The organism is Streptomyces sp. NPDC058240 (assembly GCF_042882135.1).
In the GTDB taxonomy this organism is placed as follows: Bacteria; Actinomycetota; Actinomycetes; order Streptomycetales; family Streptomycetaceae; genus Streptomyces.
In genome coordinates this window covers 90,343-205,685 of record NZ_JBHVWT010000010.1, presented here as the reverse complement: position 1 = coordinate 205,685, position 115,343 = coordinate 90,343, and the positions used below count along the sequence as shown (strand labels likewise).

Annotated in this window: 91 protein-coding genes and 5 pseudogenes (1 of these 96 running past the window's edge); 32 read left to right on the top strand and 64 right to left on the bottom strand. The window is 71.1% G+C overall.

Annotated features, from left to right (window positions below; translation table 11 throughout):
* Together ACFVX4_RS19475 and ACFVX4_RS19470 are read right to left on the bottom strand one after the other, a co-directional pair.
* Positions 1-704: the 5' portion of an aspartate aminotransferase family protein gene (locus ACFVX4_RS19475; RefSeq protein WP_389978608.1), read on the bottom strand. 580 nt of this gene lie to the left of the window's left edge; the window shows 704 of its 1,284 coding nt (coding positions 1-704); it begins with the start codon at positions 702-704; its stop codon lies off the left edge, out of view.
* On the bottom strand, positions 701-1,543 hold the full coding sequence (locus ACFVX4_RS19470) for a nitrilase-related carbon-nitrogen hydrolase (protein WP_259930463.1): 843 nt from the start codon (positions 1,541-1,543) through the stop codon (positions 701-703). Before ACFVX4_RS19470 ends, ACFVX4_RS19475 begins: the two co-directional genes overlap by 4 nt.
* Positions 1,544-1,820: 277 nt before the next feature.
* On the opposite strand from ACFVX4_RS19470, the gene ACFVX4_RS19465 reads away from it, so the two are divergent.
* From ACFVX4_RS19465 to ACFVX4_RS19455, 3 genes are all read left to right on the top strand, one after another.
* Positions 1,821-3,089: an aminotransferase class I/II-fold pyridoxal phosphate-dependent enzyme gene (locus tag ACFVX4_RS19465; RefSeq protein WP_389978604.1), complete on the top strand. Its 1,269-nt coding sequence runs from the start codon at positions 1,821-1,823 to the stop codon at positions 3,087-3,089.
* 114 nt (positions 3,090-3,203) lie between these two features.
* Entirely contained in the window at positions 3,204-4,298 is a 1,095-nt protein-coding gene (locus ACFVX4_RS19460) for a Rieske 2Fe-2S domain-containing protein (RefSeq protein WP_389978601.1), read from the top strand.
* Positions 4,299-4,449: 151 nt separating this feature from the next.
* Positions 4,450-5,640, top strand: coding sequence for a serine/threonine-protein kinase (locus ACFVX4_RS19455; protein WP_389978598.1), 1,191 nt, complete (start codon positions 4,450-4,452; stop codon positions 5,638-5,640).
* Positions 5,641-5,683: 43 nt separating this feature from the next.
* Here ACFVX4_RS19455 and ACFVX4_RS19450 read toward each other — a convergent pair whose 3' ends face one another.
* The gene (locus tag ACFVX4_RS19450; RefSeq protein ID WP_389978595.1) at positions 5,684-7,048 is read right to left on the bottom strand and encodes a hypothetical protein; all 1,365 of its coding nucleotides are present in this window, start codon (positions 7,046-7,048) and stop codon (positions 5,684-5,686) included.
* Positions 7,049-7,189: 141 nt separating this feature from the next.
* Between ACFVX4_RS19450 and ACFVX4_RS19445 the strand changes: the two are divergent.
* Positions 7,190-7,426: pseudogene (locus tag ACFVX4_RS19445) on the top strand (M24 family metallopeptidase); the annotation flags it as partial.
* Between the two features lie 28 nt (positions 7,427-7,454).
* On the opposite strand, the gene ACFVX4_RS19440 reads toward ACFVX4_RS19445, so the two are convergent.
* Both ACFVX4_RS19440 and ggt read right to left on the bottom strand, forming a co-directional pair.
* The gene (locus tag ACFVX4_RS19440; protein ID WP_389978592.1) at positions 7,455-8,180 is read right to left on the bottom strand and encodes a glycoside hydrolase family 75 protein; all 726 of its coding nucleotides are present in this window, start codon (positions 8,178-8,180) and stop codon (positions 7,455-7,457) included.
* A gap of 178 nt (positions 8,181-8,358) precedes the next feature.
* Complete coding sequence (gene ggt, locus ACFVX4_RS19435; protein ID WP_389978589.1) at positions 8,359-10,167, bottom strand: gamma-glutamyltransferase; 1,809 nt, start codon at positions 10,165-10,167, stop codon at positions 8,359-8,361.
* A gap of 108 nt (positions 10,168-10,275) precedes the next feature.
* Here ggt and ACFVX4_RS19430 point away from each other — a divergent pair.
* Positions 10,276-10,479: pseudogene (locus tag ACFVX4_RS19430) on the top strand (hypothetical protein); the annotation flags it as partial.
* Between the two features lie 437 nt (positions 10,480-10,916).
* Here ACFVX4_RS19430 and ACFVX4_RS19425 read toward each other — a convergent pair.
* Complete coding sequence (locus tag ACFVX4_RS19425; protein WP_389978586.1) at positions 10,917-11,303, bottom strand: winged helix-turn-helix transcriptional regulator; 387 nt, start codon at positions 11,301-11,303, stop codon at positions 10,917-10,919.
* A gap of 103 nt (positions 11,304-11,406) precedes the next feature.
* On the opposite strand from ACFVX4_RS19425, the gene ACFVX4_RS19420 reads away from it, so the two are divergent.
* Entirely contained in the window at positions 11,407-12,030 is a 624-nt protein-coding gene (locus tag ACFVX4_RS19420) for an NAD(P)-dependent oxidoreductase (protein ID WP_389978583.1), read from the top strand.
* A 285-nt stretch (positions 12,031-12,315) separates the two neighbouring features.
* Here ACFVX4_RS19420 and ACFVX4_RS19415 read toward each other — a convergent pair whose 3' ends face one another.
* On the bottom strand, positions 12,316-13,104 hold the full coding sequence (locus ACFVX4_RS19415; RefSeq protein WP_389978580.1) for an SAM-dependent methyltransferase: 789 nt from the start codon (positions 13,102-13,104) through the stop codon (positions 12,316-12,318).
* Positions 13,105-13,664: 560 nt separating this feature from the next.
* Here ACFVX4_RS19415 and ACFVX4_RS19410 point away from each other — a divergent pair.
* On the top strand, positions 13,665-14,084 hold the full coding sequence (locus ACFVX4_RS19410) for an alpha/beta fold hydrolase (protein WP_389978577.1): 420 nt from the start codon (positions 13,665-13,667) through the stop codon (positions 14,082-14,084).
* A gap of 19 nt (positions 14,085-14,103) precedes the next feature.
* Here the strand turns inward: ACFVX4_RS19410 and ACFVX4_RS19405 are convergent, their stop codons facing one another.
* Complete coding sequence (locus ACFVX4_RS19405) at positions 14,104-15,276, bottom strand: cytochrome P450 (RefSeq protein WP_389978574.1); 1,173 nt, start codon at positions 15,274-15,276, stop codon at positions 14,104-14,106.
* A gap of 250 nt (positions 15,277-15,526) precedes the next feature.
* Here ACFVX4_RS19405 and ACFVX4_RS19400 point away from each other — a divergent pair, with 250 nt between their 5' ends.
* Positions 15,527-15,802, top strand: a complete 276-nt coding sequence (locus ACFVX4_RS19400) for a PQQ-binding-like beta-propeller repeat protein (RefSeq protein WP_389978571.1) — start codon at positions 15,527-15,529, stop codon at positions 15,800-15,802.
* A 584-nt stretch (positions 15,803-16,386) separates the two neighbouring features.
* On the opposite strand, the gene ACFVX4_RS19395 is transcribed toward ACFVX4_RS19400, so the two are convergent.
* The 5 genes from ACFVX4_RS19395 to ACFVX4_RS19375 form a co-directional block, all read right to left on the bottom strand.
* Positions 16,387-16,917 carry a hypothetical protein gene (locus tag ACFVX4_RS19395; protein WP_389978568.1) on the bottom strand — a complete coding sequence of 177 codons (531 nt, stop codon included), beginning with the start codon at positions 16,915-16,917 and terminating at the stop codon, positions 16,387-16,389.
* A complete protein-coding gene (locus ACFVX4_RS19390) occupies positions 16,914-18,350 on the bottom strand; it encodes a sensor histidine kinase (RefSeq protein WP_389978565.1) in 1,437 nt (478 codons plus the stop codon). The genes ACFVX4_RS19395 and ACFVX4_RS19390 overlap by 4 nt, the downstream gene beginning before the upstream one ends.
* The gene (locus ACFVX4_RS19385; RefSeq protein WP_389978562.1) at positions 18,347-19,030 is read right to left on the bottom strand and encodes a response regulator; all 684 of its coding nucleotides are present in this window, start codon (positions 19,028-19,030) and stop codon (positions 18,347-18,349) included. Before ACFVX4_RS19385 ends, ACFVX4_RS19390 begins: the two co-directional genes overlap by 4 nt.
* A gap of 67 nt (positions 19,031-19,097) precedes the next feature.
* Positions 19,098-20,762 carry a murein biosynthesis integral membrane protein MurJ gene (gene murJ, locus ACFVX4_RS19380; RefSeq protein WP_389978559.1) on the bottom strand — a complete coding sequence of 555 codons (1,665 nt, stop codon included), beginning with the start codon at positions 20,760-20,762 and terminating at the stop codon, positions 19,098-19,100.
* Positions 20,759-21,922, bottom strand: a complete 1,164-nt coding sequence (locus ACFVX4_RS19375) for a lipid II:glycine glycyltransferase FemX (protein ID WP_389978556.1) — start codon at positions 21,920-21,922, stop codon at positions 20,759-20,761. The genes murJ and ACFVX4_RS19375 overlap by 4 nt, the downstream gene beginning before the upstream one ends.
* 225 nt (positions 21,923-22,147) lie before the next feature.
* Between ACFVX4_RS19375 and ACFVX4_RS19370 the strand changes: the two genes are divergently transcribed.
* Positions 22,148-23,362, top strand: coding sequence for an Ig-like domain-containing protein (locus ACFVX4_RS19370; RefSeq protein ID WP_389978553.1), 1,215 nt, complete (start codon positions 22,148-22,150; stop codon positions 23,360-23,362).
* 139 nt (positions 23,363-23,501) lie between these two features.
* Positions 23,502-25,101 (top strand): annotated as a pseudogene (locus ACFVX4_RS19365) (CocE/NonD family hydrolase).
* 58 nt (positions 25,102-25,159) lie between these two features.
* Here the strand turns inward: ACFVX4_RS19365 and ACFVX4_RS19360 are convergent.
* The 6 genes from ACFVX4_RS19360 to ACFVX4_RS19335 form a co-directional block, all read right to left on the bottom strand.
* Positions 25,160-26,032 (bottom strand): amino acid ABC transporter permease, encoded by an 873-nt coding sequence (locus ACFVX4_RS19360; protein WP_389978550.1) that lies wholly within the window; start codon positions 26,030-26,032, stop codon positions 25,160-25,162.
* Positions 26,029-26,673, bottom strand: a complete 645-nt coding sequence (locus tag ACFVX4_RS19355; RefSeq protein WP_389978547.1) for an amino acid ABC transporter permease — start codon at positions 26,671-26,673, stop codon at positions 26,029-26,031. The genes ACFVX4_RS19360 and ACFVX4_RS19355 overlap by 4 nt, the downstream gene beginning before the upstream one ends.
* Positions 26,674-26,690: 17 nt before the next feature.
* Positions 26,691-27,602, bottom strand: coding sequence for a glutamate ABC transporter substrate-binding protein (locus ACFVX4_RS19350; protein ID WP_389978668.1), 912 nt, complete (start codon positions 27,600-27,602; stop codon positions 26,691-26,693).
* Between the two features lie 14 nt (positions 27,603-27,616).
* Positions 27,617-28,360, bottom strand: coding sequence for an amino acid ABC transporter ATP-binding protein (locus tag ACFVX4_RS19345; protein ID WP_389978544.1), 744 nt, complete (start codon positions 28,358-28,360; stop codon positions 27,617-27,619).
* 123 nt (positions 28,361-28,483) lie between these two features.
* Positions 28,484-28,924 carry a DUF6278 family protein gene (locus ACFVX4_RS19340; RefSeq protein WP_389978541.1) on the bottom strand — a complete coding sequence of 147 codons (441 nt, stop codon included), beginning with the start codon at positions 28,922-28,924 and terminating at the stop codon, positions 28,484-28,486.
* 134 nt (positions 28,925-29,058) lie between these two features.
* On the bottom strand, positions 29,059-29,691 hold the full coding sequence (locus tag ACFVX4_RS19335) for a TetR/AcrR family transcriptional regulator (RefSeq protein WP_389978539.1): 633 nt from the start codon (positions 29,689-29,691) through the stop codon (positions 29,059-29,061).
* A gap of 48 nt (positions 29,692-29,739) precedes the next feature.
* On the opposite strand from ACFVX4_RS19335, the pseudogene ACFVX4_RS19330 reads away from it, so the two are divergent.
* Together ACFVX4_RS19330 and ACFVX4_RS19325 are read left to right on the top strand one after the other, a co-directional pair.
* Positions 29,740-30,459: pseudogene (locus ACFVX4_RS19330) on the top strand (SDR family oxidoreductase).
* A gap of 532 nt (positions 30,460-30,991) precedes the next feature.
* Entirely contained in the window at positions 30,992-32,170 is a 1,179-nt protein-coding gene (locus tag ACFVX4_RS19325) for a Cmx/CmrA family chloramphenicol efflux MFS transporter (RefSeq protein WP_389978536.1), read from the top strand.
* 124 nt (positions 32,171-32,294) lie between these two features.
* Here ACFVX4_RS19325 and ACFVX4_RS19320 read toward each other — a convergent pair whose 3' ends face one another.
* The 3 genes from ACFVX4_RS19320 to pcaC are packed head-to-tail and all read right to left on the bottom strand — an operon-like array spanning position 32,295 to position 35,070.
* The gene (locus ACFVX4_RS19320) at positions 32,295-33,074 is read right to left on the bottom strand and encodes an exodeoxyribonuclease III (RefSeq protein ID WP_389978533.1); all 780 of its coding nucleotides are present in this window, start codon (positions 33,072-33,074) and stop codon (positions 32,295-32,297) included.
* Between the two features lie 48 nt (positions 33,075-33,122).
* On the bottom strand, positions 33,123-33,779 hold the full coding sequence (locus ACFVX4_RS19315) for an MBL fold metallo-hydrolase (protein ID WP_389978530.1): 657 nt from the start codon (positions 33,777-33,779) through the stop codon (positions 33,123-33,125).
* 13 nt (positions 33,780-33,792) lie between these two features.
* On the bottom strand, positions 33,793-35,070 hold the full coding sequence (gene pcaC, locus ACFVX4_RS19310) for a 4-carboxymuconolactone decarboxylase (RefSeq protein WP_389978527.1): 1,278 nt from the start codon (positions 35,068-35,070) through the stop codon (positions 33,793-33,795).
* An 842-nt stretch (positions 35,071-35,912) separates the two neighbouring features.
* Between pcaC and ACFVX4_RS19305 the strand changes: the two genes are divergently transcribed.
* Positions 35,913-38,513, top strand: coding sequence for an SdrD B-like domain-containing protein (locus ACFVX4_RS19305; protein WP_389978524.1), 2,601 nt, complete (start codon positions 35,913-35,915; stop codon positions 38,511-38,513).
* Between the two features lie 117 nt (positions 38,514-38,630).
* Positions 38,631-39,452 carry a hypothetical protein gene (locus ACFVX4_RS19300; RefSeq protein WP_389978521.1) on the top strand — a complete coding sequence of 274 codons (822 nt, stop codon included), beginning with the start codon at positions 38,631-38,633 and terminating at the stop codon, positions 39,450-39,452.
* Positions 39,453-39,560: 108 nt separating this feature from the next.
* Here ACFVX4_RS19300 and ACFVX4_RS19295 read toward each other — a convergent pair whose 3' ends face one another.
* On the bottom strand, positions 39,561-40,901 hold the full coding sequence (locus tag ACFVX4_RS19295) for a nitrous oxide reductase family maturation protein NosD (protein ID WP_389978518.1): 1,341 nt from the start codon (positions 40,899-40,901) through the stop codon (positions 39,561-39,563).
* Between the two features lie 57 nt (positions 40,902-40,958).
* On the opposite strand from ACFVX4_RS19295, the gene ACFVX4_RS19290 reads away from it, so the two are divergent.
* Positions 40,959-42,170, top strand: coding sequence for a Dyp-type peroxidase (locus tag ACFVX4_RS19290; protein WP_389978515.1), 1,212 nt, complete (start codon positions 40,959-40,961; stop codon positions 42,168-42,170).
* A gap of 246 nt (positions 42,171-42,416) precedes the next feature.
* Here the strand turns inward: ACFVX4_RS19290 and ACFVX4_RS19285 are convergent, their stop codons facing one another.
* Complete coding sequence (locus ACFVX4_RS19285) at positions 42,417-42,776, bottom strand: hypothetical protein (protein ID WP_389978512.1); 360 nt, start codon at positions 42,774-42,776, stop codon at positions 42,417-42,419.
* 49 nt (positions 42,777-42,825) lie between these two features.
* Positions 42,826-44,610 carry a cytochrome c oxidase subunit I gene (ctaD, locus tag ACFVX4_RS19280; RefSeq protein ID WP_389978665.1) on the bottom strand — a complete coding sequence of 595 codons (1,785 nt, stop codon included), beginning with the start codon at positions 44,608-44,610 and terminating at the stop codon, positions 42,826-42,828.
* 519 nt (positions 44,611-45,129) lie between these two features.
* Here ctaD and ACFVX4_RS19275 point away from each other — a divergent pair.
* Positions 45,130-46,824 carry a GAF domain-containing protein gene (locus ACFVX4_RS19275; RefSeq protein ID WP_389978662.1) on the top strand — a complete coding sequence of 565 codons (1,695 nt, stop codon included), beginning with the start codon at positions 45,130-45,132 and terminating at the stop codon, positions 46,822-46,824.
* A 14-nt stretch (positions 46,825-46,838) separates the two neighbouring features.
* Here ACFVX4_RS19275 and ACFVX4_RS19270 read toward each other — a convergent pair whose 3' ends face one another.
* On the bottom strand, positions 46,839-47,600 hold the full coding sequence (locus ACFVX4_RS19270; RefSeq protein ID WP_389978509.1) for a response regulator: 762 nt from the start codon (positions 47,598-47,600) through the stop codon (positions 46,839-46,841).
* A 242-nt stretch (positions 47,601-47,842) separates the two neighbouring features.
* On the opposite strand from ACFVX4_RS19270, the gene ACFVX4_RS19265 reads away from it, so the two are divergent.
* Positions 47,843-49,180, top strand: a complete 1,338-nt coding sequence (locus tag ACFVX4_RS19265; RefSeq protein ID WP_389978506.1) for a globin domain-containing protein — start codon at positions 47,843-47,845, stop codon at positions 49,178-49,180.
* Here the strand turns inward: ACFVX4_RS19265 and ACFVX4_RS19260 are convergent.
* Both ACFVX4_RS19260 and ACFVX4_RS19255 read right to left on the bottom strand, forming a co-directional pair.
* Positions 49,131-49,811 (bottom strand): vitamin K epoxide reductase family protein, encoded by a 681-nt coding sequence (locus ACFVX4_RS19260; RefSeq protein WP_389978503.1) that lies wholly within the window; start codon positions 49,809-49,811, stop codon positions 49,131-49,133. The two genes, ACFVX4_RS19265 and ACFVX4_RS19260, sit on opposite strands and share 50 nt — an antisense overlap.
* Positions 49,808-50,287, bottom strand: coding sequence for a hypothetical protein (locus ACFVX4_RS19255; protein WP_389978500.1), 480 nt, complete (start codon positions 50,285-50,287; stop codon positions 49,808-49,810). Before ACFVX4_RS19255 ends, ACFVX4_RS19260 begins: the two co-directional genes overlap by 4 nt.
* A 220-nt stretch (positions 50,288-50,507) precedes the next feature.
* Between ACFVX4_RS19255 and ACFVX4_RS19250 the strand changes: the two genes are divergently transcribed.
* Both ACFVX4_RS19250 and argB read left to right on the top strand, forming a co-directional pair.
* On the top strand, positions 50,508-50,966 hold the full coding sequence (locus ACFVX4_RS19250; protein WP_389978659.1) for a pyridoxamine 5'-phosphate oxidase family protein: 459 nt from the start codon (positions 50,508-50,510) through the stop codon (positions 50,964-50,966).
* A 201-nt stretch (positions 50,967-51,167) separates the two neighbouring features.
* Positions 51,168-52,016 carry an acetylglutamate kinase gene (gene argB, locus ACFVX4_RS19245; protein WP_389978498.1) on the top strand — a complete coding sequence of 283 codons (849 nt, stop codon included), beginning with the start codon at positions 51,168-51,170 and terminating at the stop codon, positions 52,014-52,016.
* A 79-nt stretch (positions 52,017-52,095) separates the two neighbouring features.
* Here argB and ACFVX4_RS19240 read toward each other — a convergent pair whose 3' ends face one another.
* Positions 52,096-52,617: a GNAT family N-acetyltransferase gene (locus tag ACFVX4_RS19240; protein ID WP_389978495.1), complete on the bottom strand. Its 522-nt coding sequence runs from the start codon at positions 52,615-52,617 to the stop codon at positions 52,096-52,098.
* A gap of 121 nt (positions 52,618-52,738) precedes the next feature.
* Positions 52,739-52,948 carry an MbtH family protein gene (locus ACFVX4_RS19235; RefSeq protein WP_389978492.1) on the bottom strand — a complete coding sequence of 70 codons (210 nt, stop codon included), beginning with the start codon at positions 52,946-52,948 and terminating at the stop codon, positions 52,739-52,741.
* A 268-nt stretch (positions 52,949-53,216) separates the two neighbouring features.
* Here ACFVX4_RS19235 and ACFVX4_RS19230 point away from each other — a divergent pair, with 268 nt between their 5' ends.
* Positions 53,217-54,329 (top strand): alpha/beta hydrolase-fold protein, encoded by a 1,113-nt coding sequence (locus tag ACFVX4_RS19230; RefSeq protein WP_389978489.1) that lies wholly within the window; start codon positions 53,217-53,219, stop codon positions 54,327-54,329.
* A gap of 48 nt (positions 54,330-54,377) precedes the next feature.
* Here ACFVX4_RS19230 and ACFVX4_RS19225 read toward each other — a convergent pair whose 3' ends face one another.
* From ACFVX4_RS19225 to ACFVX4_RS19190, 8 genes are all read right to left on the bottom strand, one after another.
* On the bottom strand, positions 54,378-56,078 hold the full coding sequence (locus ACFVX4_RS19225; protein ID WP_389978486.1) for an ABC transporter ATP-binding protein: 1,701 nt from the start codon (positions 56,076-56,078) through the stop codon (positions 54,378-54,380).
* Positions 56,065-66,948 carry an amino acid adenylation domain-containing protein gene (locus ACFVX4_RS19220; protein ID WP_389978483.1) on the bottom strand — a complete coding sequence of 3,628 codons (10,884 nt, stop codon included), beginning with the start codon at positions 66,946-66,948 and terminating at the stop codon, positions 56,065-56,067. Before ACFVX4_RS19220 ends, ACFVX4_RS19225 begins: the two co-directional genes overlap by 14 nt.
* Positions 66,949-67,005: 57 nt before the next feature.
* Complete coding sequence (locus ACFVX4_RS19215; RefSeq protein ID WP_389978480.1) at positions 67,006-68,793, bottom strand: ABC transporter ATP-binding protein; 1,788 nt, start codon at positions 68,791-68,793, stop codon at positions 67,006-67,008.
* A 46-nt stretch (positions 68,794-68,839) separates the two neighbouring features.
* On the bottom strand, positions 68,840-69,889 hold the full coding sequence (locus tag ACFVX4_RS19210) for an iron-siderophore ABC transporter substrate-binding protein (protein WP_389978477.1): 1,050 nt from the start codon (positions 69,887-69,889) through the stop codon (positions 68,840-68,842).
* Between the two features lie 154 nt (positions 69,890-70,043).
* Positions 70,044-70,898: an ABC transporter ATP-binding protein gene (locus tag ACFVX4_RS19205; RefSeq protein WP_389978475.1), complete on the bottom strand. Its 855-nt coding sequence runs from the start codon at positions 70,896-70,898 to the stop codon at positions 70,044-70,046.
* A gap of 38 nt (positions 70,899-70,936) precedes the next feature.
* Positions 70,937-71,998 carry a FecCD family ABC transporter permease gene (locus ACFVX4_RS19200; RefSeq protein WP_389978473.1) on the bottom strand — a complete coding sequence of 354 codons (1,062 nt, stop codon included), beginning with the start codon at positions 71,996-71,998 and terminating at the stop codon, positions 70,937-70,939.
* On the bottom strand, positions 71,995-73,053 hold the full coding sequence (locus ACFVX4_RS19195; protein WP_389978471.1) for a FecCD family ABC transporter permease: 1,059 nt from the start codon (positions 73,051-73,053) through the stop codon (positions 71,995-71,997). Before ACFVX4_RS19195 ends, ACFVX4_RS19200 begins: the two co-directional genes overlap by 4 nt.
* 11 nt (positions 73,054-73,064) lie before the next feature.
* On the bottom strand, positions 73,065-74,417 hold the full coding sequence (locus ACFVX4_RS19190) for a lysine N(6)-hydroxylase/L-ornithine N(5)-oxygenase family protein (protein WP_389978469.1): 1,353 nt from the start codon (positions 74,415-74,417) through the stop codon (positions 73,065-73,067).
* Positions 74,418-74,661: 244 nt separating this feature from the next.
* Here ACFVX4_RS19190 and ACFVX4_RS19185 point away from each other — a divergent pair, with 244 nt between their 5' ends.
* A complete protein-coding gene (locus ACFVX4_RS19185) occupies positions 74,662-75,609 on the top strand; it encodes a methionyl-tRNA formyltransferase (protein ID WP_389978467.1) in 948 nt (315 codons plus the stop codon).
* A 141-nt stretch (positions 75,610-75,750) separates the two neighbouring features.
* Here ACFVX4_RS19185 and ACFVX4_RS19180 read toward each other — a convergent pair whose 3' ends face one another.
* From ACFVX4_RS19180 to ACFVX4_RS19150, 7 genes are all read right to left on the bottom strand, one after another.
* Positions 75,751-76,341, bottom strand: a complete 591-nt coding sequence (locus tag ACFVX4_RS19180) for a hypothetical protein (protein ID WP_389978464.1) — start codon at positions 76,339-76,341, stop codon at positions 75,751-75,753.
* 14 nt (positions 76,342-76,355) lie between these two features.
* Positions 76,356-77,519 (bottom strand): ROK family glucokinase, encoded by a 1,164-nt coding sequence (locus ACFVX4_RS19175; RefSeq protein ID WP_266428855.1) that lies wholly within the window; start codon positions 77,517-77,519, stop codon positions 76,356-76,358.
* 133 nt (positions 77,520-77,652) lie between these two features.
* Entirely contained in the window at positions 77,653-78,513 is an 861-nt protein-coding gene (locus ACFVX4_RS19170) for an ATP-binding cassette domain-containing protein (RefSeq protein WP_389978459.1), read from the bottom strand.
* Positions 78,510-79,562, bottom strand: coding sequence for an ABC transporter permease (locus ACFVX4_RS19165; protein ID WP_266428849.1), 1,053 nt, complete (start codon positions 79,560-79,562; stop codon positions 78,510-78,512). The genes ACFVX4_RS19170 and ACFVX4_RS19165 overlap by 4 nt, the downstream gene beginning before the upstream one ends.
* Entirely contained in the window at positions 79,559-80,542 is a 984-nt protein-coding gene (locus ACFVX4_RS19160; protein ID WP_389978454.1) for a sugar ABC transporter substrate-binding protein, read from the bottom strand. The genes ACFVX4_RS19165 and ACFVX4_RS19160 overlap by 4 nt, the downstream gene beginning before the upstream one ends.
* A 194-nt stretch (positions 80,543-80,736) precedes the next feature.
* On the bottom strand, positions 80,737-81,741 hold the full coding sequence (locus ACFVX4_RS19155) for a sugar ABC transporter substrate-binding protein (protein WP_389978451.1): 1,005 nt from the start codon (positions 81,739-81,741) through the stop codon (positions 80,737-80,739).
* 93 nt (positions 81,742-81,834) lie between these two features.
* Complete coding sequence (locus ACFVX4_RS19150) at positions 81,835-82,593, bottom strand: GntR family transcriptional regulator (RefSeq protein WP_389978448.1); 759 nt, start codon at positions 82,591-82,593, stop codon at positions 81,835-81,837.
* Positions 82,594-82,731: 138 nt separating this feature from the next.
* Between ACFVX4_RS19150 and ACFVX4_RS19145 the strand changes: the two genes are divergently transcribed.
* Positions 82,732-83,751 (top strand): Gfo/Idh/MocA family oxidoreductase, encoded by a 1,020-nt coding sequence (locus ACFVX4_RS19145; protein WP_389978445.1) that lies wholly within the window; start codon positions 82,732-82,734, stop codon positions 83,749-83,751.
* Between the two features lie 54 nt (positions 83,752-83,805).
* On the opposite strand, the gene ACFVX4_RS19140 is transcribed toward ACFVX4_RS19145, so the two are convergent.
* From ACFVX4_RS19140 to ACFVX4_RS19120, 5 genes and pseudogenes are all read right to left on the bottom strand, one after another.
* Positions 83,806-84,231 (bottom strand): PaaI family thioesterase, encoded by a 426-nt coding sequence (locus ACFVX4_RS19140; RefSeq protein ID WP_389978442.1) that lies wholly within the window; start codon positions 84,229-84,231, stop codon positions 83,806-83,808.
* Between the two features lie 16 nt (positions 84,232-84,247).
* Positions 84,248-85,444 (bottom strand): cytochrome P450, encoded by a 1,197-nt coding sequence (locus ACFVX4_RS19135; protein ID WP_389978439.1) that lies wholly within the window; start codon positions 85,442-85,444, stop codon positions 84,248-84,250.
* A 63-nt stretch (positions 85,445-85,507) separates the two neighbouring features.
* Positions 85,508-86,233: a response regulator gene (locus ACFVX4_RS19130; protein WP_389978436.1), complete on the bottom strand. Its 726-nt coding sequence runs from the start codon at positions 86,231-86,233 to the stop codon at positions 85,508-85,510.
* A gap of 69 nt (positions 86,234-86,302) precedes the next feature.
* A complete protein-coding gene (locus ACFVX4_RS19125; RefSeq protein ID WP_389978433.1) occupies positions 86,303-87,520 on the bottom strand; it encodes a sensor histidine kinase in 1,218 nt (405 codons plus the stop codon).
* A 110-nt stretch (positions 87,521-87,630) separates the two neighbouring features.
* Positions 87,631-87,905 (bottom strand): annotated as a pseudogene (locus tag ACFVX4_RS19120) (EamA family transporter); the annotation flags it as partial.
* Between the two features lie 201 nt (positions 87,906-88,106).
* On the opposite strand from ACFVX4_RS19120, the gene ACFVX4_RS19115 reads away from it, so the two are divergent.
* Entirely contained in the window at positions 88,107-88,856 is a 750-nt protein-coding gene (locus ACFVX4_RS19115) for an SDR family NAD(P)-dependent oxidoreductase (protein WP_389978430.1), read from the top strand.
* 31 nt (positions 88,857-88,887) lie between these two features.
* Here the strand turns inward: ACFVX4_RS19115 and ACFVX4_RS19110 are convergent, their stop codons facing one another.
* From ACFVX4_RS19110 to allB, 3 genes are all read right to left on the bottom strand, one after another.
* The gene (locus ACFVX4_RS19110; protein ID WP_389978427.1) at positions 88,888-89,217 is read right to left on the bottom strand and encodes a putative quinol monooxygenase; all 330 of its coding nucleotides are present in this window, start codon (positions 89,215-89,217) and stop codon (positions 88,888-88,890) included.
* A 115-nt stretch (positions 89,218-89,332) separates the two neighbouring features.
* Complete coding sequence (gene alc, locus ACFVX4_RS19105) at positions 89,333-90,448, bottom strand: allantoicase (protein WP_389978424.1); 1,116 nt, start codon at positions 90,446-90,448, stop codon at positions 89,333-89,335.
* A gap of 2 nt (positions 90,449-90,450) precedes the next feature.
* Complete coding sequence (gene allB, locus ACFVX4_RS19100) at positions 90,451-91,794, bottom strand: allantoinase AllB (RefSeq protein ID WP_389978422.1); 1,344 nt, start codon at positions 91,792-91,794, stop codon at positions 90,451-90,453.
* Between the two features lie 362 nt (positions 91,795-92,156).
* Here allB and ACFVX4_RS19095 point away from each other — a divergent pair, with 362 nt between their 5' ends.
* Positions 92,157-92,957 (top strand): IclR family transcriptional regulator, encoded by an 801-nt coding sequence (locus ACFVX4_RS19095; RefSeq protein ID WP_389978419.1) that lies wholly within the window; start codon positions 92,157-92,159, stop codon positions 92,955-92,957.
* Between the two features lie 53 nt (positions 92,958-93,010).
* On the opposite strand, the gene ACFVX4_RS19090 is transcribed toward ACFVX4_RS19095, so the two are convergent.
* Positions 93,011-93,691: an ABC transporter ATP-binding protein gene (locus tag ACFVX4_RS19090; RefSeq protein WP_389978416.1), complete on the bottom strand. Its 681-nt coding sequence runs from the start codon at positions 93,689-93,691 to the stop codon at positions 93,011-93,013.
* Complete coding sequence (locus ACFVX4_RS19085) at positions 93,688-94,782, bottom strand: ABC transporter permease (protein WP_389978413.1); 1,095 nt, start codon at positions 94,780-94,782, stop codon at positions 93,688-93,690. The genes ACFVX4_RS19090 and ACFVX4_RS19085 overlap by 4 nt, the downstream gene beginning before the upstream one ends.
* 110 nt (positions 94,783-94,892) lie before the next feature.
* Between ACFVX4_RS19085 and ACFVX4_RS19080 the strand changes: the two genes are divergently transcribed.
* Together ACFVX4_RS19080 and ACFVX4_RS19075 are read left to right on the top strand one after the other, a co-directional pair.
* Entirely contained in the window at positions 94,893-96,104 is a 1,212-nt protein-coding gene (locus ACFVX4_RS19080) for a sensor histidine kinase (protein ID WP_389978410.1), read from the top strand.
* Positions 96,101-96,745 (top strand): response regulator, encoded by a 645-nt coding sequence (locus ACFVX4_RS19075; RefSeq protein ID WP_389978407.1) that lies wholly within the window; start codon positions 96,101-96,103, stop codon positions 96,743-96,745. The genes ACFVX4_RS19080 and ACFVX4_RS19075 overlap by 4 nt, the downstream gene beginning before the upstream one ends.
* 77 nt (positions 96,746-96,822) lie before the next feature.
* Here the strand turns inward: ACFVX4_RS19075 and ACFVX4_RS19070 are convergent, their stop codons facing one another.
* Entirely contained in the window at positions 96,823-97,125 is a 303-nt protein-coding gene (locus ACFVX4_RS19070; protein WP_389978403.1) for a DUF5955 family protein, read from the bottom strand.
* A 257-nt stretch (positions 97,126-97,382) separates the two neighbouring features.
* On the opposite strand from ACFVX4_RS19070, the gene ACFVX4_RS19065 reads away from it, so the two are divergent.
* Together ACFVX4_RS19065 and aceB are read left to right on the top strand one after the other, a co-directional pair.
* Positions 97,383-97,988, top strand: a complete 606-nt coding sequence (locus ACFVX4_RS19065) for an NTP transferase domain-containing protein (RefSeq protein ID WP_389978402.1) — start codon at positions 97,383-97,385, stop codon at positions 97,986-97,988.
* A 234-nt stretch (positions 97,989-98,222) separates the two neighbouring features.
* Positions 98,223-99,842, top strand: coding sequence for a malate synthase A (gene aceB, locus ACFVX4_RS19060; protein ID WP_389978399.1), 1,620 nt, complete (start codon positions 98,223-98,225; stop codon positions 99,840-99,842).
* Between the two features lie 86 nt (positions 99,843-99,928).
* Here aceB and ACFVX4_RS19055 read toward each other — a convergent pair whose 3' ends face one another.
* From ACFVX4_RS19055 to ACFVX4_RS19045, 3 genes are all read right to left on the bottom strand, one after another.
* Positions 99,929-100,171, bottom strand: coding sequence for a hypothetical protein (locus ACFVX4_RS19055; RefSeq protein ID WP_389978397.1), 243 nt, complete (start codon positions 100,169-100,171; stop codon positions 99,929-99,931).
* 282 nt (positions 100,172-100,453) lie between these two features.
* Entirely contained in the window at positions 100,454-102,742 is a 2,289-nt protein-coding gene (locus tag ACFVX4_RS19050; protein WP_389978394.1) for a glycosyl hydrolase family 18 protein, read from the bottom strand.
* Positions 102,743-102,937: 195 nt separating this feature from the next.
* On the bottom strand, positions 102,938-103,930 hold the full coding sequence (locus ACFVX4_RS19045) for a fibronectin type III domain-containing protein (RefSeq protein WP_389978391.1): 993 nt from the start codon (positions 103,928-103,930) through the stop codon (positions 102,938-102,940).
* A 170-nt stretch (positions 103,931-104,100) separates the two neighbouring features.
* Between ACFVX4_RS19045 and ACFVX4_RS19040 the strand changes: the two genes are divergently transcribed.
* Positions 104,101-105,162, top strand: coding sequence for an amidohydrolase family protein (locus ACFVX4_RS19040; RefSeq protein ID WP_389978387.1), 1,062 nt, complete (start codon positions 104,101-104,103; stop codon positions 105,160-105,162).
* A 52-nt stretch (positions 105,163-105,214) separates the two neighbouring features.
* Entirely contained in the window at positions 105,215-105,820 is a 606-nt protein-coding gene (locus ACFVX4_RS19035; protein WP_389978385.1) for a TIGR03086 family metal-binding protein, read from the top strand.
* A gap of 74 nt (positions 105,821-105,894) precedes the next feature.
* Here ACFVX4_RS19035 and ACFVX4_RS19030 read toward each other — a convergent pair whose 3' ends face one another.
* Both ACFVX4_RS19030 and ACFVX4_RS19025 read right to left on the bottom strand, forming a co-directional pair.
* The gene (locus tag ACFVX4_RS19030; protein WP_389978383.1) at positions 105,895-108,024 is read right to left on the bottom strand and encodes a hypothetical protein; all 2,130 of its coding nucleotides are present in this window, start codon (positions 108,022-108,024) and stop codon (positions 105,895-105,897) included.
* Positions 108,025-108,182: 158 nt separating this feature from the next.
* Entirely contained in the window at positions 108,183-108,866 is a 684-nt protein-coding gene (locus ACFVX4_RS19025; RefSeq protein ID WP_389978380.1) for an alpha/beta fold hydrolase, read from the bottom strand.
* 315 nt (positions 108,867-109,181) lie between these two features.
* Between ACFVX4_RS19025 and ACFVX4_RS19020 the strand changes: the two genes are divergently transcribed.
* Together ACFVX4_RS19020 and ACFVX4_RS19015 are read left to right on the top strand one after the other, a co-directional pair.
* Positions 109,182-109,490, top strand: coding sequence for an SH3 domain-containing protein (locus tag ACFVX4_RS19020; protein WP_389978377.1), 309 nt, complete (start codon positions 109,182-109,184; stop codon positions 109,488-109,490).
* Between the two features lie 174 nt (positions 109,491-109,664).
* Entirely contained in the window at positions 109,665-110,543 is an 879-nt protein-coding gene (locus ACFVX4_RS19015) for a chitosanase (RefSeq protein ID WP_389978375.1), read from the top strand.
* 97 nt (positions 110,544-110,640) lie between these two features.
* Here ACFVX4_RS19015 and ACFVX4_RS19010 read toward each other — a convergent pair whose 3' ends face one another.
* From ACFVX4_RS19010 to ACFVX4_RS19000, 3 genes are all read right to left on the bottom strand, one after another.
* Positions 110,641-112,113 carry a nucleobase:cation symporter-2 family protein gene (locus tag ACFVX4_RS19010; protein ID WP_389978372.1) on the bottom strand — a complete coding sequence of 491 codons (1,473 nt, stop codon included), beginning with the start codon at positions 112,111-112,113 and terminating at the stop codon, positions 110,641-110,643.
* A gap of 245 nt (positions 112,114-112,358) precedes the next feature.
* Positions 112,359-113,750, bottom strand: coding sequence for an 8-oxoguanine deaminase (locus tag ACFVX4_RS19005; protein ID WP_389978369.1), 1,392 nt, complete (start codon positions 113,748-113,750; stop codon positions 112,359-112,361).
* A 45-nt stretch (positions 113,751-113,795) separates the two neighbouring features.
* Entirely contained in the window at positions 113,796-115,193 is a 1,398-nt protein-coding gene (locus ACFVX4_RS19000) for a nucleobase:cation symporter-2 family protein (RefSeq protein WP_389978366.1), read from the bottom strand.
* Positions 115,194-115,343: the final 150 nt, after the last annotated feature.

The window sequence follows — 115,343 nt, the reverse complement described above, 5'->3', positions numbered from 1 at the left end:
AGGACGCCGTGCCGGTCCAGGACCCGGCGGAACGCAGCGTAGAGGCCGTCGGGCGGTGAGGTGAATCCGCCGACGCCCTGGATGGGTTCGGCGATCAGGGCGGCCGGTGCCCGGGTGTGCCCGAGCAGGTCCTCCAGATCGGCGACACATGCCTGGATGAACTCCGCGTCACCGAGGTGCGCGTACGGCCCCCGGGTACGGACGCCGCCGTGCACGTACAGCGTCTGCAACGGCGACAGGCTGGTCGGTGACCAGGCGTTGTTGCCGGTGATGGAGACCGCGGAGAACGATCTGCCGTGGTAGCTGTTGCGCATCGCGAGGATCTGGTTCGACCTGCGGTACGCGGTGGCGAGCAGCAGTGCCGTGTCGTTGGCCTCGGTACCGGAGGTGGTGAAGAAGACCCGGGCGTCCGGAATGCCGGAGAGCGTGGCGACGCGTTCGGCCAGCTCGATCATCGGCCGGTTGAGGTAGAGCGTGGAGGTGTGGATGATCCGGCCGGCCTGCTCGCCGACCGCCTTGGTCACCTCGGGCAGGGCGTGGGCGGTCATGGTGGTGAGGATGCCGCCGAAGAAGTCGAGATAACGCCTGCCGTCGGCGTCCCAGACGTGACGGCCCTCGCCGTGGGTGATCTCCAGTGGGCGCTTGTAGTAGAGCGCCAGCCAGTCTGGGCTGACGGCGAGATGGCGATCGTGCAGGCTGCTCACGGCTCCACCAGTCCTTCGTACGCGTCGGGGCGGCGGTCCCGGTAGAACGCCCACTGCTGCCTGACCTCGTCGATGAGGCCGAAGTCGAGGTCCCGGACGACGAGTTCCTCCTCCTTGTCGCTGGCAACCTCACCGACGAACTGGCCACGCGGGTCGACGAAGTAGCTGGTTCCGTAGAAGTCGTTGTCGCCGTACTCCTCCTGGCCGACGCGGTTGATCGCGGCGACGAAGTACTCGTTGGCGACGGCGGACGCGGGCTGTTCCAGCTGCCAGAGGTAGCTGGAGAGGCCGCGCGATGTGGCGGATGGGTTGTACACCAACTGGGCGCCGTTGAGTCCGAGTTGACGCCACCCCTCGGGGAAGTGCCGGTCGTAGCAGATATAAACGCCGACCTTGCCGACGGCGGTGTCGAAGACCGGCCAGCCGACGTTTCCGGGCTTGAAGTAGTACTTCTCCCAGAACCCCTTGACCTGCGGGATGTGGTGCTTGCGGTACTTGCCCAGATAGGAGCCGTCGGCGTCGATCACGGCGGCGGTGTTGTAGTAGAAGCCGGACTGCTCGACCTCGAAGACCGGCACGACGATCACCATGCCGGTCTCGCGGGCGAGTTCCTGCATCCTGCGGACGGTCGGCCCGTCCGGAACGGGCTCGGCCCAGCGGTAATGCTCGGGTTCCTGCACCTGGCAGAAGTAGGGGGCGTTGAACACCTCCTGGAAGCCGATGATCTTCGCGCCCTGACGGGCGGCCTCGCGCGCATGCTCCTCATGCTTGGCGATCATGGATTCGGTGTCGCCGGTCCAGGTCGCCTGGACGAGTGCGGCGCGAACGACTTGGGACATGAGCTGCTCCTTCGACGCGGCGTCAGAGAGCCTCAACGCGTTTCTACGCCCGTAGACACGTGCGTAGAGGAGAACGTAAGCCCCGTCACACAGCGGGGCAAGACCATCGCCGTGAACCGGCGGAGTCGATCATGTTTCGCACCCGTGCGGTCCACACGTCCATCGTCTCTCCACCCCGGAGAGGACGGCTCATGCCTCCCGGGCCATGGGCCCCGCGCGCCGGTTTGTATTCTCGGCAGGCGCCCCCGTCCGAGCGGCACCTGCGAGAGGAAACACCATGACCACCGAGCTGAGCCCCGACGCCCTGTCCGGGCTCCTCGACCGGGCCCGTCAGGACTACCAGGACCTGGCGGGACTCGGGCTCTCGCTCGACCTCACCCGGGGCAAGCCGGCCTCCGAGCAGCTCGACCTCTCCGAGGACCTGCTGAGCCTGCCGGGCGGACGGCACACCTCCGCCGACGGCACGGACGTACGCAACTACGGAGGGCTGCAGGGGCTGCCGGAGCTCCGGGAGATATTCGCCGGGGTGCTCCAGGTGCCGGCCGACCAGCTGCTCGCGGCCGGGAACTCCAGCCTTGAGCTGATGCACGACTGCCTGGTGCACGCCCTGCTGAGCGTGCTGCCGGGCGCCGAGTCGCGCTGGGTGGATCAGGAACGGCTCGCGTTCCTGTGTCCGGTACCCGGCTACGACCGGCACTTCGCGCTCTGCGAGCGCTTCGGGATCGACATGATCCCGGTGCCGATGACGGCCGAAGGCCCGGACATGGAGGTCGTGGAACGGCTCGTCGCCGAGGACCCGGCGATCAAGGGCATCTGGTGCGTGCCGAAGTACAGCAACCCGGACGGCGCCTGCTACAGCGACGCGACCGTGGCACGGCTCGCCTCGATGAGCACCGCCGCTCCCGACTTCCGGATCTTCTGGGACAACGCCTACGCCGCCCACCACCTCACCGACGAGCCCGTCGAGATCGCCGATCTGCTCGCCGCCTGCGCCGGGGCCGGCAACCCGGACCGGGCGTTCGTGTTCGGCTCCACCTCGAAGATCACCACGGCGGGCGCGGGCGTCGCGTTCTTCGGTTCGTCGCCCGCGAACCTCCAGTGGCTGCTCGGCAACAACGCCAATCGTTCGATCGGCCCGGACAAGGTGAACCAGCTGCGGCACGTCCTGTTCCTGCGCGACGCCGACGGGGTGCGGGGCCACATGGAGCGCCAGCGCGCCCTGCTCCAGCCCAAGTTCGAGGTGGTGGCCCGGATCCTGGACGCCGAGCTCGGCGGCACCGGGCTCGCGACCTGGACCTCGCCCAAGGGCGGGTACTTCGTCACCCTGGAGGTGCCGGACGGCTGCGCCGAGGAGGTCGTACGCCGTGCCGCCGAGGCGGGCATCGTGCTGACCCCGGCCGGTGCCACGCACCCGTACGGCGACGACCCGCGCGACGCGGTCATCCGGATCGCGCCCAGCTACCCGGGACTCGCGGAGCTGGAGCAGGCCATCGCGGGGCTCGCCGTCTGCGTCAGGCTGGTGGGGTACGAGCAGCAGGCACACTGACCACCCCGTCAACTCCCTCCCCACTTCTTCCCGTTCGAGTGATATGCGGCATTTCGGGAGGATCCCGGAACGGTCTGGGCAGTCTCCAGGCGATCGAATCCGGAAGGGGCAGTGGTGGGACAGTCACGCGAGTACGGGCGCGCCATCAGCGAGGGGCCGACACCGGCCGATGCTGCGGGCGCGCCCGCCCTTCCCTATCCGAGCGGCTGGTCCGCACTGGCGTTCTCCGAAGAGCTGCGGCCGGGCACCGTGCTCACCCGCCCGCTCGCGGGTCAGGACGTGGTGCTGTACCGGCTCGGCACGGGAGCGGTCCGCGCCATCCGTCCGTACTGCCCGCATCTGGGCGCCCATCTCGGTCTGGCGAAGGTCGACGGGGACGATCTCGTCTGCCCCTTCCACTTCTTCGCGTTCGGCCCGGACGGCACGTGTGTGCGTACGGGATATGACACGACGCCCCCGAGGTCGCCGTTGTCGCAGCTGCCGGTGCACGAGGTCAATGGCGCCGTGTTCGTCTGGCGGCACCACGACGGCCGGGCTCCGGACTGGTTCGTTCCCGACTGGCACGAGATCGGTCACCGGCCTGCGCGGTACGCGGCCTGGGAGTTGGCCGGCAATGTCCAGGAGGTCATCGAGAACTCGGTGGACCTCGGGCACTTCGCCACCCTGCACGGCTGGGACAGGGCCGAGATCGGCGGGCCCGTGGTCTATGACGACGCCGCGTTCCACGTGTCCATGCGGGCCCACGAGTCGGCGCCCCTCCTGGGCAGCTTCGTCGTCGACGTGGAGGTGGACGGCTATGGACTCGGCTGCCTGCACGCCGACGTGCACACGCCCCGGCTGGGGCTGCGGATGTGCACGATGGTGATGCCGACGGCCATCGCGCCCAACCGGATGCAGTTCCGGCAGCTCAACCGCATCGCCTTCGCCGAGCCGGCCCGGCTGCCGGCCCCGCTCGCCCATGCGGTGAGCCGGACCGCGGCCAGGCTGCTGGACCGCGCCGTCTTCCGGTCCAGTTGCGAGTTCACCGCCGCGGACTTCCCGATCTGGCATCACAAGCAGTATCAGCAGCCGCCCCGGCTCGCTCCCGGCGACGGCCCGATCGGCCCGTTCCGGCGCTGGGCCCGGCGGTTCTACCCCCCGCCGCCGGGAAAGGACCGGGTGACGCGGCCCGATCGCGTCGAGCAGGCCGACGGGGCCGAAGTGCCGTGAGAGCGGCCCCTGTCAAATACCCCGCCCGATCAAGTATTTGAGGCAATCCCGGACCGGATCGACGTACGCGGCCCGTCCTGGACCTGTGCCCGGCAGAGCGGTGTGCCTGAGTCATACTGGGCGCCGGAGCACAGGGGGAGGCATACAGCACATGAGGTACGGGGCAGACGGTGCCGGCCTGCCGGAGCGCATCGGCGGGTACGCCGTGGAGCGCGAGTTGGGGGCCGGCGGGATGGGCACCGTCTATCTGGCGCGTTCGCGCGGCGGGCGCGCGGTGGCCGTGAAGGTGGCGCGCTCGGAGCTCGCGTCCGACCCGCACTTCCGGGAGCGGTTCCGCGCCGAGGTCGCGGCCGCGCGCAGCGTGGGCGGCTTCCACACGGCCCCGGTGGTGGACGCGGACCCGGCCGCCGCGGCGCCCTGGCTGGCCACGGCGTATGTTCCTGGGCCCACGCTCGCCGCGTTGCTGGAAGCCGAGGGGCCGATGGACGAGGCGCGGCTGCGGCAGCTGGGCGCGGCGCTCGCCGAGGCACTGGCGGCGATCCACGGCTGCGGCCTGGTGCACCGTGACCTGAAGCCCGGGAACATCATCATGGCCTCGGACGGCCCGCGGGTGCTGGACTTCGGTATCGCGCGGGCGCTGGAGTCGACCCGTCTGACGGCCACCGGTATGGCCTTCGGGACGCCGGGGTTCCTGGCGCCCGAGCAGGCTCAGGGGCAGGAAGTCAGCGGCGCCGCGGACGTGTTCGCCCTGGGTGCCGTGCTCGTCGCGGCGGCGGGCGGCAGCGCGTTCGGGGCGGGTACGCCGATGGGCCTGATGTACCGGTCGGTGCACGAGCCGCCGGATCTGACCGCGGTGCCGGACGGCCTGCGGCCGGTCCTGGAGTCGTGCCTGGCCAAGGACCCGGACCAACGGCCCACGCCGGAGACCCTGTTGGACCTCTTCGTGCCGGACACCGTGACGTGCTCCCCCACGGTGGCGGTACCCCCGCCGCCCTTCTACGCACCGTCCGACGCCGTCCCGTGGCACCAGGCCCCGACCGAACACGCCCCCGTGGGCGACACGTCGGACGACAGCGACCTCGCCTTCGTGGCGGTGGCTCCGGAGAGTTCGCTCCTGATCGACGCCTCGGGCGTCGCGCTCCACTCGGCGGCCGGGGAGATGCAGTTCGCCTGGGCCGGGATCAGCGCCGTCGAGTACGCGGCCGAGGGCCCCAAGCACCTCCGGGTGACTGTCCGCCTCCACGACGGCACCACCCACCTGTGCCTGCTCGCCGCGCGCAGGCGGGCCCGTCTGCGGGAGTGGCTGGAGGACCTGCCGCTGATCCTGGAGTGCTTCACGTAGCCGACGCGAGTGGCGCAGTGCGGCCGGGGTCCTTCGTTCCGGATCAGGCCGGGTTCGCGATGCCCGCCACCCGCAGTGCGTGGACGACATCCCGCTCCCTGGCCGGCGACACCGCTCGGGCCGCAGTCAGCAGTCGCGGTACGAGACGGTGCGGATCACCCGCCGCGACCCGGGCCGCGTCCTGTGGAGTCCGTACCCGGATGAAGGCGCCCAGCAACGCCTGTGCCTGCGCCCCGTGTCCCGCCCTCTCCAGGGCCACCACCGCATCGGCGATCTCCCCGGCCGGCCTCGCCACACCCTGGCGCAGCAGCTGCGCGCAGTCGTCGGGGCGCCCCGCGGCACTCAACGCGGCGGCGGCCGCGGCCAGTTCGGCGGGCGGCAGCGAGGACACCTCCCACAGCAGGGTCGCCCAGTCGGCGTCGAGGCCCGCACGGTGCAGCTCGACGGCGAGTACCGGCAGCCGATCGGCGGGCCGGCCGGCCGCCTCGCACAGAACGACATGCGCCTCGCCGCTGCGGCCCCCGGCCCGCAGCCGGATCAGCCGCTCGACGACCGCCGCGGCGGCCCGGCGGGCCTCGGGGTCCGGGGCGGCGGCACGGGCGGGGGCCGCGGATGCGTCGTCGGCCGGGGCGGCGGCGAAGCGGGCTCCGCGTGGCACGGCGGCCGTGGCCGGCGGGACGGGCAGGACGGGAGCGGTCACGGCCGGGACGTCATCCGCGTCATCCGCATCGAGCCCCGCGAACCGGGCACCGCGTGGCTTCCCGCGCCTGGCTGCGGGTGGCCGGGGAGCCGGGAGCGTGACTTCCGCGCCGCGCTCGGGCGCGGCCGCCTCCGCCCGCGCCGCCCCCTCGACCTCGGACGGGTCCCCGTGCACCGGTTCGGCCTCCCCGGCCCGGTCCGGCTCCTCCGTACGGAACCAGCCCTTCGGCACCGATACCGCGGCCAGCCGCGCGCGCAGCTCCGAGCAGCGGGCCGTGGCGCGTTCGTGGTCGTCCCGGGCCCAGGCGACCGCCTCCATGTCCGGGGCCGTGCCGCCCGCAGCGGCGGCCCGGAGCCGCCGGACCGCGTGCGTCTGCTCCCGCAGCATCAGCTCCAGCCGCTCGACGAGCATCTGCCGCCCGCCCGCGCGCCGGTCGTGGGCGGCCACCGAGGCGGAGTACAGCTCGGCACCCCGTACCGACTCGTGCTGCGCGAACGCCGTGCCACGCATGGCCGCCAGGTCCTGGAGGAGCGACTCCATCACGTCCCAGGGCGGAATCTCGGTGCCGTCGAGACAGGCGCGCATCCCGGCAGGATCGCGCCGGCGGAAGATTCCGTACCAGCCGCTCCCGGGGTCCAGCAGCGCCACAACATCCCGCAGGTGTTGCGTGAACTCCCGTACTTCCCCAGTATATTGATGCTCTGTCATCATCGCCCTCGCCGACATCGGCCGGAGCCTTCCAGCCCGCAGGCATTCGACATCAGCCGTGTTACGGCGCGGCTACGCACGCTTTTCGGGCGCGATGCGGCCGAAGCCCGACCACCGCACCGCACCACCGCCCGAGCACCCCGCCCGGAGCACGAGGACCCGGCCGTCCCCAACGAGGGACGACCGGGTCGTGGCATGCGGCTGCGGCACGGAATGGTGCTGGCGATCGAGCCGATGCTGATCGGCAGCGGCAAGGACGTCTTCCATCCGGACCGGGACGGCTGGACACTGCGCACGTCCGACGGCAGCCGCGCCACACACGCCGAACACACGGTGGCGATCACCGACGACGGCCCGCGCATCCTGACCGCGCTGTGACACCCCGGGCCCTGGAGCCCGTCCGGCCCTAGTTGTTCTGGATGAACTGCTTGGCGAGGGCGTCACCGGCGGTGACGGCGGCGCCGTGGCTCTCGATCGGCGACACCTTGGAGTTCTTGAACAGGATGTAGGTGACGCCGGACTCCGCGCCACCAGTCTCCGGGTCCGGGTCGATACCGAGGGCCTTGGCGGTGGCGTACGAGGCCTCACCGATGATCTTGTTGGGACCGGTGTCACCGACGACCGCGTACTCGACCTGGTTGTTGTAGATGACGGCGACGACGCCACCGCCCTTGATGCCGGCATCGCCGTAGTTCCAGATGCTGCTGACACTCGGCACGACGACGTACGGCAGCTTCTCGGCGTTCAGCGGCTTTCCGGCGGAGGTGGGGAACGCCGTCCCGTTCTGGAACCACGGGTCGGTGTCCTTGTTGCAGGCGGTGGTGATCTCGCCGTCGCAGTCGATGTCCATGTCGGCCTTCCAGAACACGGCACCGTTCTTGCCACAGACCGGAATGGTCGCCGAAGTATCCTCGTCCGTACGGTACTTGCCGTTGGATATCTGCGAACACGAGGTGACCTTGGCCAGCAGATCGGCCGCGCTGACGGAACCCTCCTTGAGGTCTGCCCCGGACCGGCCCGCAGGGGGGTTCGCGCCCCGGGCCGGATCGGCGTGGGCCGCCGGGGTCAGAGTGACGGCCGCGAGCAGGGCGGCGCCGGAGGCGGCAGCGAGGGCGAGCGTTCGGGTACGCACAGTGGGGGTGCCCTTCCATTAGGAAGCTTTCCTTACCGACGCGCTCAACATGGCCCCGGGCGGATACCTCCGTCAAGACCACGGGGCTGGTTCCTCATGAATGAACACAAGGAACCAGCCCCGCACGGAATACTATTGACGCATCGTCACTTTCGGTTCAGCCAACGGCTGTCGGCCGTCACGGGCGTCCGCTCGGCTTCACGACCATCGCCGATCCCCCGCCCCGGCGCACCTTCTCCGCGGCGGCCAGCCACCGTCCGTCCGGCAGCCGCTGCACACCTGTCGCTGCCCCGATCTCGGGGTTGAGCTTGAAGACATGTCTCAGCGACTCCAGTTCCGCCCGGACCGGACTGTTCCACAGCTCCGGTTCGAGCTCCGTCGTCGCCGAGTTGCGCTGGCTGGCGCGCGGTGCCGCGATGGCGTCGACCAGCGGGAGCCCCCGGTCGACCGTGCCGATGAGCGACTGGAGGACGGTCGTGATGATCGTGGCACCACCGGGCGACCCCAATGCCAGGACCGGCTCGCCGTGCTTCAGCACGATCGTCGGCGAGATGGACGAACGCGGGCGCTTGCCCGGACCGGGCAGATTCGGGTCGTGGACCGCGGGGTCGGCGGGCGCGAACGAGAAGTCCGTCAGCTCGTTGTTGAGCAGGAAGCCCCGCCCCGGCACGGTGATGCCGCTGCCACCGGTCTGCTCGATCGTCAGGGTGTACGCGACGACGTTGCCCCACTTGTCGGCCGCGGTCAGATGGGTGGTGTTCTCCCCCTCGTACGTCGTCGGGGCGGCCTTTCCACCGGCCTTGCAGTCCGCCGGGTGCCTCGGATCGCCCGGTGCTAGCGGGCTGGTCAGCACGGCGTCGTCCTTGATCAGGCACTCCCGCGCATCGGCGAACCGCTGACTGAGCAGTTCCCGCGTCGGCACGTCCTCGAACGCAGGGTCGCCCACCCACCGCCCGCGGTCCGCGAACGCGATCCGGCTCGCCTCGATGTAGCGGTGCAGGTACCGCGCCTCGCTCGCCTGCGAAAGGTCCGTGGACTCAAGGATGTTGAGCGCCTCGCCGACGCTGGTGCCGCCGGACGAGGAGGGTGCCATGCCATACACGTCGAGGCCGCGGTAGCCGGTCTTCGTCGGGGCCTGCCGCAGCGCCCGGTAGGACCGCAGGTCCTTCGCGGTGAGATCGCCGGGCCGCACCACCCGGGTGGACTTCGGGTCGACGGGCGGGTTACGTACGGTCCGTACGACGTCGTCGGCCAGCTCGCCCCGGTACAGCTCGTCGATGCCCTTGCGGCCCACCTGTTCGTAGGTGCGCGCCAGGTCGGGATTCTTGAACACGGAGCCGGCCACCGGCAGTTGGCCCCCGGGCAGGAAGAGCTTCCTGGTCGCCGGGAAGTCGGCAAACCTGGCCTGGTTGCCCTCGGTCTGCGAGCGGAACGTGCTGTCGACGACGAAGCCGTCCCTGGCCAGCCGCTCGGCCGGTTTCAGCACCTGCCGCAGCGACTTGCTTCCCCAGGTGTCGAGCGCGGTGTCCCAGGTCGCCGGGGTACCCGGGGTGCCCACGGCGAGTCCGCTGGTCACGGCCGCGTCGAAGGCGAGCGGCTTGCCGTTCTCCAGGAACAGCGAGGAGTCCGCGCTGCGCGGCGCGGTCTCCCGGCCGTCGATCGTCTCCACGGTGTGCCTCTTGGCGTCGTAGTAGACGAAGTAGCCGCCTCCGCCGAGGCCTGCCGAGTAGGGCTCGGTCACACCGAGCGCCGCCGCGGTCGCCACCGCGGCGTCCACCGCGTTGCCGCCCTTGCGGAGCACCTCGATACCGGCGGCCGAGGCGTCCGCGTCGACACTGGCCACCGCCCCTCCGTAGCCCACCGCGACAGGTGACTTGGGCGGAGCCGCCGACGGTGGCGCGGGCGAGGACGGGGCGGCCGCCCCGATCGTGACGACAGCGGCGAGAACAGCCGACAACGACACATTCCGCGCAACGGAACGTCGCATGCGCACCTCCAGTGCAGGATCGTCCGCGCAGGGTAACGCCGTCCCGCCCACTCCGTCAGGACCGCCGTGATGCCGCGTCCGAATGCCCGCCAACATGGCTGCCCACGGCTGCCGGGCAATTCCGAGTGCCTCCTCGTCGTCAACCGCGACGCGGGTGGCGACGGCTCCGCCCACCGCCACGACGTCTTCGCCCTGCTGGAGCTCTCCACGCTCATCAAGGACTGCTCGGCACACGTGCAGATCCTGTCCCACGACATCGCGCAGCAGGGTTTCGGCGAGCGCACCGAGTTCTGTGCCGGCGGACCGGTCTCCAAAGCACCGAAATGCTCGTTTCGGAATGAGGTTCGGAGACGTAGCAAGCAGGTGATGCGGCTGAACCGTGCCGTCGGGTCGACAGAGTTCCCTCGTAGGTGCACAAAGGAAGAACCGGCAGACACCGCCCTTTATCGTGTTCCCCGGTCACGGGATGGGCGGCCCACCGGTTCACTGCCTCAAGTACCTCACAGGGAACCATCCCTGACGAGGCGTCAATCACAGTACTTGGATGGCAAAGCGCGCTACTGCGAGCGCCTGCTTACCACCGGCGTACGCTATCGACCTCCGTCTGGCACACAAAACAAGCCAGCCGACACCGCGCAAGCGGCACCGACTGGCGATCCAACCTCCCGGGGTGCCCATCACGATCCCGGCGGACCTGCGCCCTCCCCACGTGTGAAGGGCGACAACCCACCCCGGCACCGGCCGCCTCGTCATCCGGCGCGGTCGAGGCGGGTGGCGTTGTCGTACGACTCCCGGGCGTCAAGTAGTTCGTCCCAGTGTTTCTCCGTCCAGGCGCAAGCAACCGCCAGCGGTTGGAGCATGCTGCGGCCCAGCGGCGTCAGTTCGTACTCGACATGCGGGGTGGCCTCGGCGTAGACGGTGCGCTTGACCAGACCATCTCGTTCGAGAGACCGCAGCGACTGGGTCAGGACCTTGGGGGTGACGCGGCTCAGCGGCACGCGCAGCTCGGAGAACCGGCGCGGCCCGTGCTCAAGACAGCGGATGATGAACGCTGCCCACTTGTCGCCGAATCGGATCGGATTGAACGAGGACGGGCACAGTTCGTCGAACATGTCGGCGGGCAACGGTTCCCTCATGGCCTCACCCTAGCCGGTATCCCAGTGGTAACCGGGGCCCTCGATAGCCTCCGAGAACTGGCCGGGGCGCACGGGCTCCGGCCCTCGTGAGAGGCGGTTCGTCATGAACATCGTGGTCTTCGGCGCCGGCGGCCGGGCCGGGCGGCAGGCTGTCGCGGAGGCGCACCGACGCGGACACCAGGTCACCGCGGTGGTGCGCGACCCTGCGGGCCACAGCGATCTGACCGACGTGCGGGTGGTGGCGGGCGACGTCACGGACACGGCGAGCATCGAGCATGCGGCCGCCGCGCATGACGCCGCCATCAGTGCCGCCGCGGACCTGTCCGTGCCACCACACGAGTTCTTCACCGCGTCGTCCCGCGCCCTGACCACCGGCCTGGCCGAAGCGGGCGTGCACCGCCTCGTGGTGGTCGGGCTCTCATCGGTCATGCCCGGTGCGTCCGGCGCTCCCCTGATGGACGAGCCGGGCTACCCGGACGAGTACCGCTCCTTTTCCCTCGGCCACGCGGCGGGCCTCGACGAGCTGCGGAGGTGTGACCTGGACTGGGCGTACGTGGCCCCGGCGGGCGACTTCGACCACGAGGGCACGCGCACCGGCCGTTACCGGATCGCTGAGCATGGCGACTCGGCCAGCCGGATTACGTACGCGGACCTGGCGATCGCACTGATCGACGAGATCGAGGCGCCCCGCCATCACCGGGCCGCCGTCAGCGTGCGGGAGGCGTGACACCCGAGGTCCACGACAGCCAGGGGCGCCGGGTGCTGCTCCGGTGGAGCAGCACCCGAGCGCGCGGGCGGCGCTGACGGTCGACGGGGACCATGGTCGCGTACTCGATGGGACATCGAATACCCACCCAACGATGCGAGACGAGCCACTAGTTACGGACGCGGCAGAGGTCGTTGTACTGGCCGGAGACGCCGCATCCCCTCGCCGAACCGCGGAGGTCGGTTCGTCAGGCCACGGCCGGTCCGGGGCCTCGGTCGTGACCCGCGGGTGTGCAAGGGCCGCATATCACTTGCGGGCGACGAACCCCCACTGATCGACGGGCTCAGCACCATCTTCGCTCAAGCTCGCACGCCACAGGGAGATGGACCCGAATCCCGGTTCGACCAGTTCCATCCCGTCGGCACTCGCGAGGATCTCCTCGGGCCGGCGCACCAGGTAGGGCGGAGTGTCTCCGGCCGCATAGGCTTCCTGGGCTGCCAGTGTCTGGGGGGTGGCGACCGTGTCGCAGAGGACCAGGTAGCTGCCTGTCACCGTGCCGGCCATGTATCGGCGCATGAGGTCGATACCGGCCCGGGGTTCGACGTGTCCCAGCGTGGACAGCACCAGGACGGCCACGGGCTGTGTCATATCCAGGGTTCGGGATGCTTCCTGGAGTACTCGCTCGGCTTCCAGCATGTCCGCATGCACGTAGTCCGTCACCCCGTCCGACGCGCTTGTCAGCAGGGCGCGGGCGTGTGTCAGGACCAGTGGGTCGTTGTCGACGTAGACGATGCGTGCCTTCGGCTGGATGCTCTGGGCAACCTCGTGGGTGCTGTTCTGGACGGGGAGCCCGGTTCCGATGTCGAGAAACTGGGTGATTCCCGCTTCGTCGGCCAGGTACCGCACCGCACGCGCCTGGAAGGCCCGTGACGCACGGGCGAGGTCCCGGGTCTGGGGGTAGCTCGCGATGACCTGGTCTCCCAGTTCCTGGTCGACCGGGTAGTGGTCCTTGCCTCCGATCCAGTAGTTCCACACGCGGGCCGAGTGCGGTACGCCGCTGCGGATCCGGGCCTCGAGCTCTGTCTGCTCAGTCATTTCGGTTCTCGTCTCGTAGTGTCCGAAGGGCAGCCGTGGCGGCCGGCGCCCCGTGCTTGCCCCCCAGGGACGAGGTCTCGGAAGGCCCCGTCACATCTGCGGCCGACCAGGCCCCGCCGCCTTCCCGGGCCCGCTGCTGCTGAGCGAACGCCTCGGGCCGGCGCTCTACGAACAACAGCTGATCAAGCAGGATCCGAAGGGCCGTCTCGCCCCCGTACATCCCAGGTCGACGGAGCGCCGGGTTCAGCTGGTCGACAAGGTACCCGAACCGTTGCCTGCATGGTCAGGCACGCCCAGCTCCGGTTGTGGACGACCGAGTTGACCTCGCACGTGGCACCGGCAGCAGCGGCCGGGCCCTGTATGACCTTCAACTCGATCCAGGCCGGATCGGACTGAGCCGCCCCATACACGTACCGGCAACAGTCAGCGCCACGGCAGCAGTCACGGCCGTACGCATACGTCCGAACAACACGGTGCTTCCCCCCTCGCCGACGTACCGCAGACACCTTGTGCACCACGATGTCGCCGCGGCATCGGACCTGACCATGACGCAGGAATAGGTGCCCCACGCCGTCGACACGGTCGGCCTGCTCCGGCGGCACCGATCGGTGGACCCCGAGCGGGTCTTCGTCCTCGGCCACAGCATGGGCGGCAAGGTCGCCCTGGCCGTCGCCGCAGCACCCACGGTCGCTGGTCCGGTGATCACGACCGGTGCCGCGCAGCCGATGCACCAGGCCGCCGTCCGCGTCGTCAGCTACCTCGCCACCGTGGTTCCCGACCAGGTTCCGCCCGCGGCCATCGAGACCTTCCAGCGGCAGGCCACGCTTGGCGGCAGCGCGGAGACGATGCCGCGGCGGGGCGTCCTGCTCTTCCCCCGCGGCGAGTCGGACGCGGACGGGATCGTCCGGTGCTCCGGCGGTTCACCGGGCGGGGTTCCCGGTTGGTGTCGCCTGGTGGGGTCAGGTGTCGCAGGCGTCTGAGGTGTCGAGCAGCTGGGAGCTACCAGGTCGCGGGCAGGTGCCGGGGGCTTCGGGTGAGAGCACTCGTGTGCCACTCGACGGCGTCGACCGGCACGGTCAGGCGGAGGTTGGGGAGCCGGGTGGCCAGTCGGTGCAGGGCGAGGCGGAGTTCCGTGCGGGCCAGGGCGACACCCAGGCAGTAGTGCTGTCCTCCGCCGAAGGCGAGGGTGGGGTGTTCCAGTGGGGCGAACAGGTCGGCGAAGGGGTCGCCGGGGAAGGCCGCAGGATCGCGGTTGGCCGCGCCGCGGTCGAGGGTGACGAGGTCTCCGGCCCGGATGGCTGTCCCGCCGATCTCCAGGTCTTCGGTGGCGCGCAGCGGGTTGAATCGTTTCGCGGGGTCGTTGAGCGGGATCAGGTGTGTCAGGCGGTCGGCCAGTGCCCCGGCGGCTGCTTCGTCTTCGTCGGAGGCCAGGCGGGTCCAGTCCTGCGGGCGTTCGTCCAGGAGGTAGAGGAGGGCGTTGCCCAGCATGGTCACGGTGGTGTCGTAGCCGGCGACCGCGAGGGTGGTGACGAAGTTGACGAGTTGGGGTTCGGGGATGCCGCCTTCGCGGTCGGCGGTCTGTACGAGGGTGGTGATCAGGTCCGGGCCGGGGGTGCGTCGGCGTTCGGCCATGAGGCGGGTGGCGAATTCGGTGAACTCGCGTGCGGCCTCGGCGGTTTCGTCTTCGGGAACCGAGGGTTCGGGGAAGGCGAGTTCGGTCCAGCGCAGCAGCCGGGCGTCGTCCAGGTCGTGGATGCCCAGTAACTTGTTCATGACGGCGATGGGCAGGGGGCGGGTGTAGTGGTCGACGAGGTCCGTGGGTGGGCCGTGGTCGGCGAGGTCGGCGATGAACCGGTCGACCGTCTCGGCGACCATGGGCATCACGCGGCCGATCGCGCGAGGGGTGAAGGCGCCTTTGGCGGTGTGGCGCAGTCGCAGATGTCCGGTGCCGTCCTGCTTGGCCATGGCGTCGGGGGTGTCGGTGAGGGGCGAGGCGGCTTTCGTGGGCAGCAGGGCTCGGGTGAACCGGTCGTCGGCCAGGACCTGGCGGACGTCGTCGTAGCGGGTGAAGTGCCAGGCGGGGCTGCCGTCGGGCAGTGTTGTGTGCTGGGGCGGGCCGGGGGCGGCGAACGTCAGCCGGTGCAGGGGAAGAGTGTCCTCGTTGGCGGTCATGGTCCTCCTGCCGTGCGGCGGCCAGTGACACCGCGTCGGCGGTGTTGGGTTCCCGTCCGTGTCCGCCGGTCACGTGACGGTTTACACCGAGCGTGGGGTGGCGCCCATCGGCGGAGGAGCGGGCGGAGTGGTCCCCGTGGCTTCTCGCCTCTGCGTCTTCCGGCTACTGGCACCCCGGGGCTGTACGGCTTCGCACCGTCACCTGACGCAGCTTGAACACACAACGTAACACGCGACTACTTTCAGTGCTGTGCATGTCGTTGTCGCCGGCCGTCACGGCCGCGTCGCCCTCGCGGCATCCCGCCAGCTCACGGCCCGGGGTGGACAGGTCTCCGGGGTCAGCCTGAGCGCCGGCGCGGTCCTGTGGCGGCACGCACTCGATGGCCGCGGCACCGGCCCCGTCTACGCCGACGGGGTCGTCTACGTGGGCACGCACGCCGGTACCGTGCTCGCGGTGGACGCCGAGACCGGTCGCAAGCCTCCCCGGGCGCGGCGCAAGATGCGGATCCGAGAGGCTGTCGGGTGACCTCGGATCGGAAAAGCGGACGCGGTCCGGTGCGTGCGATTCCGAGGCGGAGGAGGGAGTCGACGCGGAGCGTCGTCGACCGACGACAACGCGGGAAGCGTGCGCACCAGGGCGTGGCCGCCCGGTCCGAGGTCACCCGACAGCCTCTGAGCCGCCACTCTCTTCGCACGCGCCGCTCGCCGCCTACGAGTGGCGAGACCCCGTCCACGACCGGCCACGAGATCGATGCCCTCCCCTGCGCTCCCTGTACGCAGTGTGAGCAAGTGACGACCGTACGAGAAGGGTGCGAGTCAGCCGTGGCCGGATCGAACTGTGGCCTTGTATGGCCGCGATGCTCCCCGTCATCCGGCGCCGGAGTCGGCATACCGCACGAGTGCGGATGAAACACGAGTACGGATGAAAGGCGTCACGGGGCCGCTCCCCCGGTTTCGGTCGAGAACCGGGGAGCGGCCGGTTCGAGGACCGCAACACACTCCACGTGAGGCGTCAGGTACACCATGGCGATCACCCGCCCCGCCCAAGTCGAGCAAGGCGGAGGCCAGGCTCCACCCGGGTCAGGCCAGGCACCCTTCGACAGGCTGGGATCACACGGCGCATCGGGCCGGCCCGATGACGCCGTCGGTGCCGACCACCTTCACCGCCTCGCCCCGGTCCGCGGTGCGGGCCTGCGCGGCGGTGCAGATCAGCTGCTGGCGGGCCACCTCGGAGAGTGTGGTGACGGCCGCGTTCAACCGGACCCGGACACCGTCCGGGCCCAGCTCGATGCTCAGATCGATGCGTGCGTAGGGAAGTTCGGTGCGCAGGCCGGTCGCGACCTCGCTCTTGTTCGGCCCTTCGAAGAGCAGGGCGACCGCCCGGTCGGCCCCTCGCCACGCCACTTGTGTATCGCCCGAGGAGGTGCCTTCCGCCGGTATCTCGATGGGCCGCACGACGGGCATCAGCCGGTTCGCGGAGGACGAGGACACGAAGTAGAGCAGTGTGCTCTGTTCGCGTCCCGGCGCCACGTCGACGATCGCCGGGTCGCCGACCTCGACGACGTCCGTGGCCCGTATCCCGCACCCGGTCGCCAGCAGGACGAGGGGCAGCAGTGCGCCGAGGGCGCATACGCCCCTCACGGCCCCTCCAGCGGCAGTTCCACGGTGAGGACCGCGCCGCCCCCGGGCCCGTCGGCGGCGCGCACGGTGCCGCCGTGCAGCCGTACGTTCTCCTGGGTGATCGCCAGTCCGAGTCCGCTGCCGGCCGACCGGGTGCGGGCCGCTTCGGCCTTGTAGAAGCGGTCGAAGATATGGGGCAGCACGGCGGGGTCGATGCCCGGACCGCTGTCCGCGACCTCGGCCACCAGCCGGTCCACCGCACCCTTCCGTTCGGTCCGCAGCCGTACCGTGACGGGCTCCGCACCGTGCCGCAGGGCGTTGCCGACGAGGTTGGCGACGATGACGTCGAAGCGGCGCGGATCGAGCATCGCCCGTATTCCGTCGGTGAGTTCGGTGCGGACCCGGTCTTCCCAGTGCCTGTTCTCCAGGGTCTTGCGGATCACTTCGGCGACATCGACCTCGTCGAGGTGGAGATCCGCGGCCCTCGCGTCGAAGCGGGAGATCTCCATCAGGTCCTCGACGAGGGTGGCGAGCTTGCCCGTCTCGGCACTGATCAGCCGGACGGCCGCCGCGGTGTCGGGGTTCAGCTGGGCCGCGTCCTCGTCGAGCACCTCGGTGACGGCGAGCATTCCGGCGAGCGGGGTGCGCAGCTCGTGCGAGACGTCGGAGGCGAAGCGCCGGGCCCGCGCCTCCGCCTGCCGGAGCTCCGCCACCGACTCCTGGAGCTTCGTCGACGAGTCGTTGAACGTCCGGGCGAGTCCGGCGAGTTCGTCGGAGCCCCGGACCTCGATCCGGGTGTCGAGTTCGCCCCGGCCGATGCCCGCGGCGGCCCGCCGCAGGTCGCGCACCGGGCGCAGCACGCTGCGGGCCGCGAGCAGTGCGGGCACCAGCGCGATCAGGAGCGCGGGCAGAGCGCCGTCGCGGGCTGCGGTCACCATGGCTTCGACATTGGCCTCCTCGGTGGAGAGCCGCATCACGGCGTAGAGGACGAGCCCGGTGGGCTGACCCCCGTCGCCGCGGTCGATGAGGGCGGGCATTCCGATGGTCAGCCAGGGCACGCCGTCCTTGACGACCCGTTGGAAGGAGCCGTGCGCGCTGCCTCGGGCGGCGGCCTGCAGTTCGGGTGTGATCACCCCGGAGGTGGGACTGTCCGAGGAGGAGACCCGGATCGTCCCGTACTCGGCGAAGACGACCCAGGGATGCGGCTTGCCTTCATTGGCGAGACTGCGGCAGGCCCGCCGCAGCTGTTCCTCGTCCACCGGCAGGGTCACGGCCTGTGCGCCGATCCGGTCGCGGAACTGGTCGACGGCCGTGTCCTGGGCCTGTTGCAGGATGGCTGAACGGGCCTCGCGGTAGGTGAGGGTGGCGGTGGTGGCGGCGCTGATCGCCGCGACCAGGAGGAAGGCTCCGACGAGACGGGTACGCAGTCCGAACCGTGCGGCGAAGAGTCTCATCCGAGCGGACCGAAGCGGTATCCGAAGCCGCGGACGGTCTGGATGTAGCGCGGGCTGCCCGTCACGTCCTCGACCTTCTGCCGCAGCCGCCGCACACACGCGTCGACCAGGCGCGCGTCCCCGTGGTAGCTGTGCTCCCAGACGTATTCGAGGAGCTGCTGTCTGCTGAAGACCTGCTCGGGCGAGGCCGACAGATGGAGCAGCAGTTTCAGTTCGGAGGGTGCGAGCAGGAGGCGCTGCCCGGCCTTGGCGACCGAGAGTCCGGCCCGGTCGACGGCCAGTTCGCCGTGGATCTCGGTGCCTCCGCGCCCGGCCGGTTCGACGAGCCTGCGCAGTACGGCACGGATCCTGGCCTCGATCACTTCGGTACGGGCCGGCTTGACGATGTAGTCGTCGGCGCCGGCCTCCAGCCCGACGACCACGTCGAAGTCGTCGCCCCGGGCCGTGAGCATGATGATCGGCAGCTGGCTGGTCTCGCGTATCCGGCGGCAGACCTGGACCCCGTTCATCGCGGGGAGCATCAGGTCGAGGAGCACCAGATCGGGTCGGAACTCCCCCAGGGCGGCCAGCCCCGCCTCGCCGCTCTCCACGGCGCGCAGTTCGTGGCCGCGCCGCCGCAGCCCCAGCTCGACCCCTTCGCGTACGGAGGGGTCGTCTTCGATCAGCAACACGCGAGGCATGGCAGCAGTATCCCAGCGATCAAGAAATGGATTCGAATGGGTGAGCGGGCAGGTCTGCCCGGCGGGGTCATGCCCGCCGCAGCCGTCCCCGGCCCGCCGCGATCACGGCGCTGACCTCCCGCAGCCGGAGCGGCCGGGCCAGCAGCGCCACCGTGAGCAGGAGCACGAAAGAGCCCGCGCCCACCGCCGCGAAGTCCCCGAACCCGGCGCAGCTCCGAGCCGCCAGGTACCCCAGCAGCCCGGCGGGCACGGACGCCACCACCAGCCGGAGCTGCGCCCACAGCGCGGGCGAACGTACCGGCGAGGTTCCGGCGGCGTCACCGCGGGCGAGCCTGCGGTGCAGCACGTACGCGGTGGCCGCGAAGCCCGCGAACAGCGCCACCGAGTAGGCGCCGGCCATTCCCGTCACGGCCCAGCGGACCGGCAGCAGCAGATACGCGGCGACCGAGAGCCCGGCGTTGAGCGCCGCGATCACCAGATTGAGGAGGAACGGCGTGCGGGTGTCGCTCATCGCGTAGAATGCCCGGGAGAGCACGTACTGCCCCGAGTAGGCGATGAGTCCGGGCGCGAACGCCATCGTCATGCCCGCCATCACGGCGATGTCCGCGTCGTCCGTGGCCCCGTACCCGTACACCGCTCCCATCACCCACGGTGCCAGTGCGAACAGCAGGGCCACCGCGGGCACCACGACCGCGGCCGAGGTGCGCAGGGCGTACGAGACGTCGCGCCGCAGGCCCGTCAGGTCGTTGTCGGCCGCCGACCGGCTCATCCGGGGCATCATTGCGGTGACGAGCGAGACGGTCACGATGCCGTGCGGCACCACCCACAACTGATAGGCGTAGCTGTACGCGGTGTAGCCGGCGCCTCCCGCCATTTCCATGTCATGGGCACGCTGGCCGATGGTGGTGGAGAGCCGGGTCACCACCCAGTAGGCGATCTGGTTGGTCAGCACGAGCGTGACCAGCCAGCCGGCCGCGCGCAGCGGTCGGGTGAGGCCGCTGCCCCGCCAGTCGAACCGGGGGCGCCAGCGGAATTTCGCGGCGCGCAGCGCGGGCACCAGGGCGAGCGTCTGGACGACGATCCCGGCCGTCGTGCCCCAGCCGAGCCACCGGGCCTGGGCTGGGGCGAGCGTGCCGTCGGAGCCCGCCGCGATGCCCAGATAGAGCCCGAACACGGCGATGATCACCACGTTGTTGAGGACCGGGGTCCACATCATCGCGCCGAACCGGCCCCGGGCATTCAGTACTTGCCCGAGGAGGGTGAACAGTCCGTAGAAGAGGATCTGCGGCAGGCAGTAGCGGGCCAGTGCGACGGTCACGTCCGCCTGTGCGCCGTGGTAGCCGGGGGCGTAGACCGCGACGATCCACGGGGCCGCGAAAACCGTGAGGCCGGTGAGGGCGAGGAGGCCGACGGTGCAGACGGTGAGCAGCCGGTCGGTGTACGCGGCACCGCCGTCGGCGTGGTTCTTCGCCGCCCGCACCAGCTCGGGGACGAAGACGGCGTTGAGCGCCCCGCCGATGAGCAGCGTGTAGAGGATGTTGGGCACGGTGTTGGCGACGTTGTACCCGTCGGCCCGGAGCCCGGTGCCGAGCGCGGCGACGACGACCGCCGAGCGTATGAAGCCGGTCGCCCGGGAGACGATGGAGCCGGCCGCCATGACGGCGCCGTTGCGCAGCACCGAACGGGGCTTGGGGTCCGCGACCGTCGTGCCGGTCGCTTCGGTGGCCGTCATCGGCGGGCCAGATACGCCTGGAACGCCCGGTACAGCGCGTTGTTCGTGGCTCCGCCCACCGATGTCTCCCACTCTCCGAGCGTCTCGACGACCTGACCGCCGGTGCCGAGCTTCCAGCGGAGCAGCCCGAAGGGGCGATCGTCGGGGTCAAGGGTGGAGGGTACCCCGCGCATGTCGTGCACATCGGCACCGAGCCCATGGGCATCGAGCATCATCCGCCACTGCAACGCGTTGCTGGGACGGACCTCGCGGCGGTGGTCGGCGGACGCTCCGGTCTGGTACCAGACCCGTCGGCCGGTGCTGACCATGGTGTGGGCGGCCAGGATCTCGCCCTGGTGGACGGCGAGGTAGAGCCTCATCCGGCCGGGCTGTTCGGCGTTGAGCACGGCGTACTGCCGCTGGAAATAGGCGAGGGAGCGGCCGAGCCGGAAGCCGTCGCGTTCCTCGGTGATCCGCAGCAGCCGGTGGAACTCCGGGAGTTCGGACTCTCCGCCGATGACGATCCGCACCCCGGCCTTCCGGGCCTTGCGCACGTTGCGGCGCCATTCCTGGTTGAGCCCGGTCCAGAGCTGGTCGGGGGTCCGTCCGGCGAGCGGCACGTGGAAGACATGGCGCGGCTGCGCGTCGGCGTCCTCGCCGTCGCCGCCGCAGCGGCGCCAGCCGCGGGCCCGGAGCCGATCGGCGACGGCCGCGCCGAGCGGGTCCACCTCGGTCGCCAGCACGTCGGAGACTTTCCGGCCGGGCCCGGTGGCCGCCTTGAGACGGCCGGTGTCCCAGCGGCGGTACGCCGGTGAGGGACCGATCCGTACGGCGAAGGCGCCGGCTCTGCGCAGATGTGCCATGAGCGGGCCGAGCCAGCCGTCGATGTCCGGGGCGGCCCAGTCGGCCACCGGACCTTCGGGCAGATAGGCGAAGTATTTGCGGGTTCCGGGGAATTGGCGGTAGAGCACCAGAGCGGCTCCCGTCAGTTCGCCGGAGTCGCCGTACCAGCCGACCATTTCCGAGGTCCAGCGGTCCTTCACCCCGGCCCAGGACGGGTATTGCAGAAAACTCGCCCCCGGGCGGGTGGACAGGAATGCCCGGTGCTCGGCGGCGGTCAGGCCGCGTATCCGCAGCTCCCGGTCATGGCCGCGGTCTCCGGTCGCGAGCAGCGCTGACATGTTCGTGGCCCTCCCTGGTCCGCCCCGCTGTCGGCTCTGCGGGGCCGCACAGGATGCTCACAGCGGTCCGTGACGGAGCCGAGCGGCATATGTGACCGGACGATGACCGTTGTGCTGCGGTACATGTCACACAGGGCATTTCCCGGTTTTTGGCCGATTTGCGGAACCTATCGTCGGACAAATACCTCTCCATCGACGAGAAGCAATGCCTTGGAGGTTTTTCCGTTGATCGCTGCACGCCGGCCCGTACGCCGTACCGCTCCGCTCGGCCGCCCGGTCCGGCTCACCCTGATCGCCGGTACCGCGGTGCTCGGTACCATGCTCACCGCCTGTTCCGGTGCCGCCGCGTCGGACTCGGAGTCGAACAAGGGCCACGCGGCCGCGTCGGCCTCCGACGCCAAGATCTCGGTGAACCTCCGGGGCGCCCAGGCAGCCCCGGGCACGCCGGTGAAGGTGACACTGGGCACCGGAAAGCTGAAGGCGGTCACCGTGAGCGCGGACGGCGGCGAGGAGCTCACCGGCCGGATATCCGCCGACGGCAGGACCTGGACGTCGGACCGGCCGGCCGCGCCCGGCACCACGTACGGCGTCGAGGCGAAGAACACCGAGGGCGGCAGCGCGAAGGCCGGCTTCACCACCGCCGCCGCCGACAAGGTCAACAAGCTGTCGCTGGCCCCCGGCAAGAACACCACGGTCGGCGTGGCACAGCCGCTCTCGGTCGTCTTCGACAACCCGGTCAAGGACAAGGCGGCGGTGGAGAAGGCCCTGAAGGTCTCCACCTCGAACAACACCGAGGGCTCCTGGGGCTGGCTGCAGGACTACTCGGGCAAGGACCGCGTCGACTGGCGGCCCAAGGAGTACTGGAAGTCCGGCACGAAGGTCACGCTCGACGCCGATCTCAACGGCATCGACTCGGGCCCGTCCGGCGGCTGGTTCGTCCGCGACTACCGGACCACCTTCACGATCGGCGCCGACCAGGTGGTCAAGGTCGATCTCGACCGTCACCGGCTGGCGCTGAAGCGGGACGGGAAGACCGTCATGGACGTGCCCATGTCGGCCGGCACCCCCGGCGGCGAGAAGGCGTCCTGGCGCGGCACCGCCGTACTGATGGCCAAGGAGGGCACGATCAACATGCGCTCCGAGACGGTCGGCCTCGGCGATGCCTACGACAAGATGGTCGACTCCTCGATGCGGCTGACCTGGTCGGGGATGTACGCCCACGCGGCGCCGTGGAACGCGGCCTACTTCGGGGTGGCCAACCACAGTTCGGGCTGTGTGGGGATGAGCGACGCCAACGCCGCCGCGCTGTACCAGCAGGTGCGGGTCGGTGACCCGTTCGAGATCACCGGCGCGGACGCCAAGGGCACGGTCGCGGAGGGCAACGGGTACGGCGCGTGGAACGTGTCGTGGTCCGACTGGCAGGCGAAGAGCGCGCTGTAGCGGGCCGAGGAGCCGCGCCGGGCCTCCGGCAGCAGGCCCGGCGATCGTTGCCCTCACGTAACTTACCGACGAGTTACCACGAGTAAGGGGCCAGGGTTACCGTCGGGTCACTTTGCCGTGCACGCGTGAGGCGTGACCCGTGGGACGTCCCTACCCGGCTCCGCGCATCACCGCTTCCATCGGAACAGCCGCCGTCCTGTTCGCCGGAGCCGCCCTCGCCGCGGCTCCGGCCGCCGCCGCCCTGCCTCCCGCCGCGGCGGTCGCGGCTTCCGCGCCGGGCCTGGAGTTCCACGACATCCCCGGCTCCGGCGGGATCACGCTCAAGGGCAATGTGTTCACGCCCGCCTGAGCGGAGCCGGGCGCGAAGCACCCGCTGATCGTGCTGCCCACCAGCTGGGGCATGCCGCAGGTCGAGTACTTCGCCCAGGCGCAGAAGCTCGCCGACTCCGGTTATGTGGTGGTCGGCTACACCTCACGGGGCTTCTGGCTCTCCGGCGGCAGGATCGAGGTCGCGGGCCCGCCGGACCTCGCGGACGTCTCCTCGGTCATCGACTGGGGCCCTCGCCAACACCCCTGCCGACCCGGACCGCATCGGCATGGGCGGAGTCTCCTACGGGGCGGACATCAGCCTCCTCGCGGCCGGGCACGACAGGCGGATCAAGGCCGTGGTCGCGCTCAGCGGCTGGGCCGATCTCATCGAGTCGATCTACAGCGGCCGCACCCAGCACCTCCAGGCCGCCGCCCTCCTCGGCGGCGCCGGTCTGCTCTCCGGCCGCCCGAGCGAGGAGCTGAACCGTACGCTCACCGAATTCCTCGGCTCCGACCTCGCCAGGGAACAGGACATGATCGAGTGGGGCAGGAAGCGCTCCCCCGCCACCTACCTCGACGAGATCAACGCCAACGGCGCGGCGGCCGTCATGATGGGCAACGCCTGGGGCGACACGATCTTTCCGCCGAACCAGAACGCCTCGTTCTACGAGAAGCTGAGCGGCCCCAAGCGCCTGGGGTTCCGCCCGGGAGACCACGCCACGGCGGAGGACACCGGACTGCTCGGCCTGCCCAACGACACCTGGACCGACGCCCACCGCTGGTTCGACCGCTACCTCAAGGGCGAGCGCAACGGCATCGACGAGGAGCCGCCGGTCCAGCTCAAGTCCCGTACGGACGGCGGCTACGAGGGCTACCCGGACTGGAAGTCGGTGGGCGCCGCCGAGGAACGGATCGCACTCGACGGCACGAAGAGGATCCACGCGAACATCGACTCGGGCGCCAACGGCGGCATCGTCATGCTGTCCAACGCCCCCGACCAGTTCGTGAAGCTCCCGCCGCTCGCCTCCGTCCCGCTGCTGCCCCGTACCTTCGCGGGCGTCTGGCAGTCCGGGAAGTACGCCGCACCGCAGCACATCCGGGGCACGGCGAAGCTCCACACCACGGTGACCGGAAACAAGGAGAGCGGCACCTTCGTCGCGTATCTCTACGACGAAGGGCCGCTCGGCCTGGGCAAGCTGATCAGCAACGCCCCCTATACCTTCCACGGGCGGACGCCGGGCCGGCCGTTCCCCGTAGACCTGGAGCTGTTCTCCACCGCCTACGACGTCCCGGCCGGTCACCGTCTCACCCTGGTGATCGACACCGTCGACCCGCTGTACATCGAGCACAACCCGACCGGATCACAGCTGACCTTCTCCTCGACCCCGGCGGACCCGTCGTACGTGTCCGTGCCGTTGCGCGAGAAGTGATCACCGGCTGCTGCCGGGCAGGCACCGCTCTGCCGGGACCGCCTCGCGGCGGACCCCGCTACTGCACTCCCGGCAGCAGCGTTCCTGGTTCGGCCGGTGCGATCTCCACGGCCTTCATCTTCGGATTACGCCGTTCCCGCTTGGCCACCCAGGTCGCGAACCAGGAGAGCAGCATGCACATCCCGATGTAGATCGGCGAGATCACCATCACCACGGGGATGAAGGGAAGATCGTAGTCGAGGTTGGACGCGATGAGCTTGCCCGCGTGGAGGAATTCCTCGTAGGTGATCAGATAGCCGAGCGAGGTGTCCTTCAGCGCCACGACCAGCTGGCTGATGATCGTGGGCAGCATGGCGCGTACCGCCTGCGGGGCCAGTACGAACGTGGTGACCTGCGTCTTGCGCATCCCCAGGGCGTACGCGGCCTCGGACTGGCCGCGCTCCACCGAGTTGATTCCGGTACGGAACACCTCGGCGAGCACCGAGCCGTTGTACAGGGTCAGACCGGTGACCAGGGCGGGCAGCGGCTGCACCTTCAGCGCCACGAAGATGAAGAAGATCATCACCAGGACGGGCATGGCCCGGAAGAACTCCACGAGCAGCGTCGCGATCCAGCGCACGGCGCGGTGGTCGGAGAGCCGGCCGACGGCGAGGACGGCGCCCAGCAGGAGGGAGAGCACCGCGGCGTACGCGAACGCCTTGAGGGTGTTGCCCAGTCCGCGCAGCAGCAGTTCCTGGATGCCCTTGTACTCGAAGGGTGTCCATTTGGCGCTGGTGAACTGTTCGGTGTCGAAGAGCAGATAGACGACCCAGCCGACCAGGGCGAGGATCAGGGCCGTCGAGACGATCCCGTACAGGCGGTGGCGTTTGCGGGTGACCGGGCCCGGGATGTCGTAGAGCGCGGTGGGGGACGGCGCGGTGCGGGTGGTCATCGGGCGACTCCCCAGCGCTTCTCCATCACGTTGAAGAGCGCACTGATGGACAGGGTGATGATCAGGTAGCCGACGGCGATCCAGACGAAGGTCCAGATGATGCTGTAGCCCAGCTCGTTGAGGGTCTTGTAGGTGCCGAGCAGTTCGGTGACGCTGAACGCCCCGGCGATCGCCGAGTTCTTGGCGAGGGCGATGAGGGTGGAGCCGATCGGCGGGATCACCGACCGGAACGCCTGCGGCAGCACCACGGTGTTCAGCGTCTGGCCGAACGTCATGCCGAGGCTGCGGGCCGCCTCGCCCTGTCCCGTCGGCACGGTGTTGATGCCGGAGCGCAGCACCTCGCAGATGAACGCGGAGGTGTAGCAGCCGAGCGCGAGGACCGCGAAGAGCTTGAAGGGAAGGACCAGGCCGAAGCGCGGCAGTCCGAGCAGGACGGCGAAGAAGAGCAGCGTCAGGGGGGTGTTGCGCAGCACCATCACCCAGACCGTGCCGAGCACCCGGAGCGAGCCGACGGGGGACACCCGGCAGGAGGCCATGAAGAAGCCGAGGAGCAGGGCCAGGATCGAGGAGTAGACGGTCAGTTCGACCGTGCCGAGGAAGCCCTTGCCGTAGAGCGAGAAATTCTGTGTGAGTACGTCCATGGTCGATGCCCGCCCTCTCAGGTAGCCGGGTAGCGGTCGATGGGCGGCGGCTTCGGCGCGGGCACTCCGGACAGGCCGAGTGTGGCCTCGAACGCCTTCTTCCAGTTGCCGTTCTTCTCGTTCGCCTCCAGGGCGTCGTTGAGGGCGAACCGCAGCGCGTTGTCGCTGCGCGGGACGCCGATGCCGTACGGCTCCTGGGAGAACGGTTTGCCCACGACCTTCAGCTCCTTGGGCGCCTTGGCGGCGAAGCCCAGCAGGATGGCGTCGTCGGTGGTGACGGCGTCGACCTGGTAGGTCAGCAGGTTGTCGACGCAGATCGAGTACGTGTCGTAGGCGACCAGGATCGCCTTCGGGTAGTCGGCGGCGATGCGCTGGTACGGGGTCGACCCCGCGGCCGAGCAGACCGTCTTGCCGGCCAGGTCCTGAGGGCCGTTGATGTCGTGTTCGTCGGTGCGGACGAGGAGGCTCTGCCCGGCCATGTAGTAGGGCCCGGCGAAGCCGACGAGCTTCTTGCGCATGGCGTTGATGGTGTAGGTGCCGACGTAGTAGTCGATCTGCCCGTTCTGCAGCGCCGTCTCGCGGTTGGCGGAGGCGATGGTCTTGAAACGGATCGTCTTCGGGTCGAAGCCGAGCGAGGCCGACATCATCTTGGCGATCTCGATGTCGAAGCCGGAGTAGACACCGGTGGCCGGGTCCTTCTCGCCCAGGTAGGGCTGGTCCTCCTTGGCCCCGACCCGGAGGTAGCCGCGCTTCTTCGCCTTCGTCCAGGTCGGCGAGGCGGGCAGCCGGAAGCCGGAGTCGACCTTGTACACGGGCAGTTGCCCGGGCTTCGGGCCCTTCACCGGCGGGCTGCCCTCCTTGCCGCACGCGGCGGCGAGCACGGCCAGCAGGAGACCGGCGCAAGCGGCCAGAACTCTTCTCGTACGCAACACGGAGCCCCCCGTCAGTGCTTGAGGATCTTGGACAGGAAGTCCTTGGCGCGGTCGCTCTCGGGAGCGGTGAAGAACGCCTCGGGAGTGCGGTCCTCGACGATGCGTCCGTCGGCCATGAAGACCACGCGGTTGGCGGCGGAGCGGGCGAAGCCCATCTCGTGCGTGACGACGACCATGGTCATGCCGTCCCGGGCGAGCTGCTGCATGACTTCCAGCACCTCGTTGATCATCTCCGGGTCGAGTGCCGAGGTGGGCTCGTCGAAGAGCAGCGCCTTGGGGTCCATGGCGAGGGCGCGGGCGATGGCCACGCGCTGCTGCTGACCGCCGGAGAGCTGGGCGGGGAACTTGTCGGCCTGCGAGGCCAGTCCGACCCGCTCCAGCAGCTCCCGGGAGCGCCGGTCCGCGTCGTCCTTCTTCCGCTTGCGGACCTTGAGCTGGGCGAGCGAGACGTTGGCCAGCACGGTCTTGTGCGCGAACAGGTTGAACGACTGGAAGACCATGCCCACTTCGGCCCGGAGCTGGGCGAGGCCCTTCCCTTCCTCCGGGAGGGGTCTGCCGTCGATCGCGATACGGCCGGACTCGATCGTCTCCAGCCGGTTGATGGTCCGGCAGAGCGTCGATTTGCCGGAGCCGGAGGGGCCGATGACCACCACCACCTCCCCGCGGCCGACGGTGAGATTGATGTCCCGCAGTACGTGCAACTGTCCGTAGTACTTGTTGACGTCCCGCAGCTCGATCAACGGATCGACGGCCATACGCTGCCCTACCCACTTTTCGCTGTGTCGAGGTCAGCGCAAACTATCCAGCCTGAAAAAGGACTTCGTCACCGACACGCACAAATGGGGCATAAGGCTTCTTATCCGGTTGTAGCGAAATCCCTACCCTTCGGCCGACTCCGAGTACACCTGCGAGAGTTCGGGACTGCCGGCCATCGCCCAGTCCAGCCCGGCCTCGACCACATCGATCTCCCGCCCGGAGGCGAGCCGTACCGCGGGCCGTCCACTGGGCCAGATGTTCCAGGCCGCGCCGGGGACGTTCCGCACCAGGACCGTCCCGAGGTACAACCCGGCGTCGTTGCCCAGCCAGGGCAGTTCCTCGGGGTCGTCGCGCCAGCGCGGCGGCAACTGGTCGAGAGCCGCCAACGAGGCCGGACTGTCGTCGAGTTCGAGCCCGCGCTGCCCCGCCCGGACACGCAGCAGCTCGCACTCGGCGAGGAGCTCGGCCACGCCATCGGGATCGGCGGCGACGGCGGCGGCGAGCCCCGCCCCCCGCGCACCGTCGTGACGCTTACGCCAGTTGTCCAAGAAAGGGATGTTCATACCACTCAGGGTCGCATCCCTCCCGTGTTGCGCACCACAGGGCGCGCGGCCTGTCGTTCGAGTGCTGAACCCGAAGCGAGCGCCCGCGCGCGCTGCGCGGTGTGCACCGTGCACGGCCCGCCCCGGGCGGACGGTCACTCCTTCCTCGCGCCGGAACCGACGGATTCCGGCGCGAGAAGGGCCAGCAGTTCGTCGACGAGGTCCTCGCCGAAGGGTTCACGGGTGGCCAGGACGCGGTACCAGAGCATGCCGAACACGAGGTCGAGCACCGTGGACGGCGCCGGGCGGGCCGGCAGGTCGCCGCGCCGTCCGGCCCGGTCGAGGATCTCCCGGAGCGCCTCGCGGCGCCCCTCCAGGAAGCCGGTACGGAACCGCTCGCCGAACCCTTCGTCGATCTGGGCCTCCGCCATCAGCGCGCACAGGATGCCGGTGACCTGCCTGTTTCCGGCGAGCCCATAGGTGTCGCCCAGGAAGGCCCGCAGGTCGTCGCGGTACGAACCCTGGTCGGCGGTGGTGACGTACAGCTCGCCCTTGACGGAGAGCACGTCGAGCAGGACGTCGGCCCTGGATCGCCACCACCGGTAGATCGTCTGCTTCCCGCAGCCGGCCCTGGCGGCGATGCCCTCGATGGTCAGGCCCGCGTATCCGACCTCACCCATCAGCTCGAACGCGGCGACCAGGATCGCCATCCGGCTCTCCTCGCTCCGCTTGCGGCCCGGACGGGGTGCGGTGGGGGGTGTGGTGGGGGGTGTGTTCTCCGTCGACATGGTGCTAGCTTAATACGAGACGCCACGGTTCGAATTAGGAGATGTCCTGTGTCCCATCGCACCGCACTCGTTGTCGGAGGAACCTCCGGCATCGGACTCGCCACGGCCCGGCTGCTGCACGAACGAGGTACGACGGTCCACATCGCCGGCCGCGGCAAGGGCCGCCTCGACGAGATCGCGACCACCGACCCCGGGTTGATCGGCCACCGGGCCGATGCCCGGAACGCCGACGAGATCGGCGCACTCGTCGAGTCCATCGGCACCATCGACTGGCTGGTCCTGACGCTCAGCGGCAGCGACGGCATCGGCCCGATCGCCGAGCTGGACCTGGAAGTGCTGCGCGGCGCCTTCGACGCCAAGTTCTGGGCGCACCTCACCACGGTCAAGGCCGCCCTGCCCCATCTCGCGAAGGACGGCTCGATCACGTTGCTCGGCGCGATCACCGCCCGCGCCGGTCTGCCCGGGACCTCGGGCGTCGCCGCGATCAACGGTGCGGTCTAGTCCCTGGTGAAACCGCTGGCCACCGAACTCGCCCCGATACGGGTGAACGCCGTCTCCCCCGGGTTCGTCGACACCCCCTGGTGGAACGGCATGCCCGAGGAGGCCAAGCGGGCCTACTTCGCACAGGTCTCGGCGGTCCTGCCGGCCCGGCGCGTCGCCACCGCCGAGGACATCGCGGAGGTCGTCGTCCTCGCCGCGACCAACGCCAACACCACGGGTGCGGTCATCGAGTCCGACGGCGGTGCGCGTCTGGTGTCGCTGGGCTGATCCGCACCACCGGAACTCCGCCGTCGGCCGGTCCGTCGGCGGAGTTCCGCGTATTCGGCAACAGACGTGCTCCGGGCCGTCGTTCCGGGGTTCCGGGGTTTCACGGTCTCGCGGTTCCGCGGTTCCGCGGTTCCGCGGTTCCGGCCGAAAAGGGGTGGAGGCGAGGCGATCCGGGCTGGTAGCTTCACGATCATGTCCAGCCCCGAGTCCGACAGAGGCTAGCCACCGGTCCGCCGGTGGCTGATCCGCCGTCGAATCGCTCCCGTCGCGCCGCGTACCGGCCCGGAGCCGATTCCCATCGGCTGCCGCCGCAGGACCACCGCTGTGTGGGCTGCGCTCTTCCCGTCCGCGCTCGTGAACCGCTCCCGATGCGACCGTGCGTGGACTCTCCGGCTCCGGCGCCTGCCGCGTTGCCGAGTCACGTCCATGAACTCCCCGGACGTTCTTCCGCGTTGCCGCCCGTCATGACGGGCGGGCGTGGGCCCACACCCCCCTGTCTGGTCCATCCTTCAGCCGTCCATGGGGTTCCTTCATGCCATTCACTGTCTACGCGCTCGGGCTCGCCGTCTTCGCCCAGGGCACTTCCGAATTCATGCTGTCCGGTCTGGTCTCGGACATCGCCGACGACCTGCATGTGTCCATCCCCGCCGCGGGGCTGCTGACCTCGGCCTTCGCGATCGGAATGATCGTCGGGGCGCCGTTGATGGCGCTCTTCAGCCGGAACTGGCCGCGCCGCCGCGCCCTTGTCTTCTTCCTCTGTGTCTTCAGCGCCGTCCATGTCATCGGCGCGCTCACCCCCGGCTACGGGCTGCTCCTCGCGACGCGGGTCGTCGGGGCCCTGGCCAATGCGGGCTTCTGGGCGGTGGCCCTGGTGACCGCGGTCTCCATGGTCGGGCCCGAAGCACGGGCACGCGCCACTTCGGTCGTGGTCGGGGGCGTCACCATCGCCTGTGTGGCCGGGGTGCCCGCCGGTGCGGCGCTGGGCGGGCACTGGGGGTGGAGGTCGGCCTTCTGGGCCGTGGCCCTGGTCTCCGTACCGGCCGTCGCCGTGATCGCCAGGACCGTTCCGGCGGGGCGGCCGGAGTCCACTCCCGCTCCCGCGAGCGTCGAACTGCGGACCCTGGCCGGCCCGCGGCTGCTGCTGACCCTGCTGACGAGCGCCCTCGTACAGGGGGCGACGTTCTGCGCGTTCTCCTATGTCGAACCGCTCGCCACCCATGTGACAGGGCTCGGCTCGGCCTGGGTCCCCGGTCTGCTGGCGCTGTTCGGACTGGGCTCGTTCATCGGTGTCACGGCCGCCGGCCGGCTCGTCGACACACGGCCGGTCACCTTCACCGCGGCCGGTCTGGTGGCTCTGGTGATCGGCTGGACCGGGTTCGCGCTGACCGCGGGCAGCCCGTTCGCGACCGTGGCGCTCGTCCTCGTCCAGGGGATGCTCGCGTTCGGCACCGGTACGGCGCTGATCTCCTGGGTGTTCCGGCTGGCGTCCGACGCACCGACCCTGTCCGGCTCGTTCGCCACGGCCGCGTTCAATGTGGGTGGCGCGCTCGGCCCCTGGCTGGGCGGCCTGGCGATCGGTGCGGGATTCGGCTTCCGGTCGCCGCTGTGGGTGAGCGCCCTGCTGATGGTCCTGGCGCTGGGCACCGCCGGGGCGGCACTGGGGATGCGGCGTGCCGCCGATCGCGGTCGGGACGGCGTCCCCGCGGTCTGACGGACAGCGGCGGATGGGGCCCCGCCCGGCGCTGAACGGGCGGGGCTGTCCTGGTCACAGCAAGCAGCCAGCAAGCGGGATAAGGACAGGAACCACGCTATCGGCCACCACTGACAACGGGTCCTCAGATGTCGAGGTCCACGACCACCGGGGCATGGTCGGACGCGCCCTTGCCCTTGCGCTCCTCCCGGTCCACATAGCTGTCCGCGACCGCCGCGACGAAGGGCGCGTTGCCGTAGACCAGGTCGATCCGCATGCCCTTGTTCTTCGGGAAGCGCAGCTCCCGGTAGTCCCAGAAGGTGTACGGGCGGTCGTACTTGAGCGGGCGCGGTATGACGTCCGACAGCCCCTCCTCGCGCAGTGCGGCGAGGGCGGCACGCTCGGCGGGGGTGACATGCGTGGCGCCCTCGAACAGCGCCGGGTCCCAGACGTCCTCGTCGGTCGGGGCCACGTTGAAGTCGCCCAGGACCGCGAACGGCTTCGAGCCGGCGGCGTCCGCGGCGACGGCCTTCTGCAGGGCCTCGAACCAGCGCAGCTTGTACGCGTAGTGCGCGTGCTCGACCTCGCGGCCGTTGGGCACGTAGACCGACCAGACCCGGACCGGGCCGCAGGTCGCGGAGATGGCCCGCGGCTCCTGCACCCCGTCGTAGTCCGGGCCGTCCGGCAGTCCCTCGACCACGTCGGACAGGCCGGCCCGGGAGACCAGCGCCACGCCGTTCCACCGGCCGGTGGCGTTGACCGCGGACTCGTAGCCGAGCTCGCGGAGCGCGTCCGCCGGGAACTGTTCGGCGGTGCACTTGGTCTCCTGGATGCACAGCACATCCGTGCCGGTGCTTTCCAGCCAGGCCAGCAGCCTCGGGAGCCGGGCGGTGATCGAATTGACGTTCCAGGTGGCGATGCGCATGTACGTAAACCTAGCGGCTGGCACTGACAGCCGCCGGACCGGCGCCGGTCACAGGCCGGTCGAGTCCCCCGGGGCCAGCCGGCCGTGGTCGGCGCCGCCGAGGCTGCCGATCTGGTTGTCGTAGATCGGGCGGGCGAGATCGGTGAGCAGCGCGTCGTGGATGTCGATGGCGCGGCGCGGCTTGACCTCGCGTACGTAGTCGATGACCTCGGAGATCTTGTTCCAGGGGGCCATCACCGGGAGCAGCAGGGTGTCGACGGGCCGGTCGGGGACGGTGAGCGCGTCGCCCGGGTGGAAGAGCGAGCCGTCCACCAGGAAGCCGATGTTGGTGATCCTCGGGATGTCCGGGTGGATCACCGCGTGCAGCTCGCCGTGCACCTGTACGTCGAAGCCCGCCGCGGTGAAGGTGTCGCCGTGGCCGACGGTGTGGACGCGGCCGGGAAAGGCCGCAGCGAGCCGGTCGGCGACGCTGCGCAGGGTCCAGATCTCGGCGGCCGGGTCGGCCTCCATGCCCGCCCGAAGCCGCCCCTCGTCGAAGTGGTCGGGGTGCTCGTGCGTCACCAGCATCACGTCGGCGCCGACGGCGGCGTCCTGCTCGGAGAAGCCGCCCGGGTCGATGACGAGCGTCCGCCCGTCCTTCTCCAGGCGGATGCAGGAGTGCGTCTTCTTGGTCAGTGTCAGGTGCACGGGGTTCACGGCGTCCATGGCTCCCATCCTGCTACGGGCGGGGCCTCGTTTCTTCCTGAATCACGCTCTGGGCGACGGAGAAGGCGGCACCGGCGGCGGGGACGCCGCAGTACACGGCGGTCTGCATCAGCACCTCCTTGATCTCGGCCGGGGTGAGGCCGTTACGCAGGGCGGCCCTGACATGTGCGGCCAGGCCCTCCAGATGGCCGGAGGCGACCAGCGCGGTGAGCGTGACACAGCTGCGGGTACGGCGGTCCAGGCCCTCCCGGGTCCATACCTCGCCCCATGCGTAGCGGGTGACCAGCTCCTGGAAATCCTCGGTGAAGTCGTCGGCGTCGGCCAGGGCCCGGTCCACATGGGCGTCGCCCAGCACCTCGCGGCGGATCTTCAGGCCGGGCTCGTACGGGTCGGGGCGTCCGGTGGTCCCGGTCGGGGGCTGCGGCGTGGCCGCGGTGATCTCCGCGACGGGCAGCACGGGCGCGGAGAGCTGCGGGGTGGACGGCGGGACGGGGATGGCGGCGAGGGTGTCCTGCCAGGCCGTGGAGAAGTGGGTGAGGAGCAGATCGGTGACGGCTACGGGCTGCTCGACCGGGGCGAGATGGGCGGCGCCGGGGACGAGCGCGAGCCGGGCGTCCGGTATGCCCGCGACCAGGGTGCGTGCGTCGCCCGGTCCGGTGACCCGGTCCTCGGCGCCGACCAGGACGAGGGTCGGGGCGGTGATGCGGCCGAGTTCACCGCGGACGTCGAAGGCGGCGAGGGCCTCGCAGGCGGCGATGTAGCAGCCGGGGTCGGTGGTGCGGACCATCTGGACGGCCCATTCGACGATGGCCGGCTGCGTGGCGGCGAACCCGGGGGTGAACCAGCGCTCGGGTGCGGTGCGAGCCATCGGCTCCAGTCCGTTGGTGCGCACCACCACCCCGCGCTGGCGGAATTCGTCGGCGCTGCCGAACCGGGGCGAGGCGGCGACCAGGGCCAGCGAGGCGACCCGGTGCGGGTGGCGCAGCGCGAGGTCGGCGCCGATCGCGCCGCCGATGGAGCAGCCCGCGTACCCGAAGCGCTGGACGCCGAGACCGTCGAGGGTGGCGAGCAGCCGGTCGGAGAGGTCGCCGATGGCGGTGGCGGGGTGGGCGGGGGCGCCGCCGTGACCGGGGAGGTCGTAGCGGAAGACTCTCCAGTGCTGGGTGAGCTCCGGTATCTGCCGGTCCCACATGTGCCATGAGGTGCCGAGGGAGGGGCCCAGGACCAGGATCGGTGCGTCTTCTGGCCCGTCAAAGCGGTATTGCAGGGTTTCAGTCGTCGTCTCACTCACCCGCTCACGCTCCCATAACGCACGAGATCCCACATCGCCGGGGGAACCCAGCGGTTTCTGTCCCTCTCTTGGCGACGGGCCCGGCACTGCCGGGACCCCGAGGGACCAGGTGGCTGCCCGGCGTGTACGCGTGACCCCGTCGACAGTGGGTCTTCCAGGCGCACGCCTGCTCCCAGTGCCTGCACCCCAGAGCCTCCATGGTCACAGCTGCCAGGTGACCCAGGGGGCAGCATCGCTTGTGGTGGCTTCCCCAAGGCTCAGCATGACCCGCCTGGAAGCTTTCCGAGATCTCGCTCATGAGCAGCTTGCGCACCGGGCGGTGGACCAGTTCCGTCTTTTCTCCCGTACGAGATCCGGCCGTAGCCGAACTGGCCCGCCCGATTACAGCTACCGGCCCATGTCGGCAGCCGGACCGTCCTGCTCGCACTTGGAGAGCGTCTGCGTCCGCAGCGACCGGTGCGACAGGCGTGCGAGCCTCGCTCGCCACCTCGCTGCCCGCCTGCGATGCGTTCGGAGGCCGTTGCGTGAAAGTTCGGTGGAGTACAAGTTCGCCATTCCGCCACGATCTTGCCCAAAGCCCTTCTAAGATCCCTGGCAAGGCGGTTCTCCGCATCTCTATGTACTCCCTCACGAGCAGGGCTTCAGGCCCTTCTGAACGCTGAGAGCAGGAGATGACATCTACGTATGAACAAGTGAAGGGAGCCGCGCCCGAGCCGCGTCGGCGACGGCCGGGCATGCCCGGTCGCCGCACCGTCGGCTGTCTGGCCGCGCTCGCCTTGGGAATCGGAAGTGGCTCGTTAGCCGTCGCGCCTGCGGCGCACTCGCAGACGGAGGAAGGATCGGTGACGGTCCGGGTGATCCGGGCCGTGGACAACACCGGAGTGTGGACACCCGCGCTGGAACCGGGCCTCGCGGGCGTCAAGGTGACCCTCACCGACGACGCCGGGACGGGCACCGAGGGGGTCACGGCGGCCGACGGCACCGTGACACTGACTCCGGCGGCAGGCAGCGCCACCAGCGGCAAGTACCGGGTGCAGGTGGTGAATCCGAGGCCGGGTGTGCTGTTCCCGGCCTTCGCCTCGCGCCAGGGACTGGACGGTGCGCCCAACCAGTTGAGCAGCAATGAGGAGTTCGTCGACCTCTCCGGCGAGAAGAACGTGGCGTACACCACCGGGCTGTGGAGTCCGGGTGACTACTGCCAGAAGAACGCACCGCTGGTGACGACCTGTCAGCCCACCACCCGCGAGGGCGGGACCCAGCGCACGCTGGTCTCCTTCCCGTACGACGCACGCGGCCAGGACGGCGTCGACGTCGATGTCACGAACATCGCCACCAACGCCGAGACCGGTACGCTTTTCGGCATCGCGTGGAACAAGGCCGACAAGCGGGTGTTCTCCTCTGCGCTGGCCAAGCGCACCACGGACTACGGTCCGGGCGGCGCCGGGGGGATCTATGTGACCGACCGCGCGCAGAAGAAGACCACCCTGTTCACCGTCGTCCCGGACGCGGGGACGACAGCGCACGGCCAGGGTACTGACGACGCCTTCCTCGCCGTGCCCGGCAGGGAGAGCCTGGGCGGCATCAAGATCACCGATGACGGCAAGGACCTGTTCATCGTCAACCTCAACAACCGCAAGCTCTACCGCTATGACGCCACGGTGGCGACCGCGGCGGCGCCCAAGGCCGTCACCACCATCCCGGACCCGGGCTGTCCGGCGGCGGTGGACTGGCGCCCGTTCGGCCTCGGTCTGCATGACGGCGTCGGCTACGTCGGCGGGGTGTGCTCCGGCGAGTCCACCGGGAAGGTGACGGACCTGCGCGCGGTGGTCATGCCCTTCGACCTCGACACCGGAGCGTTCCGGAAGCCGGTGCTGGACCAGCCGCTGGACTACCCGCGCCAGTCCACGGTCGGCGGGCCCCCGTGCGACGGCGCGGGCTGGTTCCCCTGGACCGACACCTTCCCGACCTCCCAGAACGGCCAGGCCTGTCAGAGCTATCTGGCCCAGCCCGAACCGGAGTTGGGCGAGATCGACTTCGAGGCCGACGGTTCCATGCTGCTGGCCTTCCGCGACCGCTTCGCCGACCGGGCCCCGGCCGCCCCCACGCCCACCTCGGCCGCCAGCGCCCTGTCGGGCGGCGACCTGAACAAGGCTTGCCTGGCAGGCGAGTTGTACGTGATGGACACCAACAACGGCTGCGGGCTCTCCCCCCGGGGCACCCGCTTCTTCGACACCAGCCGGATGGGTTCCCACCACAACGCGTCCTTCGCGGGCATGGCGCTCTCCAAGGTCGAGGACACCATCGCGACCGCCGGCTTCGACCCCAACAGCACCGCCTTCGGGTACGGCACCGCCTTCGTCAAGCGCGACGGCAAGCAGGACCCGAACTCCGGCCTGCGCCTCAACCCACCAGGAACCATCGCCCCGTTCGGCAAGGGCGCCTCGATGGGCGACCTGGAGGTGCTCTGCGACCAGGCCCCGCTCCAGATCGGCAACCGGGTCTGGTACGACCCCGAGCGCAAGGGCATCCAGAAACCGGGCCAGCGCCCGGTCGTGGGCGCGACCGTCAACCTGTACGACGAGTCGGGCAAGCTCGTGGGGACGGCCGAGACGACGGCGCGTGGCGAGTACTACTTCGACGACTCCAATGTCACCGGTGGCCTCCGGCCGAGGACCAAGTACACCATCCGCCTCGACAAACCGGCCGACTACGCCAAGGGGGGCCCGCTCCACCAGTGGGTGCCCACGGAAGCGGATGTCGGCGACAACCACTTCATCGACTCCAAGGGCATCGTCCCGCGCGACGCGCGCTTCCCGGAGCGGGCGTTGACCACCGGCGGGCCCGGAGAGAACGACCACACCTACGACTTCGGCTTCCGGCAACAGGAGGGCGTGCTGCGCCTGGTCAAGCACGACCAGGACGGCAGAGCGCTGGCGCGGGCGAAATTCCAGCTGTGGAAGGAGACGAACGGCTCCGACGAGCTGCAGACCACCGGGGCGGAGCCGGACACGAAGGTCGGCAAGCCCTGCATGACCGGGACCGACGGCATCTGCCGCGGCACCGGCGCACCGGGCACGTACTACTGGCAGGAGGTCAGCCCGCCCGCAGGTTACGCCGCACCGGACGTGACCGTGTTCGGGCCGCTGGTGCTGACCTCCGACAACCTCGACGACGGGGTCTCGGTGACAGCGGTCAACCGACGGCTTCCCACCACCGAGCCGACGCCGACACCGACGAAGCCGGTACCGGACACACCAGGCAAACCGGGTTCGCCGGGGGCTCCAGGCGCACCAGGTGCACCTGGCCACGTACCCAACTCGGGCCTGGCGTCCACCGGCATGAGCCAGGTGGTGTCGCTGGCCCTGGCCGGCTGCGCCGCGCTCACAGTTCTCGGTGCGGCACTGGTCGTACTGATGCGCAGGCGAAGGGCACAGCACCGCTAGCCCCGGAGCGGGGCGACCGGCACCGGTGACCGTCCGGGCCGGCTCAGGCGGGTTCGCGAACCAGCGGTTCGCGAACCCGCCCTCCTGTGTGACCGACCGATGAGAGAAGGCGACCGCATGGCTCGGAAGAGGAAGACCGACGGCCGTACGCCGCGCCGGGCCCTCTGGTTCAGGACACTGATCGCGGTCACGGCGTGCGGCGCCGCGGTGGGCGGCCTGGCCGCCTACCGGACCTTGTCGGACGACACCGCCACCGAGCGGCCGGTGACGATGGAGGAGGCCTCCAGGCTGGCGCTGTCGCGGCTGAATCTGTACCAGGCCAGTCCCGTGGCGATGACGCTCACTGCCACCGAGGGCGGCGGAGTGGTGGTGCGGGTCAAGGGGGTCGTGGACTACCGAACCCACCGGGCCGTGGGGAGCTATCAAGTCACCGGATCCTCCGGCACTTCCGGGCCCGCCACCGGGCAGCTCGACCACGGACTGATCGTCTGGGACACCGGCGGCCTCGGCCTGGCCCCCGTGCCCAAGGGCGACAACAGACCGGCCTGGCAGCAGGCCGAGCACATCCCGCGCTCGGGCTGGTCCGCGCGCTCCTACACGGCCGATCCCCTGGACGCCGGGCTCCAGTTGCTGATCGAGCTCGGCGCGGACCGCCCCGACAACCCGCTGTTGCTCGCACAGTCCGGGGCTCGCCGGCTGGAGCGTGATCGCATCGACGGCCGCAGCTACGACCGGTTCGCCGGGCCGCGCGCCCAGGGCGCCACGCCCGGTGCGGGTCCCGACGGCGGACGGTCGCCGCTGACGTACTGGGTCGACGGTGACGGCGGCCTGCGGCGGGTGACGATGCGGATGCCGGGCCTGGGGACTCCGACCACCGTGGAGTTCTCCGGGCGCGAGGGCCGCGCGAAGCTCCCCGAGGCGCCGTGGGGCACCGGCTGACATCTCGGTGCCGATGCGCCCCGGCTTCCGCGGTTGCCGACGGCCCTCCTCGACCCACCCTTCGGGGCGGCACGGTGAACGGGGGCCGAGTCCACCGCAGCGCCATGCTCAGCGTGAGTGCGGCGCGGCGTCCACGTCCTTCGGGAGCGGATACGCGGCCGCGTCGACGACCCCTGGCAGGCCGGTCGCCGGGCTGCCCGGGGCCGTCGGGTCCGGCATGGACGGCTGGGCGGGTGGGGCCGATACCTGGCTGAACGGAACGCCGGGCGGCGCCTGCACCGGCGCGGTCCGGCCGGTGGGCAGCGCGCCCCGGCCACGGGTGCCGCAGCCCGCACGACCCTCCAGGCCGTTCGGGCTCTGGGTGTCGGGCCGGTTGCCCGCGAAACAGTTGCCGGGGTCGGCCGAGGCCAGCACGAGGTCGATGCCGTTGCCGGTGGCGCGGTTGCCTTCGACGCGATTGCCGCTCGCCGGATGCCCCGGCGGGTCGGTGACGACCACTCCGGCCGCCCGGTTGCCCCGGACCAGGTTGCGCTGGACGCGGTTCGCGGTGCCGCCGCCGATGCCGATGCCGATGCCGAAGCCCCCGTCCGCCTGCTCGGGCGTGTCGGCGGCGTTGTTGTCGGCGACCACGTTGCCCGCGATCACCGCGCCGTGCTGCGGGGCGAGGGCCTCCAGGTCGTTGGAGTTGACTGTGACGCCGACCCGGTTGCGGGCGACGCGATTGCCCAGCACCGACAGGCTGTCCGAGGCATTGGTCAGCTCGATGCCGACCGCGTTGCGCTCCACGGTGTTGCCGCGGACGACGGTGCCGCAGGGCTTGCACTGGCCGACGTAGATGCCGGAGTCGGCGTGCCCGGAGGCATAGGAGTCCTCGATCACGCCGTCGCGCGCGTCAAAGGCGTAGATGCCGTACAGGCCGTTGTTGTATGCCGTGACCCGGGTCGCGCGGAAGCCCCGGACGGCAGGGAAGCGGGTGGTGTCCAGCGGGTCGTAGGCGGAGCCGCCGGCGCCGCGCTGCTGCAACCGCTCGTCGGTGACGCCGGTGAACAGCACACCGTTGGCGAGGTAGCCGTGCACGGTGAGGTTCTCGACCACCGAGCCGGCGCCGGTCACGGTGATGCCGTTGGCCAGACGCACACCGCCGTCGAAGACCACCTTGTTGCGGTCCGTTCCGCGCAGCACCAAGCGGGGCTTGGTGACGCGCACGCTCTCCCGGTACACACCCGGGCCGATCAGCACCGTCTCGCCCTCACGAGCGACGTCCACCGCCTGCTGCACCGAGGGGAAGTCCTGCGGGACGCGCAGCACGCTCCCCGCCGGATGCCGCGCATCGCCGGACGTCGACCCCGTACCGGAGCACCCGGTGGCCGCCAACGCGACCGAGACGACCAGCACCGACAGACGCAGCGCCGCCAGGGACACCGCCGCCGGGACTGCCGAACGGTTCAACAGGCGTTCTGCAGACAGGGTTTGCATGGCAGATGTTTTATCGTCTCCAATAGGCCTATGCCCACCGAACAGGGAAATGCGCAGGATCCACCCCGACCCGCGGCAACCGGTTTCGGGCGGCGTCGGGCACTGCTCGCAGCCGGAGCGGTGCTCGCAGCCGGGGCCGGCGCGGCAGCCGACGAACTGGCGAGAGGCGACCGGACAGCCGACCGTGCCACCTCCGGCGCCCCGCCGACCGAGGCCGCGATTCCCTTCCACGGCGCCCGACAGGCAGGTGTTACGGCGCCCCAGCAACCGGCGACGCACCTGCTCTCCTTCGACCTCCCCCGGACCTCGGCCGCCACCGACCGGAAGGCCCTTCGCAGCGTCCTCGGCGCGCTGACCAGCACGCTCGCCACCGCAGCCGCCGACGCCCCGCCGGACCCGAGGCTCCAAGGCGGCGGCGCCACCCGGCTCACCTCCCTGGTCGGCATCGGCCCCGCTCTCGCCGCTCGGCTCGACCTCAACGTCCCCGCCTCACTCGTGGAGTTGCCGCCGTTCCCCGGCGACCGCCTCGACCCGCGCCGCAGCGACGGCGATCTTCTGGTCCAACTGTGCGCAGCCGACCGCTGGACGCTCACCGTCGTTGCCGAACTCGTCGGCAGGGCCGCACACACCGCCGGCGCCGTGCCGCGCTGGACCCAGTCCGGCTTCCTGCCCCACACGACCCCGGGCACCACCCCGCGCAACTTGTTCGGCTCCAAGGACGGCACCGCCAACCCCGATCACGCGGCGGCCGAGCAGTGGGTCTGGGGCCCACCCGGAGCCCACGGGGACGGCACCGTTCTGGTCTACCGCAGGATCCGCATGGACGTCACCGGCTTCGCGGCCCTCTCCGAGGGCCGGCGCGACCGGGCGATCGGCCGCCGTGCCCGCGACGGCGTCGCCCTCAGTGGCACCGCCGAGCATGACGAGCCGGACATCTACGCCAAGAACCCCGACGGTTCCTACGTCATCCCCGCCACCGCCCACGTGCGTCTCGCCAGCCCCCGCTTCGACGGCGGTGCCCGTATGCTCCGCCGCAGCTACAGCTACGACGACGGCCCGACCGACCGCGGCCTTCTCTTCTGTGCCTTCATGCGCGACTCCGCCCAGTTCACCCGCGTCCAGAACCGCCTGGCCGCCCGCGACGCCCTCACCCCGTTCCTCCAACACCGGGCCTCGGCCGTGGCCTACGTCCTGCCCGGCGCCGCATCCGCCGGGACTCTCGGCGAACAGCTCTGGACATGAGGTCCGCCGCGCCATGCCGGTCGGCAACGGCGATCCCGAGCACGACCGAGCCCCGTTGAACATCGTGAGGCCGCGACGCGTCGTCTCACTCACCCGCCCGCGCTCCCATATCTCACACTTTCCGACGAGAGAGGGGGTCGGGGCACTCGCCGGACCTCCGCATGCGTGCACCGCCGGACAGAGATCCTCCACATCCGGCTTCGCATACCGGCGCTCCGTGGTCCTGATCCCTGGCCGAACTGTCTGCTACTCGTCCTCGGTGGTCCTGGCCGGGCCGCCGGTCCGTACCGGAAAGAGCTTGGACCAGCGTGCTTCCTCCTCGCGCTGCTCCTGGCCCCGTCGCAGCCGCGCCTGGACGGTCAGGGACACCACGGCGGTGGTGCCCGCGACCGCCGGCAGCGCGGCCACGACCGGAGCGACCGGTATGAGCAGCAGAAGCATCGTGAGGGCCGCCGATCCCCACGCGGTCAGCACGGCGGCCGCGGCCGGCCGCCGGGAGCGCGGCCGGTCCTGGCCCGCTCGCAGATCGACATAGGCAGGCAGGTACCAGACGTTGCCGGACGCGAGGAGCACGACGACGCCGACCGCCAGAACACCGTGGGACATCGGGCAGCACTCTCCTGAGGGCGGGGTTCGGGGAGGGGAGACGGAAGGGTCAGTGCGGTACAGCGGGTTCGAGTTCGAGTGCGGCGATCTCCGGATGGTGCAGATCGAGGGCCGGGGACTCGCTGCGGATGCGGGGCAGCGAACTGAAGTTGTGCCGGGGCGGAGGGCAGGACGTGGCCCATTCCAGGGAGCGGCCATAGCCCCAGGGGTCGTCGACGGTGACCTTCCGGCCGTACTGGCTGGTCTTCCAGACGTTGTAGAAGAAGGGCAGGAACGACAGTCCGAGGAGGAACGAGCCGATGGTGGAAAGGGTGTTGAGAGCGGTGAATCCGTCAGCGGCGAGATAGTCCGCGTACCGGCGCGGCATTCCCTCGGCTCCGAGCCAGTGCTGCACGAGGAACGTGAGGTGGAAGCCGACCGTCAGCACCCAGAACGTGATCTTGCCCAGGCGCTCGTCGAGCATCCTTCCGGTGAACTTCGGCCACCAGAAATGGAATCCGGCGAACATCGCGTACACGACCGTGCCGAAGAGCGTGTAGTGGAAGTGGGCGACGACGAAGTACGAGTCGGAGACGTGGAAGTCCAGTGGTGGTGAGGCCAGGATGACTCCGGTCAGTCCGCCGAAGACGAAGGTGATCAGAAATCCGGTGGTCCACAGCATCGGCGTCTCGAAGGACAGCGATCCCTTCCACATCGTGCCGATCCAGTTGAAGAACTTCACTCCGGTCGGTACGGCGATCAGGAAGGTCATGAAGGAGAAGAACGGCAGCAGTACGCCGCCGGTCACATACATGTGGTGGGCCCAGACGGTGACGGACAGTCCGGCGATGGCGATCGTCGCGGCGACGAGACCGATGTAGCCGAACATCGGCTTCCGGGAGAAGACCGGAATGATCTCGGAGACGATCCCGAAGAACGGCAGTGCCAGTACATAGACCTCGGGGTGGCCGAAGAACCAGAAGAGGTGCTGCCACAGAAGCGCGCCTCCGTTGGCGGGGTCGAAGATATGTGAGCCGAACTTCCGGTCCATCTCCAGCGCGAAGAGCGCCGCGGCCAGGACCGGGAAGACCAGGAGGATGAGTACGGCGGTCAGCAGTACGTTCCAGGTGAAGATCGACATCCGGAACATCGTCATTCCCGGGGCCCGCATGCAGATGATGGTGGTGATGAAGTTCACCGCTCCGAGAATGGAACCGAAGCCGGAAAGCGCCACGCCCATGATCCACATGTCGGCACCGATGCCCGGTGAATGCGTGGCGTCGGACAACGGGGCATAGGCGAACCATCCGAAGTCGGCAGCGCCCTGCGGAGTGAGGAATCCCGCGGCGGCGATCAGCGATCCGAAGAGGAACAACCAGTACGCCAGCATGTTCAGCCGCGGAAACGCCACATCGGGTGCGCCTATCTGAAGCGGCATGAGCCAATTGGCGAATCCCGTGAACAGCGGCATGGCGAACAGCAGCAGCATCACCGACCCGTGCATGGTGAATGCCTGATTGAACTGCTCGTTGGAAATGATCTGCGTCCCGGGGCGGGCGAGTTCGGCGCGCATCACGAGTGCCATCGCGCCGCCGATGAGGAAGAAGACGAACGCGGTGACGAGATAGAGCGTGCCGATCTGCTTGTGATCGGTCGTCGTGAGCCACGAGACGACGATCCGCCCGCGGGACGACCGGCCCGGCAGATCGGTGCCGGGGTGCGTCGCCGACTCGCTCGTGTCCGCCCGGGTGTCTCCGTGGCCGTTCCTGGCGGAGGGCGTGTCGGCGACTGCGGCTCCGGGGTCCGGGGGCACGGGCCCCTGTGCGGGGGCGGCTCGGTTGCCCTGCGATTCCATTGCGTCCACCGGACCGTGTCCTCCAGCTCTTGCGGCTCTTCGAGCGCTCCCCGCCGCACGGGCGGAGGGGAGCGGTCGGAAAGGCCCGGCGGATCACGAGGGGACGGACCGGACCTTCCCGGCCGCACCATGCTGGCCGTGCCCCTCGAAGCCCTCCAGGGACCGACGGGTACCGTCCGCGGGGCCGACCGGCCCTACTGCCGGTCCATCAGGCGGCCGACCGGCCTCACCCGGGCCGGTCCGGGAGGCGGCAGTGCACCGCCGGGCCCTCGGCCCCGCGGCTGTCGTAGGCTGACCGTCCGTGGACCGGTCCCAGCCCTGCGGTGATCCGGTGAGCGATTTCCCGGCATACGGCACACGGATCCTGAGAGCGGCGCCCCGATGACAGAGACAACACCTACCGCGCCCGGCTCCCCCTTCGGAGTCCCTTCTCCCGGCTCCGCCTCCCCCGCCCTCGACTCGCCCGGAGCCCGCTGCACCGGTCCGGCGGCCTGGCCCCAGCCCAGCCGGCCGGACAGGATGCGCAGTCTGCTGGATGCCGTGATGAGTCTGGGGCGGGGCCTGGAACTGCCCGAGGTGCTCCGCGGGATCGTGGAGGCCGCGGTGACCCTGACCGACGCGGAGTACGGAGCGCTCGGCATCGTCGGGGACGGACAGAAGCTGCTGGAGTTCCTGCCGGTCGGCATATCGGAGCAGCTCGCCGCCGTGATCGGCCAGACGCCGTGCGGGCGCGGAATCCTCGGTGAGCTGATCCATCACCCGGAGCCGCTGCGGCTCACCGATCTGAGCAGCCATCCCCGCAGCTTCGGTTTTCCGCCCCATCATCCCCCGATGCGCACCTTCCTCGGGGTGCCGGTGCGGGTTCGGGACGAGGTGTTCGGCAACCTCTACCTCACGGAGAAGCGGGGCGGGGTGAGCTTCGACGCCGACGACGAGGCGGTGCTGACCACCTTGTCGATCGCGGCCGGGGTCGCCATCGACAACGCCCGCATGTACGACGAGAGCCGTCGTCGGGAGCGGCGTCTGGAGGCACTGGGCGAGATCACCCGCACCCTGCTCTCGGGAACGGACGCCGACGAGGTGCTGCATCTGATCGCCGAGCGGGCGATGGAGGTGGCGGGCGCCGACCGGGCCGCGATTCTGCTGCCGACGCCCCCCGCGCCCCTCCCCGGGGCCTCGGAGACATCCGGGGCCGAGGCACGTCTGACCGTTGCCGTCGCCCATGGCAGGGACGCCGAGCGCGTGACGGGGCTGTCCGTACCCGCGCGGGGATCACTGGCCGGACTCGCCGCCCGTACGGGGACACCGGTGCACTGCGCCGATGTCCGTTCCGATCCCCGGGCCCACCCGTTCGGCGACGGTGCCGAGGACGGTCTGGGCCCGGTGGTGACGGTGCCTCTGCGGGTCGACACCGGGGCAAGGGGCGCACTGCGTCTGGGGCGGCCGGTGGACCGCCCGCCGTTCGACGACACCGAGGTCGCGCTCGTCTCGGGCTTCGCCGACCAGGCGGCCATCGCCCTGGAACTGGCCCGTAGGCGGGCCGAGTCCGAGGAACTCGCCGTCATGCACGACCGGGACCGGATCGCCCGCGATCTGCACGATCTGGCGATCCAGCGTCTCTTCGCGACCGGGATGACCCTCCAGAGCACCACGCGTGCCATCGCGGACCGGCCGGACGCGGCCGAGCGGGTCAGCCGCGCGGTGGATGATCTGGACACCACGATCCGGATCATCCGGTCCACCATCTTCGATCTGCGGACGGCGGACGGTTCGGGCCGCGGCGGGCTGCGGCACCGGATGGCGGAGACCGCCCGCACGGCGGCACACGCCCTTGGCTTCCGGCCCTCCGTGCGGATCGACGGGCCGGTGGACACCACGGTCCCGGACGAGCTGGCCGAACATGTGGTGGCGGTCGCCGCCGAGGCGGTGTCCAATGCCTCCCGCCATGCCCGTGCCACTCGTATCGGCATCGTGCTGTCGGCCGACGACGCGGTGACCCTGACCGTCACCGACAACGGCATCGGAATCCGGGACGGTGTCACGACCGCGTCCGGGACAGGAGCAGCGGTCGATGCCGGTGAACCGGCGGCCGAACGCCTCGGAGGGCTGGCCAATATGCGTACGCGGGCAGAGCTCTGCGGCGGCACACTGGCCATCGAACAGCCGGCGGACGGCGGCACCCGGATCATCTGGCGCGTGCCGCTCCACGACTGACGCCGGAGTGTCCGTCAGCCGCGTGGGGCCGGAGGCCACCCTTGGCGGTCCTTGATCCGGCCGACGAGCATCGCGGCCTGGATGCGGCGGCCCACGCCCAGTTTGGCGAGGATCGAGGAGATGCGGTTCTTGACGGTCTTCTCGGCCAGGAAGAGACGTTCCGCGATCTCACGGTTGGTGAGGCCCTCGCCGATGAGGTCCAGGATCTGCCGTTCCCTGGGCGTGAGTCCGTCCAGTTCCGATGCCTCCGACGCCTCGGCGGGGGGTCGCTCGGTGCCCCGCAGCCGTGCCATCACGCGGGCGGTCGTCCGCGGATCGAGCATCGAGGTGCCCGACGCGACCGTGCGTACGGCGGCGATCAGATCGGCTCCGTTGATCTGCTTGAGCACGTACCCCGCGGCGCCCGCCATGATGGCGTCGAACAGCGCCTCGTCGTCGTCGAACGACGTCAGCATCAGGCAGGCAAGTTCGGGCATCAGGGCGCGCAGTTCCCGGCACACCTCGATACCGGCGTGGTCCCCGCCCCGGTCGTCGCCGAGGCGTACGTCCAGCACGGCGACCTGCGGTCTGCAGGCCGGTACGCGGGCCAGCGCCTCCCGGGCGTCGGACGCCTCGCCGACGACCTCGATGTCGTCCTCGGCTTCCAGCAGATCGCGTACGCCGCGCCGTACGACCTCGTGGTCGTCGAGGATGAAGACGCGTACGGGGGCCGCGGACCGCGACGGGGGCGTACTCGACGGGGTCGTGCTCAGTGGGGAATTCGCGAACTCATTCACATCGTGCTCGATCGGTTCGGGGAGAGGGCCGGAAGACAGTATGTGCCCGCCCCAGGGCCCGTTCCCGCCGGGGTGCAACAGCATGGCGAACGGCGTCTGAACAGGGCCGAAAGGCCCTGTGGCCGGGGGCCGGTCAGCAGGCAGGACGCGGTGCCATACTGACGCCGCCAAGATCGTCCGGGCGCCACGGACATCTCCCTTCCCGGCCACCCCACTGCGCTGCACCGAGGAGTCACCGGCCCATGAACACCCCGAGCGAGGACTACCACGCACTGCTCGCACGGCATGACGCGATGCGGCTGCGACGACGCATCCTGGCCCCGTCCGGCAGCCGTGCCGAAGCGTGGAGCGCCGAGGCCCCGCAGGCGTACGACGGAACGGCCGACCAGTCGCTGATCGGCGACTCGCTCCCACTGGTGAACCCGCTGGAGGAGCTGATCGCCGAGCTGTACCGGATCCTGTTCGAGCGGCATCCGTATCTGCGGTCACTGTTCCCCGAGTCGATGGCGTTCCAACAGGCCCATCTCGCAGGGATCTTCCGCTATCTGATCGGCAATCTGCACCGTACGGACGAAATGATCGGCGTCTTCGGGCAGTTGGGGCGCGACCATCGCAAGCTCGGGGTGCGCCCCGCGCATTTCGAGGCCTTCGAGGCGGCGTTGATCGAGGCGCTGCGCGTGCGCGCGGGCGCCCGGTGGACCCGTGCGCTGGAGCACGCGTGGCTGCGGATGCTGCGGCTGGCCGTCTCGGCGATGGTCAGGGGCGCGGACGAGGCGATCGCCGAACCGCCCAGCTGGGAGGCGACGGTGACCTCGCACGAACTCCGCACGCCCGATCTCGCGGTGCTGCGGGTACGGCCCCATCAGCCCTACGCCTTCGAGGCCGGGAGTTACGCGTCCCTGGAGTCGCCGCTGCTGGAACAGGCCTGGCGTCCCTACTATCTGGCCCGCGCGCCGCATCCGGACGGTGAACTGGAGTTCCATGTACGGGCCCGGGGCTCCGACGGGGTGAGCGATGCGCTGGTGCACGGTACGCGGGAGGGCGGCGCCGTCCGTCTCAGCGCCCCGCGCGGCGCGCTGGCCCTGCCGGATCACCTTCCGTCCTCGGACATTCTGCTGATCGCCTCCGGTACGGGCTGGGCCCCGATGAAGGCGTTGCTCCAGCGGATCGACGCCGACCGGTCCCGTGCGCACCGGGTACGGCTGCTGCTGGTTCCCGCCGCGCCGGAGGAGAGGGCGGCGGCCGAGGAGATGCACGACGCGGCGTACCTGGAAGCGTTCCGGCGCGGACGCCCCTGGCTGACCGTCATCGCGGCCGATGCGGCGAGCACGCGCTTCGCGGGTGCCGGGCTGCGGGCCCTGAACGGAATACTGCCCCCTCATCCCGGGGCCGCCGCCCGGCAGCACGTCTTTCTGGCCCTGGCCCCCGAGGCCGCCACGACCGGTCCGGCGCAGGCCGTGGCCGCGCGGCTGGTCGCCGCCGGAGTACCGGCCGCGCAGATCCATCACGAGACCACCGGCATCGTCGCGGTCACAGAAATGTCTGCCAGTACGACCAGAACCGGACTGCTATCAGCATGACGATGGCCAGGCACCAGGTCACCGGCACCACGAGGGGGAACTCCAGCACCGCCGCGACCAGGGCGCGTGGGGCGGGCAGGACGCCATGGCGCAGGTTGTGCACCGTGGTGTGCCAGAACATGAGGATGGTGGCCACCCACACGAGCACGCACCACAGGCAGAGGGCGCCTATGTCGAACAGGGCCTGTGTCATCAGCCACATGCAGAAGCCGACTCCGAACAGCGTGCCGAGGTTCAGCCCCAACCAGTACCAGCGCCGATAGCGTGCGCCTGCGAGCAGGCCCGCGCCGGTCCCCATCACCGCTCCGAAGGCGACCAGCCCGATGAGCGGATTGGGAAAGCCGAACACCGATGCCTGCTCGCTGCGCATCACACTCGTGCAGGACACCACGGGGCTCAGCGAGCAGGCGGGCACGAAGCCGGGATCGGCGAGCAGTTCGAACTTGTCGATCGTGATGACGAACGAGCCGAGCAGCCCGAGCGCGGCCGTGATGATCAGCAGCCACCCGAACCCGCGCCTCGCCCCGGCGCACTCCCGGTCGTAGCCCGTCCCGGACGCGCCGGCGCGGACCCGCTCGTCGGCCTCGGGTCCTTCCGGCGCCCTCCCCGTCCCACGTTCCGGCAGTCTCATGTCCGCACCCGTACGGAACCGTCCGGCCAGACGACCTCCACCCGGATTCCTCGCGCACGCGCGAAGGCAACCAGATGGGCGGTGGCGTCCCGGCCGTCCGACGGCGATCCGTCCCACACGGCGAGCACGGTCCGACACGTCTCCACCAGTCGTTCATCGGCGCCGACACACGCGTCGCGGTCGGCTGGATCGAAGGCCAGCAGCCGTACGTGTTCGGCCAGGACCAGCAGTTCGCCCGCGGCCGACCGGTCCCGCTCGGGCAGCACGGCGGGAACCGCGCCCTGAACCGGCAGCAGTACTGTCAGCTTCCGCCCGGCCTCCCGGGCGGCCCGCCCGAACGCCAGCGGCAGCCCCGCGCCGACCCGCACCAGGGCGGCGGCACCTTCTGCCAATCGGTCCAGTCTCGCTCTCAGTTCGGCTTCCACCAGTTCCAGGGATCTGTTGCTGAGGTCTCTGTGCCCGACGACTGCGATCACCGTGTTTCCCTCCTGCGTGCACCCGCGGCGTGCGATGCACCGCAGTGAACCCATCGGAGGTCCGACGCCGCTAGGGCCGTTCGGCCCTGGGGCCGTTCGGCCCTGGCGTGGGGACGGCGCCACCCGATGTACTCGTGCCTCAGGTGAGCAGACCAGGAGACGAGGCAGCCCCGTGAACCACTCATGCCATCAGTCGCCCCAGCCGTCCGTGCGCACGGCCGTGACCGCGCCACCGGAGGCGGCACCGTTCTCGGGTGCGGCGGCCGCAGGTCCGCGCCGCACGGTCGAGTTGACCGGTACCCAGGCACTGAGCCTGCTCGGCGGGGCGTCGCTCGGACGGATCGTCTTCACCCAGCGCGCGCTGCCGGCCATCCGACCGGTGAACCATCTGCTGGACCACGGTCAGATCGTGATCCTGACCCATCAGGACTCGGATCTGTTTGCCCAGGCCCGCGACCATGGCGACCGGGGGGTCGTGGTCGCCTACCAGGCCGACGACATCGATCCGCTGACCCATCTGGGCTGGAGTGTCGTCGCCACGGGCTACTGCCGCCCGGTCGCCGATCCGGACGCGCTGTCGCGTTACCGGCGGCTGCTCCGCCCCTGGCCGGGCCCGGTGATGAACTGTGCGGTACGCATCCGCCCGCATCTGGTCACCGGAATCCGGCTGGTCGCCTGACGCGAGGCGCTACGCGCCGGCTGGAACGACGGTACGGAACCACACCCGTGCGGTTTCCCGGCCGAACCCGAAGCACTTCTCGTCCGGCTCGCTGATCGGCAACTCCCTTCACAGGCGGCGAGTTGACCGCGGCTCAAGCTCCGGGAGGCGGGCCGGCCCGAACCAGGATCACGGCTATTTAGGTTAGGCTAAGCTAAGCACGTGAACAGGGTGCGGGGCGGCGCGGTCGTCGTCAAGTTCGGCGGCAACGCCATGGTGGACGCGAGCCTGCAGCGGGCGTTCGCCCGGGACGTCGTGGAGTTGTGGCGGACCGGCCTGCGCCCGGTCGTCGTACACGGAGGCGGGCCGCAGATCAGCGCGATGCTCGACCGTCTCGGCCTGGAGTCCCGCTTCGAGGCGGGCCTGCGGGTGACCACCCCGGAGGCCATGGACGTGGTTCGCATGGTGCTGAGCGGGCGGGTCCAACGGGAGCTGGTCAGCCAGATCAACACACACGGACCCTTCGCAGTGGGCATGACGGGCGAGGACGCGCACACGATGACCGCGGTGCGGCGTCCGGCCTGGGTGGACGGCCGACCGGTGGACATAGGTCTTGTCGGCGACATCGTGGACGTGAACCCCGGCATGGTGCGCACCCTCCTGGAGCAGGGGCACATCCCGGTGGTCTCCCCCGTGGCACGCGGCGAGGACGGACAGGTCTACAACGTCAACGCCGACCTCGCGGCGTCGGCCCTGGCCGTGGCCCTCGACGCCGAGCGGCTGGTGATGCTCACCGATGTGGAAGGGCTGTACGCGAACTGGCCGCACAGCACCGAGGTGATCGAGCACCTGACGGCCGACGCGCTGGAAGGACTGCTGCCCGGACTGGCCGACGGGATGCTGCCGAAGATGGAAGGCTGCCTGCGGGCCGTCCGCGGCGGTGTGCGCAGGGCGCACGTGCTCGACGGCCGTGTGCCGCACGCGGTGCTGCGCGGCGTCCTCGGCGAGACCAGCCCCGGCACCACCGTGGTTCCCGACAACAGCCAGAATCGCCACAGCAGCACCGTATGACCGCGGCGGACGAAGCGCCGCCGACGCACCGCCGAAGGGCCGCACCGACGGAGAGCGGCGCGCACACGCACGCCGGCCCTCACAAGACCTTGGTGAGGATCCGCGCGTTGCGCCGGGGATCCAGGGACTCCGCCCAGGACGAAGGCGCCAGGCGCGCGGCCGTGGGCGCGAAACCGTACCGGAGGAAGAGGCCGCCACCGCCGGTCGTCGCCGTGAACAGGGCACCGAGCGACTGGGCGCGCGCCATGGCCAGTACCGTGCGCAGGAGCCCGGCACCGACTCCGCGCCCCTGACTGTGCCCGGCCACGCAGAAGTTGTACAGGACGCCGACGGGCCCGCGGCCCTCCCCGGGGACGGCCGGGTGCACGCGCAGGCCGACGCAGCCCTCGATGGGCTCTCCGGGGGTCTGCGTCACGAGGAAGTCGGCGGCGTGGGCGGCGTAGAGGGAGGCGGGCCGCTCCCGCAGCGCCCCCGAGTGCACGAACGGCCGGGACAGTTCGGCGAGTTCGGCAGCGTCCTCCTCCTGCGCGGAGCGCACGGATGAGGTCGGTACGGGGAGCGCGTGCGGCAGTGGGGCGCGGTGCGGCGTGGCCGTGATCAAGACTTTCCTTACTCGGTTCACGATCGGGGACCGGCTCATCGCCGTGTCGCTCCGACGCGAGGAACGGGAGCGCCGACAGGCCCGTCCCGCGGGCGGCGGCGGGGCGATTCGCCGCGCGGGGTCAGTCGGTGGATGCCGCGAGGGACCGGGGGCGCAGATCGGTCCAGTTGGTCTCGATGAACTCCAGGCACGCCTCCCGGGAGTTCTCGGCGAAGGCGGTCGTCCATCCCCCGGGAACCTCGGCGAACGACGGCCAGAGCGAGTGCTGCCCCTCGTCGTTCACCAGGACCAGGAAGCGGCCTTCGGGGTCGTCGAAAGGGTTGGTGCTCATATGTCAGTGCCTCCTGGGCCCGACGGGCCGGTGACGGCCGCGTCGTGAGTGCGCGTCAGATCGTCGATGCGGGTGGAATCAGAGATGAGGGGAGCCGAGACATTAGGTTAGGCTCACCTAATACGAGAGGAGCCTAACCTCTCACCCTTCCCCCTCACAAGGAGATGCCGATGCGCCTGGTGATCGAACGGCTCCGCACCGAGGACGGCACGAACGCGCCCCCGAGCACATTCCTCCGGACCACGGCCGACCGCCTCACCAGCCGGCCATGACCGATCCCGACACCGGCCTCAAGGCCGACGAGGAGAGCGCCTTCGCCGAGTTCGGGCTGCCCGGCACACCCGGCACCGACGCGTTCTGGGCGGCTGCGCGGACGCCCGCCCCGGTGCCCGACGGCGACGGCGGCTGGCGGACCCTGTTCCTGTGGCGCGGGGCGGGGGCCTGCATCGACTTCGAGAGCTGGTCACAGCCTGTTCCGCTGCGCCGATGGGCCGGCACGGACTGCTGGTACGCCGAAGTACGGATGCCCGCGCGGCTGCGGGTGACCTACCGGATCATCGCGGGTGACGCCGCCCACGCGGACCCGTTCAACCCGGTCGGGGCCGGCGCCGACCGGTCCATCGCCGCGACCCCGGACGCCCCGGCCCAGCCGCACTGGCCCGCCGTCGGCGCCGACGACGTCCTGCCCCTCCCCCGCACCCGGCTCCGCTGGAGCAGTGACCGGCTCGGCGGACGGCGCACCGTGCGCGTGCACCCGGCGGGCGGTGGCGGGCCGGTGGTCCTGCTGCTCGACGGGGACGACTGGCTGCACCTGCACCCGGCCATGGCCGCGTTCGACTCGGCCGTCGCCGGTGGCGGGATGCCCCCCGTCACGCTCGTCTTCCTTCCGGCCAAGGACAGGGCGGCCGAGTTCGGGTGCAGGCCCGAGCTGTGGGAGGCGGTCCGGGACGAACTGCTGCCGCTGGTGGCGGAATCCGGCGTACCGGCCGACCTGGACCGGCTGGTGGTCGCCGGGCAGAGCCTGGGCGGGCTGAGCGCGCTCTACGCGGCGCTGGAGTTCCCGGACCTGGTCTCGCGCGTCGCCCTCCAGTCGGCCTCCCTCTGGTGGGCACCCGGTGCCATGGACCTGGCGGACCCCCTGGGCGGCCCGGTCGGCGGCGCCGTCGCCGCGCGGCTGCGGCAGCACCCCGACCTGTCCCGTCTGCGGTGCGCGTTCGACGTGGGGGAACACGAGACGCGGATGCTGCCCCACTGCGAACTCGCCGAGAAACTGACCGAACGGGCCGGTGCGACGGTGCGGGTCTCGCGCTCGGCCTCGGACCACGACCGGGCGGGCTGGCGGCACGCCCTGCTCAGGGACGTCGCCTGGGCTCTCGGCTGAGCGGTTCCGGGGACGTGTTCGGGCACGTCCCCGGAACCGCCCGGCGCTTCACCGGGCCACGGCCAGGCAGTAGTCGGCGTCGCCGGCCAGGAGGTTGCGGTGGGTGTCCTCGGCGGTGATGACGCCGTCGTCCAGGACGAGAACACGGTCGGCGGCGTCCAGCAGGGCCGGGCTGCTGGTGATCACGACCGTGGTACGGCCGCGGCGCATCTTCGCGACGTTGCGCGCGACGAGCTGCTCGGTGACCGCGTCGACGGCTGTCGTCGGGTTGTGCAGGACCAGCACGTCGCTGTCGGCGGCCAGGGCGCGGGCCAGGGACAGCCGCTGCCGTTGCCCCCCGGAAAGGTTCGCCCCGCGGTCGCGGACCGCGTATTCGAGCCCGTCGCGGTGGAGAGCGACGACATCGGTCAGCATGGACGCCTCGACGGCCTCGGGAATCCGCCGGCTGGTGCCCGACGGGTCGATGTTCGTGCGGAGCGTGCCCGCGAAGATCTCCCCGTCGTACGGATTCACCAGCATGTGCTCGCGGACCGCCTCGATCGACAGCTCCGCGATCGGCTGCCCGCCGAGCCGCACCTCTCCCTCGTACGCGCCGGGCGCGACGTTCACCGCGAGGACCGACGCGAGGTCGGCCGCCGCACGCGGCTGATAGACGGCGATCGCCACGAACTCACCGGCGGCCACCTCGAACTCCAGCCTGCGCAGGGACCCGTGCCGCACGCAGTCGACCGCGAGGCCTCCGCCCTCGGCCGGACACTGCGAGCCCGGCGTCGCCACCGGCGGAGCGGAGAGCACCAGCGCCATCCGCTCGGCCGACGCGCGCGCCATCATCACGTACTTGGGCATCTCCGAGAACATCTTGAGCGGTTCGATGATGAACTGCGCGAGACCCACGGCCATGACCAGTTCCCCGATGGTGATCCGGCCGTCGAACGCCAGCCCGCCCGCCGTCAGGGACACGGCGGCGGCGAGGACCGCGTTGAGGGCCAGTGCGGTGCCCGCGTACGTGCCGTTCACCCTGGCGACCGTGATCGCCTGGCGCTTCGCGTCCGTGCTGACCTTCCGGTAGGACCCGAACGCCGCGTGGTTGCCGCCGAAGCCGTGCAGCGGGCGCAGGCCGATGATCAGGTCGGCGACCTTCGCGCCCGCCCGCGCCACCCGGGCCTGCTGTTCGCGGGTACTGGCGCCGATCCGCCTGGACATCACGGCCAGGATCGACAGGATCGCGACGGTCCCCACGACCACCAGCAGGCCGAGCCGGATGTCGGCCAGGGACAGCGCGACCGCCGCGACCACCACCGCGACCAGGGAGCTGATCAGCAGCGGCACCACCTCGACGATGTCGGCGGTCTGGTCGGCGTCCTCGGTGGCGATGGTCAGCACCTCGCCGGACTTCAGGTCGACGTCCCTGGCCACCGGCTGGAGCCCGCAGGCGGCCACCTGCACCCGCCAGTGGTGTGCCTCGGTCGTGTTGGCCTTCTGCAGGACGCGCATCCCGAACCGCCACGACAGCGACACCGTCGTGATGATCACGGCCAGCGCGCCGATCGACAGGCCGAGCGCGCTCGGGCTCCGGTCCTGCATGGTGTGCTCGACGATCATGCCGAGCGCGATGGGGAAGGCGGTCTCCCCCGCCTGGTACAGGCCCATGAGGACGGTGCCCCGGACCATGGCGCCGACGTTGCGGCGCAGCGCGGTCCGCAGGATGTCCGACCCCGGCCGGGGCCGCTGCGTGTCAGGAGTTTTCATCAAGGTGGCGGGCAATCGCTTCCGGGGTTCGCAGGGTGAACAGATCACGGATCGTGATCACAGGACCGTACTCACGGCGGAGCAGCCCGGTCAGCCGCACCGCCAGCATGGAGTGCCCGCCGAGGGACACGAAGTCGCTCACCGCGCTCACCTCGTCGTCGTCCAGGTCCAGTGCCTCGGCGAAGAACTCGCACACCGCGATCTCGTTCCCGGTCTCCGGGCCGCGCTCTCCCCCGGTGGTCAGCGCGCCGAGCGGCCTGGCCTCCGGCAGCGCCTTGGTGTCGGCCTTCCCGTTCACGGTCAGCGGGATGCTGTCGACCCGGGCGAAATGCGTCGGGCGCAGGAAGTCCGGCAGACCGGCGCCCACTTCGGCGGCGACCTGCGCCAGGTCCGCTCCCTCCAGCACGAGATAGGCGGCCAGCCGGTACGCGCCGTCGACCTGCGGGTCGGGCTGGGCGACCGCGGCGGCGAAGCGCACCGCCGGGTGCGCCGCGAACACGGCCTCGACCTCCCCGAGTTCGACCCGGTGTCCGCGGATCTTGACCTGCTGGTCGGTGCGGCCCAGGTACGTCAGGTTCCCGTCGGGCCGGCGGACCACCAGGTCGCCGGTGCGGTACATGCGCTCGCCGGGCCCGCCGAACGGGCACGCGACGAAGCGGTGGGCGGTCTGGGCGCTCTGCCCGAGGTAGCCGCGCGCGATGCCGATGCCCGATACGTACAGCTCACCGGGGACCCCGTCGGGCAGCGGCCGCAGCCACGGGTCCAGTACGTACACCTCGGTGTTGTCGATCGCGACGCCCACCACCGGGTCCTGGCACTCGAAGGTGCCGACGCCGAGGGTGTTGATGGTGTACTCGGTGGGCCCGTACAGGTTGTAGCCGACCGTTCCCTCGGTCCCGGCGAGCCGCTGCCAGAGCGCCGGGGTGACGGCCTCGCCGCCCAGCAGCACCAGCGCCGGCCGCCGTGCCGGGTTGTCGAGCAGGCCCTCGGCCACCAGCTGCTGCGCATAGGTCGGGGTCACGTTGATGACGTCGATCCCGTGCTCACGGCAGTACTCGACCAGACGGGGGGCGTCGCGGCGCAGTTCCTCGTCGCAGATGTGGACCTCGTGGCCGTCGGCGAGCCACAGCAGCTCCTCCCACGACATGTCGAACGCGAACGACACGGTGTGCGCGATCCTGAAGACCCGGTGGTCGTGCTCGGCGAGGACCGGCTCGAAGATCCGCCGCTGATGGTTGATCAGCATGTTGGTGAGCCCGGCGTACTCGGTCACCACGCCCTTGGGCTTCCCGGTCGATCCGGAGGTGTAGATGGTGTACGCGGGGTGCCGCAGACGGTCCGGGTCGTCCGGTGCGAACGTCACGTACGGATCGGCCTCGGGCAGGGGGCGGTCCAGCTCGATCAGCTCGCCGCCGAGCCGGGGCGACACGGCGCTCACGGTGAGAATCACCTCGGGCCGGGCGTCCGCGACGATGGTCGCGATCCGCTCGTCCGGGTGGTCCAGTTCCAGCGGTACGTACGCGGCGCCGACGCGCAGCACGGCGAACAGCGCCACGATCGAGTCGACGGAGCGGGGGATCGCGAGGCCCACCATCGTCTCGGGGCCGATGCCCCGCCGGACGAGCACACCCGCCACCGCACGGCTGCGGTCCCGGAGTTGGGCGAACGTCATGGTCGAGCCGTGGGCGACGAGCGCGACCCGCTCAGGATCACGGTCCGCCGCCCGGTCGAAGCGGTCGACGACGGTGTCCGTGCCGACTTCGGTGCGCTCGGCCGGTCCGGGGACCGGGGCGAGGCCCGGAAGCGCGCCCACCCGCCCCGTCGACCGGGCCAGGTCCTCCAGCACGCGGAGGTAGTCGTCGAGGAGGCGACGGGCGCCCGCGGGGTCGTCGTCGCGGTGCTCCAGCTTGACCGTGAGCCGGTCGCCGGGCGTGACGACCCAGGTGAACGGGTAGTGCGTGGAGTCGTCGGCCTGCACCGAGGTGATGCCGTGCCTGGCGTTCATCTCGGCGAACGCGTCCAGGTCCAGGAAGTTCTGGAGCACGAACAGGTTGTCGAACAGGGTGTCGTGCCCACTGGCCCGCTGGATCTCGCCGAGCCCCAGGTGCTCGTGCTCCATCGCCTCGACCCTGGCCGCCTGTACGGCCGACAGGTACGCGCCGACCGTGTCGCCGGGCCGTGCCCGGGTCCACATGGGCACCGTGTTGAGCAGCACACCGACGATGCCGGCGTGGCCCTCGCCCTCCCGGCCCGAGACGGTCACGCCGAACACGGCGTCACCGCGCCCCGTGTGTGCGCCGAGAAGGAGGCCGAACGCGCCGGTCAGCACCGTGTTCAGGGTGACGCCGTGCACCCTGGCCGCGTCCCGCAGCAGCTGTGACAGTTCGGCGGAGAGCGTGTGCACGAGAGCGCGCGGCAGGTCTTCCGACAGGGCCGGGGCCGGTCCGGCGAGCAGCGTCGGGCCCGGGAGCCCGGCCAGGTGCTCCGCCCAGAAGCGGTTCGACACCGCGGGGTCCCTGGCGTCGAGCGTCCGGGCGTACTCCTCGAAGCTCGGCACGGCCGGGGCCGCGGCGGGCGGCTCGCCCGCCACGACGGCCTCGTACGCGTCGAACAGGTCCCGCAGGACGATCTCCCGGGACCAGCCGTCCCAGAGCAGCAGGTGGTAGCTGAGCAGCAGGCCGTCCCGGCCGTCCGGCAGCCGCACCACGGTCAGCCGGATCAGTGGCGGCTCGCCCGGGTCGAACCCCGACTCGCGGTCCCGGGTACGCAGCGCCTCGACCTCCGCGTCCGACCTCGCGGCGATCGTGCGGACGTCGACCCGCCGGCCCGCCTTGAGGACCTGGACCGGGTTGCCGTCGTCGTCGGTGGTGAAGCCGGCGCCCACGACCGGGTGCCGAGCGATCACGTACGCCATCGCCTCGGCCAGCGCGTCGGTGTCCAGGCGCCGCTCGAAGGTGAACCAGCTCTGCGCGACGTAGTGTCCGGCCGCGCCCGCCATCTGGGCCTGGAAGAACAGACCCCGCTGGAGCGGGGTGACCGGTGCCGTGCGCTCGGCCGTCGCGGCAGCGTCCGCGAGGTGCTCCAGCGCGCCGCGCCAGTGCTCGGTGATCTCGTCGGGTATGCCCTCGGCGAGGGTGAAGGCCGCGTGCAGGCTTCCGGTGGCGTCGTCGGTCCACGCGTTGACCTCGACGGCGTACGGGCTGCCCTGGTCGCCGCCGGTGACGTGCAGCGCCCTGGACTCGCTGCCCCGGCCGAGGTAGTTGAACAGCACCTGCGGGCGGGTGTTCAACAGCGGTGCCGTCTGCGGGTTGAGGTACCTGAGCAGGCCGTAGGCGACGTGCCCGCACTCGTCCGGCTGGCGCTCGGCGACCTCGCGCGCCGCCGCGACCGGGTCGGTGTGCGCCGTGAGCCGCACCGGTGCGATGGCGGTGAACCAGCCGACGGTACGGGAGTAGTCGTGGTGTTCCAGGGCCGGGACCCGGCCGTGCCGCTCCAGTTCGATCGCGAGGTCGGTGGGCGTGGGCTGGACGCGGGTCAGCGCGGTGCGCAGGGCGCCGCACAGCAACTCGGTGAGACCCAGGCCGAATGCGGCGGGCGCGCTGCGCGTCACCCGGTCGCTCACCTCGGGCGCGAGCACGACCGTGGTCTCGCGCGGGTCCTGGACCTCGGGCAGCAGGCCGGGGGCCCCGAGCGTGGTGATCCAGTGTCCGAGGTCGTCGGTGACCCGTGCGGACCGCACCGCCAGCGCTTCGGCGTACTCGGCGTAGGACGTGGTGGGTGGTGCCAGGGCCGCCCCGCTCATGGCGGTGGCCAGGTCGTCGAGGAGGACCAGCCAGGACACCGCGTCGACGGCGAGGTGGTGCACGGTGACCACCAGGGTCCGGCTCGCGGGCAGCCAGGAGAAGGCGATGACGTCCCCGGAGCCGGGATCGAGCCGTCCGGCAGCCTCGTTCGCCGCGGCCGTCGCGTCGCGGGCGTCGGTCGGTACGACGGCGACCTCGCGGGCGGGTTCGGTACGCAGGGTCCACACACCGTGTTCGACGCGCAGCCGCAACCGGAGGGCCGGGTGTGCGGCCACGACGGCGTTCGCGGCGCGCCGGGCGTCGGCGAGGTCGGTGCCCTCGGCCGCCACCACTGCCCTGGCCTGGGCGAACCGGGCGAGCGAACCGCCCAGTTCCCGCTGGCGCAGGATGATCGGTGTGGCCGGCAGCGGGCCGTCCTCGCGGCGGGACGGCGCGGACGCCACGGGCTGCGGGGCGCGCGTGCCCAGGTGGTCGGCGAGCGCGCGCGGTGTCTTCAGCAGGAACACGTCCCGGGGGACGATCGGCAGGCCGAGCGCCCTGGCCCGGTTGATCACGGTGATGGCGACGATGCTGTCGCCCCCGGCGCCGAAGAAGTCGGTGTCGGCGTCCACGGCGACGCCGGGCAGCGCCGCGGCGAAGACGTCGACCAGTGCGGTGAGCGCGGAGTCGCTCGTGGCCACCGGGGTGTCGCCCTGTGCGGCGCGCTCGCCCAGGGCCTTGCGGTCCAGCTTGCCGTTGACCGTCAGCGGCAGGGCGTCGACCGGCAGCACCCGGCCCGGCACCATGTGGACGGGCAGCTTGGTGGACAGCAGCGCGGTGAAGTCGCCGGGCACCCGGCCCACGACGTGTGCGACGAGGTGGTCACCGCTGTCCGCCACGGTGACGGCCACATCGACGACACCGTCGAGTTCCCTGACCGCCGACTCCACTTCGCCGAGCTCGATGCGGAATCCCTTGAGCTGCACCTGGTCGTCGGCTCGGCCGACGAACTCCAGCTCGCCGTCGAGCGTGCGGCGGGCGAGGTCGCCCGTGTGGTACATGCGGGAGCCGTCGGCTGCGAACGGGTTCGCCACGAACCGGCCCGCGGTGAGCGCGGGCCGGCCCAGGTAGCCGAGCGACACCTGGTCCCCGGCGACGTAGATGGCGCCCACCCGGCCCGGCGGCACCGGCCGGAGCCGGTCGTCGAGCAGGTGGGTGACCAGGCCGGGGATCGGACCGCCGATCGGGCTGACGTCGTCGCCGGGGCCGAAGTCCTCGTCGGTCAGCACCCGGTGGGTGACATGGACGGTGGTCTCGGTGATGCCGTACATGTTGACCAGCTCGGGCGTACCGGTGCCGTGCCGCTCGACCCAGCCGCGCAGCCGCCCGAGGTCCAGCGCCTCGCCTCCGAAGACGATCCGGCGCAGCGCCGTGACCGGTTCACCGGCGAGCCGGTCCGCCTCGATGAACTGGTAGAACGCCGAGGGGGTCTGGTTGAGCAAGGTCACCCCGCGCTCGCGGACCAGCCGGTGGAAGTCGACCGGGGAACGGGTCAGCGCGTACTCCGGCACCAGCAGTTCGCCGCCGTGCACCAGCGCGCCCCACAGCTCCCAGACCGCGAAGTCGAAGGAGAAGGAGTGGAACTGGACCCATACGTCGTGCGGGCCGAAGCCCATGTCGGGCCGGGTGTTCGTGAGGAGCGTCACCACGCTGGAGTGCGGGACGGCGACGCCCTTGGGCCGGCCTGTCGAGCCCGACGTGTAGATGACGTACGCGGGATCGTGCCAGTCGGCCCCGGGCCCGGCGGTGGTGGCCTGTGGCAGCTCGTCGCCCTGGACGAGCACAAGGGCCTTCACGTCCGCTCGGGCCAGCAGGCGGGTGAAGCGGCCTTGCTGTTCACGGTCCACGAGCACGACCTGCGGGGCGGCGTCGGCGAGGATGTACTCCAGCCGCTCGTCCGGGTACGCCAGGTCCAGCGGCACGTACGCGCCGCCCGCGCCGACGACCGCGACCAGGGCGACGACCTGCTCCACGGAGCGCGGGACGGCGACGGCGACCCGTCGGCCCGGCCCGGCACCGGCCGCGCGCAGGGCCGAGGCCAACTCGTTCTTGGCGTCCGCGAGTTCGCCGTAGGTCAGTGACCGGGTACTGCCGTCGAGAGCGCATTGGGTGACGGCGGTGGCCGCCGGGTCACGGTCCGCGGCGGCGTCGAACAGCTCGCCCAGGGTCGCCGGGGAGATCCGCGCCGGGTTCCGGCCGGCCTCGGGGGCCAGATCGTCGACCAGGGCGTCCGGCCGGTCGAGCAGGCCGGTGAGGGTGCGCGTGAACGTGCGCAGGATCGCCTCGGCGCTCTCCCGGCGCAGCAGTTCACCGTCGTGGATCAGGTTGAAGCGCGGTCGGCCGTCGGTGGCGCGCTCCACCACCAGCGTCAACGGGTAGTGCGGGGCGCCCTCGTTGACGATGCCGGTGATGACCAGCTCGTCCTCGGGGCCGCGCACGGCGTCCACGTCGGTCGCGACGTCGAACACCACCAGGGTGTCGAAGAGGGAGCCGGTACCGGCCCGGCGGCCGATCCTCGCCAGTGAGACGTGCTGGTGCGCCAGCACCGTGCTCCGGTGGTCCTTCACCGCGGCGAGCAGCTCGCGCGCCGTGGTGGCGGCGGCCCACCGGGCGCGCACGGGGATCGTGTTGATGAACAGCCCCACCATGTCCTCGATGCCGGGCACCTCCGCGTCGCGCCCGGACACCGTGGAACCGAACACGACGTCCCTGCCGTGCAGGATGCCGCCCAGCGTCACCGCCCACGCGCTGTGCACGGCCACGCTCAGGGGCACGCCGGCCGACCGGGCGGCGGCGTCGATGTCGTCGGCGGGCTCGACTGCGGTGTCGGCGAACCGTTCGGAGGGGGTGTGTCCTTCGGCGACCAGCGAGGGGCCGGGCAGACCGGCGAGTTCACCGCGCCACACCCGGTCGCTCTCGTCGTGGTCGCGTCCGGCGAGCCAGGCCACGTAGTCGCGGTAGCCGCCGAGCGGGTACGCGGTCCCCGGCGCGTGGTACTCGGCCAGCAGCGCGCGGAGCATCGGCGGCACCGACCAGCCGTCGGCGACGATGTGGTGCACGGTCTGCACCAGGACGGTGCGGCCGGAGCCGGCCCGGATGAGCGTGTAGCGCATCAGCGGCCCGGTGGCCAGGTCGAAACCGGCACGGCGGTCCCGCTCGGCGTGGTCGCGGATCTCGTCGTCGGTGAGGCCGGGGCGGTCCAGCGTGGTGAAGGGCGCCTCCGCACCGCTCTCGACGACGGAGACGACCCGGCCGTCGGCGAGGGCCGTGAACCGGGCGGCCAGATTGGGGTACAGCGTGAGCAGCCGGGTGGCCGCCGCCGCGAGCCGGTCGGCATCCACGTCGCCGTCCAGCGTCAGCAGTTGCTGCTCGACGTAGCTGCCGGTCGCATCTCCGTCGAAGACCGAGTGGAAGTACAGGCCCTCCTGCAAGGGGGTCAGCGGCAGGATGTCCCGCAGCGCAGGGCCGTCCAGGTCGTCGACGTCGGCCTGGGTGAGCCGCACCAGAGGGAAGTCGCTGGGAGAGTGACCGCCCGCTTCGAGTGCGGCGAGGGCGGACAGGGCGGCCCGGAAGTACTCGCCGAGGGTGGTGATGTCCTCGTCGGTGAACATCCCCTCGGGCCAGGAGAGGGTGGTGACCAGCTCGTACGCGCCGCTCGCGTCGGGTTCGGCGATGGCGTTGAACTCCAGGGCGCGCGGCATGCGCATCCTCGGGTCACGCTTCTCGCCCAACTGCCCCGTGGTGCCTGCGAGCTGCCAGTCTCCGGCGGCGCCGGCGTCGAATCGGCCCAGGTAGTTGAACAGCACCTGCGGTGCGGGCGTGGTCAGCCCGGTGTCGGTCAGGTAGCGCAGGGCACCGTAGGAGACGCCGTTGCCGGGCACCGCGGCGAGATCCTCCTTGACCGCCTTGAGGGCAGCAGCCAGGTACGCGGGTGCGGTGAAGTCGGTTGCCGCGCCGGGGTCCACGGTCACCGGGAACAGGGTGGTGAACCAGCCCACGGTCCGCGACAGCTCCGGCTCGAAGCCGGCCGCGTCCGCCACGTAACGGCCCTCGCGGCCGTGTCCCTCCAGTTCGATGTGGGCGAACGTCTGGTCCTGCCCGCGGTCGCGGCGCCACCGGGCGAGGGTGACGGCGAGCGCGGTCAGCAGTACGTCGTTGACGCCCGCGTGGAACTTCGCGGGGATCTCGCCCAGCAGCGCGGCCGTGTCCTCGGGCCCGACGGAGAAGGTCCGTGTCCGCTCCCGGGCGACGGTGTCGGCCTCGGTCCGCGTACGTCTGCCCAGTGGTGCGTCGGCTCCCGGCAGGGGGCGCTGGAAGTGGGTACGGTCCGTATCGAATGCCGCCCGCTCCAGCAGCTGCGTCCAGCGCCGGAACGACGTGCCCACGGGGGGCAGTTCGATCGGAGTGCCCGAGACGGACCGGCGCCATGCCGTGGCCAGGTCGTCCATCAGGATCCGCCAGGACACGCCGTCGAACACGACGTGGTGGGCGACCAGGACCAGTTGCCGTGCCTCGCGGCGCCACACGGCGCGCAGCATCACACCGCCCGCCGGGTCGAGCCCGTCGGTGGCGAGCGCGACACACTCCTCCAGCGGGCGGTCGCTCTCCTGCCACCCCACGACGGCCTGGCCGGCCTCGGGGATGTCGAAGCCCCAGCGGTCACCGCGCACCAGCCTGGCGCGCAGCATGTCGTGCCGTCCGAGCACGGCGGCGAGGATCTCGTCGAGGGCGTCGGCGGTCAGCTCCGCCGGCGTGTTCAGTACGACCGACTGCACGAAGCCGTCGATCGCGTCCGTGGTCCGGCCGAGCCACTGCACGATGGGCGATCCCACGACGGAACCGGTCGCGACATCGCCGTGGTCCACGGCGGAGACGTCCTCACGGCTCGCCACCGCGGCCAGTGCGCCGAGAACGCTGTGGCTGAAGATCTGCCGCGCGGTGACGTAGAGGCCGTCGTCCCGCAGCGCGCTCAGCAGTGAGATCGCCAGAATGCTGTCTCCGCCGAGCTGGAAGAAGTCCTGGTCGACACCGGCCCTCTCCAGCCGCAGCACCGACGCGACGGCCGCGCACACCGCCCGTTCGTTGTCGGTGGCGGGCGCCACCACGGGGCCCGTGCCGATCGCGGGCTCCGGCAGGGCGCCCCGGTCGACCTTGCCGTTCGCGGTGAGCGGGAACTCCTTCGTCACGACGAGATGGGCGGGCACCATGTACTCCACCATGTGCCGGGCGGCCCACTCCTTGACCTCGTCCGCCCGCAGCTCCTCGTGGCCGGCGGCCGGGATCACGTACCCCACCAGGTAGGTGCCGCCCGCGGCGTTCTTCTTCGCGACGACGCAGGTGTGCCGTACCCCGGGGTGTTCCGCGAGGCCGACCTCGACGTCCTCGATCTCCAGCCGCATGCCACGGATCTTGATCTGGTTGTCGGCGCGGCCGAGGAAGTCCAGCGACCCGTCGGGGGCGAACCGCGCCAGGTCACCGGTCCGGTACAGCCGGGACCCGTCCTCGGCGAAGGGGTTCGCCACGAACCGGGACGCCGTCAGGCCGGGCTCGTTGACGTACCCGCGCCCCAGGAGGAGCCCTCCCGCGTACAGCTCGCCGCCGACCCCGACCGGGACCGGGCGCAGCTCGTCGTCCAGCACGTACAGCTGAGTGTTGGGGTTGGCCCTGCCGATCGATGTCGACAGGCGTTCGGCCGCACCCCGGTAGATGACGTGGGAGACGCCGATGGTCGTCTCGGCCGGGCCGTAGCCGTGGTACAGGGGGATGCCGAGCCGGGCGCGGAACCGCTCGTACAGCTCCGGTGTCAGCACCTCACCGCCGCACCACACGTGCCGCAGGCTGTCCAGGCGGCCGGAGTCGCCCGCGATCTCCAGCAGCACGTCCAGCATGGACGACACCAGGTAGGTGAAGGTGACGCGCTGCTCGGCGATGACGCTCAGCAGGTGGTGCGGGTCGCGTTCACCGCCGGGCCGCAGGATCACCAGCCTGCCGCCGGAGACCAGCGGCAGGAAGATCTCGTTGATGGAGATGTCGAAGGACAACGGCGCCTTGAACAGTGACGCGTCGTCGTGGCCGAAGCGCAGGATCTCGTCGACCTGCCACAGCAGGCGCTCGCTGATCGCCTCGTGCCGGATCATGGCGCCCTTGGGCCGTCCGGTCGAACCGGACGTGAAGATCACGTACGCCAGGGCCGCGCCGGGGACGGTCGCCTCCGGTGCCTCGGCGGGGTGGGCGCCGAACCCCCAGTCTCCGAGATCGACGGCCACGGCGTCCGGTTCGCCCGCGCCGTGCTCACCCGAGTCGTTGAGCTGGAGCACGACCCGGGCGTCCTCGACGACGACGGCCCGTCGCGCGGCGGGCCACTGCGGATCGAGCGGCACGAACGCGCACTTCGCCTGGAGAACGGCGAGGAGCCCGATGACCATGTCGGCGGAGCGGCCGAGCGAGATCCCGACGACCTGCTCGGAGGTGAGACCGCGTTCGATCAGATGATGGGCCAACTGGCTGGAGTATTCGGCGGCTTGGCGATACGTCAGTGACCGGTGCTCATCGACGATCGCGACGGCGTCCGGCCTGGTGCGCGCCTGCTCGCGGAACATCTCCATGATGGTCGGGCGGATCCGGTCGGCCCGGGTGTCGTTCCACCCGGCCAGGGCTTCGAGCCTCGCCGCCGGGCTGGACGGGCCGATGGTGCCGATGGGCCGGTCCGGGAAGTCGGCCAGGTCGTCCAGCGCGAGCTGCGCGTCGGCGAGCACGACGCCGTCGGGGACGGTGATGCTCCGGCCATCCGTGCCGACCTCCCAATCGCCGCTCCCGGCACCGCCGTTGTCGACCCACCCGAGGAGGTCGGCGAAGAGCGTGCCGGGGGTGAGGTCCATGCCGTCGGGGCCGAGGCCGGTCGCCCAGAACGACAGCCCGATGGCACACGCTTCGGCGATGGCCCGGTCACCGTGGTCGCCGGTTCGACGGCGCACGTCGGCCAGGCGGGTGGGAGAGAGCAGTACGCGCGGAGCGCTCGGTTCCATCATCGAAGACTCAGCATCCTTCCGAGGTATGAAAGTTAGCCTAACCTCACTGAGGTTCACCTAACTACCCTCTCGCCAGGCGCGCCACAGCCGCGCGTACTGGCCGCCCAGAGCCACCAGCTCCCCGTGCGTTCCCTCCTCCACCACGCGTCCCGCGGACAGCACGGCGATCCGGTCCGCCGCCATGGCCTGGGTCAGCCGGTGCGCCACGAACAGCGTGGTCCGGCCCGAGCACGCGGCCAGCACGGCCCGCTCCAGCTCGGCGGCACCCTCGCTGCCCGCCTCCGCGGTCGACTCGTCGAGCACCACCACCGGCGAGCGGCCCAACACCAGCCGGGCCAGGGCGATCTGGGCGACCTTGGTGACGTCCAGGCGCTCGCCGCCCTCGCCGACCATGGTGTCCAGCCCGTCGGGCAGCAGCTCGACCCACCCGTCGGCGCCGACCGTGCGCAAGGCGTCCATCAGCTCGGCATCGCCCGCCCCGGGCGCGGCGAGCCTCAGGTCGTCGGCGAGCGGGCCCGAGAACACGTGCGTCTCCTGCGTCAGGATGCTCACCAGGGCCCGCGCCCCCGCCTCGTCCAGACCGGCGAGGTCGTACGGTCCGATGCGCACCGACCCGGCCTGCGGGGTCCCTGTGCCGGCGATCAGCGCGGCCAGCGTCGACTTGCCCGCACCCGTCGCCCCCACCAGGGCGAGCGAACCACCGGCCGGGATGGACAGGTTCACATCCCGCAGGACCGGTTCGTCGGTGTCGGGATAGCCGAAGGTCAGGCCCTCCACCGTCACCGGACACGGTCCGGTGTCCGCGGCCGGGACGGACACGTCTCCCACCAGCCGGTCCTCCGCGGGCTCCCCCAGCACCCCGACCAGCCGGGTGAGGCTCGCGCCCGACTTCTGCGCCTCGTCGAAGGTGAACATGATGGCGCCCAGCGGGGTGAACAGCCGGTGGAACATCAGCGGGGCCGCCGACACCTCGCCCAGGCTGGCGGCGTCGGCCTCCAGCAGGGCGTACCCCACCACGACGATCAGGGTCAGCCCGATGAACTCGGCGCGGTTCTCCCGGCCGACGAACCGTCCGAAGAACCGGAACACATCGACGCCGTACTCGCGCACCCGCCACGACTCGCGGGTGACCTTCTCGCGGACGGCGTCCTCCATGCGGTACGCCCGGACCGTATCGATCCCGTTCAGACCACTGATCAACGCCTGCGCACGGTCGGCCTGGGCCGCCCGCTGCTTCCGGTAGAGCGGCGCGGACCGGGGCAGGTACCACCGCAGGGCCAGTGCGTACGCGGGCAGCGCGCCGGCGCCTGCCAGGCCGAGCCGCCAGTCCAGTCCGAACATGCCCGCAGTGGCGATGACGACCAGCACACCGGCGGAGAACACCGTGGGGATGGCGGCCCGGATGCCCTTGGACAGCACGGCCACGTCGTCGCCGACCCGGGACAGCACATCGCCCCGGCCGACCTGTTCGACGCGTGCGCTCGGCATCCCCAGCACCGCGCGGACGGCGCCTTCCCGCAGCCGGGCGAGCAGATCCGCTCCCAGCCGTCCGATCAGATACGTCGACACCGCGGTGGCCACCGCGCCGAGCAGCGCGGCGGCCACCATCAGTACCCCGATCCTGACGAGCACCGAGCGCGATTCGCCACCGACCACCCCGTCGACCACCTGGCCCAGCAGAAGCACGGGGAGCACCTGGAGCGCCGCCCCGGCCGCCGCGGTGAGCAGGGTGGAGGCCGTCAGCCACGGGGCCCGGCGGCAGTGCGTCGTGACCCACCCGGCGGCCTCGCCCCCCGTCGCCGTGCGCAGGGTTGCCGGGGCGACGGGGGTGTCGGTGACGCTCACACGAAGACCAAATCTCTCCGGGGACGGGGCAGTCCGATCGGCATTTCTAGTCGACCGACTTGACGAGCTCGTCGATCGCGTAGGGCAACGACAGCAGGGTGCCCTGGGACATGGCCGCGCCGACCGCCGGTCCCTCGCTGTCCAGCAGGTACGACACCTTGCCGTTCTTGACGGCGGACAGGTTGGCGAACAGCTTGAACTTCTTCAGCGCCTCCGTGTCCGCCTTGTCGTTGATGACGAAGATACGGTCGACGTCGACCAGGTCGATGCGCTCGGGGGACAGCACGGTGAAGAACTTGCCGTCCGCGATCGTGTCGATCTTGGTCTGGTACTTGAAGCCGGTACCCGTCACCAACCGTCCGCGCACATCGGTGGAGGTGAACGGTCCGACGGAGTCCTTGTACCAGGACAGCGCCACGGCGGTCTGGTCGGCGAACTCCGGGTGCGCCTTCTTGGCCGCGTCGAGCTTGCCCTGGATGCCCTGGACCAGCTCGGTGCCCTCGTTCTCCTTGCCGAGCGCCTTGGCGATGTGCAGCGCGTTGTCCTGCCACGGCGCGCTGAAGGGCTCCTTCTCGCCCTTGGTGCGGCCCACCGTCGGGGCGATCTTGGAGAGCTTCTCGTAGGCGGCCCGGTCGATCTCGGAGTAGACCGCGATGATCAGGTCCGGCCGCAGGGAGGCGATCTTCTCGTAATTGGGGCCCGAGTCACCGTTGTTCATGATGACCTCGGGGCGGGTGTCGCCCCACTTGTCCTTGACCCAGGGCCACTGGGTGTTGATGTCGGGGGACTTGCCCGCCGGGTTCGGGTACTGGTCGACCATGCCGACCGGCTTGATGCCGAGCGCCAGGATCGCCTGGTCGTCCGTGTAGCCCACCGAGACTACGCGCCGGGGAGCCTTGGTGATCTCCGTGGATCCGAATGCGTGCTCCACGGTGACCGGGAACGCGCCCGCGGCGGCGGCCGGGGCGTCGTCGCTCTTCCTGTCCGCCGAGTCGGAACCGCATCCCGCGAGGAGGCCGACGCCCAGGGTCGCGGCGGACAGTATCCCCGCCACCCGCCGCCAGGGCCTCACGCGCGTCGTTCGATGGAGAAGCATCCGGAATCCCTTGCTTTCACACTGCCCACTGCACCTCTGTGTAAGGGCAGCCAAACCTTATCCCGCACAAGTGAGGCCAGCCTAGCCTAACTTCTGAATCATCCTCCGTCGGGCACGAGTTGGGCTCTCGCCCGCGCCCGCACCCCACAAGCGGCTACGGGTCGTGCCGGACGTGCGTACGGCCGATCGGCACGATGAGCGGCCGATCGCCCACCGGGTCGTCGATCACCGTGGCGTGCAGCCCGAACGCCTCCCGCAGCAACTCGGCGGTGATCACATCGCGCGGGTGCCCCTGCGCCAGGACGGATCCCTCCCGCATCACGATGAGGTTGTCGCTGTAGCGCGTGGCCAGATTGAGGTCGTGCAGCACCATGACCACGGTGCACCCCGACTCGTGCAGGTCGTCCACCAGGTCGAGCACGTCGATCGCGTGCGCCAGGTCCAGATAGGTGGTCGGCTCGTCCAGCAGCAGCAGGTCGGTGCCCTGGGCCAGCGTCATCGAGATCCAGACGCGTTGGCGCTGTCCGCCGGACAGCGAGTCGACCGGGCGGCCGGCCAGCTCGGACACCCCGGTCATGGCCAGCGCGCGCTCCACGACGCCGGCGTCGTCCGAGGACCACTGCCGCAGCCAACTCTGGTGCGGATGACGCCCCCTGGCGACCAGGTCGGCCACCGTCAGCCCCTCCGGCGCGACCGGTGCCTGCGGCAACAGACCGAGCTTCTTCGCCACGTCCCTGGTCCTGAGCCTGCCGATGTCCTCGCCATCCAGCACGACCGTTCCCTTGGCCGGCTTGAGCAGCCGGGTCAGGGTGCGCAACAGGGTGGACTTCCCACAGCCGTTGGGACCGATGATCGTGGTGATCACCCCTGGAGGGATCACCACGTCGAGATCGTCGATGACCGTGCGACCGCCGTACCCGACCGTGACACCCCTGGCTGCCAGCCGTGGGACGTCCTCGACGCCGGTCCCGATCCCGGTCCCCATCTCGGTGATGAACTGAGCGGCCACAAGCCCCCCTTGTCTAGGTTCGCCTTACTTCTTACCGTCTACCTCAGGTTCGCCCGCACCAGCAGATAGACGAGGAACGGGCCGCCGATCGCGGCGGTGACCACGCCGACCGGGAGAGTGATCGGCAGCGCGGTGCGCGCGACCAGGTCCGAGCCGATCAGCAGCAACGCTCCCACCAGGCCGGAGGCCACCATCGGCGGCGTCGGGAACTTCGCCAGACGCATCGCCACCTGCGGAGCCACCAGGGCGACGAACGGAACCGGGCCCGCCGCGCTCACCGCCACGGCGGCCAGCAGGACCGCGCACAACAGCAGGACCGCCCGCACCCTCGAATACCGGACGCCCAGCCCGGCGGCGACCTCGTCGCCGAGGTGCATCGGCTTGAACTGGAACGCGACACCGGCCACCACCACGATGAGGACGAGCGTGCACCAGAACGCCACCCGGACCTGGTCCCACGACCGGTCGTCCAGCGAACCGACCAGCCACGCCTGGGCCCTGGCCACGTCCCTGATGTCGGCCGAGACCAGCAGCCAGGTCGTGATCGCCTCCATCACGGCGCTCACCGAGATACCGATGAGGATGAGCCGGAAGCCGTCGATCCCGCGCCGCCACGCCAGGAAATACACCAGCAGCCCGGTACCGAGACCGCCCGCGAGCGCCGCCGCGGGCAGGCCCACCGAGCCGACGACCGCCGCGGCGGTCCCGCCCGACACCGTCACCAGGAACACCGCGACCGCGCTCGCTCCCCCGGTGATGCCAAGGATGTCCGGACTGGCGAGCGGATTGCGCGCGACCGACTGCGTGATCGCCCCGGACATCCCCAGCGCGACGCCCACGACGAGACCGGCCAGGGCACGCGGCATCCGCAGATCCATGACCACGAACTCGTCGACCTGTTCGCCCCGGCCGAGGATCGTGGCGATCACCCTGGACAGGCCGATGGGGAAGTCCCCGATACCGATGGAGAGGCAGAACACCAGGAAGGTCTCCGCCAGCAGCAGCAGTGTGACCAGGACGAGCCAGGGCCGCCATACGAACGACACATGGCCGAGCCGTACGCCCGGCGCCACCGATGGGTTCACGTCTGTCCCGTTCATGCGTTCCTGAACTTTCCCCGCCACACCAGAATCGCGAAGAACGGGGCGCCGAGAAGGGCGACCACCACACCCGCGTCCAACTCGCCCGGCCGCACCACCAGACGCCCCACGATGTCGCAGACCAGCAGGACGACGGATCCGAGCAGACCCGCGTACGGCACCAGCCAGCGGTAGTCGGGGCCGGTCGGATACCGGGCCACATGGGCCACCATGAGCCCGAGGAAAGCGATCGGGCCGCAGGCCGCCGTGGCCGCACCCGCGAGCAGGGTGATGGCGACGATGCCGATGGTCCGGCTCAGCGCGATGTTCACTCCCAGCCCCCGCGCCACGTCGTCGCCCAGGTTGAGCAGGTTGAGGGCGGGCAGGGTGATCAGTGCCAGCACCAGTCCGGCCGCCACGAACACGGTCACCGGCCAGATGACGTCGAATCCGACACCGGCCACGGAGCCCGCGTTCCAGAACCTCAGCGCGTTCAGCGACTTCTGGTCGGAGAGCGCGACCGCCGTGGTCATCGCCGCGAGGAACACCGTGATCCCCTGCCCGGCCAGGGCGAGCGTCAACGGATTGCCCGCCCCCCGGCCGATGCTCGCCAGACCGAAGACGACGACGCCGGCGACACCCGCGCCCACGAAGGCGAACCAGACGTACTGGAACGGGTCGGCGAACCCGAACACGGCGATCACCGACACCACCGCGAACGAGGCGCCGGAGTTCACCCCCAGCAGGCCCGTATCGGCTATCGGGTTGCGGGTGTACCCCTGGATCAGCGCACCGCCGACCCCCAGCGCGAGGCCCGCCACGACCGCGAGTACCGTCCGGGGCACCCGCACGGTCTGCACGATGAGCCTGATCTCGGTGAGCCGCCGGTCGGCGTCGGGCGCCGCGAACAGTCCGTGCCAGACCTCGGCGGGACTCAGCGCGCGCGTGCCGACGGCCAACGACACCGCCGCGGCGATCACGAGGATCACCACGAGCGCGACCAGGCCCACGACCCGCCGCCGGCGGGCCTCTGTCGTACCCCCGGGCGCGGGGCGCTCAACTGCAGTCGTGCCCATGTCGACGTTCGTTATCCCTTTGTTCCGGTGCCGTCGACGACCGGCCGGGCCTCGTCGGAGGCGGACTTGACGCCCCGGTCGAGCAGTGAGTCCAGGATCTCGCCGACCCGTATCGCGGTGTTGGACAGCAGGGAGGTCGTGATGCCGTGCGTGTGCTCCGTACCGCCCTGCAGATAGATACCGCAGCGCAGACCGGGGTCGGTCGAGACACGGTAGTCGCGCTCGACGCGGACGCGGCCCTCGTCGTCGCGCAGGCAGCGGTCGGCGACCTCGCCGAGGAGGCCGAGGGGGTCGGCGGGGCTGTAACCGGTGGCGAACACCACGACATCGGCGTCCAGGAGCGTCTCCTCGCCCGTGACGAGGGACTTCACGGTGGCACGGACGCCGTCGGGCGTCTCCTCCACGTCGCTGACCCGGGACACGTTGAGGAAGCGCAGCCGTTCGGTGCCGAGGACCTTCTCCTGGTACATCTGCCGGTACAGGTCGTCGATCAGGTCGATGTCCACCACGGAGTAGTTGGTGTTGCCGTGGTAGGCCATCAGCCGGCTCTTGACGCTGTCGGGCGCGGTGAAGTAGTCGTCGACCGCCCCGGGGTCGAAGATCCGGTTGGCGAAACTGCTGTCGTCGGCGGGGCTGTAACCGTAGCGGGAGAAGACCGCGCAGACCTCGGCCTCGGGGAAGCGGCGGTGCAGGTAGGCGACGTTCTCGGCGGCGCTCTGCCCGGCACCCACGACGACGAACCGCGAGGGCGAGGCGCCCTCCAGGCCGTCGACCTTGCGCAGCAGGTCGGAGTTGTGCCAGATCCGGTCACCGCGCTCCACGCCCGCCGGCATGAGGGGGCGCAGCCCGGTGCCGATGACGAGGTTGCGGGCCCGGTGGACCTCCAGCCCCTCCCCCGACCGGACGGTCACGTCCAGGTACTCCACGGCACCGTCGTGGACGAAGGGTGTGACGGCGACGACCTCGTGGCCGTAGGAGACCATGTCGTCGACCTTGGCCGCGGCCCACTCGAAGTAGTCGTGGAACTCCACCCGCAGCGGGAAGAGGTTCTTGTGGTTGATGAAGTCGATCAACCGGTCCTTGCTCTGCAGGTAACAGAGGAAGCTGAACTCGCTGGCCGGGTTCCGGAGCGTCACCAGGTCCTTGAGGAAGGACACCTGCATGGTGGCGTCGTCGATCAGCATGCCGCGGTGCCAGCCGAAGCTCGGCTGCTGCTCGAAGAAGTGAGCGGTGACCGGCTCCTGCCTGCCGACGCCTGAGTTGTGCTCGCTCAGCGCAATCGCCATGGCCACATTGGAGGGGCCGAAGCCGATGCCGATCAGGTCGTGGACCAGTGGTGCGTCGCCAGGAAGAACCTGTGACATGTCACTCCCATCGTGCGGGAAAGCCGCCTGTCAGGCGTAGGGAAAGTACGAAAGGTGGGCACGCCGACGGAGCTGCCCAGCAAACTTAGGTGAGCCTAAGCTAATCACACGGTGCTGTCGATAGGGCAACCCGGCACCGGAGGCTGACGGGGCGTCAATACGGGCCCGAAATCACCCTGTTGCAAACTAAGGTAAGCCTTGCTTTACTTGCTGCCGGTCTATCCCTGCCCTGAGGAGGAACCCCATGCGGGTCGTCATGTTCGGTTACCAGACCTGGGGGCACCGCACCCTGCAAGCCCTCCTGGACTCCGAGCACCACGTGGTACTGGTCGTGACGCACCCCAAGAGCGAGCACGCGTACGAGAAGATCTGGAGCGATTCCGTCGCCGACCTCGCCGAGGAGCACGGCGTCCCGGTGCTGATCCGCAACCGCCCTGACGACGACGAGCTGTTCGAGCGCCTCAAGGAGGCGGACCCGGACATCATCGTGGCCAACAACTGGCGGACCTGGATCCCGCCGCGGATCTTCGGCCTCCCGCGCCACGGCACGCTGAACGTGCACGATTCGCTGCTGCCGAAGTACGCCGGCTTCTCCCCGCTGATCTGGGCCCTGGTAAACGGCGAGTCCGAGGTGGGCGTCACCGCGCACATGATGGACGACGAACTCGACGCCGGCGACATCGTCCGCCAGGAGGCGGTTCCGGTCGGTCCGGCGGACACCGCCACCGACCTCTTCCACAAGACCGTCGACCTCATCGCCCCGGTCACCATCGGCGCACTCGCCCTCATCGCCGCCGGGCAGACGGAGTTCACCAAGCAGGACCGCTCCCGGGCGAGCTTCTTCCACAAGCGGTCCACCGAGGACATCCGCATCGACTGGAGCTGGCCGGCGGAGGACCTCGAACGCCTGGTCCGCGCCCAGTCCGAGCCGTACCCCAGCGCCTTCACCTTCCACAAGGGCAAGCGTCTGGAGGTCCTCGCCGCGGTGGTGTCGCAGAACCGCTACGGCGGTACGCCCGGCCGCATCTTCTACCGCGAGGGCGAAGGCGTGGTGATCGTCGCCGGAGCCGGCGCCCGCACCGGCCGCAACCACGGCCTGGCCATCACCCGCGTACGGACCGAGACCGGCCGGGAGCTGCCCGCGACGGAGTACTTCACCTCCATGGGCGGCTACCTGACCGACCGCCCCTGACGCACCGTCACCACCGCGGCCCCGGGGCGCCTCCCCCGAGCCCCCTCAGGAAGGGGCGCCCCGCTCGAAGTCGAGGAGCCACTTGAGGGTGCGTTCCCGGGAGGCGCGCACGTGCTCGCCCGCGGCGGCGGCCCGGTCCGGTCAGGGGGTCGCCGCGGACACGACGTAGACGACCGGGTTCATCGGATCGGTCATGTTCACCGTGATGTCCTGGGTGGGCCGCGGTCCCTTGTTGGTGTGCCTGGTGCCCGCCCATTCGGCCCCGGGGCCGAACGTCCAGCCCGAGACCTTCTGGTCGCGTGCGCCGATGGTCACCTTGCCGGTCTCCAGGTCGGAGCGCCCGCTGCCCATCCGGCCGAGGAAGCGGTCGAGCCCGGCAGACGTGGTGCGGAACTCCACGTACAGCCGGCTGGCCTTCCAGTTGTTGGTCTCGTAGTACTGCACGTCCAGGGAATTGCCGGGCATCGGCAGTTCGAAGATCCGGCGCTGCAGCCGGGACGGCCAGCCTTCCCGGAGCCCCTGCGCGGAGGCCTCGGCCTCCTTGTTCTGGCCGGCGCGGCGGCTCTGCCCGGCGGAGATCAGCAGATAGCCGGCCGGAATGCCGATGAGCAGCACGATGATGGTCGCCGTGATCAGCCGGCGGCGGATCATCCGGCGCCGGTCCTGCGGCGGCCGGCGGTCGTCGGGCGGCGAGGACTGACGCGGCAGGACGGGGTGCTCGGCTGCGGTCATGTGTCTGGGGATCCCTAGGAGGTGCGGGTGTTGCGCGTATTACGGATGGTGCTCGCGGCCTGGTCGTAGATCTGGGCGTACCGCTCGTACCGCTCGACGCGGCGGCGATTGGCACGGCGGAATCTGCGGGCCACCAGCCGGGCCAGGTCCGCGGCGCCGACCATACCCGCCTCCGGGCCGAGCTGTGCCTTGGCGATCCGGGCCTCGGGCCGGTAGCCGCGGCCGGTGAGATGGCGCCTGAAGGCGTCCCTGGCGGGGCCGATGAGCAGGTCGTCGGCGGCGCTCACGCCGCCCCCGATGACGAAGCAGGAGGGGTCGAGCGCGGCGGCCAGATTGGCGATGCCCACGCCCAGCCACTGGCCGATGTCCTGGAGGAGCTCGACGCACATCGCGTCGCCCTCGCGGGCCAGTTCGGTGATGAGGGGCCCGGTGATGTCGGGGATGTTGCCCTTGACCCGCTCGATGATGCCGTGCGCCACCGGGGAGTCCGCGGCGGCCAGCTCCTTGGCCTCCCGGACGAGCGCGTTGCCGGAGCTGTACTGCTCCCAGCAGCCGCGGTTCCCGCAGGGGCAGCGGTGTCCGCCGGGCACCACCTGCATGTGGCCGAACTCACCGGCGACGCCGTACTTGCCGCGCTTGACCTGGCCGTCCTCCAGGATCGCGCCGCCGATGCCGGTGCCGAGTGTGATCATGACGAGGTGGTCCTCGCCGCGGCCCGCGCCGAAGCGCCACTCCGCCCAGGCGGCGGTGTTGGCGTCGTTGTCGACCATGACGGGGACGACGAGGCGGGAGGCGAGGGCGTCGCGCAGCGGTTCGTCGCGCCAGGCGAGGTGCGGGGCGAAGAGCACCTTGGAGCGGTCCGCGTCGACCCAGCCGGCCGCCCCGATGCCGACGGCGTGCACATCGTGCCGGTCGGAGAGGTCCAGGACCAGCTCGACGATGGTGTCCTCGACGACTTTGGGGCTCTTGGACTTGTCCGGCGTCTCGGTGCGCAGCTGCTCCAGGATGTTGCCGTCGGCGTCGACGACGCCCGCCATCACCTTCGTACCGCCGATGTCGATGCCGACGGTGGGTACCCGCGGTGCCGTGAGGTGCGAGCGCCGCTCCCTGGTGCCCACGGTCCGCAGGACGGTGGCGCGGGCGGAGCCGCGGTGTGTGAAGTCGCGGTACGTGCTCATCGTCCCTGCGGGGTCTGGGGGGAGCCGGGGGCGGTGCTCCCGGCGGCGGACTGCGCCCGTCGGGCTCGATTCTGCCACTGCCGGGGCACCGGGGCTGGCGGACCGGTGCGCAGGGGGCCGGTCCCGGCCGGGGCTACTCGGGCTTGCCGGGGAGCGGGTGGCCGCCGAGACGGGTCGGTGCGGGGGCCCGTTCCAGCTCGTGGCTGAGCTCCTCCAGCTCGCTGCCGCCCGCCATCTGGCGGGTCAGCTCGTCCAGAGTGATGCTCGCCCTGGTGTGGCTGCCGGACATGGCGCCCCGCTTCAGCAGCACGAAACGGTCACCGACGAGATACGCGTGGTGCGGGTTGTGCGTGATGAGGACCACGCCGAGACCCGCGTCGCGGGCGGCCGCGACGTACTTGAGCACGACCCCGGACTGCTTGACGCCGAGCGCGGCGGTGGGCTCGTCCAGGACGAGCACCTTGGCGCCGAAGTAGACGGCCCGCGCGATGGCGACGCACTGGCGCTCGCCGCCGGAGAGGGTGCCGATCGGCTGGTCGACGTCGCGCAGGTCGATGCCCATGCGCAGCAGCTCGGAGCGGGTCGTCTCGCGCATCAGCCGCACGTCGAGGCGCTTGAAGGGGCCGGCGCCGGTGGTCGGCTCGGAGCCGAGGAAGAAGTTGCGCCAGACCGGCATCAGGGGGACGACGGCCAGGTCCTGGTAGACCGTGGCGATACCGCGGTCCAGGGCGTCGCGCGGGTTGGCGAGGGTGGTCTCCTCGCCGTCGATGAGGAAGGTCCCGGCGTCGTGCCGGTGCAGCCCCGCGATGATCTTGATCAGGGTGGACTTTCCGGCGCCGTTGTCGCCGAGCACGCAGGAGATCTCGCCCGCGTGGACCACCAGCGAGACGTCCGTCAGGGCCTTGATGTTGCCGTAGAACTTGCTGACGTGGTCCAGCTCGACGAGCGCCCGGTGGGGCGCCTCCGGGTCGGCCGGTGCCTTGGGGGCCGTCATTTCGTCGCCTCCGCGCGCTTGCGTACCCATGCGTTGAGCAGGGTGGCCAGGAGCAGCATGGCTCCGAGGAAGAACTTGAACCAGTCCGGGTTCCACTCCGCGTACACGATGCCCTTGCTGGTCATGCCGAAGATGAAGGCACCGACCGCGGAGCCGATCGCGGAGCCGTAGCCGCCGGTGATCAGACAGCCGCCGATGACGGCCGCGATGATGTAGATCAGTTCGTTGCCGACGCCCTCGCCGGACTGCACCACGTCGAACGAGAACAGCAGATGCTGGCCGGAGACCCAGGCGGCGAAGGCGACCCCGAGGTAGAGCCCGATCTTGGTACGGATCACCGGGACGCCGACCGCGCGGGCCGCGTCGGCCTCGCCGCCGACCGCGAAGATCCAGTTGCCGAAGCGGGTACGGAGCAGGATCCAGGTGGCGATCGCGACGAGTACGGCCCACCACAGGATGGTGACCTTGAACTCGACGCCGCCGATGGTCCACTGCGAGGCGAAGACCTTGCGGGCCGAGTCGAAACCCTCCATGTCGCCGATGGCCTTGGTGGACACGGTCCCGCTGATCAGCTTGGTGAAGCCCAGATTGAGGCCGGTCAGCATCAGGAACGTACCGAGCGTGATGATGAAGCTCGGCAGTTTGGTCCGGGTCAGCATGAAGCCGTTGAACGCCCCGATGGCCAGGGTGACCAGCAGCGACACGAAGACGCCGACCCAGACGTTGGCCGTCATCTGATAGCTGAACATCGACGAGACCAGCGCGGAGCTGGTGACCAGCACACCGGCGGAGAGGTCGAACTCGCCACCGATCATCAGCAGCGCCACCGGCGCGGCCATGATCCCGATCGTCGAGGCCGCGTACAGCACCGTGCCGAGGCTGGAGGCGCGCAGGAAGCTGTCGGCGACGATCGAGAAGAAGATGAAGACGGCCGCGGCGCCGACCACCGAGCCGAGCTCGGGGCGGCCGAGCAGTCTGCGCAGCGGCGAGGTGCGCATCAGCCGCTCGTCGGCCCCGGTGGGGGCGGACGGTCCGGCGATCGTGCTCATCGGGTCCCCCGCTTCGTGTACTGGGCGAGTTCGGCGGCGTCCTTCGAGGTGATGATCTGCGGTCCGGTGAGGACCGGGCGTCCGCCACCGAGCACATTGCCGTTGAAGCGGTAGAGCCAGAGCAGGTCGACCGCCTCGTACCCCTGGAGGTACGGCTGCTGGTCGACCGCGAAGCCGAGGGTCTTGTCCTGGAGGGCCGTGGCGACCTTGGCGTTCAGGTCGAAGGTGTCGATCTCGGCCTTGCTGCCCGCGGTCTTCTTCGCCTTGACGGCGGCGTCCGCGAACGGCGCGCCCAGGGTGACGACCGCGTCGATGTTCTTGTCGGCCTGCAGCTTCGCCTCGATGGACGCCTGGACGTCGGGCATGTTGGTGCCCTCGACGTACAGGTTCTGCAGCTGTCCGTCGAAGGTCTTCTTCGCTCCGGCGCAGCGCTGCTCGTGGCCGACGTTGCCCTGCTCGTGCAGGATGCACAGCGCCTTCTTGCGGCCCCGTGCGTTGAGCTCCTCGCCGACCGCCTCGCCCGCGATGGACTCGTCCTGGCCGATGTGGGTGAGCGCGCCGAACCGCTTGGACTCCGCGGAGCCCGAGTTCACCGTGATCACCGGGATTCCGGCCTTGGTGGCCTTGGTCACGACATCCTTCATCGCGTCCGGCTTGGCGAGGGTGACGATCAGCCCGTCGACCCTCTGGTCGATGGCGGCCTGCACGAGCTGGGCCTGCTGCTGCGCCTCGTCGTTGTGCGAGTACAGGAACTTGATGTTGTCCTTGCCGGCCGCCTGCTCGGCGCCCCGCTGGACGATGTCCCAGAAGGTGTCGCCGTCGCCCGAGTGGGTGACCATCGCGAAGGTCCAGCGGGGCGTGTCCACCGCGGACCGGCCCTCGGCGGCGGCCTGGGCCGCGCGCTCCTCCGCCCGCTTGCCACCGGTGCTGCTGCATCCCACGAGGGAAGCCCCGAGCACCGCCGCAAGCACGGCGCCCATCGCACGTACCCCTGTCCGAACCCTTGCCACGACGCGGTGCCCTTCTTGTGCTGCTCGCTGTGCTGCTTGGAGGGGCCGGGGATGATGCACACCCGGCCCGGCTGGCCAAGTATCCCCGAGCGGTCGACGGCATCGCCCGGCAGGGGCGGGACGCGTGTGTCGGCACCGGGTGCGCGCGGCGGTGTGCGGGAGGTTCACCGGGTACCGCGCGCGGTGTACTTCTCCAGCTGCGGCACGTCGTCGGCGGTGACGATCGCCGGGCCGGTGAGCACCGGCTTTCCGCCGCCGACGACGTTGCCGTTGGTCCTGTTCAGCCAGAGCTCGTCGACGGCGAGGTAGCCCTGGAGGTAGGGCTGCTGGTCGACGGCGAAGCCGACCTCGTGCGCCTTCAGCCTCTTGACGACCTCGGCGTTCAGATCGAAGGTGTCGACCTCCGCCGTGCTGCCGGAGCCCTCCTTGGCCTTGACGGAGGCGGCGGCGAAGGGTGCGCCGAGGGTGACGATCGCGTCGATGTCCTTGTCGGCCTGGAGCTTCGCCTCGATCGAGGAGGTGGAGGCCGGCATGTTGGTGCCCTCGACATTGAGGTTCTCGACCTTGCCACCGAAGGTCTTCCGCACCCCGGCGCAGCGCTCCTCCAGCGACACATTGCCCTGCTCGTGGATGACGCAGACGGCCTTCTTGCGGCCCCGCGCGTTCAGCTCCTCGCCGACGGCCTCGCCCGCGACCCGCTCGTCCTGCCCGATGTGCCCGAGCGCGCCGATCTCCTTGGAGAACTGCGCGCCCGAATTGATGGTCACCACGGGTATGCCGGCCTTCACGGCCTTGGCGACGACATCCTTGACGGCCTCCGGTTTGGCGAGGGTGACGACGATCCCGTCGACCTTCTGGTCGATGGCGGCCTGGACGAGCTGGGCCTGTTCCTTGCCCTCCTTGTTCGCCGAGTACAGGAACTCGACGTTGTCCTTGGCCGCCGCCTGTTTCGCGCCGCTCTGCACGATGTCCCAGAAGGTGTCGCCCTCCCCCGAGTGCGTGACCATCGCGATCTTCATCCGGGGAGTGGTGGCGGCCGCGCCCGCGCCGCTGCTTCCTCCCGCGGGCTTCTCCTCGGCGCTCCTGCCGCCGGAGCCACTGCAGCCGGCGACGGCGATACCGAGGGCCGCGACGGTGATCAGAGTTGCTGCCTTGCGAGAGGTACGCATGGTGGGTCCGCCTTCTCTCCCGGCCGCCCGAGTGCGGCTGGGGGAGTTCTAGCGGTGGGCGTTCGAGACGTCAACGGGGCCGTGCGGCCGTCGTCACCGTACGAGCAGCTGGAAGTCGAAGGTGTAGCGCGAGGCCCGGTAGATGTGGGAGCCGAACTCGACGGCCCGTCCGGTGTCGTCGAAGGTGGTGCGCTCCATCGTCAGCAGGGCGGCCCCCTCCGGCTCGGCGAGCCCGGCCGCCTCGTCGGCGGTGGCGAGCCGGGCGCCGACGGTCTGGCGGGCGCTGTGCAGGGTGATGCCCGCGCCGCGCATCATCCGGTACAGGCCGGTGGCCTCCAGCCGTCCGGTGTCCAGGTCGACGATCCCGGGCGGCAGGTGGTTGCGCAGGAGCGCCAGCGGCTCGTCGTGGGCGTACCGCAGCCGCTCGACGAGGTGTACGTCGGTGCCTTCGGCGACCGCCAGGGCGTCGGCCACCTCGGGGCCGGCGGGCTCGACGGTGTTGCGCAGGACGCGGGTCGTGGGGTGCCCGCCCGCGGCCTCCAGGTCGTCGTAGAGGCTGCTCAGTTCGAGCGGGCGCCGGACCGTGCTGTGCACGACCTGGGTGCCGACGCCGCGACGGCGGACCATCAGGCCCTTGTCGACCAGTGACTGGATGGCCTGGCGGACCGTGGGCCGGGACAGGCCGAGCCGGGCCGCGAGCTCGATCTCGTTGCCGAGGAGGCTGCCGGGGGCGAGCCGGCCCTGCTCGATGGCCGCTTCCAGCTGCTGGGCCAGCTGGAAGTACAGGGGGATCGGGCTGGTGCGGTCCACGCCGAGTTCGAGTGCGTCGGGGTCGGTGGTGGGTTTGGGCACGCGTGGAGGGTATCCCTCACGTCAGAACCTCCGGTAGTCCGGTCGTCCTGTTGTCCGGACAGCATGACCAACGAACAAGCCACACCTTGTCAGGACATATGGTTGACAGCGCAGCCGACGGGCGGGCACGTTGGGTCCATGCGTATCGGACTCATCGGCACCGGCCGGATCGGTTCCTTCCACGCGGGCGTGCTGGCCCGCCATCCCGAGGTGGACGCCCTGGTGGTGACGGACACCGACGGGGCGCGGGCCGCCGAGATCGCGCGGCGCACCGGCGCGACGGCCGTCCCGGGCGCCGCCGAGGTGTTCGGCGCGGGTGTGGACGCCGTGGTGATCGCCTCGGCCACCTCGGCGCACGCGGAGCTGATCGGCCGGGCGGCACGGGCGGGGCTCCCGGCGTTCTGCGAGAAGCCGATCGCCCTGGACCTGCCGGGGACCCTGGGCGCGCTGCGCGAGGTCGACCGGGCCGGGAGCGTGCTCCAACTGGGCTTCATGCGCAGGTTCGACGCGGGTTTCCGGGCGGCCCGTACCGCCGTGCGGGCCGGTGCGCTGGGCAGGCTGCACACCGTGCGGGCGGTGACGATGGACCCGGCCCCGCCGCCCGCCGCGTATCTGCCGCTCTCCGGGGGGCTGTACCGGGACTGCCTGGTCCATGACTTCGACATGCTGCGGTGGGTGACGGGCCGTGAGGTGACGGAGGTGTACGCCGCCGGATCGGATGCCGGGCCCGGGATGTTCCGGGCGGCGGGCGATGTCGACACGGCGGCGGTCCTGCTGACCCTCGACGACGGCACCCTGGCCACGGCGGCGGCCACCCGCTGCAACGGCGCCGGTTACGACGTACGGATGGAGCTGGCGGGCGATCTGGACCAGATCACGGTCGGCCTGGACGGCCGGACACCGGTCACCTCGGCCGAACCCGAGGGCCCTCCGGCTCCCGCCAGCCCCTGGCCCGGCTTCCTGGAGCGGTTCGCTCCGGCGTACGAGGCCGAACTGGACGCGTTCGTACGGGTGGTGCGGGGCAAGCTGCCCAATCCGTGCGACGGCCGGGAGGCGTGGTTCGCGCTGCTGATCGCGGAGGCGTGCGAGGTGTCGCGCCGGGAGCGGCGCCCCGTGACGATCGCGGAGATCACCGCCGGAGCGACACCGCGGCCCTAGGCCCTGTCGTCGAACTGCCGTCGTCGCCCGTCCGGATCAGGCCGGGCGTTCGGTTCAGGAGGACTGCGGGGCGGCCGACAGCACGGTCCCCTGCGCGACCGCGCAGAGCGTCCGCTCCCCGTCCTCCCCCGCGGCGAACAGCTCGCAGCGGACCACCGCCCGGCGGCGGCCGGTGTGCGCGACCTCTGCGTGGGCGACGAGGGTGCTCCCGGTGGCGGGCCGGACGTACTGGATGGAGAAACCACCGGTCAGTACGGCCGGGCCGAGCGTCGTACCGGCGGCGAAGGTGATCGCGTTGTCGGCGGCGTAGGCCAGGACCCCGCCGTGCAGAAAGCCGTTCTGCTGCTGGAGTTCCTGGCGGATGTCCACTTCGAGGGTGGCCGCGCCGTCCCCGAAGGCGGTGATCCGTGCCCCCACGAGTCCGCTGAACGGCTGGCTGTCGAGCACCTTCCGCGCCATCGGCAGGTCAAGTCCGGTCATGACAGAGCTCCTTGTCTCACCAGCGGACGGGCAGCCCGCGCACCCCGCGGATCAGCATCCCGGGAATCCAGTCCAGCTCCCCGCCCTCCGCGTCCGACGCGAGGGAGGGGCACCGCTCCAGCAGCGTACGGATCGCGATCCGGCCCTCCATGCGGGCCAGCGGCGCACCCACGCAGAAGTGGACGCCGTGCCCGAAGGCCAGGTGTCCCTGGGCGTCGCGGCGGATGTCGAAGGTGTCCGGTTCCGGGTAGCGGCCGCGGTCCCGGTCGGCGCCCGCCAGGGACACCAGGACCGGGGCGCCCGCCGGAACGACCCGCCGCCCGATCTCGACCTGCTCGCGGGGGTAGCGGAAGGTGGCGGTCTCCACCGGCCCGTCGTAGCGCAGCATCTCCTCGACCGCACCGCCGATCAGCTCCGGGTCGTCCCTCAGGGCCGCCAGTTGGCGGGGATGGTCGAGCAGTGCCCGTACCCCGTTGCCGATCAGGTTGACCGTGGTCTCGTGGCCGGCCACCAGCAACAGGAAGGCCATGCCCACGAGTTCGTCGGGCGACAGACCGTCGCCCTCCTCGTCGCGCGTCCTGACCAGGGCGCTCATCAGGTCGTCGCCGGGCGAGCACCGCTTGTCCTCGATGAGTTCGCGCAGGTACTCGTTCATGGCGCGCACCGCCTCGAACTCCTGCTCCGGCGAGGCGGGGGTGACGACGCCGTTCGACAGCCGGCGGAAGGCGTCGCGGTCCAGGTCCGGCACACCGATCAGCTCGCAGATGACGGTCATCGGGAGCGGAAAGGCGAGCGCGTCGACGAGATCGGCGCGTCCGGCGGGCACCATCGTGTCGAGGAGCTCGTCGGTGATCTGCTGGACGCGCGGGCGCAGGGCCTCGACCCGGCGGGCGGTGAACTCCCGGGCGACGAGCTTGCGCAGCCGGGTGTGGTGGGGCGCGTCCAGCTCCAGCATGTTGAGGAAGATGGGGTCGCTCTCGGCGGGTGCGCCGGGCAGGCCCCGCCAGTCCTTGGCGAACCGCTGGTCGGCGAGGACCGCGCGGGCCTCGTCGTATCCCACCACCAGCCAGACGCGCTCGAACTCGTCGGTGCGGACGGTGTGCACCGGGCCCGCGGCCCGCAGCTTCTCGTAGTACGGATACGGGTTCGCGGTGAAGTCCGCGAACCCGCGCAGATCGACATCGACCTCGGCACGGCCACTGGCATCGGACATGGGATCGCCCCTCCCGGTCTGACGGCTCCTTCGGCCCGGTCGCTTCGGACCGGCCGGTTCACCCTACGTCGCCGGCTCCGCGCCGTCGTCGTCGAGCAGACCCGCGTCGTGCACCAACAGCGCGATCTGGACACGGTTGTTGAAGCCGAACTTGGCCAGGATCCGGGACACCTGCGTCTTCACGGTCGCCACACTGAGATAGAGCGTCGCGGCGATCTCGGCGTTGGAACGGCCGCGCGCGACGGCGATCGCGACCTCGCGTTCCCGCTCGGCGAGTGCGGCGATCCGCTGCCGTGCCCGGTCGGCACGGTCCATCCGGTCGTCGCGGGGACCGGTTCCGGCGGCGCGGGCCATGAGCTGGCGCGTCACCGCGGGCGACAGCACCGGGTCCCCGGCCGCCACCCGTCGCACCGAGTCGACGATCTGTGCCGGCGGGGTGTCCTTCAGGACGAATCCGGCCGCCCCGGCGCGGATGGCCCGCAGCACCTGTTCGTCGGCGTGGAACGTCGTCAGGACGACGACCTCCGGAGCGTCGGGGCGGGTGCGCAGGGACTCGGTCGCGGTCAGCCCGTCCATGCCGGGCATCCGGATGTCCATCAGCACCACGTCGGGGCGCAGCCGGTCGACGAGTTCCGCGACCTCGGTGCCGTCCGTCCCCTCCCCCACGATGTCGATGTCGTCGGCGCCGCCGAGCATGAGGGCGAGGCCGGCCCGTACGAGCGGGTCGTCGTCGACGATGAGCAGCCGGACGGACCGTGCCGCGGGATCCATCGGGGTGGAGGTGGTCATGACGACAACCGTAGCCAGGCCCGGACACCGGACGCACCGGGGTCCGTCGGTCCGGGGCGGGTGCGACGGTCAGGCCGGCCACGGCAGCGAGGCCCGGACACGGAAGCCGCCGTCCGGTTCCGGCCCGTGGTCGAGGCTGCCCCCGGCCAGGGTGGCGCGTTCCGTGAGGCCGATGAGCCCCTGGCCGGAACCGGGGACCTGCTCGAAGGGTTCGGTGGGCGCCGGATTGCACACCTCGACGGTGAGCCCCTCGCCCGGGGCGCCGGTGACCATGACGGTGACCTCGGCGCCGGGCGCGTGCTTGCGGGCGTTGGTCAGGCCCTCCTGGGCGATTCGGTAGACGGTGCGGCCGGTGGCGGCGGGGGCCGCGGCGGGGTCGCCGACCCGGTTGTCGAGGGTGACCTTCATGCCGGCCAGCCGGGACTCGGCGATCAGCGAGTCCAGGGTGGCGAGGGTGGGCTGCGGCCGGTCGCCGTCGCTCTCGCCGGGGCTGCGCAGGACTCCGATGATCTCGCGGAGGTCCTGGAGCGCCTCGTGCGCGCTGTCCCGGATGACCCCGGCCGCGCGGGCCACCTCGGCCGTCGGTGCGTCGGGGCGGAATTCGAGGGCACCGGCGTGGACGCTGAGCAGCGTCAGCCGGTGGGCGAGGACGTCGTGCATCTCGCGGGCGATGGCCTCGCGGGCCAGCCGCTGCGCCTGTTCGGCCCGGAGCTCCGCCTCGGTCTCGGCCCGGTGGGCCCGCTCGCGCAGGGTGACGACGAGCTGGCGCCTGGACCGTACGACCATGCCCCAGCTGATCACCAGCAGGGGCAGCAGCACTCCGACGACCGTGGCCCCGGTGAACGAGGTATCCGGGTCGGGACGCAGATACGGCTGTACGGGGGCGAGGGCCAGGGCGAGCGCCCCGACGGCCGCGACGGGCCGGAACGGGCGGTGCACGGCCACGCCGAACAGCGCGACGAGCATGGCCCCCGCCGAGACCGGCTCGACCGTTGCGACCAGAACCAGGGCCACCGCGACGCCGACCGGCCACCGCCGCCGCACCCACAGGGCACAGCAGGCCAGGGCGCCGATCACGATGTCGGCGAACAGGACGCTGTCAGGGGTGGTGGGGTCGGCTTCGATCGCCGCCGCCGCGAGCATGCCGACCACGGCCGCGCAGAGGAAGGCGGTCAGGTCGACGGCCCAGTCCCGCACGGTGCGTCGCGAGCGGCCGGGCCGGTCGTCGGGCAGCTCGGGGTCGGCCATCGCCGAGGGCAGCAGCCAGCGGTACTCCGTACGCGTCATGCCTCAAAACTACCCAGGCCGGACGGATGCCCCCGGCCGCACGGACACGTCGAGCGACCAAAGTCGCGGAACACGAGACTTTCGGACGGGGCCGGTGGCCGCCGCTCGGCTCAGGAGGCGGCCGGGGGCACTGCCCGGCGGCCCCAGGCGGTACCGGCCAGGACGAGCACCGCGCCCACCGCGCCGAGGACGCCGAGCCGTTCACCGCCGATCGCGATGCCCGCGGCGGCGGCCCAGAGCGGCTCCGTGCCGAGCAGCAGACCGACCCGGGACGGTGGGTGCGGCGTACCGACCACATCTGCACGAAGAAGGCGAAGAGCGTGCAGAAGACGGAGAGGAAGAGCAGCCCGCCCCACTCCCGGACGCCGGACCCCGCGGCCACACTCTCCTGATCCGGTCGGTCGTCCTTCTCTTCCGACCCCGCTGCCACCCGGAACTCATCGGTCCGACCGCGAACGGCGTCCCGCGTCGGCGTCCGATTCCCGCCGGTGACGGCCGGACGGAAGGGCTTTCCTGGTCCATGTCGAAGCGCACGACGTGTGTCGAAGCGCCCGACGAAACACCGTCGACCTGCAAGGAACCCATCATGACCAGCACCACCACCGGCACGACCCGGACCGCACTCGTCACCGGAGGCAGCCGGGGCATCGGCGCCGCGACCGCCCTGCGGCTCGCCCGGGACGGCGTCGATGTGGCACTGACGTACGTACAGGACGAGGCTGCCGCGCTGGCGGTCGTCGAGAAGATCCGCTCGTACGGCCGGCGCGGCATCGCCCTGCGCGTGGACTCGGCCGACCCGGAGGCGGTCCCGGCGGCCGTGACCGGTGCCGCGGACGCGCTCGGCCGGCTGGACATCCTGGTCAACAACGCGGGCATCGGCGTCCTCGGGCCCATCGGCACCCTCACCCCCGCCGATGTGGACCGGGTGCTGGCGGTCAATGTGCGGGCGGTGTTCCTGGCCTGCCGAACGGCGGCGGAGCTGATGGAGCACGGTGGCCGCATCGTCTCCGTCGGTACGGCCCTGAGCCGGTACGCGGGCGGCCCCGGATCCACCCTCTACGCGATGAGCAAGTCGGCGCTGGCCGGTCTCACCAAGCCGCTCGCCCGTGAACTCGGCCCGCGCGGCATCACGGTCAACCTGGTGCAGCCCGGCCCGGTCGACACGGATCTCAACCCGGCCGACGGCCCGTTCGCCGCCGGCCAGCGCTCGGCGACCGCCCTGGACCGGTTCGGTACGACGGACGAAGTGGCTTCCCTCATCGCCTACTTGGCCGGTGAGGAGGCGGCGTACATCACCGGCACGGAGGTGACGGTGGACGGCGGCCACGCGGCCTGACCGAGCCGCGCGGCCCCGGAGGTGTGCGGGGTCACCGCGAGCGCGGGGTGACCTCCGCCATCCGGGACCAACCCTCGCCCGGCACCTCGACGTTGATGATCTCCGGGGTCTCGGCGACGAGATCCGCCATCAGGTCCATGGCCGAGGCGAAGTGCTCGGACTTCACATGGGCCTCACCGGCCTCGGGGGAGGCGAAGGCCTCCAGCAGGACGAACTGGTCCGGGTTCTCGACGCTGTACGACCACTCGAAGAACACGTTGCCCGGCTCCTGCCGGGTGGCGAGGGTGAAGGGCGCGACGGCCGGGAGCCAGTTGTCGCGCTCTTCGCTGCGGACGGTGAACTTGACGGCGATGAAGATCATGCGTCCAGGGTCGCATATGCCCTGGACGGGGACTCATCGGGCACACCCGGATGGCGTCGGCCCGGCCCCGGACTCCTCGTCCGGACCGGGCCCGACGCCATGCGTGCGAAAGTGCCTAACCGCCCAGCTCGCGGTGGCGGGCCGCCAGCCGTGCGGCGCCCTCCTCGGTCGGCGAGCCGAACAGCCGCAGCCGGGAGATTCCGCCGTCCGGGAAGATGTCGATCCGGATGTGCGTGGCCCGGACCGGCTCCGGCAGGACGAAGCGGTGGTCGGTGTCGGGCTGCAGCCGGGTCCGGGGCAGCACCTCGGTCCAGTCGCCGCTCTCGCCGTCGCGGGCGGAGAGGCTCGCCCAGCCCGCCGAGTTGCCCTTCAGATACGCGGTGTCGATCTCGACGGCGCGGATCCGTGCCTGCTCGACGAGCCGGTAGCGGATCCAGTCGTTGCCCCTGTCGCGCCGGCGCCGGGTCTCCCAGCCGTCGTCCATCTTGCGGGACCGGCCGGGCCGGATGGTGTTGGTGGCCGGGGAGTAGAAGCGGTCGGAGGCGTCCTCCACCGTGCCGCCGTTCTCCAGGGCGACCAGATCGAAGGTGCCGAGCGCGGCCAGCCAGGCGGGGTCGGGGGCGACCTCGCCGTACACCCGGAGGCGGGCTATTCCGCCGTCGGGGTGCTGGTTGACCCGCAGATGGGTGACGCGCCGCTCGGCCGCGACCACGAAGCCGTTGGCCGCGTGACCGCCAACGGCCGTACGGGGTATGAGCGTTGTCCACTCGACCTCGGGCGCGAGGAGTTCCTCGGGCGACGGGGAGCCGGGCACGCAGGCCGCCTCGACGGAGACCGCCTGCGGGTAGTTGCCGCGGAAGTGGGCGGTGTCGACGACGATGCCGCGGACGATTCCGGGTGCGCCGAGCCGTACCAGCGCCCAGTCGTGGTCCCCGTCCGCGGGGTGCGGCAGATCCGCGCTCGCACCGCGACGGCGGCGGGTCTCCCAGCCGTCCATGATCTTGCCCTTGTGGCCGAAGCGCTCGGGGTCGAACTCGGCGGGCTCCGGCTTGAGCAGGTTCTCGCGCTCGGCGAAGAACTCGTCGTTGGCGGCGATCACACCCGCGCCGAGCCGCCGGTCGGCGAGGTCGACGAGATCGGTGAAGGGGAAGTCGGCGGTGCGGTAGTCGGCGTACGGATCGCCGCCGCCGTACGGGTTCGCGTCACCGGTGAAGCGCTCGGTCGCCGTCATGGTCACTGGTTCCTTTCGAGGAGTCGGCCGGTTGGTCCGGCGACCGTGCCGTCGGCCGCGATCCGTTCGCCCCGCAGCCAGGTCGACTTCACGACGCCGTGCAGGGTCCGGCCGGCGTACGCGGTGACCTGGTTGCGGTGGAAGAGTTCGGCGGGGTCGACGGTGAACGTGTCGTCGGGGGCGAGCACCGCGAAGTCCGCGTCGCGGCCGGCCTCGATGGCACCCTTCCGGGTCAGCCCGGCCAGTTCGGCGGGGGCGGCCGACATCCAGCGGGCGACGTCGTCGAGCGAGTGGCCGCGCTTGCGGGCCTCGGTCCAGATGGCGGGCAGCCCGAGCTGGAGGGAGGAGATCCCGCCCCAGGCGGAGGCGAAGTCCGGCGTCTTCAGGTCGGTGGTGCACGGCGAGTGGTCGGAGACGATGCAGTCGATCGTCCCGTCGGCCAGCCCCTCCCACAGCGCGTCCTGGTTGGCGGCCTCGCGGATCGGCGGGCAGCACTTGAACTCCGTGGCGCCGTCCGGGACCTCCTCGGCGGTGAGGGTGAGGAAGTGCGGGCAGGACTCCACCGTGATCCGTACGCCGTCCCGCTTGGCGGCGGCGATCATCGGCAGTGCGTCGCTGGAGGAGAGATGCAGGACGTGGACGCGGGCGTTCAGCCGCCTGGCATGCGCGATCAGGCCCTCGATCGCGGTGTTCTCGGCGTCGCGCGGCCGGGAGGCGAGGAAGTCGGCGTACGCGGGGCCGCTGCGCTGCGGGGCGGAGGCCAGATGGCGCGGGTCCTCGGCGTGCACGATCAGCAGCCCGCCGAACCCGGCGATCTCCGCCATGGACCGGGCCAGCTGCTCCTGGTCGAGCTCGGGGAACTCCTCGACGCCGGAGGGCGAGAGGAAGCACTTGAAGCCGAACACCCCGGCCTCGTACAGCGGCCGCAGGTCCTTGACGTTGGACGGGATCGCACCGCCCCAGAAGCCGGTGTCGATGTGCGCCTTGGGGGCGGCCACCTGCTGCTTGGTGCGCAGACGGTCGACGGTGGTGGTCGGCGGCAGGGAGTTGAGCGGCATGTCGAGCAGGGTGGTGATGCCGCCCGCCGCCGCCGCGCGGGTGGCGGTGAAGAAGCCTTCCCACTCCGTGCGGCCCGGGTCGTTCACATGGACATGCGTGTCGACGAGTCCGGGCAGCAGGACGTCGTCGCCGAAGTCCTCCAGCCGGGCGCCGGCCGGCACCTCGGTGTCGTACGGCAGGACGGCGTCGATTCTCCCGTCGGCGACGGCGACCACTGCGGGGCGCGTCCCGTCCGGGGTGACGACACGCGTCGAGCGCAGTACCAGCTTCACGTCCGCACCGGACACCCGTGCTCCTCACTTCGGACCTTCGAACGCTGACAAATTCAACGAACTGTTGAAGGAGTCTTCACTCGGGATTCGGGCCCGTCAAGACCCCACTCTCCTCGCCGGACGGCCGGCGGGCCATCCCGCACCCGCAACTGGAGATTTCCACAAAGTAAAAGACTCATTTCGGAGAGCGGAACGTAACATGGGACCAGTGCGGCCCCGCAGAACTGCCCCGCCGATTGCCGACACCGGGACAAACAGGCTCTGACCGGCCAGGACGCCGCACCCGGAGCAGTGGGCCGATCGGGAACCGCCCGGTAGGCTGCTGGGTGCCTCGCCGGGCGGGGCACCAGCTCTTCCGCCTCGAAAGGACCGTTGACGTGCCGCCGTCCCACGCCAGCACATCCGACTCCAAGCCCGCCGCGCCCAGCGGTGGTGTGCAGTCCCTTGAGCGTGCCTTCGATCTGCTGGAGCGGATGGCGGACGCGGGGGGTGAGGTCGGGCTGAGCGAACTCTCCGCGAGCAGCGGGCTCCCGCTGCCGACCATTCACCGCCTGATGCGCACGCTGGTGCTCTGCGGATACGTGCGCCAGCAGCCCAACCGGCGCTACGCCCTCGGCCCCCGGCTGATCCGGCTCGGCGAGTCCGCGTCCCGGCTCCTCGGCACCTGGGCCCGCCCGTATCTCGCCCGCCTGGTCGAGGAGACCGGCGAGACGGCGAACATGGCGCTGCTCGACGGCGACGAGGTCGTGTACGTGGCGCAGGTGCCGTCCAAGCACTCGATGCGCATGTTCACCGAGGTGGGCCGCCGGGTGCTCCCCCACTCCACCGGGGTCGGCAAGGCGCTGCTGGCGCACACGCCGCCGGAGGAGGTGCGGGCCCTGCTCGCCCGTACCGGGATGCCCGCCGCCACCGAGAAGACGATCACCACCCCCGACGGCTTCCTCGACGCCCTGGAGCACGTCCGCCGGGTCGGCTACGCGGTCGACGACAACGAGCAGGAGATCGGGGTCCGCTGCCTGGCGGTCTCCGTCCCGAACTCCCCCACTTCGGCCGCGATTTCGATCTCCGGTCCGGCGGGCCGGGTGACGGACGCGGCGACGGAGCGGATCGTGCCGATCCTCCAGCAGGCCGCGAAGGAGCTCTCCGACGCGCTGGCGAGCAGCGGCTCCGCCGGCTGAGACACCGGAGACACGGAAGGAGGGGTGGCCGGGGCCACCCCTCCTTCCGTGCCTCAGACCGGTTCGGGCACCGTCAGGCGGCCATCGTCCATCCGGACCGTGCGGTCCGCCCGGTCCAGATGGGTCCGGTCGTGCGTGACCAGCACCGTCGCCGTCGACCGTTCCCGGGTCAGCGCGACCAGCAGGTCCAGCACCGCCGCGCCCCGCTCGTGATCGAGCGCGCTGGTCGGTTCGTCGACCAGCAGCACCGCCGGGTCGTTCATCAGTGCCCGCGCGATGTTGATCCGCTGCCGCTGTCCGCCCGACAGCTGGTGCGGCCGGCGTCCGGCCTGGTCCGCCAGGCCGACCGCGTCCAGCAGTTCCAGCGCCCGGCCGCGGGCTCCGCGTACGGCGCCGCCCGAGAGGTGGGTCATCACCTGGAGCTGTTCGGCCGCCGTGAGCGACGGCAGCAGATTGGGCTGCTGGAAGACGATGCCGATGTGCTCGCGGCGCAGCTCCGCCTGTTGCGCACGGCCCAGGCCCGCGGTGTCCGTACCGGCGACGACCACCCGGCCCTCGTCCGCGGTGACCAGGGTCGCGGCCACCGCGAGCAGACTGGACTTGCCGGAGCCGGAGGGTCCCACGACCGCGGTGAGCGTACCCGGGGGCACATCCAGCGAGATCCGGTCGAGGGCGGTGAGCCGGCCGTCGCCGTCCGGGTAGGTGAGGGTGACGTCGGCGAGGGTGAGGGTCATCGGGCACTCCCGAGTGCGGTGAGCGGGTCGACGGCGGTGATCCGCCGGATGGACAGGGCCGCCCCGAGGGCACCGAGGACGATCATGACGGCGGCCGGGACCAGGACGGTCGCCGCGTCGAGGACGAACGGCACGGCCCCGCCGCTGATCAGGGCGCCGAGCCCGGAGGCGAGCGCGGTGCCCACTCCCGTGCCGATGGCGAGCATCACGACGGCCTGCCCGAGCGCGTCGCGCAGCAGATACGGGGTGGAGGCGCCGAGCGCCTTGAGCACGGCGACGTCGCCGCTGCGCTGGATCGTCCAGACGGTGAAGAAGGCGCCGATGACCAGGGCGGAGATGGCGAAGAGGAAGCCGCGCATCAGCTGGAGCGAGCCGTTCTCGGCCTGGTAGGAGCCGATGGCGGTGAGCGAGTCGCCGAGGGAGAGCGTGCTGGTGCCGGCCGCCCTGTCGCCCGCGGCGAGATCGGCGCCGTCGGTGGTGGTCAGGGCGATCACCGTGGCATGCCCGGCCCGGCCGTCGCCGTCGCCCCCGAACCGCTGCCAGTCGTCGAGCGAGGTCCACACGACCGGCGTGTGGCTGTACGAGGCGTCCCCCGCGACGGCCGCGACGGTGACCTCGTGGCCACCGAGCCGCAGCCGGTCACCGACCCCTGCCGCCAGGTCCTCGGCGGCCTGCCCGGACAATACCACCCGCCCCGGACCGACCCGCGCACCGCCGGTGGGCGCCAGGCCCCCGTCCGGCTCGATCCCGAACGCCGACACCGCGGCCGTGCGCCCGCCCCGGACGGCGGCGGCGTTGAGCGTGCGGATACCGAGCGGTTCCGCGCCGCTCACACCGGGCCGCTCCGCCCAGCTCCGCCAGGCACTCTCCTCGACGGTCGAGTCGGTGAAGGACACCGCCCGGCCGTCGGGCGGGGCGGCGAACGCCAGGTGGTCGGCGTTCAGCCCCGTGACGGCCGAGGTGTTCTCCCGGGCCAGACCGGCGGTGAGTCCGGACAGCAGACCCACGAGCAGCGTGATCAGCACCACGACCGTGCCCATGAGCGCGAACCGGCCCTTGGCGAACCGGAGATCTCTCCATGCAACGAACATGCCCCCAGCCTCGCCGTCCGGGCCGCCGGAAACATCGCTCGGCGGTGGGGCCCGACATCAACCTTTCGATTGACCGGCCCCCGCCGCCCCGCGTCTACGCTGGACGAATCATGGATTCCCACGCCCACCCCCCGGTCACCGCCGCACTGCGGCTGTGTCTGCACGCGCTGCTGGTGGGGCTGCTCGCACTCGCGGCGGTACGGGCCGTCGGCGACGGCACCCCGCATGCCACCGCCGTCGTCGTGGTCGCCTGCGTGATGGCCGCCCTGTACGCGGCGGGTGCGCTCGCTCCTGCCGTACAGCCGCGCACCCGCGCCGCCGCGCTGTGGCTGGCGGCGCTGGGCGCCGTGTGGCTGGCGCTGCTCGTCCTGTCGCCGGACAGCCTGTGGGTGGCCTTCCCGCTCTACTTCCTGCAACTGCATCTGCTGCCGACGCGCTGGGCCTTGCCGGCCGTCGCCGCCACCGCCGTCGCCGCCATCGCCGGCTTCGTGCTGCACGGCCAGGCCGTCAACCCGGGCACCTTCATCGGGCCGCTGCTCGGGGCGGCGGTCGCGGTCGCGACGGTCCTCGGGTACGAGGCGCTGTTCCGGGAGAGCGAACGGCGCCGGGAGCTCATCGAGGAGCTGATGTCGACCCGGGCGGAGCTGGCCGAGGCGGAACGCACCGCGGGCACGCTCGCCGAACGCGAACGGCTGGCCCGCGAGATCCACGACACGCTGGCGCAGGGGCTGTCCAGCATCCAGCTCCTGCTGCGCGCCGCCGAACGCACCCTGTCCGCCGACGCCCCCGCCACCGCGCACGTCCGCCGGGCCCGCGAGGCCGCCCAGGACAATCTCGCCGAGGCCCGCCGCTTCGTACGCGCCCTGTCGCCGCCGGACCTGGAGAACGGCTCCCTGGCGGCCGCCCTGGAACGCCTCTCGTCCCGCACGACCGGCCCCGGCCTCACGGTGCAGTTCGCGGTGAGCGGCACGCCGGTGGAACTGCCCACGCCGTACGAGGTGGCGCTGCTGCGCACCGCCCAGTCGGCGCTGGCCAACACGGTGCGGCACGCCGGGGCGCGGCGCGCGGAGATCACCCTCAGCTTCATGGGCACCTCGGTGTCGCTGGACGTCGTCGACGACGGCCGGGGGTTCACCCCGGGGCTCGGCCCGGTCGTCGCGGACCAGGACACCGGCGGCTTCGGGCTGCCCGCGATGCGTGCGCGGGCCCGTTCGCTGGGCGGCACGCTCAGTGTCGAGTCGGCCCCCGGTCAGGGCACCGCCGTCGCCCTCACCCTTCCCCTCCCGATCGCCGACGGCCGGCCAGGACAGGACGCCGCATGACCACTCCCGCCGCCACCCCCATCAGGCTGCTGCTCGCCGACGACCATCCGGTGGTACGGGCGGGGCTGCGGGCCGTGCTCGACGCCGAACCCGGCTTCCGGGTGGTCGCCGAGGCGGCCACCGCCGAGCAGGCCGTGGCGCTCGCCTCGACCGGTGAGTTCGATGTCGTCCTCATGGACCTCCAGTTCGGCGCGGGCATGCACGGGTCGCAGGCCACTGCGGCCATCACGGCACAGCGAGGCGCCCCCCGGGTCCTGATCCTCACCACGTACGACTCGGACGCCGACATCCTGGCCGCGGTCGAGGCGGGCGCCGCCGGCTATCTGCTGAAGGACGCCCCGCCGGAGGAGCTGGCGGCGGCGGTCCGCACGGCCGCGGCCGGCCGGTCGGCTCTCGCGCCAGCCGTCGCCCACCGTCTGATGGACCGCATGCGGACGCCCGCGGAGGCGCTGACCAAGCGCGAGCTGGAGGTCCTGCAACTGGTCGGCGAGGGGCTGTCGAACCTGCAGATCAGCAAGCGGCTCTTCCTCAGCCAGGCGACGGTCAAATCCCATCTGGTGCACATCTACGCCAAGCTGGGCGTGGACTCCCGCACCTCGGCGGTCGCGGCGGCGACGGCCCGCAGGCTCATCCGCCGCTGACCCCGGCCGCGTCATGTCGTCGAACTGCCGTCGTCGCGCGGCAGGCGGCAGTCCGGCAACACGACCTGGGCCGCCGGTCAGCCGCGCGGCGGCTCGCCGAAGAGATCGACGGCGACCCGTACGTCCCTGAGCGCGGCGGCCAGGGCGCTCACCGAGCCGATCGCCCCCGCGATCAGCAGCAGCGAACGGCGCAGCCGCGGAATCTCGGGCACCCCGCCGGCCGCCATCGCGTCCAGCGCGGCCAGTTCGTCCTCGGCGATCCCCCGGTCCGGGAATTCCGCGGGATGCCCCGCCAGCTCACGGCGGAGCCGGGAGACGGCCGTACGCAGCTCCGTGACCCTCGGATCCTCACCACTGCCGGTCACCCGCGTCTGCCCCACGCTTCGCAACAAAGCACTCCCCCTCGCACATCCTTGTGCCAGTGTCCCGACCGGCCCCCACGGCATGGTCAAGTATCCGGGCGTGCGCGCAAGTTAACGCCATGAAAGGTGTCGTGCGCCACTCCGCGGACAGAATTCGGGGGGTCCCGTATGGGTGATCTGCTTGTCGCCCGGTGGACGCCGCTCCCGCTCACGCCCTCTTCCGCTTGCTTGAGCGAAGGGTGCGCTTCCGGGGGCTGCTGGGGTATCCAGACCGCATGACTCCGACAACACCAACCCCCGAGGTCGCCGGACTGCTGCTCGCCGCGGGCGGCGGACGGCGGCTCGGCGGACGGCCCAAGGCGCTGCTCGAACACCATGGCCGGCCGCTGGTCGAGCACGCGGTGCGGGTCCTGCGGGACGGCGGCTGCGGTCCCGTCCATGTGGTCCTCGGCGCCGCCGCGGAGGAGGTCCGGGCCCGCGCCGACCTGAGCGGCTGCACGGTGACCGTCAATCCCGGGTGGACCGAGGGCATGGGCTCGTCGCTGCGGGCGGGGCTCGGGGCGCTGGCCGGCACGGGGTCGGACGCGGCGCTCGTCCTCCTGGTCGATCAGCCGGGCATCGGCGCGGACGCGGTGGCACGGGTACGTTCGGCGTACCGCTCCCGGACGGGTCTCGCCGCCGCCGCGTACGACGGGGAGCGCGGCCATCCGGTGTTGTTCGGGGCCGTCCTGTGGGCGGACATCGCGGCGGGGGCGGTGGGCGACCAGGGTGCCCGCGCCTATCTGCGGGCGCACCGCGATGCGATCACGCTCGTCGAGTGTTCCGATGTGGCTCAGGCGTACGACATCGACACGGTGGAGGACCTGAAGCACCTCGGGTGACCGGGCTGGCACGCCGCGCCAGCACGGCGCCACTTCTGTCGACCCTGAGAATCTCGACATCAACAAACCATTGAACTTCCACCATGAGGAAACTACTATCCACTGGTCAGAAGCCCTCTGCACCCCAGACGGCGTCCACGTCCGTATCCCGGAGCCCTGGCACGCCGTGCCGTTTCAGGCGACCCGGCGGTCGTGAGAGGCCGCCCGTACCGCCCGCTGAAGGAGTGACAGCTCATGTCCGCACCAGCGCCGTCCCCGCTGGCCATCGTCGATGCCGAGCCCCTGCCCCGGCAGGACGAGGTCCTGACCGACGCGGCCCTCGCGTTCGTGGCCGAGCTGCACCGGCAGTTCACGCCCCGCCGTGACGAGCTGCTCGCCCGCCGCGGCGAGCGCCGCGCCGAGATCGCCCGTACGTCCACGCTGGACTTCCTGCCCGAGACGGCGGCGATCCGCGCGGACGACTCCTGGAAGGTCGCCCCGGCCCCGGCCGCGCTGAACGACCGCCGGGTGGAGATCACCGGTCCGACCGACCGCAAGATGACCATCAACGCCCTGAACTCGGGCGCCAGGGTCTGGCTCGCCGACTTCGAGGACGCGTCCGCCCCCACGTGGGAGAACGTCGTCCTCGGCCAGCTCAACCTGATCGACGCGTACACCCGCAACATCGACTTCACGGACCCCCGGTCCGGCAAGTCGTACGCCCTGAAGCCCGCCGACGAGCTCGCCACGGTCGTCACCCGCCCCCGCGGCTGGCACCTGAACGAGCGTCACCTCCAGCTCGACGGCACCCCGGTGCCCGGCGCCCTGGTCGACTTCGGCCTCTACTTCTTCCACAACGCCCAGCGCCTCATCGATCTCGGCAAGGGCCCGTACTTCTACCTCCCGAAGACCGAGTCGCACCTGGAGGCCCGCCTCTGGAACGACATCTTCGTCTTCGCCCAGGATTACGTCGGCATCCCGCAGGGCACGGTCCGCGCGACCGTCCTGATCGAGACGATCACCGCCGCGTACGAGATGGAGGAGATCCTGTACGAGCTCCGCGACCACGCCTCCGGGCTGAACGCGGGACGCTGGGACTACCTCTTCTCCATCGTCAAGAACTTCCGCGACGGCGGCGCCAAGTTCGTCCTCCCGGACCGCAACGCGGTGACGATGACCGCCCCGTTCATGCGCGCGTACACCGAACTGCTCGTCCGCACCTGCCACAAGCGCGGCGCGCACGCCATCGGCGGCATGGCCGCCTTCATCCCGTCCCGCCGCGACGCCGAGGTCAACAAGGTCGCCTTCGAGAAGGTCAAGGCCGACAAGGACCGCGAGGCCCACGACGGATTCGACGGCTCCTGGGTCGCCCACCCGGACCTGGTCCCGATCGCCATGGCCTCCTTCGACGCGGTCCTCGGCGAGAAGCCGAACCAGAAGGACCGCCTGCGCGAGGACGTCTCGGTGGCCGCCGGCGACCTGATCGCCATCGACACCCTGGACGCCAAGCCCACGTACGACGGTCTGCGCAACGCCGTCGCGGTCGGCATCCGCTACATCGAGGCCTGGCTGTGCGGCATGGGCGCGGTCGCCATCTTCAACCTGATGGAGGACGCGGCCACCGCCGAGATCTCGCGCTCGCAGATCTGGCAGTGGATCAACGCCGACGTGGTCTTCGAGAACGGCGAACACGCCACGGCGGAGCTGGCCCGCAAGGTCGCGGCCGAGGAACTCGCCGCGATCCGCGCCGAGATCGGCGACGAGGCCTTCGCCGCCGGCAAGTGGCAGCAGGCCCACGACCTCCTGCTCCAGGTCTCCCTGGACCAGGACTACGCAGACTTCCTGACGCTGCCGGCGTACGAGCGGCTGGGCTGAACCCCGTACGACCCGGCTCGACCTGCTCCGCCCCCGGCACCGCACAGCGCCGGGGGCGGAGGTCCGTCCGCGTCCAGGGACGGGCGTCAGGCGGTCGCCGCCTCCATGTCCGCCTTGACGGCCGACTCGTCCAGCGCGGTGAGTACGGCCTCGGGGTCGCCGCTCTTCATCACCGCCTGGCTCACATCGGTGCGTATCGTGCCCCTGACGGCAGGCCAGGACCGCATGTTGACCGGCGCGAACTGCGCGTCCGACAACTGCTCGACGAACGCCGACAGCGGCTGCTCGGAGGGCCGCCCGCTCGCCGCGTCGGACGCGGAGTACGTCACGGGAAGCGCGGACTGGCTGCCGCCGTAGGTCAGGGCGGACTTTCCGCTGTAGAGGAGATCCGGCTGACGGCCGGGGTCGCCGGCGCGGCGGTGCGGGCGGCGGTGGAGACCTGGTCGGCCGGCGACGCCCCGGCGTCGGGGCCGGAGGGGCCCGCGGCGCTGGCGGAACGCTGCCTGACCTCTGCCGAAGGCGCCTTGAGGGGCGCCTGATCCGGGATGCCGTACGGCCGGTTCGCGGGGCCCGTCGGGGCTCCGCGAACCGGCCGGTCGTCCCCGGGCCCGCTACTTCAGGCCGGTGTCCAGTGCGTTCATCAAGGTGCCCTGTGACGTGTCACCGGACATCTCCCAGACCATCGCCCCCAGCAGCCCCTTGGACTTCACGTAGTCGGTCTTCTTGCCGATGGACCAGGTGTCGTCGAAGGACCACCACTGACTGCCGGTGTAGCCGTACGTCGACAGCGACTGTTCGTCGTGATGGACCGTCATCGTCGGATAGGCGCCGATGAGGTTGGAGTAGCCGCGGGTACCGGCCTCCTCCGCGAACTGGCCGGGAGCGGCGCCGCCCGCGCTCTGCCACTCGCCGGCGGCTCCGCCGTCGGCGACGTTCTGCCAGCCCCGGCCGTAGAACGGGATGCCGAGGGTCAGCTTGCGGGGCTCGACGCCCGCGTCGGTGTACGCCTTGATGGCGGCGTCGGCGCTGAAGTGGAAGTCGTAGGGGTCCTGGTCGTCCGTATAGAGGTTGGCCTGGTGGCCGGTGCGGTTCGGCTCCCAGGAGTTGTCGCTCCCGGAACCGTGGAAGTCGTAGCCCTGTACGTTCGCCACGTCGAGGGAGTCGAAGACCTTGCCCAGGTCCCAGCCGTCGCCGATCTTCTGCGGGTCGGCCGGGGTGAAGGCGGTGAGGAGGCGGTGGCCGCCGCCGAGGGCGTCCATCTGCTTGCGGAACTCGGCGAGCAGCAGGGTCAGGTTGCCCTTGTCGTCGGGCGAGTAGTGGTTGCCGGGGTGCCCGGTGCCCGTGCCCGGCCATTCCCAGTCGATGTCGAAGCCGTCGAAGATCCCGGCGGCGGTGCCGGGGCCGCCCGCGCCGTTGTACTCGGGCAGGTTGCCCTTGATGTACATGTCGATGCAGGAGGAGACGAACTTCTTGCGGGAGGCGTCGGTGGCCGCCACGTCGGAGAAGTACTTGGAGTACGTCCAGCCGCCGAGCGAGACCACGATCTTCAGGTTCGGGTGGAGTTTCTTGAGCTTCTTCAACTGGTTGAAGTTTCCACGCAGTTTGCCCCAGCCGTCGTCCGCGACGCCGTCGACGGACTGGGCGGCGCTGAACGGACGTCCGTAGTCGGCGTCGGCGTCACCGGCGCCGGTGCCCTGCTCGGGGTCCTCGGGGTCGGCGGTGGTGCCCTTGGTGACACCGTTCAGACAGGTGAGGTTGTTGGGGTCGATGTTGGCGAAGGCGTAGTTGACGATGTCGAGCTTGTCGGCGGCACCCGAGTCATGGAGGTTCTTGACGAAGTACTGGCGGCCGTAGATGCCCCACTGGACGAAGTAGCCGACCTTCGCGTAGTTGCCCGCGCCGACGATGTCGTCGGTCTTGACCGTGAGCGCGTTGCCGGCCGGGGAGGGATTGTCCGCCGCGTCACGGGCCTTGACGGTGAAGGTGTACGAGGTCGAGGGCGAGAGCCCGCCGATGGTGGCGGTGGTCGTGGTGCCCGGGACCGTGGTGGCCAGTGCCCCGTCCCGGTAGATGTCGTAGGCGGCTACGCGCTGGTTGTCCGTCGCGGCGGTCCAGGCCAGGGTGACGGACGAGGAGTCGGTGGCAGTGGCGTGCAGCGAGCCCGGCGCGGTCGGCGGGGAGGTGTCGGTGGCCGGGTCGACGGTGGTGACGGCCAGCGGCGCGCTCTCGGCGGAGGTGTTGCCCCGGGTGTCCTTGGCCCGGACCGTGAAGGAGTAGGCGGTGGCCGGGGTGAGACCGGTGACCGTGGCGGAGGTCGTCGCGGTGGCCGAGCCCACCACCTTGCCACCGGCCAGGATGTCGTACGACGCCACGGGGAAGTCGCCGGCCGTCGCCGCCGTCCAGGACAGCGACGCGGTGCGGGCGGTGACGTCGGTCTGCTTCAGCCCGCCGGGCGCACCCGGGGGCGCGTCCGCGGAGCCGTCGCACTTGTCACCGTTGATCCGGCAGCCGGTCGGCGCGGCGATCGGCCCGGTCGCGACGAACCAGAAGCTGTACGGCTCGCTGGTGCCGTGCGCGGCGACCGTACCGTTGTAGTGGGCGTTGACCGCGGTGATGTGGCTGCCCTGGGTGGTGACGGTGCCGTTGTAGGAGGTGTCGATCGCGACCCCGGCCGGCAGATCGAATTCGAGGTTCCAGCCGGTCACGGCGGTGTCGGTGTCGTTGTGCAGGACGTAAGTCCCTTTCCACCACGCCCCGTTGTCGGCCGAGGTGAAGGTGGCCGTCAGCTTGCCCGCCGCGTGCGCGGGCGCGGCCTGCAAGGACAGCAGCGCGAGGAGCAGCCCGAGAACGGCGACGAGGGCGGTGGCCGTTCTCCGTCTGAATGTCATGTGCTCGAACATGGATTTCTCCCTTGAGGCAGGGACCGGTGAGGCGGTCCTGGGGGAGCCGGATTCCTTGGTGCCATGGAGCACGGGGGAAACTAAGAGGTCTGGACCAACTCGTCAATAGGTACAGACCAATCACGCGCAAAGTCCGCCTGCCCGGACCTGGACCGGCAGTCACCGGATCCCGCGCACCCCGGGCCCGCGAACCTGTCAGTCGCCGAGGACGACCGTGCGCTGGGCGGAGAAGTCGCCCCACTTCCCGTCGGGCAGCTTGGCGCGGATCTTCATCGAGTAGCGGGTGCCGCGCGGGTCGCCGACGGCGAGGCGGTAGCTCGCCCGGCCTGCGGGCGGGGTGGCGCCCCACACGATCGTGGTGGTCAGCCGGCCGCCGATGAAGAGCTGGTACGCGGGGATCCCGCCGCCCGTCTCCGGCTGCTTCCAGTCCAGGTCGATGGCGTACTCCTTGCCCTGGACGCGGTTGCCGATCCGCAGGTCGGTGGGGGCGGTGCTCGCCGGTGCGCCCGGAGCGGAGGCGGTGGTGAGATCGATGGCGTTGCTGTCCGGCGAGGAGGTGTCGGCGGCGTCGCGGGCACGGACGGTGAAGGTGTAGACGGTGCCGGGGCGCAGTCCGGTCAGATGTGCCGTGGTCTGCGTGCCGGGCACGCTGTGGATCCGGGAGTCCTCCTGGTAGATGTCGTACGAGGTGACGCCGATGTCGTCCGTCGAGCCTCCCCAGGAGAGGTTCACCGCCCGGCTGCCGCCCACCGTGCCACGCAGCCGCACCGGGCGGGTCGGCGCCTCGTGGTCGGCGGGGGTCGGGGCGGGTGTGGTGACGCTCGCGGCGGCGCTCGGCGCGGAGAGATTCCCGGCGGCGTCGCGGGCGCGGACGGTGAAGGTGTAGGCGGTCGACGCGGTCAGCCCGCCGACGTCGATCATCACCTTGGCCGCCGGGACCGATTCGACCCGCTTCCCCTCGCGGTAGATCTCGTAGCCGGTGACCGCCCTGTCGTCGGAGGCCCGCTCCCACATGACGTGCACGGAGGTGGCGCTGCTCGCCTGCGCCGTCACATGGCCGGGCACCGTCGGCTTGCGGATGTCGGCCTCAGGAGCGGAATCGCAGGCGCTGAGCGCGGCGAGGAGCAGGGCGGCGGAACAGGCCAACGCGGCGGTTGCGTGGGGGCGTTGCACGGTCGTGCCTTCCATCCGGCAGCAATGGTCCAGACCTGTATCGCACGGTGCGGGGGTCTCCGACAAGAGGGTGGAGCGGAACCTTCCGCAATATGCCGATGTGTGCGTCGGCCAGCGGTGGGGCAGCGCGCCGGTGTGCGTCGGCCGGCCGTCGGCGGGTGCCTGAGATGCCGTACGGTCGGCTGGTGTTGTGCATACGAGGTGTGGTGCTGCCCGAGCGCGAGGAACGCACGTTCTGGATCGACGGGGAGGTGCTCCGCGCGGGCCCTCCGCCCGGCGGGCTCGCCGGCCGGGATGCCGAGACGGTCGTCGACGGCGGCTGGCTGCTGCCCGGTCTCGTCGACGTGCACACGCATCCGGGCGCGTCGGCGCCGGGCGAACCGTTCGACGAGGAGCTGCTGCGCCGGCAGTTGGGCGAGCACCGGGACGCCGGGGTGCTCGCGGTGCGCACTCCCGGCACCGCGCAGCGGATGCCCGCCTGGGTGGCGAAGGACCCGGAGCTGCCGCATGTCACGTCGGCGGGGCGGTGGCTGGCGACACCGGGCCGGTTCTTCCCCGGTTTCGGACGCGATGTGAGCGAGGCCGAGTTGGCGCGGGCGGCCGTGGAGGAGGCGGCCGCCTCGTCCGGGTGGTGCAAGGTCATCGGTGACTGGGCCGCCGACGAACCCGCCGTTCCCCTCCCGCTGTTGACCTCGGTGGTGACGGCGGTGCACGCGGCGGGCGGCAAGGTGGCGGTGCACTGCCAGACCGCCGAGGGCAGCCGCAATGCCGTACTGGCGGGCGCCGACAGCCTGGAGCACGGCATGCATCTCGACCCGGCCCTGCTGGACCGGATGGCCGCGCAGGGCACGGCGTTCGTGCCGACGTTGAGCGTCTTCGGTGCCAAGGCGGACGCGATGCGGGCGCGGGAGCCGGGCGTGCGCCGTGATCTGTGGCTGGCCGGCTGGGACACCATGCTCGACCATGTGCGCGCGGCCCACGAGGCGAAGGTGACGGTGCTGGCGGGGACGGACTCCTTCCCTTGCGGGACGGTCGCGGGCGAGATGGAATGGCTGGTACGGGCCGGTCTGTCGGCCCACGCGGCACTCGGCGCCGCGTCCTGGACGGCACGGGCCTGGCTCGGGCTGCCGGGCCTCGTGGACGGCGCGCCCGCCGACGTGGTCGCGTACGCCACCGACCCGACCCTGGACCCCGGCGCGCTGAATCACCCGAGCCGGATCGTGCTCCGTGGACGCATCGTGCGATGAGTTCGGGGTGCGGGAAGTGATGAGTTCGGGGTGCGGGAGGAGTCAGCACCGTATGGACACGCACACGGAAACCACTCCCACGATCGATCTCGAACCCGCGGCACGGCACATCGCCGGCCTGCTCGACGGCATCGACGAGCAGCAGCTGGACGATCCGACGCCCTGTCCCGACTACGCGGTACGCGAGCTGCTCGCCCATGTGGCCGGGCTGAGCGCGGCATTCCGCGACGCGGCGCGGAAGGACCTCGGCCCGATGACCGACACCGCTCCGGACGCGGGGCTTCCGGTCCTCGCCGACGACTGGCGCGAAACCCTGCCGCCGTTGCTGGAAGAGGTGGTGAAGGCCTGGCGCGATCCTGCCGCCCGGCAGGGAATGACCAGGGCGGGCGGCGTGGATCTGCCGGGTGAGGTGGCGCTGGTGATCGCGCTGGACGAGCTGGTGATCCACGGCTGGGACCTGGCTCGGGCGACCGGCCAGCGGTACGAGGCGGACGAGGCGGACCTTCGCGTCGCGCTGGACATGCTGACCCCCGGTGACGGCAAGCCCCGGGCGGACAGCATCTTCGGCCCGCCGGTTCCGGTCCCGGCCGACGTGCCCCTCGTCGACCGGGCCGTCGCGATGAGCGGTCGCCGCCCGGACTGGAAGCCGGGCGACTGAGCTGAGCCACGCGCGGCGGGGTGGTGCGCCTCCGAGCGGTACGCCTCCCAGCGGTGACGGTCAGGACAGGCCGGTCAGGTCAGCCTTCGCGCCGCCTCGCGTGCCTGTTCCCGCAGCCGTTCGTCGGCCGGGGCTATTCCGGGCTCCACGCCCGAGGCCCGCACCCGGAGGTCCCGTTCGGCCAGGGCGGTCAAGCGGCGGTGATGGTCCGCGGTGAGGGCAGCGGGTCCGAGTGCGACCAGGGCCTCCAGCGCGGTCACCGCGTCGTCGTCCTGCTCCGCGGCGTCCAGGAGCAGTTCGGCCGTGCGGGGGCCGTCGAGGGACTCGGGCGCGATCGCGCGGAGGGCGAGCACCACCGACGGAATCTGCACCCGGTCGGTGATCAGGCCCTCCAACGCGGGGACCAGCGGCCGGGCCGCGTCGCCGATGCGGCCCGCCGCCCGCGCGGCACGGCCGAGCGTCCAGCGCAGCCACGTCGGCTCCGCCGCCGCGAGCACACCGGCCAGCACCGGCACCGCTTCCTCCAGGTCACCGGTGATCCGCCACAGGGCCGAGGCGAGCTCGACGTCGGCGTCCAGCTGCGGGGAGTTGCGGGTGCCCTCGGAATCGCTGAGCGCGGACCGCAGAGCGGGCACCAGGCCGAGCGCCGCCGGGCCCAGCTCCGCGGCGAGACGCGCGGCCTCCTGCACCGCCGGACCGCCGGGGGTGAGCCGGTCGGCGACGGCCACCAGCAGCGGGCCCATGTCTCCCGTCAGCTCGCGCACCGCCGTCCCCGCGGCAAGCCGGCCGTCCACCGGACCGGTGCGTGCGGCGGCGGTCAGGAGCCCCGCGGTCGCCTCCCGGTGCTCCGGCGGGCAGACCGCGGCCAGCACCTTCGGCACGGCCCTCGGAGATCCGGGCAGCGCGGACCGCAGTTCGGGCAGGGCGGCCGATGCCCGGCTCCCCCACGCGCCGAGCAGGAGGGCGAGCCGGATCGTCTCATCGGCGCCGAGGTCCTCCGCACCCAGCCGGGTACGGATCGCGTCCAGCAGCGCCGGGTCGTACGGGAACGATGTCCCGGCCGTCCCTCCGATCAGGAAACCGCACGCCGCACCGAGTGCGCGTGGACGCCGCCCCAGGTGACGGGCCAGGAGCGGCGCGGCCCGGTCGGGGGCCACGGCGACGAGTGCTTCCAGCGCGCGGTCCGCCGGGTCGCCCTCGCCCGCGGCGAGCCGGGCCAGCACCGGGACAGCCGCCGCGGATCGGGCACCCAGCTTCGCGAGCAGCGCATACGCCTCGGGCACAGCGGCGGGATCGGCGATCAGCGCCTCCACGGCGCCGGCCAGGCGCTCCGGCGCGCTGCGCGAGAGCAGGCAGGCCGTCTCGGCCGCCCACGTCGCCTCCGCCCGCGCCTCGGGGACCGCACTGCGCAGGGCGGCATCGAGCAGGGTGTACGCGGCGTCGCGGTCCGCGGCGGTGTCGCGGAGCAGCAGCGCCTCGACCACGTACTGCAGCGGCTCGTTGCGCTCCAGGTCCAGCCGGCCCTCGACGAGGACGTTCGCGGGCAGGAGGGACAGCATCGCCCCGTGGTGCGCGGGTCCCCAGGGCAGTCCGCCGTCCACGCAGGCCAGCAGCGCCGCGATCCGGACCTCGCCGGGCTCGTCCGCGCCGATGGCCCCGGTCGCCTCGGCGGCCGCACCCGGCGGGTCCAGATGTGCCATCGCCCCCAGGAGTTCGGCCCGTACCAGGGGGTCCGTCTCGGTCCTCCCGCGCAGACGGAGCACCGGCAGCACCTGTTCCGCCGCGCCGGTCATCGCGGCGGCCCGGACCGCGGCCCGCCGGAGCCCCGGATCCTCGGCGTCGACCGTGGCGAGAATCAGCGGCAGCTGACCGACAACGGCTGCCCGGCAGGCGGCTTCGTCGCTGTCGCCGTCGTCCGCCCCGCCCTCCGCTATCCCGCCGAGCAGCACCAGCAGGTCCTCCGTGTGGTACCCCGCTCCGGCGAGCCGGGCGAGGTACGGAACGGCGCGGGCCGTGGCCCCGTAGACCGAGCCCTGGTGCAGGATGCTGCCGTACAGCTCGGAGATCGCCTCGGACGCGGCCTCCTCGCTCTCCCCGGCGAGCGCCCGCAGGTGGCCGGGGACATCGGCCGCGCTCCCGTAGGCATGCCGCAGATCCGCCCACGGCTGGGCGTCGACTTCGGCGAAGAACCGTGTGAGATCCATGAAGCGGATCATGGCATCCGGCACTGACAGCGCTCCGGGCCGTCGGCCCGCAACCGGCCCCGGACCGACTTCAGCCGGCCCCCGGACGGCCCGGAGCCGGTCCTCAGCAGGTCCTCAGCAGGTCCTCGGCAGGTCCACAGTCGGCCCTCAGCTGGTCCTCAGCTGGTGAAGAACTCCGTGATCTGCTGGGCGACCTGGTCGGGGTGGATCTCGTGCACCCGGTGGCCGCCCCCGATCGTGATCAGCCGGCAGTCCGGGATCAGCGAGGCCATGTCCTGCAGGCGTCCCTGGGGCATGGTGGACTCCGGGCCGCCCGAGATCATCAGCGTCGGCGCGACGATCTCGCCGAGGCCGGCCGCCCACTCGGGGTCGGGGTCGGCCACCTCGGCCCGGATGGGAGCGACGGCGGCCCAGTCGTAGTCCACCGGCCCCTCCGGCTCCGCGGCCGGCTTCGGCTCGCTCGGGAACGGCGGCGGGGTCTCCACCAGCGCCAGCCGCTCCACCCGGTCCGCGTGCTCCTGGGCGAGCAGATGGGCGACGACACCGCCCATGGAGTGGCCGACCAGGCCGACCCGGTCGAGCTCGCACTCGTCCAGGAAACCGAGGACGTCGTCCCGCATCAGCTCGAAGGAGTATTCGTCCGGCCAGTCGCTCTCGCCGTGACCGCGCAGGTCGAGGGCGTACACCCGCCACTCCTCGCCGAGCAGGCCGGCGGCCGCCTCCCAGCTCGCGGCGGAGCCGCCGAGGCCGTGCAGCAGGACCACGGGCGAGCCGAAGGGGTCGCCCCAGGTCCGGTACGCCAGCCGTACGTCGCCGACATCCACTACAGACTGATCTTCCATACCCATGACGCTACAGGCGCATGGGCGAAGATCGTTCCGCCGCCTCCGCGGTGGCCGCCCTCCGGCTCGGGTGCGACGCGTGTCCGACGTACGCCCGGCGGCGGTTGCCGGATCCGGTCCTCCTCAAACCCATGATCGGCGGGCGCGGGAAGCGTCCGCCCGCTGCCTGCGCACGCCGGTGCGCACGTCATACGACCTGCGCCTTCACTCCTGTTCGAAGACCGGTCCGGACCCGTGACCGGCCGGTCGGGAACTCTGTTGGGGCTGGCGGACGGCTCACGCCGACGTGGGCCGGATTACGGAGGAGAGATTCGCATGATCAAGAAGATGATGCTGGCCGCGATGGTGCTGACCGCCGGTCTCGGGCTGGCCATGGGCCCCGCCGCCCAGGCCGCGCAGAGTCCCGCCGCCGCGCAGGCCGCGAAGGCACCGGCAGCGGTCTGCACCGTCAACGACAACGGGGTGAACTTCCGCGGCGGGCCGGGCACCGAGTTCCCGGTCCTGGGCCAGGTGAACAAGGGTCAGAACCTGAACGCCCGAGGTCAGCAGGGAAACTGGATCATGGGTGACCTGTGGGGCGGCCCCACGGGCGTCTGGATCCACGTGGCCTACCTGAACTGCTGAGGCCGCAACGCCCGGGGAGGCCCCGCATCGCGCGCTCCGCGCGGTGCGGGGCTTCCCGCGTTCCGGGAGAACTTCTCAACTCCTCGGCGCCGGAGGGGTGTACGACACCCTCCCACTCTGATAGGAAAGCTTCCTAACAGACCGATGGAACGAAGAACTCCCCTTGGAGGACTGGTGCACGCTCCCCATAAGCGCGCCGCACGTCGCAGTACCCGCCCCGTGCGCATCACGGTCATCGCGGTCGGATTGGCCCTCACGGCGATTCCCGTTGCCGCCTACGCCGGCAGCCCCACGCACCAGGCGGCCCCTCAGTCGGTGGCAGCGGCTGCGAAGGCCGCCGCCGCCACCGGGCTGGACGATCCGGCGAAGAAGGAGATCGCCATGCAACTGGTCTCCAGCGCCGAGAACTCCTCCCTCAACTGGAAGTCCCAGTACAAGTACATCGAGGACATCGACGACGACCGCGGCTACACCGGCGGCATCATCGGTTTCTGTTCCGGCACGGGCGACATGCTCGACCTCGTCGAGCTGTACACCGAGCGCAAGCCGGACAACGTCCTCGCGAAGTACCTCCCCGCGCTGCGGAAGGTCAACGGCACCCCCTCGCACAGCGGTCTCGACCCGAACTTCACCAAGGACTGGGCGAAGGCCGGCTCCGACTCGGCGTTCAAGAAGGCGCAGGACGACGAGCGGGACCGGGTGTACTTCAACCCGGCCGTCAAGCAGGGCAAGGCCGACGGCATCGGCACGCTGGGCCAGTTCGCGTACTACGACGCCATCGTCATGCACGGTGACGGCGACGACAGCACCGGCTTCAGCGCCATCCGCAAGCGGGCCCTCTCGAAGGCGAAGCCGCCGTCCCAGGGCGGCAACGAGGTCACGTACCTCAACGCCTTCCTCGACGCCCGCGTCTGGGCGATGAAGCAGGAGGAGGCCCACGAGGACACCAGCCGGGTGGACACCGCCCAGCGGGTCTTCCTGAAGGAGGGCAACCTGAACCTGGACCCGCCGCTCGACTGGAAGGTGTACGGCGACAGCTACCACATCGGCTGACGCACCGGGACGACACGACTGCGGCGCGTACGGCAGCACCCGCGAGGGTCGCCGTACGCGCCACGGTGCCCTACCGCCCGATACCGGCCGGGTCGGGTCAGTGCGCGGCCACCGGGTCCCCGGCCGCCGGGCTGTTCTCCCGCTCCGACGGTTCCGGAACCGGCTTCCTGCCGAGGTGGTTGAAGGCCAGGTTGAGCACGATCGCCACCACGCACCCGGTCGAGATCCCGGAGTCGAGCACGACGAGCAGATCCTTCGGGAACGAGTGGTAGAACTCCGGCGCGGCGATCGGGATCAGGCCGATGCCCACGGCCGCGGCCACGATCAACGCGTTCTCGCCCTTCTCCAGCGCGGCGGTCGCCAGGGTCTGGATGCCGCTCGCGGCGACCGAACCGAAGAGCACGATGCCCGCGCCGCCGAGGACCGGCAGCGGGACGAGCGCGATGACGGACGCCGCGACGGGGACCAGTCCGAGCACGATCAGGATGCCGCCACCGGCGGCCACCACGAAGCGGCTGCGGACCTTCGTCATCGCGACAAGGCCGATGTTCTGGGCGAAGGCACTGCACATGAAGCCGTTGAAGAGCGGGCTGATGGCACTGCCCAGGGTGTCGGCGCGGAGACCGCCCTCGATGGTCCGTTCGTCCGCCGGCCGGCCGACGATCCGGCCGAGGGCGAGCATGTCCGCGGTGGACTCGGTCATGCAGACCAGCATCACGATGCTCATGGAGACGATCGCGGCGATCTCGAACTGCGGCGCCCCGAAGTGGAACGGCGTCGGGAAGCCGACCGGGTCGGCGTCCTCGATGGCGCCGAAGTCGGTGATGCCGACCGGAATCGCGATCAGTGTGCCGACGATCAGCCCGAGCAGGATGGCGATCTGCTGGAGGAATCCGCGCAGCAGTTTGCGCAGCGCGAGGACGATCACCAACGTGACCGCGGCCATGGTGATGTTGGTCGTGGAGCCGTAGTCGGCGGCCTCGGCGTTGCCGCCCTGGGACCAGTTGAAGGCGACCGGCAGCAGCGAGACACCGATCAGGGTGATCACGGTGCCCGTGACCACGGGCGGGAAGAAGCGGACCAGTTTGCAGAAGTACGGGGCCAGCAGGAAGCCGAGCAGGCTGGCGACGATGATCGCGCCGAAGATGACGGCGATGCCGTCGTGCCCGCGGTCCTTGCCGATCGCCACCATCGGCGTGACACCGGCGAACGAGACGCCGTTGACGAACGGCAGCCGGGCGCCTATGCGCCAGAAGCCGAGGGTCTGGAGCAGGGTGGCTATGCCCGCGGTGAACAGGCTCGCCCCCATCAGGAAGGCGGTCTCCTTGGCGGTGAGGCCCACGGCGGGCCCCACGATCATCGGCGGGGCCACCACGCCCGCGTACATCGCGGCCACGTGCTGGAGGCCGCTGGTGAACATCTTCAGTGGGGGGAGCGTTTCGTCGACCGGGTGTTTCCGGTCGGCCGAGGCCGAGTCGGTGGCGGCGCCGGGAAGTCGGGCGGCGTCGGGATGCGGGCCGGCATCGGATGCTGCGTCTGCGTCGTTGCGAAACCTGGGCGTAGCTGCCACGGCGGTTCCTCCGGTCGGGTGCACGTCTGCGGTGACGTCGGTGTCAGGGAGGTGGTGCAAGTGGGGCGTTGGTGCAGGTGGGGCAGGTCGTGCAGCTGGTGCGGGCAGCTTCGGTCACCGGTGCGGGGGCGCGGGCGTCCAGGCACGCGCCCCCGCACCGGTTGCCGTGGACCCCGCTCGGGTCCACGGCGGCCGGCCGAGGGCCGTCCCCCTCGGCCGGCCGGTATCGGGGGTACCGCGGAGCGTCAGGCCCCGGCGGCGATCTGTGCGAGGCGGCGGGCCTCGTCCCGGGTGGCGCGGGCGATGGCGTCCTCGTCCGCGGTGGTCAGGTGGTTGTCCTCGACGACCGGCTCGCCGTTGACGAGGGAGAGGGTGACGGGGGCCGCCGCGCCGAAGACAAGTGCGGTCACCGGGTCGGCGATGGAGGCATGGGCGAGGGTGTCGAGCTTCCACAGCACCAGGTCGGCGAGCTTGCCCGGTTCCAGGGAGCCGATCTGGTCGGCGCGGCCGAGGACCTGGGCGCCGCCGTACGTTCCCAGACGCAGGGCCTGACGTGCATTCAGAGCCTTCTCGCGGTGGGCGCCGAGGCGGTTGATGAGGAGGGCGTTGCGCAGCTCGGTGTGGAGTTCGCCGGACTCGTTGGAGGCGGTGCCGTCGACGCCCAGGCCGACCGGGACGCCGGCCGCGAGCATGTCGGGGACCCGGGCGATGCCCGCGGCGAGCCGGGCGTTGGAGGAGGGGCAGTGCGCGACGCCGGTTCCGGTGCGGGCGAAGGCGGCGATGTCGGAGTCGTTCATGTGGACGCAGTGCGCCATCCACACGTCGTCGCCGAGCCAGCCGGTGGACTCGAAGTAGTCGGTCGGTCCCATCCCGAACAGCTCGTGGCAGAACTTCTCCTCCTCCACGGTCTCCGAGCCGTGGGTGTGCATGCGCACTCCCTTGCGACGGGCCAACTCGGCTCCCTGTCGCAGCAGTTCGGTGGAGATGGAGAACGGGGAGCAGGGTGCGGCCGCGACCTGGGTCATCGCGTCGAACGACGCGTCGTGGTGTGCGTCGATGGTCGCCTCGGTGCCGGCGAGCGCCCCGTCGAGGGTCTCCACGGCGAAGTCCGGCGGCAGTCCGCCGTCCTTGACGCTGCGGTCCATGGACCCGCGGGCGAGGGTGAACCGTACGCCCATGTCACGGGCGGCCCCGATGATGACGCCGGACAGATCGCCGGAGCCCCGCGGGTAGACGTAGTGGTGGTCCATGGCGGTGGTGACGCCGCCGCGGGCCATCATGGCGAGGGAGCCCTGGGCGGCGGCGCGGACCATCGGCTCGTCGATGCGCGCCCACGTCGGGTAGAGGGCGACCAGCCAGTCGAACAGGTTGTGGTCGGTGGCGAGGCCCCGGGTGATCCACTGGTAGAAGTGGTGGTGCGTGTTGATCAGGCCGGGGGTGGCCAGGTGCCCGGCGCCGTCGATGCGGCGTACGACGTTCGCCAGGCCCTCGGGGGCCCGGCCTGCGCCGATGGACTCGATCTTGTTGCCTGCGACGACGACGTGGCCCGAGGCGTACTCGGTGTCGTGGGCGTCGACCGTGGCGATGGCCACGTTCTCGATGACGATGCGGGATACGGGGTCTGCCGAAGGTGCCATGGTGCTTCCTTCCGGAGTGAGTGGCGATGCGGGCACGGCAGGACCCTAGGAGGATTTGAGTGCCGGGGCGGACGCGCCGCCACGGGTGCCGAGATGGTGGAAGAACAGGTTCAGCGACACGGCGACCAGGGCGCCCGCGCTGATGCCGGAGCCGAGCACGGTCTGCGCCCAGGCCGGGAAGTCGATGTAGAAGGTGGGCGCGGCGAGCGGGATGATGCCCGCGCCGAGCGAGACGGCGACCAGGATGATGTTGGAGCTGTCGTCGAGGCCGGCCTCCGAGAGCGTCCGGATGCCGCTGACTGCGATGGAACCGAAGAGGACGATGCCCGCACCGCCGAGTACCGGCATCGGCACCGTGGAGACCACCGCCCCGAGCACCGGGAAGACGCCGAGGACCAGGAGTGCGCCTCCCGCGGCGGCGACGACGTAGCGGCTGCGGACCTTGGTCAGCGAGACGACGCCGACGTTCTGGGCGAAGGCGGAGGTGGGGAAGCCGCCGAAGACGGGACCGAGGAGGGTGGCGATGCCGTCGGTGCGCAGGCCCCGGGTGATGGTCCTGCCGTCGGTCCCGCGCTCGCAGATCTCGCCGATGGCGAGCATTCCGGCGCTGGACTCCGTCATCAGGACGAGCGTCACCAGGCAGAGCGAGATGATCGCGGCGGGCTGGAACTCGGGCGCCCCGAACGCGAAGGGCTTCGGCAGCGCGGCGACAGGGGCGGAGCCGAGCGCCCCGAAGTCCGCCATACCGAACGGGATCGCGGCGAGCGTGCCGATCAACAGCCCCAGAAGCAAGGCGACTTGCTTGACGAAGCCGCGGCCGAAACGCTGGATCAGCAGGATGACGACGAGCGTGAAGGCGGCGAGTGCCAGGTACTTCATGTCCCCGAAGTCGGCGGCAGTCCTGTCGCCGCCCTGCGCCCAGGCGACCGGCACCGGCATCAGGGTCACCCCGATGAGGGTGATGACGACGCCTGTGACGAGCGGCGGGAAGAAACGCAGGAGCTTGCCGAAGAACGGTCCGATGGCGAGACAGAAGACACCGGCGACCATCACCGCGCCGTAGATGGCCGGGAGCTGGTCGCCCGTGGCGTTGGTCTCGGCGATGGCGAGCATCGGCGCGATACCGGCCGAGGAGGCGGCGTTGACGAAGGGCAGCCGGTTGCCGACGAAGCCCTTGACCCCGAGGGTCTGCAGGAGGGTGGCCACACCGGCGATGAGCAGACTCGCGGCGATGAGCCGGGTCTGGCCCGCGGTGTCGAGGTGGACGGCCTGGCCGATGATGAGCGGGGGCGTGACCACACCCGCGTACATGGCGGCAATGTGCTGGAGCGCGGCGGGGACGAGCCGCGAGGGGTGGAGCTTCTGGTCGACCGGGTGGACCTCGGGTCCTTCCGGTGGGGTGGAACACGGGCCTTCTGCCGGCCCTTTTGCAGGCGTTGCCATGGCTAGCTGTTCCCTCCGGTGTGGCGGATCCCCGCCGACCGGGGGGGGGGGGGGGGGGGGGCCAGAGGCGAAGGGTGGGTGGGTCGACCGGGGGGTGTGGGTCTTAATAGTTGCGGAGGAGGGTGGGCCCCATCCAGCCATAAGGGAAGT

Coding starts and splice junctions, on each gene's coding strand:
- ACFVX4_RS19000 (WP_389978366.1), bottom strand. CDS start 115,193: ATGGCAACGCCTGCAAAAGGGCCGGCAGAAGGCCCGTGTTCCACCCCA.
- ACFVX4_RS19390 (WP_389978565.1), bottom strand. CDS start 18,350: ATGAGACTCTTCGCCGCACGGTTCGGACTGCGTACCCGTCTCGTCGGA.
- ACFVX4_RS19115 (WP_389978430.1), top strand. CDS start 88,107: ATGACCAGCACCACCACCGGCACGACCCGGACCGCACTCGTCACCGGA.
- ACFVX4_RS19225 (WP_389978486.1), bottom strand. CDS start 56,078: ATGAAAACTCCTGACACGCAGCGGCCCCGGCCGGGGTCGGACATCCTG.
- ACFVX4_RS19465 (WP_389978604.1), top strand. CDS start 1,821: ATGACCACCGAGCTGAGCCCCGACGCCCTGTCCGGGCTCCTCGACCGG.
- ACFVX4_RS19455 (WP_389978598.1), top strand. CDS start 4,450: ATGAGGTACGGGGCAGACGGTGCCGGCCTGCCGGAGCGCATCGGCGGG.
- ACFVX4_RS19210 (WP_389978477.1), bottom strand. CDS start 69,889: ATGCTTCTCCATCGAACGACGCGCGTGAGGCCCTGGCGGCGGGTGGCG.
- ggt (WP_389978589.1), bottom strand. CDS start 10,167: ATGCGACGTTCCGTTGCGCGGAATGTGTCGTTGTCGGCTGTTCTCGCC.
- ACFVX4_RS19170 (WP_389978459.1), bottom strand. CDS start 78,513: ATGACGGCCCCCAAGGCACCGGCCGACCCGGAGGCGCCCCACCGGGCG.
- ACFVX4_RS19320 (WP_389978533.1), bottom strand. CDS start 33,074: ATGCGCATCGCCACCTGGAACGTCAATTCGATCACCGCCCGGCTCCCG.
- ACFVX4_RS19050 (WP_389978394.1), bottom strand. CDS start 102,742: ATGTTCGAGCACATGACATTCAGACGGAGAACGGCCACCGCCCTCGTC.
- ACFVX4_RS19415 (WP_389978580.1), bottom strand. CDS start 13,104: ATGACTGAGCAGACAGAGCTCGAGGCCCGGATCCGCAGCGGCGTACCG.
- ACFVX4_RS19470 (WP_259930463.1), bottom strand. CDS start 1,543: ATGTCCCAAGTCGTTCGCGCCGCACTCGTCCAGGCGACCTGGACCGGC.
- ACFVX4_RS19005 (WP_389978369.1), bottom strand. CDS start 113,750: ATGGCACCTTCGGCAGACCCCGTATCCCGCATCGTCATCGAGAACGTG.
- ACFVX4_RS19315 (WP_389978530.1), bottom strand. CDS start 33,779: ATGGACGCCGTGAACCCCGTGCACCTGACACTGACCAAGAAGACGCAC.
- ACFVX4_RS19405 (WP_389978574.1), bottom strand. CDS start 15,276: ATGACCGCCAACGAGGACACTCTTCCCCTGCACCGGCTGACGTTCGCC.
- ACFVX4_RS19035 (WP_389978385.1), top strand. CDS start 105,215: ATGGACACGCACACGGAAACCACTCCCACGATCGATCTCGAACCCGCG.
- ACFVX4_RS19155 (WP_389978451.1), bottom strand. CDS start 81,741: ATGCGTACCTCTCGCAAGGCAGCAACTCTGATCACCGTCGCGGCCCTC.
- ACFVX4_RS19195 (WP_389978471.1), bottom strand. CDS start 73,053: ATGGGCACGACTGCAGTTGAGCGCCCCGCGCCCGGGGGTACGACAGAG.
- ACFVX4_RS19110 (WP_389978427.1), bottom strand. CDS start 89,217: ATGATCTTCATCGCCGTCAAGTTCACCGTCCGCAGCGAAGAGCGCGAC.
- ACFVX4_RS19300 (WP_389978521.1), top strand. CDS start 38,631: ATGGCTCGGAAGAGGAAGACCGACGGCCGTACGCCGCGCCGGGCCCTC.
- murJ (WP_389978559.1), bottom strand. CDS start 20,762: ATGACGGCCACCGAAGCGACCGGCACGACGGTCGCGGACCCCAAGCCC.
- ACFVX4_RS19265 (WP_389978506.1), top strand. CDS start 47,843: ATGAACACCCCGAGCGAGGACTACCACGCACTGCTCGCACGGCATGAC.
- ACFVX4_RS19230 (WP_389978489.1), top strand. CDS start 53,217: ATGACCGATCCCGACACCGGCCTCAAGGCCGACGAGGAGAGCGCCTTC.
- ACFVX4_RS19145 (WP_389978445.1), top strand. CDS start 82,732: ATGCGTATCGGACTCATCGGCACCGGCCGGATCGGTTCCTTCCACGCG.
- ACFVX4_RS19090 (WP_389978416.1), bottom strand. CDS start 93,691: ATGACCCTCACCCTCGCCGACGTCACCCTCACCTACCCGGACGGCGAC.
- ACFVX4_RS19190 (WP_389978469.1), bottom strand. CDS start 74,417: ATGTCACAGGTTCTTCCTGGCGACGCACCACTGGTCCACGACCTGATC.
- ACFVX4_RS19135 (WP_389978439.1), bottom strand. CDS start 85,444: ATGTCCGATGCCAGTGGCCGTGCCGAGGTCGATGTCGATCTGCGCGGG.
- ACFVX4_RS19275 (WP_389978662.1), top strand. CDS start 45,130: ATGCGCAGTCTGCTGGATGCCGTGATGAGTCTGGGGCGGGGCCTGGAA.
- ACFVX4_RS19165 (WP_266428849.1), bottom strand. CDS start 79,562: ATGAGCACGATCGCCGGACCGTCCGCCCCCACCGGGGCCGACGAGCGG.
- ACFVX4_RS19065 (WP_389978402.1), top strand. CDS start 97,383: ATGACTCCGACAACACCAACCCCCGAGGTCGCCGGACTGCTGCTCGCC.
- ACFVX4_RS19185 (WP_389978467.1), top strand. CDS start 74,662: ATGCGGGTCGTCATGTTCGGTTACCAGACCTGGGGGCACCGCACCCTG.
- ACFVX4_RS19375 (WP_389978556.1), bottom strand. CDS start 21,922: ATGTCAGCGCTGCTCGCGACCGGAGACCGCGGCCATGACCGGGAGCTG.
- ACFVX4_RS19175 (WP_266428855.1), bottom strand. CDS start 77,519: ATGAGCACGTACCGCGACTTCACACACCGCGGCTCCGCCCGCGCCACC.
- ACFVX4_RS19290 (WP_389978515.1), top strand. CDS start 40,959: ATGCCCACCGAACAGGGAAATGCGCAGGATCCACCCCGACCCGCGGCA.
- ACFVX4_RS19025 (WP_389978380.1), bottom strand. CDS start 108,866: ATGGAAGATCAGTCTGTAGTGGATGTCGGCGACGTACGGCTGGCGTAC.
- ACFVX4_RS19420 (WP_389978583.1), top strand. CDS start 11,407: ATGAACATCGTGGTCTTCGGCGCCGGCGGCCGGGCCGGGCGGCAGGCT.
- ACFVX4_RS19180 (WP_389978464.1), bottom strand. CDS start 76,341: ATGACCGCAGCCGAGCACCCCGTCCTGCCGCGTCAGTCCTCGCCGCCC.
- ACFVX4_RS19130 (WP_389978436.1), bottom strand. CDS start 86,233: ATGACCACCTCCACCCCGATGGATCCCGCGGCACGGTCCGTCCGGCTG.
- ACFVX4_RS19335 (WP_389978539.1), bottom strand. CDS start 29,691: ATGTCGACGGAGAACACACCCCCCACCACACCCCCCACCGCACCCCGT.
- ACFVX4_RS19285 (WP_389978512.1), bottom strand. CDS start 42,776: ATGTCCCACGGTGTTCTGGCGGTCGGCGTCGTCGTGCTCCTCGCGTCC.
- ACFVX4_RS19220 (WP_389978483.1), bottom strand. CDS start 66,948: ATGATGGAACCGAGCGCTCCGCGCGTACTGCTCTCTCCCACCCGCCTG.
- ACFVX4_RS19020 (WP_389978377.1), top strand. CDS start 109,182: ATGATCAAGAAGATGATGCTGGCCGCGATGGTGCTGACCGCCGGTCTC.
- ACFVX4_RS19235 (WP_389978492.1), bottom strand. CDS start 52,948: ATGAGCACCAACCCTTTCGACGACCCCGAAGGCCGCTTCCTGGTCCTG.
- ACFVX4_RS19340 (WP_389978541.1), bottom strand. CDS start 28,924: ATGAACATCCCTTTCTTGGACAACTGGCGTAAGCGTCACGACGGTGCG.
- ACFVX4_RS19085 (WP_389978413.1), bottom strand. CDS start 94,782: ATGTTCGTTGCATGGAGAGATCTCCGGTTCGCCAAGGGCCGGTTCGCG.
- ACFVX4_RS19325 (WP_389978536.1), top strand. CDS start 30,992: ATGCCATTCACTGTCTACGCGCTCGGGCTCGCCGTCTTCGCCCAGGGC.
- ctaD (WP_389978665.1), bottom strand. CDS start 44,610: ATGGAATCGCAGGGCAACCGAGCCGCCCCCGCACAGGGGCCCGTGCCC.
- aceB (WP_389978399.1), top strand. CDS start 98,223: ATGTCCGCACCAGCGCCGTCCCCGCTGGCCATCGTCGATGCCGAGCCC.
- ACFVX4_RS19425 (WP_389978586.1), bottom strand. CDS start 11,303: ATGAGGGAACCGTTGCCCGCCGACATGTTCGACGAACTGTGCCCGTCC.
- ACFVX4_RS19450 (WP_389978595.1), bottom strand. CDS start 7,048: ATGACAGAGCATCAATATACTGGGGAAGTACGGGAGTTCACGCAACAC.
- ACFVX4_RS19080 (WP_389978410.1), top strand. CDS start 94,893: ATGGATTCCCACGCCCACCCCCCGGTCACCGCCGCACTGCGGCTGTGT.
- ACFVX4_RS19125 (WP_389978433.1), bottom strand. CDS start 87,520: ATGACGCGTACGGAGTACCGCTGGCTGCTGCCCTCGGCGATGGCCGAC.
- ACFVX4_RS19045 (WP_389978391.1), bottom strand. CDS start 103,930: ATGGAAGGCACGACCGTGCAACGCCCCCACGCAACCGCCGCGTTGGCC.
- ACFVX4_RS19030 (WP_389978383.1), bottom strand. CDS start 108,024: ATGGATCTCACACGGTTCTTCGCCGAAGTCGACGCCCAGCCGTGGGCG.
- alc (WP_389978424.1), bottom strand. CDS start 90,448: ATGACGGCGACCGAGCGCTTCACCGGTGACGCGAACCCGTACGGCGGC.
- ACFVX4_RS19260 (WP_389978503.1), bottom strand. CDS start 49,811: ATGAGACTGCCGGAACGTGGGACGGGGAGGGCGCCGGAAGGACCCGAG.
- ACFVX4_RS19140 (WP_389978442.1), bottom strand. CDS start 84,231: ATGACCGGACTTGACCTGCCGATGGCGCGGAAGGTGCTCGACAGCCAG.
- ACFVX4_RS19360 (WP_389978550.1), bottom strand. CDS start 26,032: ATGACCACCCGCACCGCGCCGTCCCCCACCGCGCTCTACGACATCCCG.
- ACFVX4_RS19075 (WP_389978407.1), top strand. CDS start 96,101: ATGACCACTCCCGCCGCCACCCCCATCAGGCTGCTGCTCGCCGACGAC.
- ACFVX4_RS19345 (WP_389978544.1), bottom strand. CDS start 28,360: ATGGCCGTCGATCCGTTGATCGAGCTGCGGGACGTCAACAAGTACTAC.
- ACFVX4_RS19355 (WP_389978547.1), bottom strand. CDS start 26,673: ATGGACGTACTCACACAGAATTTCTCGCTCTACGGCAAGGGCTTCCTC.
- ACFVX4_RS19200 (WP_389978473.1), bottom strand. CDS start 71,998: ATGAACGGGACAGACGTGAACCCATCGGTGGCGCCGGGCGTACGGCTC.
- ACFVX4_RS19160 (WP_389978454.1), bottom strand. CDS start 80,542: ATGGGCGCCGTGCTTGCGGCGGTGCTCGGGGCTTCCCTCGTGGGATGC.
- ACFVX4_RS19385 (WP_389978562.1), bottom strand. CDS start 19,030: ATGCCTCGCGTGTTGCTGATCGAAGACGACCCCTCCGTACGCGAAGGG.